The organism is Paraflavitalea devenefica (assembly GCF_011759375.1).
Lineage (GTDB): Bacteria > Bacteroidota > Bacteroidia > Chitinophagales > Chitinophagaceae > Paraflavitalea > Paraflavitalea devenefica.
This window is the reverse complement of the sequence record NZ_JAARML010000003.1, coordinates 749,728-865,070: the sequence shown is the minus strand read 5'-3', so window position 1 is coordinate 865,070 and position 115,343 is coordinate 749,728. Positions and strand designations below refer to the sequence as shown.

Here is a 115,343-nt window from a genome sequence, read left to right as displayed (position 1 = left end):
TCATCCGAAAGACCGGTGGTATAAGAGAACATTACTACTTCGTTTGGAAGCCCTTGTTCATCTTTGTGCAGCCTAGCCGATGCAACCAACCATTCCTGGGAATCTTTTCCATCCTTGCGATAAAAAAAACTATACAAAGCGTATGGATCTTTTTCTTTCAAAAAATGGGAAATCTCCCACACGAGTTGCTCCATCATTTCTTTTGAGGGAGGTTCGTCAAAATGTTTGTCGAGAAGCATAGGTGCAACCGGGGCAACGCTTTTTTGAAGCTCGCCGAGTGCAAAAACTTTTACATGGCCTGGAAACAGATTGAGTATTTCTTCTTCAGACATGATATGCTGCGCAGTTTTAACGAAATGGTTTTATATTAGATCAAACGCCTGCGTAAATTGGTTAATGTCGTAACTGGATTGGGCATTCAGTTGGGCCTTTATGTTGCGGTGGGTTTGGGCGGTATTCTCTGAAATATGTTGCCTTGGCGACTGGCAGGTCGTCCGCTATGGCATCAAGCGCCGCTATTTTTCTTTGAAGGTCGCATTCGATTGTCCCTCCGGCCGGAGCGAGGGAAGAAACAGGGTTTGGGTGCATATCAGTTAAAGGGTTGGTTGGGCAGGATAAGGCAGGGTTAAGCGCAAGAATAACGAAAAATGGCATTAATACCTAATATCAGGTATAGATATTGTGATTTTTTTGATTATTTAAATACAATCATTATAGTCCGGCTAAAATCGGGTTAAAAACGGCTGTATTCCTTTGCTAATAAGGATTACAGGATAAAAATGAGAACGTTGTCACCCTGAGCTTGTCGAAGGGCTTCGACAGAGTTTATCCCGCTCTGCGGGACTAAGCCTGACAATTTATTATGCCCGCTCTTTGGCGGGTGATTTACGCTTTCCTTTCAGGGCTTCATCAATGGCTTTGCTGAGGCCATCAAAAGTGGGCTTACCGGTATAGGGCACATCATTGATGAAGAAAGCAGGTACATCCCTTACGCCCAATGCCAGGCCCTCTAACAGGTCGGTACGTACTGTCCAGCCATAAAATGAATCTATCAGGCGGTTCAGGAAATGTTTATCACTTACGCCTGCATCTTTCGAATGTTCTTTCAGACTGACACTGCCCAGGTTCTTGCGGTTATGAAAGAGGATATCATGCATTTCCCAGAATTTACCCGCCTGCCCGGCCCCTACCGCAGCTTCGGCGGCCTTGTGTGCCCGCTGGTGCACCTGTGTAAGGGGGAAATGCCGGAAATTGAACCTGACCTGGTTACCATAGGCATGGAGCAGCTTTTTTACCACTTCATGCGCTTTGGCACAGGCCTCACTCTCATAATCGCCAAATTCTACCAGTTTCACCGGGGCATTGGCAGGACCCTGCCACATGTCTTTGGGTGAAATGATCTCAATGACTTTCGGTTTATTATTCATTGCCATATTTAAGTTTTTCTTAACAAAAAAGCCACTCCGCTCACGGCAGAATGGCTTTGGTAATATGCTATATAGACGGTTTTAGTGCGTCATAGGTGGCATGCGTTTAAGAAGCAATGTGGTTGTGGACCTCATTCCTGAATACCACTACCCCGTCAAATACATCCACTAAAACCGGACGTGATTTATCAATATCGCCGGCCAGGATCTTCTTCGATAACTGGTTGACGATCTCTTTCTGGATCAGCCGTTTGAGCGGACGGGCGCCGAATTGCGGATCATACCCATTTTCTGCCAGGTAGTCTACCGCATATTCACTGAACTGCAGGTCAATGCCATTCGTAGCCACCACCTTCCGCAGGTTATTGAGCTGGATATTGACAATACCCCTGATCTCTTTTTTGAGCAATGGCTGGAACATGATGATCTCATCCACCCGGTTCAGGAATTCGGGCCTGATGGTCTGCCGCAGGAGGTTCATCACTTCTGCTTTGGCTTTTTCCGTAGCCTCTTCAATATTCCGTTCATTGACCCCTTCAAAGGCTTCCTGTATGAGATGGCTGCCTATATTGCTGGTCATGATGATAATGGTGTTCTTAAAATTCACCACACGGCCTTTATTATCGGTCAGGCGGCCATCATCCAATACCTGCAGCAATACATTCCATACATCCGGGTTTGCTTTTTCAATTTCATCCAGCAGCACCACACTGTACGGTTTGCGCCTTACGGCTTCTGTGAGCTGACCACCTTCATCATATCCTACATATCCCGGAGGTGCGCCTACCAGCCTCGACACCGTATGTTTTTCCTGGTACTCACTCATGTCAATGCGCGTCATCATACTTTCATCATCGAAGAGGTATTCGGCCAGGGCTTTGGCCAGTTCCGTCTTACCTACACCGGTAGTACCGAGGAAGATGAAGGAACCGATAGGCTTCCTGGGATCCTGCAGGCCTGCACGACTACGGCGGATAGCATCCGCTACGGCGGTTATCCCTTCTTCCTGACCCACCACACGTTCATGGAGATGCTCTTCCAGGTGCAACAGTTTTTCCCTTTCGCTCTGCAACATACGCGTTACCGGTATCCCGGTTGCCTTTGCCACATTCTCTGCAATGTCTTCCGCATCTACTTCCTCTTTCAACAAACGCTTTTCATCTCTTCCATTCAACTGGCCGGAGAGATCTGCAATGATCTGTTCCTGTTCTTTTACTTTACCGTAGCGTATTTCAGCTACCTTACCGTATTCGCCATTGCGTTCTGCCTGTTCGGCCTCCAGCTTTAACTGTTCGATGGCCGCTTTGGCATTCTGTACTTTATCTACAATTTCTTTTTCTGCTTTCCATTTTGCCTTGAACGTGTCGCGCTCCACACTGAGGTTGGCAATTTCTGTATTGAGCTCACGCAGCTTTGCCTCATCATTCTCCCGCTTAATGGCCTCCCGTTCAATTTCCAACTGGCGTATCTGCCGCTCCAGCTTGTCCAGCTCTTCCGGCATACTGTTCATTTCCAGGCGCAGTTTGGCAGCGCTTTCATCAATCAGGTCAATGGCCTTATCGGGCAGGAAACGATCGGTAATGTACCGGTGCGAGAGTTCCACCGCTGCAATGATGGCTTCATCCTTGATCCGCACATGGTGGTGCGTTTCATAACGGTCTTTCAATCCCCGCAGGATGGAGATCGCATCTTCTACCGAAGGCTCTTCGATCATTACCTTCTGGAAGCGGCGTTCCAGCGCTTTATCTTTTTCAAAGAATTTCTGGTATTCATTCAGGGTGGTAGCACCAATGGCCCGCAGCTCACCCCTGGCCAGGGCCGGCTTCAGGATATTGGCAGCATCCATAGCACCCTCGCCACCACCTGCGCCAACAAGGGTATGTATCTCATCAATGAAGAGAATGATCTCTCCTTCACTGGTGCTTACTTCTTTTACTACGCCTTTCAGCCTTTCTTCAAATTCACCTTTGTATTTGGCGCCGGCAATCAACTGCCCCATGTCCAGTGCATAGATGATCTTTGTTTTCAGGTTCTCCGGTACATCGCCGTTTACAATACGCATCGCCAATCCTTCTGCAATGGCTGTTTTACCCACACCGGGTTCACCCACCAGGATAGGATTATTCTTACTGCGGCGGGAGAGGATGTGCAGGGTACGGCGTATCTCTTCATCCCTGCCGATCACAGGGTCCAGCTTACCCTGGCGGCCCAGTTCATTCAGGTTTTTGGCATATTTATTCAGGGCATTGAACTGGGTTTCCTGCGTTTGGCTTTTAATCGTATCGCCTTTGCGCAGGTCCTTAATGGCAGCTACCAGTCCTTTTTCAGTAAGACCGGCCTCTTTCAATAACCTGGCTGTATTGTCACTACCCTGTATGATGGCCACCACGAGGTGTTCCACACTCACGAATTCATCACCAAATTGTTTGAGGGTAGTACCTGCACGAAGTATAGCGTTATTGGCATCGCGGCCAATAGACTGGGCAGGCTGGGCGCCGCCACTTACCTTAGGCAGCTTGTTAATTGCTTCTTCCAGCTTGCTCTCCAGCAGGTTTAGGGTCACATTATTCTTTTTGAGCAGGTATTCCACGGGCGAATCCTGCTGCTCCAGCAGGCTCTTGAGCAGGTGCTCCGTTTCTATATTTACATTCCCGTAATTAAAAGCGATCTGTTGCGCCTGCGCGATCGCTTCCTGGGCCTTGATGGTAAAATTGTTCAGGTTCATAATCTCTTCCTTTTGGTATTTGGTAACGGTATCCGGGGTCTGTGGGGGCCTTATGGAGCTGGTAAAAGTATCGTTAATAACAACATTATGCCAACCCTTAAGGTTCAGATACCGTATTTTCAAATAACTTTAAACCCATTACACAAATCACAATCCAAGTCAAAATTTCCCGCATTTATGTCATTAAAACGCTCCCAAACCTGTCCAAAATTCAGTTTAGGCTTACTTTTCCTGCTATTGTTGCAGACTGTCCACGCCCAGGATTTCAGCCCTGTGGACCAACTGCTGGAGAAGAATAAGAAGCTGTTGGGCAACAATATCGTGGCCCTGGTTTGGAAAGATGGCAAACTGATTTACAAAAAAGAAATAGGCCAGGATTTTGTTGCCAAAACACAGGCGCCCATTGCCAGTTGCAGCAAGTGGTTAACGGCTGCTGTGATCATGACCCTGGTAGATGAGGGTAAGCTCTCACTCGATGACCGCGTGAGCAAGTATATCCCTGTGCTGGAAAAATATATGAAAAGTTACATCACCATCCGGGAATGCCTGTCGCACACTACCGGCATTGATGGAAAAGGCGGACTGGGCAGGCTGCTGGAACGGAGAAAGTTTGAATCACTCCAGGATGAGGCCAATGCCATTGCTGCGAAGGAAATATCCAATAACCCGGGCAAAGAGTTTGCCTACGGCCCCAGTGGGCTCAACCTGGCTGCCCGTGTAGCAGAGATTGTCAGCAAGAAGAGTTTTGACCGCCTGGTACAGGAAAAAATTACCCGGCCACTGAAGATGCGCGCCACTAATTTCACCAACGACAATGGAGGTGCTCCCAATCCTTCCGGCGGCGCCGTATCTTCCGCCCTTGATTATATGAACTTCCTCATAATGATGCTGAATAAAGGCGTGTTTGAAGGTAAGCGTATTTTGAGTGAGGCTTCTATTGCCGAAATGCAGAAAAACCATTTCCCCGGATTACCGGTGAAGTATACGCCCAAAGCAGCCGAAGGCTTTGAATATGGCCTGGGTGAATGGATACAGGAAAAAGATGCCAATGGCAATGCAACAGTACTGAGCAGTCCGGGCCTGTTTGGCACCTGGCCCTATATTGACAAATGCCGTAATTATGCCGCCATCATTTTCGTCAAAACAATCTTAGGCGAACAGAAGAAAGATTTTTATCTCCAATTCAAGGAAGCGGTGGATGAGCAGGTAGGAGTCTGTAAGTGAGAGATTGAGAGAGTTATCACTCTTCTAAGAGTTAGAAGGGTTAGTACCTCCCAGGGCTTTATACATCTGTATGAAGGCCTCAGCAAGATTACTTCGAACAGTTTGGTCTAAATTAGAACCTGCATCTCCCATATAACCCATTATATATTCCTTATCGAGTGATTGAGCGGCGTAGAAATGTTGGAAGATTGTAAAAGGTAAATTTTCTGGCAATTTGGTTAATGAAAAAACTTTTTGTATATCATTTGAAATCGTCATTTGTATAAACGAATTTGCAAATTGAATAAGTTTAATTTCATTTTTGTTTATACACCCTTCAAGCTGTTTAATTGTCTTAATACCCAAATATTCAAATTTTTGTAAACTATAGGTTAAATCCTTGCTCTCGTAAATAGTGATATTATTGTTCTCAGCAAGGGCTCTAATTAGTAACAAAACCCTATTAGATTTAAGAAATGCATGCAAAGATGCCTGGTTAATATCTACGTCTTGCGGCGCATCCTTTATAAGTTTTGCAACTACCTCTTCATAACCTATCAAATGCGTTTTTAGCCTATCAAACTCCTTATCCGCTGTTTCCAAAAGCGCTGCTAACCTGTTAAAATCCCTTTGATACACTTCTGGTACCGAATTCTTACTCTTATATCCTAAATCGTGCTCTATCTCTGCCCAAGCATGTTGAAGTATTGACCTAATCTGGATTTCACATTTAAGATCATTAAACGATTTATATTCTGTTACATCTTTTCTTGGACTATTGAGAGAGATCACGTAATGCAGCGACTTATAACCAAATTCATTTGTTTGGAGCTTTCTTTTATCAACTGAGTTTTCTTTATCTATTTCAAACTCTGCAATAATCAAATCTGCAACAATATCCACATCGCTTTCCAGATAGGTAATGATTCTTACACCGGCTAAGTCTGTAATATCAGTAAGGTTAGCATATTTGCCAGCCTTACTCATAATTTTATTTTTAAGACTTTCTCTATCTTTTGATCGTCCAGATATATAATGTACCTTTATTGACTTTTCCATTAATAACTCCCCAATCAGCCTTTCCATTTTCTTCGCAAATGAATCATAAATTCTGTATTGATTGTCATAATCAGAAAGAATGGGTTCAGTCATAAGCAATCGGTTTTAAAAATTATAATACAGCCGCCAGGCTTATAGATTTGATTGTAACATATGCTTCCATGCTCCATAAATATTTCTATACTGCTCCTGCAGGCCTTTCTCCGGTTCCAGTTTTTTGATCACGTTCATGCCGGTAAAGCAGGATACAAAGTCGGGATAGATACCTGCTCCTACACCAGCCGCCCGGGCGGCGCCGGCAGCGCCATCTGTATTGTACAGCTCCACCGTACATCCGGTAGTATTGGCAAACACTTTACCAAACACTTCACTGAGGAACATATTGGCATGGCCTGCCCGGATGGTTTTTAACTGCATGCCCATTTGCTGCATCACTTCCATACCGTATTGTAAGGAGAATACAATACCTTCCTGGGCAGCCCGGGCCACATGCCCGCGGTCGTGCCTGTTGAACTGCAATCCACGCAGCATAGCGCCCATATCCTTGTTCTCCAATACACGTTCGGCCCCATTGCCAAAAGGGAAGAATTGCAGGCCATCCGCACCAGGCGATACGGCGGCTGCCAATGCATTCATATCGGCATAGCTGGCCGCAGCAAAGAAGTTTTTCCGCAGCCAGCTATTGAGGATGCCGGTACCATTTACACATAGTAGTATGCCATAACGGGGTTGCGCATCGGTATGGTTCACATGTACAAAAGTATTCACCCTCGATTTAGGATCATATTCCACCTTATCCGTTACCCCATACACCACACCCGAAGTACCGGCTGTAGCGGCTACTTCACCGGGTTGCAGTACATTGAGCGAATAAGCATTATTGGGCTGATCGCCAGCCCGGTAACTCACCGGTATACCTGCTTTCAGGTGCAGGATGCCGGCAGCTTCGGCCGTTAACCTACCCTGCTCACCAAACGTGGGCACCATGGATGATAAGAGGTTTTCGTCTATACCATAATACTGCAGTAATTCTTTGGCGACGGACCTTGTTTTGAAGTTCCACAGGATGCCTTCCGACAATCCGGAAACCGTAGTGGTCGCTTCACCGGTCAGGCGCAGGGCGATGTAATCACCCGGCAGCATCACCTTGTGTATTTTTTTATAGAGCTCCGGCTCATTTTCTTTGACCCACTTTAGCTTGGAGGCCGTAAAGTTGCCCGGAGAGTTTAAGAAGTTGGATAGACTGAAATCTTCGCCCAATGCTTCAAAGGCTTTATTGCCGTATGCTACAGCCCTGCCATCGCACCAGATAATGGAGGGACGCAAAGGCTTTCCTGCTTTGTCCACGCAAACAAGGCCATGCATCTGGTAAGAGATACCAATAGCAGCTACTTCATCGCCCTGGAAAGCAACCTGCTGCCGTACTTTTTGCAGGGCATGCTGCAGTTCCTGCCACCACCTGTCGGGGTCCTGTTCGGCAAACCCGGTTTTAGGGGCTGCAATGGGCATTTCATCAGCAGGGGAAAAGGCCGTGGCCGCTATTTTACCATTGGCTATTTCTATTAAAGCGACCTTAACGGAGGAAGAGCCAATATCAAAACCAAGTAAATATTTCACAATCGTTTTATTTAGTGAAGTGTTTTTTTGTATGGGTAGCCAATTTAGGCATTTTATCTTTCATAAATTGCACCTGGAGAACTAAAGAACAGAATCCAGAAGGAAATACAAGATGCTTAAAACTGAGCAACATACCGCGCTTATTAAATCTTATGCTGCACAGCTTGGGTTTGATTATTGCGGCATAGCCCGGGCGCAGCGGCTGGAGGAGGATGCCCGGCGGCTGGAAAACTGGCTGCATCAAGGTATGCATGGCTCCATGCAATACATGGAAAATCATTTTGAGCTAAGGATAGACCCAACAAAGCTGGTACCCGGCGCCCAGTCGGTCATTACCCTGCTGTTGAATTATTATCCGGCGGAACAACAGGAACCGGAATCGCTCAAAGTTTCCAAATACGCCTACGGAAAAGACTACCATGAAGTGATCCGGGAGAAACTCAATAAGCTGCTGGCCTTAATAAAACTACACATCGGGGAAGTACATGGAAGAGGCTTTGTGGATTCGGCGCCTGTATTGGAGCGGGCATGGGCCCAGCGCAGCGGGCTGGGCTGGGTGGGCAGGAATGGTAACCTGCTTACCAAACAAGCCGGTTCCTTTTTCTTTATCGCCACCCTTATTACCGATCTTCCTTTGCAATATGATGATCCTTTTGCGAAAGATTATTGCGGCACCTGCCGTAAGTGTATTGACGCCTGCCCCACTGATGCCATACTGGACAATAAGGTAGTGGATGGCAGTAAATGTATTTCCTATTTTACGATTGAGCTGAAAGAAAAGCTGATCCCCGGGGATATGAAGAATAAGTTTGACAACTGGTTCTTTGGTTGTGATACCTGCCAGGATGTATGTCCGTGGAACCGGTTTTCCCGGCCTACCCATGAAATTGAATTCACGCCTATCCCTGAATTGCTCAACTTTACCACTGCCGAATGGCAGTCGCTCACGGAAGATTCCTTTAAAAAGATCTTCCGGCATTCTCCGCTCAAGCGTTCCAAATTCCAGGGTATACAACGTAACTTAACCTTTTTACAAAACACATCGCATGGAGAAGCCGCTGGTGAATAAAAAGTACAGGCTGCAAAGAATGCCCGGCAAAGGGGGCTGGACCTACATCGTTATAAAAGAAATAACACCTGATATGCGGGGGAAAAGGGGTATGGTGCAGGTAAAGGGACTTATTGATGATTATGAGCTGAAACCCTTTAACCTGATGCCCATGACCAATGGCAGCATGTTTATGCCCGTAAAGGTGGAGATCCGTAAGCAGATAAAAAAAAGTGAAGGCGACCAGGTGAAGCTGGTATTGTATGCCGACGATGATCCCCTGGATATCCCACCCGACCTGCTGGAATGCCTGCGGGATGAACCCGCTGCCCACAAAACATTTTATGGGTTTCCCGAAAGTGAGCAGAAACAATATATTGACTGGATCTACAGCGCCAAAAAAGAAGAAACCCGGGTAGAACGGATAGCTGAAGCTATTAACCGCCTTACCCGGGGACTGACATTCAGGGATAAATAAACAACCTTGTCACCCTGAGTCCCGCAAAGCGGGATAAACTCTGTCGAAGGGCTTCGACAGGCTCAGCCTGACATCATCAAAACTGCCAGCCTACTTTCAACGACAACCTGTTGAAAGTATATTTATATACTTCTTTACTGGTGGGCCAACATGCTCCCCAGAGTGGACATATCTCGTAAGGGGCATACTTCTGTTTTATCATCTTCAGGCTATAGCCCACACTCACCAGGAGCGCATGGCCTTTACCTAAGTTGTTTTTATATCCAAGCCCTGCGTCAAGGTAAAGATCGTTGTTGAACTTCCACCGGTCTTCCCCGCCTTTATCCTTATCCGTAGGCCATGAAAAGTTAATACCCCCATCCACGTAGATAAACGGCGTAGCTGTTTTATTGAGCAGGTCTTTCCGGACATCCAGGAATACCGGTACACCCCGTACTTTATAAAAATCCAATCCCACTCCTACTCCGGCAAACCAGGTTTTATATTTTATTCCGTTAATCGTTTGCGCCAGAAAGTAAGAACCTGTCTCCCCTGTTAAAAGACCAACCTGATTAATAGAACTAAATGTACAGGAGCATCCTTTTTTGACCGCCTTGCCCGTACTATCTGTTTGTGCGATGGCTGTTGCGGTAAAGCAACAAAGCATCACTATGATCCCTGCAATATTCCTGCGCATACTGTATTATTGTTTTCTATTCAGGTTAATTTTGCTGAGCAGTTTAATATTACCTGTGTTGGCATAGTTGTACTGATACAATCCGTCTTTGGCCACTACCAGCGCACGCTTGTCGAAAACGATGACATCAAAAGTCTCGATATCATCAATTTTCTTCAGCAGTTTGATAGCGCCCACGTTGGCGGCATCATATATCTTGAGGCCATCTTTACCATCACAGATGAATAACAGGTTACCGTCTTTGGCCAGCCCATGCGGATTGGTCATAGGATAGGTTTTGATTAGTGTGGGAGCGGTAAAGTTATTGCCCAGTTCAAGGACATCCAGTTGGTTGGTGAAACCCTGGCAGGCTGTTCCGGAACGCAGTGTTACGTAAGCATATTTATCATCAGCTATTACCGGATCACAGCTACTGACATGGGCAAAGGCAGCTGTTTTAACCGGTGCAGCAGGGCTGGATATATCATAGACGAACATGCCAGCCGTAGACCCTATGAACAATTTGCCTTTGAACGGGTAGATCGTTTCTATACCTCCGCCGATATTGGTTGTGCCCGACAATACAGGCTGCTGTGGTGTGGATACATCAAAAGTATTGAGCGAGTAGCTGGTCACCGTGTACAGATAATCGTTGACGAGGGTAAACCTGGCCATGGAACCACCTTGCCCACCACCCAGGTTCTTGGAAGCAAAGCTACCGGACTGATCAGCACTCGCCAGTGAATAGTAAGTTTCATACAGGTGTTGGTAAGATTCACATTCTATTGTAGTATCCCTTGATGTCCAGTCAACAATAACTTTTACTGAATCAGGATTGACCGGAGCATTGGGGTTATTGGGGTTATAATTATAATAGGCATAGTACATTCTACGATGCGGGAACACATTATCAAGAAAGCTCTTAGCTATTATGTCCTGTGGATTACTGATATCAAAGGCTACGAGGTCGCCCCAGGAATCGGCATACAAGGTATTGCCTTTTACTGCCAGGTCAACATTACCCGGGATATTAATGAAGGCAATATTCCTAGGCGCCGCAGGGTTGCTGTTATCAATGATATGGATACCCTTTTCCTGCTCGTTCAGAAAGATATAATTTCCGTAGATGTATAATTTACCAGGATATTCCAATGCCCGCGCCGGCTGGTTCTTCATACCCTGCCTTACCTCGGTAAGCGTTTTATATACAGGCGCGTAAAGCGTGTAGGTACGTGTGCAATGGTCTTTGAAACAACTGCTGAGTGACAGCAATAATAGCGCAGACGTTACCCATAACAGGTAGTTTTGATTCTTCCACGTCATAAAAAGGGTTTTTCTTGTTGACAGTGAAAGAAGAAAGAGCGTTGCCTGTTATTTATTTTTTAATCAGGACGCTTGCCCGCAGACCCGCTGACCATAAATACTGGCCGATCGCATAATCCTTTTTAAGCAAGTCGCTGACGTTATAACGTATCATAGGCCCTATCATTACCGGATGTTTGGACTGCGGGAACAATCCAAAATTAAAACCGGTAGAAACCGCCCATTGCAGTTTATTGAATAGTGCATTGTCTTCATAATACACTCCGCCCAGGCCATCATAATGCAGGGCTGTAGTGGTAAGTAATTTTGATACAGAGAAACCGGCATCCCATACAAGCGGTAACCGTTTGCCTTTATTCAACCGGGTATGTAAGGTGATGGGCAGTTCTATAAAATGATATTTATTCGTATACTCCTGGCTATAGTTGCCATTGTAATAAGACGACACCAACTGCGATGTGGAGGGAGCGCGGTTCACCGTTCTGTTGCTGTTCACTTTACTACCTACCACCATACGGGAGCTGAGGTAGCTATATTGTAAACCGGCAGAAAGGCTTAAACGCTTTGACAGAGTACGTTGTACAAATCCACCAACAGAGAAAGCGGGGCCCATGGTAATGGAAGACGGCTTGGTGACCGGCCTGGGGAATTGGGGCGCATAAGTGATCGTATTACCACCGAATTGAGGCGCGGCGGCCAGGTCTGCCACCGGCGCTTCTTTTTCCAAACTGAATAAGCCATCATCCGTTACACCTGAATAGCCTGCTTCTGCCTGAATGCCCCATTGCCATTTGGAGGACTTTTTCTTTTTCTCCGGCTGCACTTTTGCTATTGTTACAACGGGTGAATCGGACAGTGATGCAGTAACTACCTTTTTATTGATAGCGGCACTGTCTATCGTATTTGTTGCAGCCACGGTGCTATTACTTACCGCACTGTCAATGCCGGTAACGGCAGCGATACTGCTATCGGCTGTAACAGATGACACTACTACGGCCGAATCCACTTGTTTTGTATCGTTGTTTATGGCCAGGGCTGCACTATCAATCTGTTCAGTTGTTTGTTGTTGTGCGTCAGCCAGCTTATCCGTGATCACCGGCACATGAGTAACCGGCGGATTGTCTTTTTTCGTTTTCCGCACCGGGTGCTTTATCACTGTTGTATATACACGGGCCTGGTCATTGATAACCGGCTTACGCGTATTCTTTTTAACAGGCGTTTCTGATCGCTTTATTGTTACGGCTTTGTCTGTCTTCACGGGATCAGCGGTGTGGGCTGCTACTGACGGCTGGTTATGATCACCAGCGGGTGCAAGCACTGCTTTGGCAGTTTCGCCGGTCGTGGTGCCGGTAGCCTGGTTGCCGGAAGGCACGGAACTATTATCTTTTGAAGGATGGGCAGGAGTAGTATGGTCAGGTGTCTGTGTAGATGTTTTGGCCGATAGATTATCATTTTGTGTGGAAGAGGCAGCGGATGCAGGCGTTGATTGTTGTACCAGGTCCTGTTTGGCAGAACGGGATGTTCCCTGCAGGGCAATATATCCTCCGGCCCCCATGAACAGGAGTAATAACGGAATCCATATAATCATCCGGCGGCGGCGTTTATCCCTGCGGATATTCTTTTCCACCCCGGCCCACACAGCATTGGACGGGCGCAGCCTGAGCTGCTCCATCTTTAGCTGTACCTGTTTTTCAAAATCATGGTCGGACATAAGTTTCATTTTTGGTTTCCATATTCTGCTTTCTCAACCAGGTGATGAGCAAAGCACGGGCACGGGCATATTGTGAACGGGAAGTGCCTTCGTTAATACCGAGCATCTTCCCGATTTCTACATGAGAAAAACCTTCTACTGCATGCAGGTTAAAAATTGTCTGGTAACCGGTGGGCAACTGGCGTATCAGTTCTGCCAGGTCCTTGGCAAGTAGTTTCACTTCGGGGTTATCAGCCGACACGGGATGCAGGCTTGTGTCGAAATAGGCAAGGTCGGTTTGGTAACGGCTGTTCTTTTTCAGGTAATTGAGCGCTGTATTCACCATAATACGCCGTATCCATCCCCCTAATTCGCCTTCAAACTTATATTGGTCCAGGTGTTTGAATACTTTGATAAATCCTTCCTGTAATACGTCTTCCGCATCCGTCATAGACTTGGTATACCGATAGCAGATGCCCAACATACCCTCGGCGAAATGCTCGTAGAGTTGTCGCTGGGCCTCCGGTCGCCCTTTCAAACATTCTTTTACCAGCCTGTGATAATCCATCTCTATTACTACGGGTGACAGTTTACAAAGCACAACCGTTGCACTCCGGCTTTTTTTCAATGATCCTTCGACAAGCTCAGGATGACATTGCCAGGGGTGACATAAGTGTTATACCTTTGCCCTCCTATGCCAAATTCATTGAAAGCCAGGGACAAACAAGTGATCTGGCACCCATATACCCCGCAAAAATACATGCCGGATCCGATTCCCATAGTAAAAGGTGAAGGATGTTATTTAACGGATGCAGACGGTAACCGCTATATAGATGCTATCAGTAGCTGGTGGGTAACTATTCATGGTCATGCGCACCCTTATATTGCAGAAAAATTATATGAGCAGGCAAAGACGCTGGAACAGGTAATTTTTGCCGGTTTTACCCATGAACCGGCGGTAAGACTGGCAGAACGCCTGCTAAATGTGCTGCCCGGCCAATTTTCCCGTATTTTTTACTCCGATAATGGTTCCACCGCCACGGAAGTAGCCCTGAAAATGGCCCTCCAGTACTGGTGGAACAAGGACCATAAAAAACGCAATAAAGTACTGGCTTTCAATAATTCTTACCACGGCGACACTTTTGGCGCCATGAGCGTAAGCGACCGCAGCGTATTTACCCGGGCCTTCCATGAAAAGCTGTTTGAGGTGGTGTTTATAGATACACCGGCAGTCGGTCCCGCCAACGGGCGGGAGCAATCGGCAGTGGATAGTCAGCAATGGGCGTCTATCCCCTGGGATGAGGTGGCCTGTATTATTTATGAGCCCCTGGTGCAGGGAGCGGGCGGCATGCTAATGTATGAAGCGGCCGGACTGAATGCCTTGCTGAAACAATGCCGGGAACAAGGGGTGATCTGTATTGCCGATGAGGTGATGACGGGATTTGGCAGAACGGGTAAGTTGTTTGCCTCTTCCTACATGGAAGAACAGCCAGATATCATTTGTCTGTCGAAAGGGCTTACCGGCGGCACCATGGCATTGGGGGTAACAGCCTGCACCCACCGTATTTATGAAGCCTTCCTGCAGGACGATACCCTGAAAACATTTTTCCATGGCCACTCTTTTACCGCCAATCCGCTGGCCTGCGCGGCTGCCCTGGCCAGCCTGGACCTGCTGGAAAAAGAAACCTGCCTCCGCAGCATTGAGCGTATCGGGCAGCAGCACCAGCAGTTTGCCGCTTCCCTGGCAACGGCTTTTCCTTCGGCTACCAAAAACATCCGTTCTTTAGGTACGCTGTTCGCGTTTGAGATTGTACAGGGAAAGGATGAATACCTGAATACGATCGGTAAGGTGATCACGCAAAAAGCGCTGTCCAAAGGCGTTTACATACGTCCGCTGGGCAACACGGTATACCTGATGCCGCCCTATTGTATTACAGAAAATGAATTGAATAAAGTGTATGAGGTGATCAGGGAGCTATTGGGGGAGCTACAGACTATCTATCCAAAATAGTAATAAGGTCATCCGTCATGATATATTGATAGGCAGGAGAGTCAACAAATTCTTTCAATAAGGTCTCTTTTGAATAATATTCCGGGATATCTCCTTTTTTATCTACCTGGCACCCCCCACCTGGATAAAGGCTTATTGTTGTGTTTAGAAATCTGATAGAGCAATCTGCGGCGAAAAAGATCATACCTGACTGCTCGTCATAGTGAGTTTTATAGACCAATTGGTTCAATGCGTCCTGAAGATGTGCTTTTGCCTTTGTTTTACCATATAATTCGAAAACCGTATTGACAAAATACCGGGACATTGTTTCATACTCCACCGAATCGAGGTATACATCCCAGACTGGCCTGAATATATAAGGGGCCAGTGCACTGATGGCACTATCTTTTTCTCCAAGTCCGTAAAGGCACAGTGATTTTTTGTAAGCGAATGTCAGCTTTTGTTCATATCCTCCATGTGTACCCTGGCACAAGGGCCTCAGTGGTTTGAACTTTGTTTTTGTGTATTCCAGGTAGGTCAGGGCCTGTCTGAACTGTTGTCGTGCGTAGTAAATATCAAATAAAGCAAAACTAGCACGCGTCTGAGAGAGCCCCACTGAGTCCAGACTTTTATCAAATGACAAACAACGGAGGTAGTATTTTTCTGCTTTCGACGTGTCTCCCAATTTCAAATAACAAGTTGCTATCTGCCCGTTAGTATATACCGGCCGTTCATCCGGGAATAGCTGATCTATTTGCCGGTAATAGAACAAGGCTGAGTCAAACTTGTTTTTATGTAAATAAAAGTCAAATGCTTTGTCTGACAGCTCCTCATAGGTATGCTGTGCCCAGGTGGCATTCGCTGCTAAAAGGAGGAATATGGTAGTCAGTATTTTCATCCCTGGTAGGTTTGAAATGATAAGATTTATGATTTATTCACCGCTTCCACTACTTTCCTGATATCCCTTTGTATATGCCTGCGGGCTTCAAAGCTGCTGTTGATGAGTTGCTGCACTTCCGGACTGCTGCCATAGAACGCTCCCAGTTTTTCTTTGAAGGTAGACAGGCTGGCAAAATTGGTCAGGAATAAATGGGTGCCGTCCTGTCTTTCAAAAGTATAAAACTCCTGCGTCGTGGTATGGTTCATTCCTGATGACACCTCCTGATCATATTGGTAAAGACTTGCCTTGGGCCCCACAATGACAGGCTGCAAAAAAGCCAGGGAACCACCTTTTTCAGGTTTTGAAACCAGTTGGTATTGATCATTCTTATGGACAAACCCAATGCGTTTCACATCAACCGGTGTTATTGGTTTAGCACCGTTCAGGCTATCCATAGCCTCCACGCCTTTGCGCAACTTTTTAAAGTTAATTCCTCCCAGCAGAAAGGCCGGTACTTTCATTTGCACTGTCACCGAGTCATTCTCCTGTGTGATGTAATATCCTTCCACCGTACGTTGTGCAAAGGCACCACCGGCAATCGTCAGTAAGAGTAAAAACAGAAGAGCATACTTCATTTGTTCAGGGTTTATAATTTGTTGTATCTACTCTTTAGTTATCATGCAATACCGGCTCTTCCTTTTTAGGGATTATCAGGTGTTCGCTTAGGTTGGAAAATATTTTCCGCATGGTTTGTATATCCTTACCGGAAGTATCCAGGAAATACCATTTCTTTCCGTTATCTGTTGAAATAAAAATGAGGGTAGACGTGGAGACAAGCCTGCCATCCGGCATTTTAAGTTCAATGGTTTGGGGGATGGTGCCTTGCAGCTCTTTTCCGTTGGTGATTATTTTGGAAGGTTCGCCAAAAGTTACCTTGCTGATACTCATTTTTTCGGCTGCCATTTCTTTGGCGCTTTTTTCCAGGAATTCGATCATTTTACCCTCACCTCCCATCATGGCCAGCACTTTGGGATAAGTATATACAGCAAATCCTTTGTAATCTTTTTTTAATAAGGATTGCCCCATCTTGTCTGCCTGTTCTTTAATGTTCTTTCCGTGGCTGGTAGAGTCAATAGTTTTTGTCTGAGCGGTACAGACATTCATAAACAATGAAAGGAACAGGATAGCTACTGCTGTGGCAGAAGATGTTGTTGCTTTTTTAAGTTTCCCGAAGTCGAAAAGTCCCATGGTTAGTTGATGGATTAGGGTTATAGTTACCACAATTTACTTATCCTGGTCCATTTTTACCGGCTGCCTTGGAAATTTAGCATCTTATTACAGGCGCATAGTTACCTTTTTTGATCAGCCAACCCCTTTTCCTTACCAGAAGTCGATCCGGCCGCAAAGGGGGCCTTAGACTGCGTTTAAACGGCATTGTAACTACCGGGAAGGAACCCTGATTGTACACAACTCCTTCCCAAATTGGGAAGGAATTGTAACTATGGTATACCCTACCAGGAATGGAGTGCGCTAAACAGGGCCAGGGAATGCCCTGAAAAGCGCACTGGAGTGCTCTGAATAGGTATAGTTCTATAGGGAACCAGTGCAAGGTTCAGGCAATACTTAGACCATATGCTGAGCATCCCCCACTCATTCCATACCCATTTCCAGGCAACCTGGCTGCCATCCCGGCTGCTTGTGACTCAAGGCCAAACAAAAAGGCGACCCTCGGGTCGCCTTTTGATATTATTTTGTACCAGGTGTTATGCTTTAATGGGCACAGTTATCTGTGTTTGGTCCCACTCGATGATCAGGTCATTCTTGGGTGTAAAACGGATGGTATGCTGTTCTACCACTTTGTCCAGCTTCTTAACGGGCACTGTTACTTGCAGTACATCACTACCCTTGATCTCGTCGTATTTATAAGCACCCCACTGTTTCAACTGGCTGTTGAGGATCACTGTCCATTCCTTTTCATTGGGGATAGTAAATAAAGTATAAGTGCCTGCTTTTACCGGTTTACCGCCGAAGGTTACGTCTTTGGCAAAAGTGATCTCAGTAGCCTGGTTGGCGCCGGTACGCCAAACCTTTCCGTACTTTTCCAATCCGCCGAAAATTTCACGTCCTCTTTTAGAGGGACGGCCATAGGTAACCTTTATATCTTTCACAGTTACAGTGTCATGCGGACTTTTTGGAGCGCCCTGCGCGGAAGCATCGGTTGAGAAAAGTGTAGTAGTAGCAATGGCGATGGCAGCAAGGAACAATAGCTTTTTCATATAATCGTATTTAATTTTAGTGTAGGATGAAATTAAGGGATCAGGGCGTTTTTTCCAGCGTCTTTTTGAGGGCGGCAAGGGATTGCTCCATTGACGGTCCTAATTGCTTATCAAAAATAATGCTGGCGAATTTTTCCCAGGGGTACCATTTTAACCGGAAATCAAAATACCATTGCACAACAGCCGTATTACCGGCCTGATGCAATGTAAATCCACTTGCAATTTCCCTGCCACCTTGCTGCCGCCATAACGTAGTAATGGTATCTGTTTTTACCAACACGAGTTGCACCTGCAGGTTATCACTGGTAAAGGCATTGTTACTATACCGGGGATTGGTTATTTCAGGGCTCCCGGTGAATTCATTCCACTGCTGCCATTGCCGCAGATCGGACAGTTGGTGGATGATGCTGTCTTTCGGCGCGGTGATGTTGATAGCCCGGGAGATACGCACCTGCGAAGGGATGAGCAGCGACAGGAGGAATATCACTATAGATAATGCTACGATACTGATCAACCCTAATTTTACAAAACGCATATTGGATATTTTAGAAAGGAAAGCTTATTCCCATTTAAATGTTTTGATAGCAGCTACATAGGAAAATACCCCCCAGATAGCCAGTACCCCCAGTTGTTTGCCGCAATCCGTGAGGTGCGCCCCCTCAAAAGCCACATTGCGCATGGCATCGTTCATATGGGTAAGCGGCAGCGCCCGGCAAATGGGTTGCAGCCAGGAAGGGAAATTGTCAATCGGGAAAAAGGTTCCTGCCAGCAGGAACTGAGGCAGGGTAAAGAGGTTGGCCAACGGCGGTATGGCGCTTTCGTTTTTGGCAATACCACTCACTACAAAACCAAATCCCATAAATACAACCAGCGCTATAAAACTCAGGATGAGCAATTCAATAAAGGAGACCAGGCCATGTATGAGGGTAAACTTAAAGAAGAAATGCCCCGCCAGTAAGATCACCACGGCGGTGATCATCTGAAAGATCACCCGGCTCAATCCTTCTCCCAACAAGATGTAAGAACGCTTGATGGGGGTGGCAAAAAAGCGTTTCAATACAAGCGTTTGCCGCAGGTTGTAGAAAATGAAAGCCACCCCGAATACACCGGCGCTTAATAAGGAAAAGCCGAGCTGGCCGGGCAAGATAAAGTCAATGGTACGATACACCCGGCCGGGTATTTTCTCTACGTTATTACTGATCGTAGCCACGGTTTTCCGGTCGGCATATATGGCCTCATCCATGCGTTTGATGATGGACTCAAATATGGAACGCAGTACCTGCACATTCTGGGGATTGACCGCTCCTGAACTTTTGAAGCTGATATTCCAGGAGGATAAAGAGTCCCTGCTTTTTTGAATACGCACAATCGCTGTCATCCTGCCTTTTTCCAGGTCTTCTGTCAGTTCCTTATCATCCTTCTGTATGATCCGTATGCCGGGAACATTTTTAACGGCCTGGTACAAAGCACTGGTAGTATCCGTTTGCCTGTCGAATGCAATGCGCAGGTTGATACCGCCACCTCCCCCCAGGAACCCAAAGATCAATATGAAGATCATGGGAAAGGCAAAACTGAATACGACGGCACTGGGGCTTCTGAAAACAGCTTTGAGGCTGGCTTTGGTAATGGCCAGCATAGCTCTGAGCTGATTGTATGGTTGCGGCATATGCGGGGGTAGCTGTTAAATGAGCAGCAAAACTATGCTTTTAAGCACGAAGTCTGAAGTTCCTCAGTTTATTGTAAAATCAAAAGGCAGCCTGGCCTGTGATATGCCTATCATACCTCTTGCACGTTTGAGCGTATTGTAGGTTTTCATTCCTTCGGGGCCTAGTTCTTCTTTGATGGCAGATTGTTTGGCATTTTGCTGGTAATCGCCAAAGATCCTATCGAATATGTTGAGTGGTTCCGGGAACTCTTTCAGGCCATAGTCGGTGAGCTTTGCCATGCGGGCAGCGCTGGCAATAGCCGCATCGAGACCGCCCAAACGATCTACCAGTCCCAGTTCCAGGGCACGGGTACCGCTCCAGACACGCCCCTGCCCTATGCTGTCTACGAATTCAATAGACATTTTGCGGCCATCAGCCACCCGCTCCTTGAAGCTGTGGTAAATGGTGTCTACCTCGTTCTGTAAATATTGCCTTTGTGCGGGGGTCAGTGGTTTGGTCACGGTGAACAGGTCCGCATCGGGGGAGGTTTTCACACCGTCGAAGGTCATGCCCATCTTGTCTTTAAAGAAGTTCTGCAAATTGGGCAGCATCATAAATACGCCAATAGAACCGGTAATGGTATTGGGCTGTGCAAAAATGCTGTCGGCATTACAGGCAAGATAGTAACCACCGGAGGCTGCCACATCACCAAAACTCACGATGACGGGTTTATCTTTCCGGGCCACTGTCAGTTCGCGCCAGATGTTCTCGCTGGCCATGGCGCTACCTCCGCCTGAATTGATGCGGATAACGATGGCCTTTACTTCTTTGTCCAGGCGGGCTTTGCGGATGAGGTTGCGGTAGGTTTCCCCGCCGATCCTTTCCTGGTCGCCCTTTCCGTCAACGATATCGCCCTGGGCATAAATGACAGCGATCTTTTCTTTGCCTTTTTGTTTATACTCTACCGCCTGTGCATATTTACCCAGGCTGATGAAGTTGATCTTATCAAATTTGTCCACTTTCAACCTGTCCTTGATCTCGCCCTGTACTTCATCATCATATTTAAGCCCGTCTACCAGTTTATATTTCAGGGCATCTGCTGCATACTGGATAAGGTTTTCATTGGCATATTGGTGCAGGGTAGCCGTATCGATCTTACGGGTATCGGCTGTTTGTGAAAGGAAATGTCCATACAGGTCATTCAGGATCACGCCTGTTTGCAGCCGGTTGGCGTCTGTCATTTTATCTTCACGGAAAGGCTCGGTAGCGCTCTTGAATTTACCGGCATAAAAGATCTGTGGTTCTATTTCCAGTTTCTCCAAAGTACCTTTCAGGTATACCATCTGCATGGAAAATCCCCGCCAGTCTACCCCCCCTTTCGGGTTACAATATATTTTATTGGCTACATTGGCTACGTGGTAGGCGCCCTGTGTAATCACATCGGCATAAGCATAGATGAACTTACCGCCTGATTTGAAGTCCAGCAGGGCATTGCGGATCTCATCACTGGCGGCAAAGCCATTCACGTTTATCCCACTTTTGATGTAAATGCCTTTTACGGAGGAATCGCTTTTTGCCTCGCGGATGAGGCGCACTACGTCATATAAAGCAGGTATGCTGTGTCGTTCGCCACCCCCCAGGCCGGCGAGCGGATTCTCTATCTTGATCTCCTGGAAAGGCTGTGAGAGGTCGAGTACGAGTACGGCCCTGGCCCCTGTTTCTTCTTTTTCCGGAGTTGCCAGTCCCGACAAGAATCCCAGGGCCATGAAGAACACCATGATCGTGAACAGGAATAAGGCGGCCAGTGAAGCAAAGAATATTTTGAAAAAGCTATTCATCAACAACTTGGTTTTATACAAAATTCAAAGATATTTGACCCTTTGACAGACTGCAATATATGAATAATGTGTATTTACTGATAGGCGGCAATGTAGGCGACAGGCGGGAAAACCTGCGGCAGGCTGTAACCGCCATTGACCAAAGCTGCGGCGGCCATGTTGTGCGGCAATCCGCTATTTATGAAACGGCAGCCTGGGGCAAAACAGATCAGCAGGCCTTCCTGAACCAGGCGCTTTTGTTGAGCACTTCTTTTACTCCCACGCATTTACTGCAACAGATCCTGCAAACAGAGGTATTGCTTGGCCGGGTGCGGCAGGAAAGGTATGGGCCACGCATTATTGATATTGATATATTATTTTTTAATGATGCTATTATTAACGATCCGGCACTGACCGTTCCCCACCCGGAAGTACAGAACCGCCGTTTTGCATTGACACCCTTGCAGGAGATAGCCCCCGGGTTGGTACACCCGGTATTGAAGAAAAGTGTTGATCAGTTATTGCAGGAGTGCCCGGATATGCTGGAAGTGAAGCGGTGGTCTGAAGTCTGAAGCCCGAGGTCTGAAGATCCTGATCTTCGGAGTTCATGCTCTTTATTCCAGCTTCAGACTTCCGACTTCAGGCTTCTGACTTTATTTTTTCCACAAATTATGTTCACACCCAATATGTATGTAGTCATTTCCTTTATTTTGGAGGTCTGACTCCTGAGTTCCCATACATTATGAATTATCACTTTATAACAATAGAAGGCAATATAGGGGCGGGTAAAACCACCTTAGCGCACTTACTGGCCAAACGATACAATGCCCGCCTGATCCTGGAAGCCTTTGCGGATAACCCTTTCCTCTCGAAGTTTTATGAGAATCCCAGCCAGTATGCTTTTCCGCTGGAGTTGTTCTTTATGGCCGAGCGTTATAAGCAACTGAAAGAACTGATCCATACGAAAGACCTGTTCCAGAGTATAACGATCACTGATTACCTGTTTACGAAATGCCTGCTTTTTGCCAAGGTAAACCTGCCCGAAGAGGAGTTTCGCCTGTACCAGAAGTTGTTTGAGATCATTCACCAGCAGATACCCCAACCGGAGATCCTGATCTACCTGCATTCGCCCGTGAATAAGCTGCAACAGAATATCCGGAAACGCAACCGCTCTTATGAGCAGGCTATTCCCGATGAATACCTGTTTAAGATACAAGAGACCTACACCAATTATATCAAGCAACACAATCTTAAAACGTTGTTTGTAGATGCCAGCAATGCCGATTTCCTGGGCAATGAAAAGCACCTGCAGGTGATCATTGACGCACTGGAGAAAGACCATGATTATGGCCAGCGTTATCTTACGTTGCCATAGGCTTAGCCGGTAAGACGGGAAGGCGGGAAGATTAGTTGTTAACCGCCTTCGACAGGCTCAGACTGTCAATGCATGGAATCCTTTATTTTTGCGGCCATGGATACTGATCTTCAAAGCCACAACAGTCCGTTTGCATCCGTTCGTATCAAGGAGTTCCGCTACTACATTTCACAACGTTTCTTCTTTATTATGGGCATGCGTATGGTGACTACGCTGGTATTGTGGAAGATGTACCTGCTCACCGATGATCCCCTGCTGATTGCGATGGTAGGCTTGTCTGAAGCCATTCCTGCCATTTCACTGGCCCTGTACTCCGGGCATGTCGTAGATAAAAGCGATAAACGTTCCCTGTTGCTCCTTAGCATTGTATTGTACCTGCTGTGTGTGGTGGGCCTGCTTTTTATTACCCGTCCCGGCGTTGAACATGATCTGGGTAAAAGGTTTGTGCAATATGGTATTTACCTGATCATTTTCTGCACCGGTATTATACGCAGCTTCACGGGGCCTTCCGCCAGTTCTATTCTGGCACAACTGGTCCCTAAAGATGTTTTGCCCAATGCTGTTACCTGGAGCTCCACCACCTGGCTGACAGCCTCTGTACTGGGGCATGGCTCTGCCGGGCTGCTGGTAGCGTATGCTGGTTATACGGTTTCTTTCCTGATCATTATTGGTTACCTGATGATTGCCGCCTTCAGCATATGGCGTATCAAGCCCAAACCCAACCTGCATGTGAATACAGAGCAAAAGACCTGGGAGAGCGTGAAGGAGGGATTGCGGTATGTATTTGCCACGAAGGAATTACTGGGCGCTTTTACGCTTGATATGCTGGCCGTGTTGTTTGGCGGCGTAACAGCTATTATTCCTTTTTTCGCCGGGAAGATACTGCATGTAGGCTCGATTGGTTTTGGCTGGCTGAATGCGGCCGCAGATATAGGCTCGATGGCCGTGATCCTCGCGCTTACTTTTTACCCGCTGCGCCGTAAGCAGGGGCTTATCCTGTTGTATGTAGTGGCAGGATATGGCTTGTGCATTATCACTTTTGGCCTGTCGAAAATATACTGGCTTTCTTTTGTAGCGCTGCTGGTGAGCGGCGCCATGGACGGCATTAGTGTGGTGGTACGGGGAACGATCCTCCAGTTAAAGACGCCGGACCATATGCGCGGACGGGTATCTTCCGTGAATTCCATGTTCATCAATTCCTCGAATGAGATCGGCAGTGTTGAAAGCGGTGTTGCCGCCAAGCTAATGGGCATTGTACCCTCAGTGATCTTTGGCGGCTCTATGACCTTACTGGTTGTACTGGCCATGTGGTTCAAGGCGCCGAAGCTGCGGAAGTTTGAGTATTAAAAGGCGAGTGGCAAGTGGTAAGTAGCTAGTGGGCTTCTGGTGTACCTCGCCAACTAATCAGCACCACTTGCCACTCGTCATTTACCACTTGCTCCTCTTTGCCTTGATGCCTACTCCTTCACCAGCTTCTGTATAAGTCTGCGCTCACCGACCACCCATACCACATCATCCCACTCAAATACGGTGGCAGAATCGGGGTTCAGGATACGTTCTCCATTCCGCTCAATGCCTACTACCAGGCCATGCGCTATTTCCCGGATGCCAGACTCGCGGATGGATTTACCGCGAAGATCGGTATGATTATCTACGATCAATTTATTGAGGATAATATCATCTTTATGCGGTGTGGGGTCAACTTCCTCCGATTCCACCTCTATGACGATCCTGAAAGTTTCCAATTGCACATCCGTACCGATCACCGCTATCCTGTCATGCGGATGTATCATCACATCACGCGAAGGGGCATAGATAGTCCTTTTACCACGTTCTACAGAAGCCACATTTACGCCATACCGTTCGCGCCATTCCAGTTGCAGGAGTGTTTGTCCGATCACCGGCGATTCAGCAGGAATGGTAAAGTAAGCCAGGTGCGCATCCCAGGGAGAAAGATCGCGCGAACCCTGTGCTGCCGTATTTTCCCTTTCATGGAGGTTGGATAAGAAGCGTTTTTCAATGCGTGAATAAAAGGATTGCAACCGCCTGGAAAATATGAGCAATACCACCACTATGACGGGCAATACGGCCAATACAGCGATCATAGCGCTGAAGAGCCTGTCGACCAGGAAGCCTACCAGTACGATCAATAGCAGGTTGCGCACTACTTCCAGTAATACCAGCGGACCATGATTGTATTTTTTATCCAACCATAAATTGGCATAAGCAAAGGAATGGATCCTTCTGATGGCAAGGGCCCACAGGAAAGGAGCTATTGCGATGAGGGTAATAAAACAGGTAATGATGGCGGAAGCCGCTCCGTTATTCGCATAATTTTGTATTAAAGGGAGCAAAAGCCGTTCAGACAAGAGAATGATGGCCACAGAAATTACTCCATTGACGAGCATTACAGTGAGGTATGATCGCAACACCACCTTCCAGTCGCTCTCTGCCTGTATGGTTTGGGCGCCCGTACTGTACTGGTTAATGGCGGTGCGCCATTTTAAAGGCAATTTTTTTTCCAGGAAGTGGTACATGGGATCTGCCAGCTTTATCATGTAAGGCGTAGTGAAAGCAGTAATGACCGAAACCCCTACCGCCACTGGGTTGAGGTAATCACTGGTAACATTCAGTGCCAACCCCAGCTTGGCTATTATAAAGGAGAACTCACCAATCTGCGACAAACTCATGCCAACCTGCAGCGATTGCTTCAACGGCTGCCCGGATATTAAGGAACCAATGGTAACACTGACCGTTTTTCCCAGGATCACCACTACAGTAAGTATCCCCACCGGGATAGCATATTTCACCAGGTCGGCCGGAACGATCAGCAAACCTACCGATACAAAGAATATAGCGCCAAACAGGTCTTTTACCGGTTTTACGATGTGTTCAATTTTTTCCGCCTGGGTAGTTTCTGCCAGGATGGAGCCCATGATAAAGGCGCCCAACGGGGCTGAAAACCCTGTACGGGTAGCTACCACTACCATCAACAGGCACAGGCCCAGCGATATGACCAATAAGGTTTCATCATTGATCAATCGTTTTGCCCATTTAAAGAAAGTGGGCAACAGGAAAATACCGGAGAGGAACCATAAACAAAGAAAGAAAAGCAATTTCATAACAGATTGCAACATCTCCCCACCGGCAAAAGTCTGGCTCACGGCAATCGTTGACAACAATACCATCAGTAACACGGCTACCAGGTCTTCTACCACCAATATGCCCAATACAGCGCCTGCAAATTTCTGTGTTTTTACGCCCAGCTCATCAAAAGCACGGATGATAATAGTGGTAGAGGAGATCCCAATGATACCACCCAGGAAAATACAGTCCATCGTTGGCCAACCCATCAACCGGCCGGTGAGGTATCCCAGGCCTATCATACAACTCACTTCAAAAATGCCTGTAATGCCGGCAATACCGCCCACTTTTACCAGCTTTTTAAAACTGAACTCAAGGCCCAGGCTGAAAAGCAGGAACACAATACCTATCTCAGCCCAGTCTTTCACTCCCTCCAGGTCTGACACATTGGGAAGCAGGGAAAAGTTAGGACTTACCAGCAAGCCGGCCAGTATATACCCCAATACTACCGGTTGCTTCAACTTTTTAAATAGTAAAGTGGTTACACCGGCAATAGCCAATATCAACGCAAGGTCTTCTATGAGTTTGGAATGCGACATCAGTTAATTTATGGTCTTTAATCGGGTGTCGATTGCAATACAACCAATAAACATCTCTAATGTTCAATATTTATCGATTAATAGTCCGCTATTAAAACATACAACAGCCTTGCAATAGCTGAATAATACGAAAAAAAACTTTACCGCCCTGCATATATGGATTATTTTATAGACAAGAGCTTTTCCATTACGTAGTACACAGCAGGACAAAAGCTGGAGTTTTTCAAAGTAAGGTTGGGCCTTTTCAGTAATACATCTTCATCTGTATAGGGGAAACGCGCGCAATCAGAGGGACGTTCTTCGTAGATGCTGCAATAGTTATCGGCCCCGAGGAAAGGGCAGGGCGCAGATTTCGTCACATAATCGCCTTCATCATCGAGGCGAAGGTAGGTATCAATGAACACACTTTCTTTCATGCGCAGGTGTTTACTGATACGTTTTATATCGGGCGTTTTAAAACGGGGAGAATAGTTTTTACAGCAGGCTGCGCATTGTAAACAATCTACTTTGCTGAAAGCTTCTTCATGCAAAGCGGGCAATTGTTTCAACACTTTGTTTTTATCGGCCTGCTTCAGCCATTGTTTGTACTGCTTTTGGTTAGCAGCCGCTTTTTTTTGCCAGTTATCGTGTACCGGTTTATCCATCAGCTAAATCATTCCACGAGAGCCCTTTATAAGCCCCCCGGATATTAAAACAACATTAGAATTGATCAAAATCATTTATCTCCCTGCAAGTTACTGAACCTACAGCCGATTGTATGGTACTTTTTTTGCGATATTGCCGAATTATGGGAACACTTTATGAGCAATTACTGGTGTTGATCACTACACCTCTCTACGTGTTGATCATAGGTGCAGAGATCATTTTAAGCAATATCCATCATACCCGCAGTTATCACCTGCGTGAAACGGTCCATAATTTTTGTCTCAGTATATTTTCCGGCGGGATGGATGTTGTGATGCGGGGCATCAGCCTGGCCATGCTCACTTTCTTTTTCAGTTACGGTTTCTTCCCCCTTACCCATTCTTTTTTTTACTGGCTGGCCCTGTTACTGCTGGTAGACCTGATGCATTATTGGCTACACCGCCTGGGCCATAGCTGCCGGCTTTTCTGGGCGGTACATGTGAACCACCATTCTTCTGTTTATTTTAATTTCACCGTAGGTTTCCGGGCGGGCGTACTGGAACCACTGTACCGCTTTGCATTTTTTATACCTATCGCCTTACTGGGTTTTCAGCCGGCCGATATTTTACTGGTGTATTCCATCGGGGAAATCTGGGCCATTTTAACCCATACAGAAAAGGTCCGTAAACTGGGCTGGCTGGAATCTATTTTTGTAACCCCCTCGCACCACCGCGTTCACCATGCTTCCAATGTGAAGTACCTGGACCGGAATATGGGCACTGTGTTCATCCTCTGGGATAAATTGTTTGGCACCTTCCAGGAAGAGTTGCCGGCCACCCAATATGAAGCGATCCGTTATGGGCTCACTACCCCACCGGCAAAGGAAACGATCCCTGCTATTATTTTTCATGAATGGGGCGCCATCTGGAAAGATGTGCGTCGCCCCGGTATTACGTGGAAGCAGAAATTACAGTATGTATTCGGTCCTCCCGGCTGGAGCCATGATGGCAGCCGTAAGACGAGTAATGAATTAAGGCGCAATCAGGAAAGGGCTGACGCCCTGTTGCCGGAGGCAACGTAATAGGGCTGCGGGGCTACAAGCCCTCGCAGAGCGCTACAAGCCCTCGTAGCGCCCGTTAGCAAGTTTTTGACAATTGATTTACTGCCAGATGCTTATTTTTGCTCCTTGCATATGGACTCGCTACGGGAGCAAATACTCATTCTTATCAGCACACCGGTGTACCTGATCATTATCGGGCTGGAAGTGCTATTGAGTAATTACCGTCACCGTAAGTTGTATTCCTGGAAAGACACTGCCATCAACTGCTACCTGATGCTGATGAACAGCGCGATTGACCTGCTGTTCAGGGCCATATACCTGTTGATACTGGATTATTTTTACCGCCACCATTTGTTCTCATTCAGTCATGTAGTGGTTTACTGGTTTATGCTGGTATTGCTGGAAGATTTTGTGTACTACTGGCTGCACCGTTTTGACCATGAGATACGGTTGTTCTGGGCTGTTCATGTTACCCACCATTCTTCAGAGCACATGAACTTTACCGTTGGCTTCCGCTCCTCCGTGTTTCAACCCTTGTACCGCTTTATTTATTTTATACCACTGGCCCTGATGGGCTTTTCGCCGGTAGATATTGTTTTCGTCTACTCAGCCACCCAGATCTGGGGCATTTTTGTACATACTGAACTGATCCGTAAGATGGGTTGGCTGGAACATGTACTGGTTACCCCCTCCCACCACCGCGTGCACCATGCTTCGAATGCGAAGTACCTGGATAAGAATATGGGCATGTTCCTGATCATCTGGGATAAGTTGTTCGGCACTTTCCAGGCCGAGTTACCGGCGGAGCACTATCAACCCATTAAATACGGGCTTACCAGCAAACCGGTGGAGAAAGAAACACCCGTAACGGTGGTGTTTCATGAATGGCAAAATATCTTCAAGGATGTTTCCCGCTCCGATATTGGCTGGAAAGAGAAGTGGGGTTATGTTTTCGGTCCTCCGGGCTGGAGCCATGATGGCAGCCGCCTTACGAGTGAGCAGATGCGGAAGGAGGAAGAAGGTGTAGTTGGTGAGCTGGAGGAAGATCCTATTGCGGTAAAAGCTGCAAGCCGCGAGCTTTGAGCTGCGAGCTAAAACCGGGTAGCCAGGTGGCTTCAGGCTTTGAACTCGAAGTCCTTTTGCAAAACATCCGCTTAAGACTGTCCACACCAGCCTGCCTTTCCAGCTCGTAGCTCGCCGCTCATGGCTCGCAGCTTGTATTTCTCTGTCTTCCAACGGTTTTTCCCCATTTAATGCACGTCTCTCACAAACACCTGTTCGTGTGGATTAATCGTAGTAACTTTGCACCCTTTTAGAAGGGTTACCGAAAGGTTTGTGGTCGATTCCGAGGTAGTCTTTTTCCTGCACCTCTTTTCTTCCCGGGCGGTAACCCCAATACCAGAAATTAGAAATTAATACAATATATGAGTCTGTTTGAAAAGCAAAACTCCGAATTTATCCATCGCCATATTGGCCCCCATGAATCCGAAACCCGGCAAATGTTGAAAACAATCGGGGAACCCAGCCTTGAAGCGCTGGTAAATAAGACAGTCCCCCCGGCTATTCGCATGAATAAGGCGCTGAATATTCCGGCAAGTATCAGCGAACATGAATACCTCCAATTACTGAAAGATATTTCCCTGAAGAATAAGACTTACAAAACCTATATTGGCCAGGGATATTATGACAATATTGTTCCCAGCGTTATCCTCCGCAATGTATTTGAGAATCCAGGCTGGTATACCCAATATACCCCTTACCAGGCTGAGATCTCCCAGGGCCGCCTGGAAAGTCTGCTGAATTTCCAAACAATGGTAGCCGACCTGACCGGCCTCCCCCTTACGAATGCCTCCCTGCTGGATGAAGCCACGGCCGCCGCTGAAGCGATGACGATGTTTTTCAACACGCTGAACAGAGACCATGATCATATTACCCGGCCGAAGTTCTTTGTAGACGTAGAGACGTTCCCGCAAACCAAGGATGTACTGGTTACCCGGGCAGTGCCGGTAGGCATTGAAGTGGTATTTGGCGATTATAAAACAGCGACCCTTGACAAGAGCTATTTTGGCGCCCTGGTACAATACCCCAATGACAAGGGAGCTATTGAAGATTACCGCAATTTTATTAATAAGGTACATGAAGCAGAAGCGTATGTGGTGATGACGACCGATCTGCTGGCGCTTACCCTGCTGACCCCTCCCGGTGAACTGGGCGCTGATGTAGCCTGTGGTTCGGCCCAGCGTTTTGGCGTGCCTTTGGGCTTTGGTGGCCCGCACGCTGCTTTCTTTGCCGCCAAAGATGAGTTTAAGCGCAATATTCCCGGCCGTATTATCGGTGTAAGTATTGATGCCCAGGGCGACCGTGCCCTGCGTATGGCCTTACAAACAAGGGAACAACATATTAAACGGGAGAAAGCCACTTCCAATATTTGTACGGCCCAGGCCCTGCTGGCCAATATGGCTGCCATGTATGCCGTATTCCATGGCCCGGCCGGCCTGAAAGATATCGCCAAACGCGTGACCGTACTGACCAATGCCCTGGCAGAAGAGCTGCAGTCAGAAGGTTATGAAATATTACACGATAATTTCTTTGATACGATCGTCCTGAAAGTGGAAGACAGTGCAGCCATCAAAGTAAAAGCTGAAGCTGCCGGCATTAATTTCCGTTATTATAGCAATAACCTGGTAGGTATCTCCCTGGATGAAAGCACTACCCTGAGCGATGTGCTGGATATCCTGTTGCTGCTGGACCAGCCCAATGAGCACAATGTGGCCGGCTTCAGTGTAAGCGAAGATGCAGGCCTGTATCACCTGCCAACCGGTTTAACACGTACTTCTCCTTTCTTAACACATCCCGTGTTCAACACCCACCACAGCGAAACGGAGATGATGCGCTATATTAAGCAACTGGAAAATAAAGACCTCTCCCTGAATACTTCGATGATCTCCCTGGGTTCCTGCACGATGAAGCTGAATGCAGCCAGTGAGATGATCCCCTTAAGCTGGGCACACTGGAGCAAGATCCACCCCTTTGCCCCTGCCGACCAGACACAAGGCTACCAGCAGATCATCACTGAACTGGGCGAATATCTTTGCCAGATCACCGCATTCGATGCCTGCAGCCTGCAACCCAACAGCGGCGCGCAGGGTGAATATGCCGGCCTGCTGGTGATCAGGGATTACCATGAAAGCCGTGGTGAAGGACACCGTAAGGTGATGCTGATACCCATCAGCGCACACGGTACCAACCCCGCCAGCGCTGTAATGGCCGGCATGAAGGTGGTAGTGGTGAAAGCCCTGGAGAATGGTTATATAGATGTGGAAGACCTGAAAGCAAAAGCGGCCCAATACAGTAAAGAGCTTTCCGGTATAATGATCACCTACCCCAGCACGTATGGCGTATACGAGGAAACAGTAAAAGAGATCACGGATATTATCCACCAGCATGGGGGACAGGTATATATGGATGGCGCGAATATGAATGCCCAGGTAGGCCTGACAGCTCCTGGTCTTATCGGTGCCGATGTTTGTCACCTCAACCTGCACAAAACATTCGCTATCCCGCATGGCGGTGGCGGCCCCGGCATGGGGCCCATCTGTGTGAAACAACACCTGGCGCCTTACCTGCCCGGACACGTTTCACTGGGTAGTAAAAGCGCTGTTTCAGCGGCTCCGTATGGCTCTGCTTCTATCCTGCTCATCAGCTATGGATATATCCGTATGCTGGGCCAGGAAGGCACAAAGCTGGCTACTGAATATGCGATCCTCAATGCCAATTATATGCGCGCCAGGCTGCAGGAAGAATACGAGATCCTGTATACCAATCATAACGGCCAGTGCGCCCACGAATTTATTGTAGACCTGCGTCCTTTCAAGAAGAGCGCTGAAATAGAAGCGGAAGATGTGGCCAAGCGTTTGATGGATTATGGTTTCCATGCGCCTACGATGAGCTTTCCCGTACCGGGCACGATCATGATCGAGCCTACGGAGAGTGAAGACAAGGCTGAACTGGACCGTTTCTGTGATGCCCTGTTGAGTATCCGGGAAGAGATCCGCGCAATTGAAGAAGGCAAGGCCGACAAGAAAGATAATCCGCTCAAGCATGCTCCTCATACACAGTTTGTGATCACTGCCGATGAGTGGAAGCACGCTTATACACGTCAGCAAGCCGCCTTCCCGCTGGCGTATATCCGCGCCAATAAATTCTGGCCTTCTGTAGCCCGTGTGAATAACACCCATGGCGACCGGAACCTGATCTGCACCTGTGAGCCGGTTAGCTCGTATGCAGAGGCGGAAGCGTAACTGTGAGTGGTGAGTAATGAGTGGGTTGATGAACTTTGTAGTTGTTGATTACCTATAACTGTTGATAGTAAAGCCCCCGTTTGAAGCGGGGGCTTTTTTTATTGGAAACATTGACTTATGGATTTATTATTATCTTAGAGATACATAAGCTTAGTTTATGGAAAAGAATAGCCAAACAACTTCTGCCAAAACAGCTTCATTTGCCAAGCTTGAAAACAAATATTTTGGCGAAAAAGGGACTTCCCGGAGAAAACGCTATGAAGCAGAACTGAATACGGAAATAAAAGAAGAGTTAGTACGTCAAAAACTGAAAAAAGATAAATAGTTGCCCGTTTTGCCCCATTATTGCCCCTTTCTTAAACCTAGACTTTTCGTATAAGCGCTTTGCTATACCAGTAAACTCGGCCCTTCTATTAAAGATCACTCAGTTCACCAAACATTATTATCAATTCAGGCAGGCAATACTTTTACCGCCCGGTAACGTGCGGTTATTTTGGGTATTCATTAATCATTAAGCATAAAAGTATTAGCCATGCGTAAGTTATTTTTCATCGTTTGCACAGCAGGTACGCTGCTGTTCAACAGTAGTTGTGATAAGGATAAAGATGAACAGGGCGGCGGTCCGTGCAACCTGCCCAGCAGCCCTGCCCCTGCCGGGGCCGCCGGAGGATGGGTACGGGGTTCAGCCTCTTCTACCGTAGTGGTAGATTCTTATAACGGTAAGTATGTGGGCACCGGTTTCAAAACCGGTCAGTACCTGAAGTTCGATGCCAATGGCAAGAATGCGGAACTGACGATATTGGTGGATGGTGGTTATTACAGCGGAACTCAGGCTGTAACGAGAATGTACGGAAACGTCGTTTTTGATGAAGCGGAACAAACAATGGAGCTCCAGGTATGTAACGCCTGGTATAGAGGATGGCAAAACGGGAAAATGACGATTAACCGTGCTGCCACAGCCGAAGAAGTGCAGGGCATGACAGACCACAATAAGTTTTATTACAGTTATGATCCGTCGGCCAATTATCCCCTTATCCTTTGGTTCCAATCGCTACCGGTAGATGACAACCATGCCAATAGTTTTAGAAGGGATTAGCAGAAAAGGCCGTCTCAGCGTTGAGACGGCCTTTTCGCATGTAGCAGTTGGTTTTGACCTCTTATAAAAGCGAGGTATCATTTTGCTTGAAGTACACGCAAAATGGATATTCACGGGCAATAGCGTTCAGGCGGCTAATCGTTTCCTCATCGGGAGGAACAGGAGTGGTCTTCTTTGCGGGTGTTTTTTGTTGCGCTTTTCCTTTTGTTGCCCTGCCAGTGCTGGCACCGTCAGCAGGGAGGTAATTGTATTGCAGCTTTTTCATGCCATCAGATTTTATATGTGATCAAACTGAACAGACGCATTGTATGTGACAGCAATGGTACTGGCACCGTTTTCCTTCAGGGACAGGGGGGCGATCCAGGGCACGGAGTTAATCAATACGTTGGCAATAAATCGGGAAAAATTTCAATTGGCAGGCGCTCAATGTTGACGGAGAATCTTAAACTATATCGCTGCTACTAATTCGGTCTATTCAAAGATATACAAAAAAAGAAATCACCCGCGCATCCCTTTTAAAAAAATACTTGTTTTTTAAAGCAATATTAATCTGACGTTGAACCCCTTTGACAAGTTTATTGGCTAATGTGGAGTAAGTGGTCTGACATTGATTGCGCCCGTGTACTCCTTACACAGTTTGCTATTGCCTTTTAGCATGCTGGCATGAGATTTTAGCGTGCTTTCCTAAAAGCTGCACCATGAAAAAGAAGACTTCAGGCTCCAAAACAAGCCGATCAACGCCCAGGCAGCCTCAACCAACCAATAAGCCGCCCCGTAATACCGACGACCTGACAGATTCGCCAGCCGACGAAGCCAATATGCAGGAGGAACCCACCACACTGGACCTCCCCGACGTACAAGATATTCCCGGCCAGGAACATATTCGCGCTCCCCGGATGCGCGAGTATGCCGATACGACGATCTCCTCGGACGATGAAGAAGGCGCTACCGTGCTGGATAATCCGCGGGATGAAGATATTATTGCCGATGCGGGATCGAATGTGTCGGCAGAAGAGGCCGCTTTGTTGCAGGAGGCGGCCGAGCATATGCCCGGCCTGGAAGAAGAACGCCTGAGAAATACCGCGCTGGACAGTACGGATGAAGATGGCGACCCATTGAATGAAAAGGGATTCAGCAATGCCTACAATGGAAGCGATCTTGATGTGCCGGGCAGTGAAGAAGATGATGCCAATGAAGCCATTGGCGAAGAAGATGAAGAGAATAACCCGTACAGTGTGGATGATGAGAATGAAGATGATGAAAGATAATTTTGTCAACTGATGACACTGATGCGCCAGTTCATACATCCCTGCCCCGGCAACTCCCCTACCGGTTTTTAATATTGTTATTGCAATTAATATTATAAAACCGGTTATTATGGAAAGAAACAATTATTACGGGCTTCCCGGAAGCGGTCGTGGAAAGAAGATCCTGTTTGCCTGTGTGCCTGCTGACGGACATTTTAATCCCCTCACAGGCCTTGCCATGCATTTAAAAAGTATTGGTTACGATGTAAGGTGGTATGCTGCTGATAATTATGCAGAAAAGCTCCGCAGGATGGATATTCCCTGGTATCCTTTTACCAAGGCATTGAATGTTAATGGCGACAATATAGACGACCTGTTGCCCGAACGCGCCAACTGCAAGCGCCAGGTAAGCCGTTTGAATTTTGACCTGATCAATTTCTTTATTGCCCGCGCCACGGAATATTATGAGGATATCCAGGAGATCTATAAGACATTCCCCTTTGATCTGATGATCGCAGATGTTACTTTTTCCGCTATTCCTTTTGTAAAAGAGAAGATGGGCATTCCCGTTATCGGCATCGGCATTGTGCCCCTGACCGAATCATCCCGCGACCTGGGTCCTGCCGGACTGGGCCTTACGCCTGCTACCGGCTTTTTCGGCAGGCGCAAGCAGGATATGATGCGGTTTATTGCCGACCATTTTATTTTCAGGAAGTCGAACCAGGCCATGCGTAAGATCTTCCGGGAGTATGATATAGATCCCGGCAGCTCCAATGTGTTTGATACACTTACCCGCAAAGCAACGCTGCTGTTACAGAGCGGCACGCCCGGTTTTGAATTTAAGCGCAGTGATCTTGGCAGCAATATCCGTTTTATCGGCCCACTGCTGCCCTATGTGGCCCCCGGCAAACGGGAGCCCTGGCACCATGAAAAGCTGGAGCAATATGATAAAGTGATCCTGGTAACACAAGGCACGGTAGAGAAAGACCCGGAAAAGATTATTGTACCTACGCTGGAGGCCTTTAAAGATTCACAACACCTCGTAATCGTTACTACCGGCGGCTCCAGGACCGCTGAATTACGGGAGAGGTTCCCGGCAGCGAATATTATTATTGAAGATTTTATTCCCTTTGATGATGTGATGCCTTATGCCGATGTGTATGTGACTAACGGAGGCTATGGTGGTGTATTGCTGGGCATTCAACACCAGTTACCGCTGGTGGTAGGCGGCATTCATGAGGGTAAGCTGGAGATCAATGCCAGGGTGGGTTATTTTAACCTGGGTATTGATATGAAAACAGAAAAGCCAACACCAGCGCTGGTGAAAGAGCGTGTAGAAACTGTTTTATCCAATGCTGTTTATAAGCAACAGGTAAAGAAGCTGGCCGCAGAATTTAACCGTTATGATCCCCAGGCGCTTTGTGCCGGGTATGTGGCGGAAGTATTGCAAAGTAAGAACACTTCAGTAGTCACACCTCTTGGCAAGCTGATGGTGACAGCATAATAAATTGGTCAAACTTAAACGGGTGAGCCGCCTTTGGAAGGCGACCCACCCGTTTAAGATAAATTTTTAATCACTTCTTAATTGGCTGCTCTCAATGCACCCAATCCTATTTTATTGGCCTCTGAAGTACCACCTATATTACCTTTTAAGTAAATGGTGTAGGCATTTCCTGCCTGCAGGCTTATATCGTTCAGGGATGTGATCAGGCTGTCGTTGCTGCTCAGCTTTACCTGGAAGTTATGGGTACCCACCGTAGTAGCTGAAAACTGGTTGTAGTAATCGCTGAATTCATTATCGGCCAGCGTGCGCTGCTGGAATATTTTGGTATTGTCCATGTAGAGATCTACAGGTCCTAAGCCGGCAATGCTGGGGCTGACCTGAAAGAACCGGAAATAAGGTTTATCCAATGTAAGGTCGGAGAAATCATCTTCTATCCGCATCGCCTGCACGTTACCACCAGGCTCGTTGTATAATACGAGGGTATAAAATCCAAGGGAATCATACAGGGATGCCGGCACGGAGGCTACCAGGCTATCGGAACCGGCTTTCTTAAAGTTAACGGAATAAGCGCCTTTATCTACCGCGGAATATACCTGTGATACAGCCCCCGCCGTAAAAGCATTGGACCTCTTTTCAGTATTGAAGTAGATCTCCACAGAAGGAGCAGACCCAGCGGTGGCGAGGTGCAGAATGGACATGTATGCCTGAGCCGGCTGAGGCGTCGGATCACTTGATTTCAGACAGCTGCTCATAGCAATCACCACAAAAGCCATTACACTCCCTAATAAAATATTCACCTTCGTTTTTTGCACAGTTTTAACGTTTTATCTTATAAAAATAGGGTTGAACAAACACACAACCAATGCCCGCAGGTAATATTAACAATAATAACCGGAAAAACATTACCCATTTTTAGCATGCGAGGGGGTTCCCCGCAGGCTATTAAGACAACCGGCCATGCATTTTCGTTGCATGGCCGACCCTGCCGTTGTTACCGGCAAATGTAAAAAAACGACGGAATTGCCCAAGCAAACTGCCGGCATTTTAATATTGTCTGCAAAACCTGCTCCGGCGATCTGCGCTACCTCCGAAGGAGTCCTTTGGACCCGGATAAAACAGTTATTTCGACACTTTAATGATTTTATGTATTACTACGGTTTCAAGGTACATGATCTTCAAAATGTAGGTCCCTGCGGGCAGGGAAGCCCGTAATAGGATGTCCCAATTGCGGGCGGTTTCCTGCATCAGGCTTTTATGATATATTATATTACCTGCCATATCTGCCACGAGGACAGCCTGTGGCCGGTTGCCCTCCTGCCAGCTTAGCTTCACGGAGCTGAGGAAAGGATTGGGAAATATTTTAATAGCTGCTGCCGGGTCATTTTGTTCCGGCTGCAGACGGGGAGGCGTATAAACAGACAGCAAGTCCACATCAGCGCAGCTATTGCAGGCCTGGAAGATATGCACGGGGACCGTTCCCCAGGCATTGGGCCGGTAGGCGCCTCCCGAACCAGATGTATGGGGTGCACCCAGGCAGACCAGGAGGTTGTTATCATTGGTCAGCGTATCCGTAAAATAGGAGTTCTGGTATACAGATACGCAGCCAAAAGCATCGGGCGCCGTGTAAGCATCTTTCTTATCATTGATGAGCACCGTTTGTCTTAGCTTACTCCTTTTTCCCAAACAAACACAACCCGCTGCTGCAGTGTTTTGTGTGATGAGACCATGAAAGTCGGCCTCTCCATTGTTCACAAAAAAAGAAAAAGCGTTTTTGAAGATCAACCAGTTGAATGACCGTATATAAGCGGCTCCTGTTACGTTCATGAGGATGTTGGGCCTTGCGGCGGTGGCATAGGGTCCTTCCAAAGAAAGGTTGGTGGTGATCTCGAACCTGCCATAGTTGTATACCGCGCAACCGCCTTGCCACATCATACCACTACCGCCACCTCCGGCCGTGAGTTTGGCGCCGGGCCTTATTATAATGGTGCCTGAATCCATAACGAGCACATTAATGGTCAACTCTGTACAAACGATCAGCGTACCGCCCCGCATGGTGAGCTGGCTAAAGGTAGCAGGAGCGCCATAATGCCATTTTTTTGCGCCCAGTAACAGGATCTCATTATTGATCACTGCCGGCTCAGTGCCCAGGCAATTTTCGAGGGGAGGCGCTGTGGTGCATTGACTAAAAGACGGAGGACTACTTAATAACAGCAAGCATAGCAAGCTTGCCAGGGTGGTTAGAACACGCATGGGTCAGGGTTTTGGATTTTAGTTTTTCTACGGGTATTGGATCTACTGGCAAAGTAGTTTTTGCGGGTGGGCCCTGAAAGTAAAAGCGTGCGAACTGAATGATAAGCAGCGCGAGTTGTACAATCTACGTCATGAAGGAAAGGGAGGGACGAACAACTTTACCGGAGATGGGGCTACTGACCAAGCCACATTTTGAAGTCATTTACTTTTTCACGGCTTACCAGTATGTCTTTTTCCATGACCGGATCCAGGAATAGTTTTAAGCGGTTGCCAAAGTAAGGATGTATCTGCTCCACGCTTTTAAAGGCAATGAGCAGGGAGCGGTTAATGCGGAAGAATTGTTGCGGATCGAGCATGGACTCTAATTCCTCCAGGGTGTACTCAACCAGGTATTTCTGGCTGTCGAAGGTTTTAAAGAAGATGAAGCGTCCTTCAGAAAAAAAGTAAGAGATGGCGGCCGTTTCAATAGATGCAAATTTTTGTCCCTGCTTTACAAGGAAGCGGGTACGCCAGGTTGCCTGTACTGCCTGTGTGGTGACTGTTTTCACCTGAGCAGGGGCTGTTAAGCTGGCAGCATATCCTGCCTCCTGCGGTTTGCTAATGAAAGCAGCGGGCAACAGCCGCTCTACGTGGCCGGGACGAAAAGCATAAAAGGTGAACTGATCTGATTGCACGGTGAAGATGACGGTAGCATTGATCCTGTCGTTTGACAGATCAATGATCTGGTGTTCTTTCGCGACTTGTTCACTCATCAGGATGATGTCGGGAATGCCATGTTGTTCGAGCCAATGGGCGGATGCGAAAATAGCGGGAATTGTTCCAATGATACGGATGGAGTGGTCAATCCTTTTGAGTGCCCGCTCCAGTATCCTGATCACGCGTTGCTCTCCCTCTACTACTAATACCTTCATGATTTCTACACTTTATCTGTTAGCGAAATATGTAACCTACAACCGCGACAAATGTAGAGAACCGCTTAGCGGTAAAAAGAGGGAACGTTATAGAAAGACAATCAGAAAGAATAGACCGAATTAAACGGGGTATGAACTGTATTACTTTTTTATTGCGTTCTTAAAAGCTTTTCTTTATCCAGGATTGCAGTGTTGCAGGCTTCCAGGCTCCCGGCACAATGATGCGCCTGATGGTATATAAGGGATCATTGATATCCCGTTTGCCTGATAGCTGAAAAGCAGCTTTCATACCACGTTGTTTCAGTTGTGGTATGGCCTGTGGGTTCCAAAGCCCGAACGGATAAGCAAAGTAGTTAATGGGCTTACCGGTGATTTGTTCCAGTTGTTTGGAAGGTTTCTCAATTTGTACTACCCAATCCTGTCCCTGGTATTGTTTTACGTTGTGGTGATCCCAGGTATGTGAGCCAATGGTATGGCCTGCATCGGCCAACTCCTTCACCTGTGCTTTACTCATGTAGTGGGGCCTTCCGAGGGAAACAGTCATGATAAAGAATACGCCTTTGAAACCATATTTATTCATTTCGGGCGTGGCCACGGTATATTGTTCCAGGTCGGTATCATCAAAGGTGAGCATGATGGGTTTGGATGGCAAGGGTGCGCCGGTGGTAAGGTATGCATATAACTGATCGGGCAGGATGGTATGATAACCACTATCGGCCAGCATTTTTAGCTGATCGCGGAAGGTTTGTACCGGCACGATGTAGTTTTGCGCTGTTTTGGAATCGGTATCTCGCCATTCACGCACCTGGTGATAACAGAGTATGGGTACTTCCGGCCTGGCCATGATGGTAGCTGCATCAACAGGAACCGCAGGCGTTACTGTAGTGGCTGCAGCGGGTGCAACCTTATCCGTAGCAGTTTTTTTTGCTGCCGGTGGCGGCGCTGCAAGGGCTATATTGGCATTGGGCGTGGTTTGGCAACTGAAGAGAAAAAGAAGGCCAGCTATTAAAAAAAGGCTGCCGGCAGCCTGCTGAGGAGTGGTGGTTTTCATAGCGTTTAGGGGAATAGGTATATTCCGTTTATTAAAACGGCAAACTTAGGGTTTTGTTGTTTAATTCAGTAAGCAAATAGGCCCTATTTTCGCAGGGCTTCGACGGGCTCAGTCTGATATTATATATGCAGTTAAAAGATTATTATAAGATACTGGAAGTGGCACCGGTGGCTACGCAGGAGGAGATCAAGCGATCGTTCCGGAAACTGGCACTGAAGTACCACCCGGATAAGAACGGAGACTCCCCTGTATCTGAAGCTGTTTTTAAAGAGATCCAGGAGGCCTGGGAAGTATTGTCGGACCCGAAACAGCGTGAAGCCTATAATTATAAACGCTGGTTTAACCGCAGCATTGGTGAACGATTCACCCAACGCCCCCTCACCCCTGCTGCTATCCTGGATGAATGCCAGCGGCTGAAGAATTATGTGGTGACGATGAATATTTTCCAGGTGGATTATGATGCGCTGAGCTTTCATATCCGGCAGTTGCTGAGCGACGCCAATATTGGCATCCTTCAGCAGTTTAATGATGTTCAAACCAACCGCGCCGTGAGCAGGACTTTGCTGAAAGCGGCAACACCCTTACCCCTCTCCTACCTGCAACCCATTGCCCTTCTGCTGGCTAAGTTAGCCGGGCCTGATGAACTTAGCCTCCGGGCCATTGATGAAGCTGTACAACAAAGAAAGCGTCGTGATCTCTGGGATAAGTACAAATGGGTGGTAGTGGTGGTGATCACCGCGTTTATCTGCTGGATGATGTATAAAGTGGGCAATTCATACTAACAAAACTGCAATTGATACGACTGCCTGCCCTCACTGCAGGATTTTTTTTATTTTTACAGCTCCTTCTCCCACACACAATTCTTAACCAATCCTTTCATCCTGCTATTTAGAACCGGAAGCCTGAGCGTCCGGAAGCGTTGGCCTATGCTGCTGGTGTTCTATCACCTGCAGGTAGGATTTTATTGAACTTTAAAAATGATTTGACATGAAAAAGAAAGGAATGCTGTATGGTATTATTGGCCTGCTGGCCGGCACTGCAGTATTTTTCACGGTTGGCTGTGGTACACAGGCTGAGAAAAAAGCAGCTACTGTTCCATCAAGCAAGGAACTCACCACCGGAGAACTGGTGACGCGTGGGAAATATCTTGTTACGATTGGCGGCTGTCATGACTGCCATTCGCCCAAGAAGTTCGGGCCGAAAGGCATGGAGCTGGATGAAGAGCACCTGTTATCGGGCCATCCTGCCGGCAGTCCGCTGCCACCGGTAGATCCCAGGGCATTGAAGCCCGGGCACTGGCTGCTGTTTGCCGGTGATATTACGGCTGCTGTAGGACCGTGGGGCATTAGTTATGCTGCCAATCTTACGCCTGACTCCACCACCGGTATCGGGGCCTGGAGTGAAACAACTTTTGTAAAGACCTTACGCACCGGCAAGCACCTGGGACAGGAAGGTGGCCGCCCTATTTTACCTCCCATGCCCTGGAAGATGATCGGTCAGATGACGGATGAAGACCTGAAAGCGGTGTATACTTATTTGCAGTCATTGCCGCCTGTGAAGAACCCCGTACCTGCTCCTGTGCCACCTACAGAGGCCGCTAAGATAGCGCGGTAGGTTTATAGCTTTTCCAGTTCGGTGAGGTGGGCTTCCAGTTCGAGGAGGTTTCTTTTGAGTAATTCATTTTTACGGTCCTTGAAGAGGCCCATCCTTTTTGCCAGCAGGACCAATAGACCGGCAATGACCACGGGGATGGCAGTATACAGAATCGCTTCTGCCATGGCACGGTGCGACAACGCCTTTGGCAGGAAGGTAAGCGGAAAGACAGTACCTGCTATGAAGTAACACCACCAGATCCTGTGGCTGAGCACCAGGTGCTGTTCATTGACACGGATGACTTTGCGCAAACCCGAAGCGAGGTCTTCCCGGCTTAGTTGTACGCTGCCGATGTTCCTGTAAACCCTGAGCAGCAATAATGCAAATATGAAACAGGTAATACCCTGCACGACCAGGGGGATGTAGTATACCGGGTGTGGGTAATCGAATGCGTCGCCGACGATACAGGAGACAAAGAAAACTGTGTAAAAGAGGAATAAGCCCACCATACCTATATTGTGCCGCCGCATGGCGGCTAATGTGGAGCGGGACTTTTCCCTGGCCATCGTCACGATGAGTTTTTCACTCAATGCTTTTTGCGCGGTTAATTTCCGGTTGCAATCTGCCCAGGCAGTTTGCAGTTGTTCAAAGTTCAATGTCATATACTAATAATATTTTTTCCAGTTTGGTTTTGATCCTGTTGAGCTTCACCCCTACGTTGTTGTTGCTGATGCCTGCAATGGCTGCTATTTCATGATAGGTGCAGCCATCGAGGTGCAGGAGGATCATGGCCTTTTCTACCGGGGTGAGCTGTTCTATGGCCTTGTAGAGCAGCTTTATTTTTTCATCCCCAAAGCTGAGTTCCCCGGGATCAGGAATGTCAATACCGGCCTCGGTAAGGGATGACTGCGGTCTCCTGACTGCCCGGCGATAGTTAGAAATGGCTGTGTTTAGTGCCACGCGGTAGAGCCAGGTGGAAAACTGCGCCTGCTGCCGGAAGGTGGAATGGCCCTTCCATAGCTGCAGGATGATTTCCTGGAACAGGTCTTTGCGGTCTTCCGGGTCGCGGCAATAGATGTTGCAGACCTTATAGATCAAGCCGATGTGCTGGTTTATGAGGGTTACAAATTGTTTTTCCAATGCTGCCGTTTGATAGTTAATCGCCGTAACGGGTGAAAACTTACAGGATTATAGCATTTTTTTATGGTTTTTCTTTTTCCGTAGGGAGACGCGTTATCTTTAAAGCACTAAAAAGTAACCTTTTCATGAAAAAACACCCCTTGTTGTTATCTGTCCTGACTAGTCTTTCTCTTTCGACGTTTGCTCAAGCGCCCCCTGCGGCCGGTAAGATTGATAAGCCCACCATTCCTATTGTGATCAACAAAGTAAATGTGGTCAATGTGGTGACGGGGAAGGTGGAGGCTGACCAGACTGTGGTGATTGAGCAGGACCGTATCATTGCTGCGGGGCCTTCCAAAAAGGTGAAGGCGCCGGCCAATGCCACGGTGATTGATGGCAGCGGGAAGTACCTGATGCCGGGCATGACGGATGCCCATATCCACTTTTTCCAGAGTGGTGGACTGTATACCCGTCCGGATGGTATAAACCTGAATAAGGTGTACCCTTATGAAAAAGACCAGCAATGGGTCAAGGATAATTTGTATGGCCTGATGGGTCGTTACCTGGCCTGTGGCATTACTACGGTGATTGATGTGGGCGGCCCTATGAGTAATTACAGTATCCGCGATTCAGTGAACGCTTATGTTGCTGCGCCCAATGCCTGGGTAACCGGACCGCTTGTTTCTACTTACCTGCCACCCAACCTGGACAAGAAAGACCCGCCCATTATTAAGGTGAATACGCCGGAGGAAGCGCGTGAGCTGGTGAGGAAGCAACTTCCCTATAAACCTGATTTTATTAAGATATGGTATATCGTATTGCCGGGGCAAAAAGCGGAAAAGACTTTACCTATTGTAGAAGCAACGATCGCGGAAAGTCATGCCCATGGTGTGAAGGTAGCGGTACACGCCACAGAATATGAAACGGCCAGGCTGGCGGTAACCGCCGGTGCAGATATACTGGTACACAGTATTGATGATAAGGTATTGGATAATGAGATGTTGCAATTGCTGAAGACCAAACAAACGGTATATATCCCTACGCTTATTGTAGCTCAGAATTATAACCGCACTTTCACCCAGCAATTTGATTTTACGGCCCATGATCTCAGGTATGCCGATCCGTTTATGCTTGGCACCCTGATGGATGTGCAGCATATTGAGAAAAGCAAGCTGATATTTGATTATAAGAAGATGCGTAATATCCTGCAGGTACCTGATAAGGGAGACAGCACGATGCTGACGAATGTGAAGCTGGCGCAGGATGCCGGCGTGCTGGTGGTAGCCGGTACCGATGCCGGTAATATCGGCACACACCATGCTTCTTCTTTTTATGATGAGCTGCTGGTGATGAAGCAGGCAGGCCTGAGCAATGCCGCCATTATCCGCGCTGCCACGATCAATGCGGCCAAGGGTTTCGGTAAGGACAAGGATTATGGCAGTATTTCGATAGGCAAGGTAGCCGACCTGCTCCTACTTGATAAGGACCCACTGCAGGATATTACTACGCTCAGCCATATTCATACGGTGATCCACCGGGGCGTGCCTATGCAGCCGCAACAGTTGGTAGCCGTGACTCCAGAGATACTGGCGCAGCAGCAATTGAATGCATATAATGCAAGGAATATTGACGCCTTCCTGGAACCTTACAGCGACAGTGTGCGGATCTATGGTTTCCCGGACAAACTGATGATGAAAGGAAAGGAGGAGATGCGCAAAAGCTACAGCTCTATGTTTGCCAATGTAAAGGAGTTACACTGCCAGTTGGTGAACCGCATTGTACAAGGCAATACGGTGATAGACCAGGAGAATGTAACCGGCTTTGGTGACAAGCCGGTGAAGGCAATCGCTGTTTATAAGATCAGGGACGGAAAGATCGCGGAGGTGTATTTTATACAATAACCATGTTATTTCTTCCCATTCACTTTTTCTTTTAGTTGTGTAATAGCGGTCCACAAAACGCCGGCCTCTCCTTTAAAGCCCGCTGAGCCCTGTGGCCGGTTGTCGGGGGTGTACCATTCGTAAAAACCTTTGTTCCTGAGTACGCGCGCCAGCATGGGTTCAATGGCTTCGCTGGCTTCCTCCAACAGGTTGTACCGGATAAGCTGCGACACCATTCTTCCGCCAAACCAGGTCCAGTCGCCGCCATTCTGATAGGAGTACGGCCCCATGCCCCCGTTCTTAAAATAGCCGGCCGGATAAACAGGATATAGGGTGAGCCCTATGGTGGCAGCATTGGCTTGTTTTACATTCTCCTTCATTTTTTCATAAGCCTGTTTCACTTCGCTTTTACTGAGCAGGCCTGCTTCTATGGCCACTGCAGTGCCGCCATGGTAGTAAATGGCTGATTCATCGAAGGCCGCCGGAAAGGGCGATCCGTTGAGGTAGATGTGTGGGCGGTATTTTTGTTTGGCTTCGTCCCAGAGGTGCTTTCGTATGTTGCTTTTAAGATTGTCCCTGGTATTGATCCAATGTTTACGCTCTTTAGCAGAGAGCCTGGCAAAGCTGAGGTAATCATTGATGGCGATGAGAAACATGGCATTGTCATAGATGTCTATCGCCTGGTGGGTATCGGCATTGAGTTCAACACCCCAATCGTGCTCGGGTTGTATATCGCCCCAATCGGAAGTTGTAGCGCCCCAGATCAATCCATATTTTGTATTGAACCGTTTAGTGAGCAGGAACTGCAGCGCACGCCCGAGGTGTTGCTGAATGGACTTCCCCGCCACGGTGTCGGTTAAGATAGACCTGTCGCCGGTGATGCGGATGTATTTCGCTACTGCCTGCAGGAGCGAAGATTCCTGGTCGGTCTCCACCGTGTTCTTATGGCCGGCATAACCGGGCGCCAGCGCGGAGTGGTAGTAGTTATAGGGTACGCCTGAACCCTTGGGATTGGGCACGTAACCGTCTAAAATGGCCCCATCAGGCTGCTGCAAGAGGAGGAAGGTAACCAGGCTTTTCCTGACCATTTCTTTATCGTGGACCTTACAAGCTACTTCCATAAAGGTGTTCAGGTCCCTGATCCACACTTCGCCGTACCCTTCGCCGGCATTGAATCCTTTTTGGATCAATTGCTCAGCCATTGTTTTGACTGAATCGCCCATTGTGATGACCTCCTGATTATTGTAAGCGGTAGCATGATGAGCTGGTGCAGGACCCATCCATAGTTCCAGCTTCCCTCCTTTGGTGATATCCTGAAAGCTGATGTGATGATCTTTGATGGTTTGTCCGTTGAGTTTGATGGATTGGATATAGCTATTCTTTGCTGAATTGTTGTATGCTTTGATCACAAATTGTTTTCCACTGTAGAAAGCCGGGTCCAGTTGGAGGATGATCTCACTGAAGAGCGGGCTGGTGATGTCTACCCGCAGGTCGGGCGAGGTGCCGCCGTTCATTTCGAAAATGCCCAACGCACTGAGGACAAACCAAGCGCCCATCTGGCCCTCGTCTTCATCGCCGTTCCATCCTACGTAAGGTGAATCGTCGTAGAAGGTATCCAATATTTTGCGGGTATAGTATTGCGTCAGGTCGGGACGGCCGGCATAGTTGAAAAGGTAAGCCGCCTGCATGTTGACTTCATTGCCGTGGTTGATGTAGTATTCGGCCGACTGGCCTTCGGTACGGTCCAGGGCATGGGCTGCGAACTTATGAAATTCAGATTTCTGAAATCCTTCCGTCAACCTGTTGAGGAAACGGTCTTTCCCCATGGCTTTTACCACACCCGGAATGTCGTGCGGCACATAGAAGGAGTATTGCCAACTGTTGCCCTCCACGAAATGCTTTACCGAAAAACGATCAAAGTCTGCTATGTAAGTTCCATCTTCCTTACGGGGTGTAACATACCCAGTGGCGGCGTCAAATACCTTTTGCCAGTTGCCGGAGCGTTTTAAGAAAAAGGCTGCCTCCTCTTCCTTATGTAAAAAACGCGCCATCTGGGCTACACACCAGTCATCATAGGCATAGTCGAGCGTTTTAGAGGTAACCCCTTTTTCAATGGGTACGTATCCCTTATTAGCATAGGTAGTGATCTGCGGATTGCCGGGATAGCCGCCGCAGGTATTGGCAGGTTCTACCTCCACATTCTTTTTCATGGCCTGCCAGGCTATATCAGCGTCTTTCTTTATAATGCCTTTCAGGTAAGCGCTCGTCATCAAGGCCATTTCATGGGAGCCTTCCATAATACCTGAATATTCCACGCCTGCCGGTCCTTTGGAGGTCCATCCTGTTTTTTCGTACATCTCCAGTTGCGTTTCCACCATCTGCTGCATGATACCAGGCGAGACCAGTGACCAAAGCCCATTGAGGTTCCAGTAGGTATTCCAGAAAGCGTCGCCACCAATGATTGCCTTGCGGCCCTGCGGGAGTTGCTGACTGTTTTCGCAGGCATCCATGTATTTGCCGTTGGCATCGCTCATGATCATTTTGGCTGTAAAGCAACGGTAGAGGTTGGTGTAGAATTTGACTTTGTCTTTTTCCGTGCCGCCATTTACCTGGATAACGCTAAGCAGTTTGTTCCATATTGCCTTGTTGCGCTTCACCAGTGCATCAAAGTTTTCCTCAAACCCTTTGAGTTCGGTTGTGAGGTTCAGCCGGGCCTGATCTGTGCTAACAAAGGATATGCCTGTGCGCACGATGACCTGTTCTGTTTTGACGGTGGGAAAAGTGAGGTATACGCCTAATTCCTTATCAGCTTTCACTTCCTGATCGCCCGGTATTTCCTTCCAGTTGCGGTAACCGCGGAATTTGGTGAAGGGTTTACTGAACTGCATAACGAAGTACAGGGTGTATTCATTGAAACCGCCGGCGGCTGTTTTCGCATAGCCCTGTATTTCCCGGTCGTTTACTTTGGTGATTACTGCCTCCTTTAGATCATAACCATATTCTGCCGGGGGATTCAATTGTACCATGACCCTGTTGGACTGGTCGGCCGGGAAGGTATAGCGTTGTACACCTGTTCTTTCTGTGGCTGTCAGCTCTGCTTTAACGCGGGGATCGAGCAGGTATACGGAATAATAACCGGGGCTGGCCTTTTCTTCCTTGTGGCTGAAGCGGGAATGGTAGCCAGCCCCTGCTCCTTTGAAAGGGGCATCGGGCGTGCCTGGGTTTAATGCGAGGTCGCCGTTTGCCGGCATGGTGAGCAATCCGGCCATTGTCCAGCCATGTATAAACGAAAAACCCTGTATGCTGCCAATGGAATAATCATAGCCGCCCTGCCATACCCAGCCCTGGTTGTCGGGACTTAGTTTCACCATCCCATTGGGCATGGTGGGGCCCGGGAATAACATCCACCTGGAATTGGAAGTACCGATGAAAGGGTTTACATAGTCTACCGGTTGTTTCACCTGGGTGTAGCCTTGCATCGCACCTGCAATAAAGAAAGAGAAGAGTACGGATCTCGTGATCATCATTATTAATAATTTCTATTTACAACTATAAGGGTTATTGATCGTGTGTATAAAAGGTAAATTCTTCGATGGTCATAAAGCTCCTGTTGCCCCAGTTGGTGAGCAGTTTGAAGCGATAGTACCTGTATGGCGGTGTACCTCCCGGCGCTGTAAATTCTTCGCCTGCCTTTGCATAGTCAATGTCTGTCTGGCTGTTCTGTCCTACCGGCAGGCCGGACGGTTTGATGGAAGTATAGTCTCCTAATTTTGTCCAACTGGTCCAGCTTCCATCAGGATCAGGGTTGTTGCTGCCATATAGTTCAAAGGTCTTTACGCTTTCCAGTTGGAATAAGCGGTCATTGGCTTGCCATACTTTGAACCTGCTGAGCGCTGCTGACTGACCTACATCCACCGTAAACCAGCAAGGTACCTGGTTGCGTGTGGCAAAACCGGGCGGGTTGTATTTTTCATCCCACATGTATTGTTGCAGCCAGCCATATCCTCCTTCCTGTACATCGGTGGGCAATACCACGAGTTGGAACCCTGCTTTATCCAGTTCCCTTTCAAAGGCCGGCAAGGTGATCTCTGCCATGGGCGGGGAAAAGTTCTCAAAGGCGGTGGAGTCGGGTTTATAGAGAGAACGATAGGTCAGTTTGCTTAGCTCTTTGTAATCGGGCAAGGTGGTCACTGTTTCTGTTGACGGCACAATGATCTGACGGGCTGTACCGTCGTTGCCCAGGTAGCTGATTTCTGTCCCTAATTCTCCACCGGCCGCTTCACCCCAGGTAAGCATGATCTGTAAACCGTTCTTAGACTGTACGATCGATTTGATGGTACGATTGGCGAGCGAGCTTGCGTAGCTATCGCCATAGACGGTGCCAGATGCATTAAAGACAACTGATTTGTTGTTGGCACTGTCAAAAGTAAATATCGTAAAGTTATAGTTCCCTTCTACCAGGTTGGGAATGATTACCGGTACGGTATCTTTTGTATGATCAACTCCTACGTTCACAGAATCGGCCTGGTTGTTCCAGTATATCCGTACTTTGTTCACCAGGGGATCATTGCCCAGTATAACAGACAGTTGAATACGTTTGTAACCTCCCTGCACAATGACGGAATCCACCCGTGCCGGGTAAACGATCTCTCCGCCTTTCAGGTAATCTTTGTAAGCATCGCCCCTTGTTTTGGTACATGCCGGCCCTATTGCGGCCAGGATGGAGAGTATGAGCAGCGCAATGTTTATGTTTGTTTTCATCATCAGTTGTATTTTTTAATGGGTATCTCCCCACAACATGAGTTCATAGAAGTTAACATAGGTACCATTTGACCAGTTTTTGAGGGTCTTGAAGCGTATATAGCGAACTTTGGGTATATCTAAAGGGAAGACCAGGGTTTCTCCTGCCAGCGCCGCGTCTGTATCTGCCTGCGATAGTTGTCCTTCCGGTAAACCGGAGGGCTTGATCTGCGTATAAGCTGTGAGCAATGTCCAGCTTGCATCGAAGCTTCCGTCGGGGCTGGGATTGTTGGAACCCCATATTTCTATGACGCGGGGATTGTGCAGCGAATAGAAGTACCCGGGGCGCATGAACCAGGTGAGGCGGCTTAGTTTGGCGGTGACACCCATGTCGAAGGTGAACCATTGCGGCATCCGGGCTGCGTCACTGGAATGGTAATGCCCCCCGGTTGTATTGCCGTCAAAGATACCGGCGATGCTCCCGCCATGTCCCAATGGCGCATCTGTTGGCAATACCACACCTTTCATTTTTGTGCGGTCGAGCAATTCCTCAAATAAGGGCGTCAGCGTTACGATGAGCGTATCGGACAGGTTGCCCCATCTATCCCGTACGTATACACCGAACTGCGTAGGTACGGATGGCCTGTTCCTGACAGAGAAATCGCCTTTGCGCAGGTTGGTATAATGCGTGTATATGGGGGAGAACTGGCCCAGTGAATCATTGGCCAGCACTATTATTGCGAGGCTTTCCTCTGTATGGTTGGTGAATTTGACGTTGACACCGCCAAAATCGGGACTTAGCTCCAGGCTATCGCGCACCAGTTTAACAGCAGGCGTTAAAGGGTGTACGGTTACCTGTACCGGCGCTGAAGCGTTCTCACTTTTATCTACTGCGTAGAGGCTTACCTGGTAAGCGGCAGTATCGCCAAAGCCTTCTACGGTGAGACTGCTGTTGAACCGGCTTACTTTGGTTTCCTTTACACCTTGCTTAGTTGTATAGAGCGCTTTTACGTATAAGAGGTCGCGGTCGGCCGGCAATTCGTAACTTATTTTGGCTGCACCGTTGAGGTTTACTACGGCCAGGTTGGTTACCTGTCCGGGCGCCACGTTGTCTTTTTCAGCAGGGCCGAGCACATCCTGCTTGCAGGCGCTGAGGATGAGCAGCGTTATGAAGAAAAGTATGTGTATTCGTTTCATGTGATCGTTTTATTTGTGAATGACCTTGAAGAAGGCTCCTTACCAACCTGTATTTTGCACGAGGTTGGGATTGATCTGCAGGTTATACTCCCTGATGGGCCAGAAGTAATCCCTTGGCGCTACAAACCGGGGGGTATAGAGTAACACTTTCCTGTTATAGTCTGCATAGGTAGTTTGCAAGATATCCCAACCATAGATGGGCGCGCTGAAGACCTGCGGCGCTGTTTTCCAGCGGCGGAGATCCCAGAAGCGGCTTCCTTCAAAGGCCATTTCTATTAAGCGTTCCTGGCGTATGATGTCGCGGAGGCCTTCTACCGTCGTGTATTTGCCAGGTTTAGTGGACCAGGCAGACCATGCGTTTTCCACGGAAGATAAACCTGCCCTGGCCCTGATCTGATTGAGGTAAGATAAGGCAGTGGACGGATCGCCCGATTCATTCAATGCTTCTGCATATAGCAGGTAGAGATCGGCCAGGCGCATAACGGGCCATGGATAGGACTCCACCGTGGTACTGTTGGCCGTAAAAACGAGGTTCCAGTTGACCAGCTTTTTGGTATAGTACCCGGTTACTGAATATAAACGGCTTTGTTTTTTACCGGTGTGCTGTTCGGATTTGGATTGTATGTTGTAGTTACCGTTTTTCATAAACCACTTCGATCCATCAAAGGCCATGTCGGCATAGAACCGCCGCTCCCTGTCGAAATGCAGGCCTACCGTTTGGTATCCCACCTGCATACCGGTATCCAGGCTGGTTACAGTGCGCAGTTTAAAACGGTCGGCATAGTTCCATGTTTTATCTTCTTCGATCGGTACGCCGTTTTTGGTGTAAAAGAGTTCCGCCATTTTTAAGGGCGGGGCCAGTTTCCCCTTGAGGTTAAGGTTCAGGTTATTGGGATCGAGCTGAGGAATGGCAAATAACTGTATCCAATAGGTGGGATTACCACTGGCGGTAGAGCCCCATATTAGTTCGCTGTTCCATTTCTCGCATACTGCATTGCGGATGTTCATTTCCACTTTGGTGGCCGGGTCTACCGCGTACAAAGCATCGTTGAAATAATAGAGTTTAATACCTACAGCGCTGGCCATGTCAATGGCCTTTTTACAAGCTTCGGCCGCCCTGCCCCATTTGTAGGGATCGTATTGGGTATTGAATAAGGCGACACCGTTGTTGGCCTTTAAACCGGTAAAGTCGGTATTGCCATTGAACAAGGGGCTTGCCGCCGTGACCAGCACCCGCGCACGGATAGACAAGGCCGCTACTTTGGTTACCCGCCCCAGTTCGGTAGATGTACTGGTAATGGTCATGGGTAAACCGGTGTTGTCGTCACCGGCTGCTGATTCCTCCAGCAGGTTGGCGATGTAGTTGATCACCGAATCGACCGGCTGGCGGTATACTTTTATGTCTTCCGGCGCTGCCGTTACCGGCAGGTTTTTATCTACAACGGGGATGGGGCCGTACATACGAAAGAGGTACCAGTGATAGTATGCTTTCAGGAATTTGGCTTCTGCTATCCAGCGCTCTTTGATGTAGGGCTGGAGGTCGGCTACTTTATCTATGTTTTCGAGGAATATGTTGCAGGTACGTATGCCCTGCCATAATGTTTTGTTGTCAAAACCATGCCAGTAGTCCATGTAGGGATTGGAACGGTTCTGGTTTCCCCGGGCTATGTTGTAGGGATCGAGGAAGAAGTAATCTTCTGTCATGGGCCAGTAGGTCCAGGCTTCATCACCGCCGCTGAAGGCCGGGTTTTTATCCGGATGTCCTTCCTGCGGCAGGTAGGTGTAACAGGTATATAGGTATTTTTCTGCTTCGATGCTGTTGGCAAAAGCATTGTCAATGGTGGCCACGTTATCCGGCACTATGTCGAGGTATCCTTTTTTGCATGCCTGTATGGCAAGGATACCTGTTATTATAAGTAGGGGGAAAGTAATCGTCTTCATTTTTTTGTTCATTACCGGTTTAATTCATGTCGTTTAATTAAAGCCCTTCGACAAGCTCAGGGTGACATTGCTCAGGGTGACAAGCATTACAATTGAACGTTGATCCCGATGTTAAATACGCGCTGCACGGGATAGCCCAGTCCGTTACCACCCTGTTCGGGGTCCCAGAGCTTGAAAGCGCTGATCAAAAAGAGGTTGGTGCCGTTGGCATATAACCTCAAGCCTGCTATGCGGTATTTTTTCAGGGCTTTTTCTTTGACGTTGTACCCGATCTCCGCGGTCTTCATGCGCAGGAAAGCACCGTTGCGCATCCACCAGTTGGAGGGTTTGTTGTTGTTCTCGTTTTGTGAAAGGCCCAGCCGTGGCCAGAAGGCGTAGAGGTTGCGGTTGTCTTCGGACCAGTGGTCGTTGGCGATGACGCTGAGCAAACCGTGCTGACTGGCCCCATTGGCCACGAAGGGCGATATGGCCGACGGATCAACGAAGATAGACGACCTGGCAGAGCCCTGGAAGAAGGTGCTGATGTCGAAGTTTTTGTACCCGAAAGAAAAACCAAAGCCATAGATGATCTCCGGCACGGTGGGATAGCCCAGTCCGTTGACCATATCGAGGTCTGTGATCTGGCCGTCGCCATTCAGGTCTTTGTATTTGATATCACCTCCCCTGACCTCTCCGAAGTTTTGCCTGGGGGAGTTCTGCACATCTTCGTCATCTATAAAGAGCCGTTCTGCTATGAGGCCATAGGCTTCAGCCAATGAGTGGCCTACCCGCGAGAGGTATTGCATGTTGGCCGGGTAGCTGGGCTCTTCATTAACGAGGAGTTCACTGGCCGCATAGGTGAAGGTGCCTCTTGCCTGCAGCCAGGCAGCGCCAAATGTTTTGTTGTAATCCACCGCCACATCTATCCCCCTGCCAGATGCCACGCCCACATTGGCGCTGACCGGCGCTGTGAGCCCCATGGTGGAAGCTATGTATGCCCGTTGCATGAGGATGTTGCTGCGGCGCTCATAGTAGGCATCGAGGGTTATGTTGAGGGCATTCCATAAGCCAAGGTCTAATCCAATGTTCACCTTTTTCGATTTTTCCCAGGTGATGTCGGTGTTGGCATATCTTGAAATGGTGATCCCCGGTTTGTAGTAGTTGAAGTTCTCGCCAAAGTAGGCCCCGTAGTTCCCATCCGACAGGTTTACGTTGGACAGGTAGAAGAACCTGTCGCTTGCATTACCGATCTGGTCATTGCCCACCAGGCCGTAGGTAGCGCGCAGTTTGAGCCTGGTGATGGAGCCTGATAAGGACTCAAAGAAACGCTCGTTGTTCACGTTCCACGCGAGGCCTATGGAAGGGAAGAAACCGAAGCGGTTGTTTTTGGCAAAGCGTTCTGAGCCGTTGTAGCCAAAGTTTGCTTCGAGCAGGTAGCGGTTGTCATAACCATAGGTGAACCGGCCCGACAAGCCCTGGTTCCTGAAAGGAAGTGACGCCTGGAGATCACCGGCATTACCGGTGAGGTAGTTCCTTTGTATGCCAATGAGCAGACCGCCGATGCTGTGCACTTTGTTGAAAACACGGTTGTAGTTCACTGCCAGTTCACCGTAGGTAGCGGTATTGGTGACTTTTCCGCCTTCCCTGTAGTTGAGGTATTCAGTAGCGTTGGCCGCATTTAAGAGCGTGAGCACGTAGCCTTTGCCATCGGTGAGCGAAGGGCTGGCCGCATAGTAGTACGGATTGTACTGGCGGCTGAGGTCGAAGTATGAATAGCGTTTGGTAAATACCATGGCCCGTGCCGAGAGACCTTCGGTAATGAACCGGAGATCCTGCTTCAATTCCAACTGGAGGTTGAGGGTAGAGGTGCTGTACTGCTGGAAGCCGGATACCATGGAAGCCAGCGGATTGGTATATACGTCCCCGTTTGACCCGCGCGGCGCATTGCCAAATAAGGGATGTTTTGCAGAAGGCAGCGCAGCAGCCGGATAAGCCGCGGGGAACAGTACGGGATTGGCATTTAATACGCTGTTGAATACAGTGCCGCCTCCACCTATGGGACCATTGTAATCATCAAAATCGCCCGATATCCTGAAAATACCTTCGGTGGTGTTGGTTAACCTGACGTTGATGTTGGCGCGTACCTGGTAACTCCTGAGCTTGATGTTGTTGTTAACATTGTTGCCTGGTTGTGATTTGAGTATGCCATTGTCCTGGTTGGCTGTGGCAGCAATATAGTATTGCGCCCTGTTGACCCCTCCGCTGATGTTGAGGTTGATGCGCTGGTTGCTGGTGTAGTCCCTGATGAGGCTACCCATCCAATCATTGTTGGGATAGAGAAAAGGATTATCGCCGGCGATGGTATGGTCAATTTTATTCTGGCTATACGGTAATGGCGCGAGCGGATTACGGGTTAAAGCGGCCTCATTGGCCAATTGCATGTAGGTGATGTTATCGGCGAGGCGGAAGTTCTGTGTATTGGAGGATATGGAGTTTTCAAAGCGGGCACTGAGTTTTGTCTCCCCTACTTTACCTGATTTAGTGGTGACGAGTATAACGCCATTGGCTCCCCGCGCCCCATAGAGGGAGGAAGCCGCCGCATCTTTTAAGACGGAGAAGCCGGTAATGTCATCGGGCTGCAGGCGGGCCAGTGTGGTGGCGCTGGATTCCATACCATCAATGAGGATGAGCGGGTCCAATTTGCCTGAACCAAAGGTGGTGATGCCGCGGATAAAGAAGGAGGCATTGTCGGCCCCGGGCTCTCCACTGCGCTGGTAGGAGATCAGGCCGGAGATACGGCCGGCCAGCATGGTGGTGAGGTTGCTGGTGGGGCCTTTGATCTCTTTGGGCGATATGGTGGTGATGGCGCTGACCATGCTTTCCTTTTTCTGTGTACCATAGGCTACCACTACGACTTCACCGAGGGAATCGTTCTTACTCTCCAAGGTAATGTTGATGATCTTACGGCCTCCAATTTTTATTTCCTTTGTTGTAAAGCCTACAAAGGAAAACAGGAGTGTGGCCGTGTCGGGGGCGGTGATGGCATAGGTCCCATTTTCCCCGGTAGTAGTACCAGCAGTAGCGTTGTGTTTGATGGTCACCGCTACGCCGGGCAAGGCAGCGCCCTTGGCATCTACGACAGTGCCGGTCACTTTTGCAGGCGCCTGGGCAAGGGCATTGCCGGCCGAATACAGGAAAAGGAAGATCAAGCTGAGGTATCGTACCCGCAGACAGGTGGAGAATTGGCGCATATCGTTCATTGTTTAGTTAGTTCTGGTTTAATTAGTCAGGGATGAGCTTTCCTATATGTATGTACATAGTTACAATTAAGTGTATTCACTACCAAATTTTTATTGGAAAGAAAATTAAAATAATTATATATCACTAATTATCAATAATATATACTTGTATACATATAGAGGCATAAATACCAATATGTACTTACATATGAAGATAAGGAAGAGGAAACTTGCTGTTCTTATATCTATTTTTCTGCAGGCGGATTTTCGCAAGGCACAAGTATACCTGGTACAGAAGCCAGGCTGCCTACTTACGCCAATTTGAGGGAGCTTTGGTATACGGGCGCCAGTTGCCCTGCTGTTTTTGGCTAAAACCGCTGATTTTCGAGAAATGGGTCAACTATAGCTTAGGTATAGCGTAGGTATAGCTTAGGTATAGAGTTCCCATAGTCCAGGTATAGAGTATCTATAGAGTATCTTTAGCTGACCTATAGTTATACATACCCTTGCTCCCTCATTCCGATACTATGTTTCAATTTTACTGACTTCTTTTTTTGTCCGCTGCCGTTTGTCTGTTCACCTCTTCCTGTAAAGAGCCTTGTTGCAGGGGCGCCAGCTACCGTGCCACTTTTTCATAAGTCGCTGACAATTTCGTTTTACGCTATTAGCATGCTATTGGTATGCTTCGGGTATGCTTCAGCTATGCTTCCCCCATACTACCACCATGCTTCCACTATACTGTTCTTTTCACACAAACGTAGCTATAGTACGGGAGAGACTCAATACGGGTGATCGCTTTTGCAAAAAATGATAAAAATAAAACGCCGGTATGCAGTTATTAGACACTGCGGGATCCTGATTAATGAGGTATCTTTATTAGCTAAAACTTTGCCTATGACCAGTCATCAAAAGAGCCCCGGCAGGCTGACTACGATTGCTCCTTTTTTGGTCGTTAAGAATGGCGCCAGGGCGGTTGAATTTTATACCACCGGGCTCGGCGCTGCTACAGTAGAACGGTACGAAGGGCCTGATGGTAAGTTGTCGGCGAAGCTTGCCATTGAAGACGCCGTGTTTTTTGTTGGTGACGAAGAGCCGGCATTTAATAATCTAAGTCCCGAAAGTATTGGCGGAAGCCCGGTTCGCATTGTCCTTGTGGTTAGTGATCCGGACGCTGTTTTCAACCGGGCCCTGGAAGCCGGCGCTACGCAGGTATGCCCCGTCACGACAGAAGAAGACTGGCGAATCGGAAAGCTGGTGGACCCGTTCGGGCATATTTGGGAGATAGGTCATCCTCTGGATGAAGCGTAGGTTATGTTGGTTCGTGGGGACACGAGCCAAGGCGGAAGGTGTAGGTTTCTGTGATGGGCATCCTGAAAAGCAGCATGCCGTATGTCGAAATGCTGGTTTTTACAAAGTGTATTGTTTAAGCCTGCTGGCTACCGGCCATCTTCCGGTTTTTGCCAATGACCCTTTTACGATGCTGCAAGCCCCAGGCTATCATGGCATTCATCACTCCATCGAGCGAAGTACCTGATTTGGTCAGTTCATATTCTATTGTAAGCGGCAAGGTATTGTAAACAGTACGGGTTATGATACCGTTTACCTCCAACTCTTTCAATTCTTTGGAAAGCATACGGGGATTGATCTTTGGGATCATCCTTTCCATTTCTTTGAACCGTTTCTTACCCAGTAGCAACGAGACGATGATCGGCAGCTTCCATTTGCCATTTAATACATTCAAGGTGTCGTTTACGGCTAATACAAATTCTGCCGGACAATTTTTTACCTGCTCCGCTTTTGATATTCTGCTCATTTTCATTTGCATTTTTAACTGCTATACTAAAGTATAGCACTATACACTTGTATAGTGGTTATTAAAGTATAGCAAAGGTAGGATACCTTTACCTTATAAAAAATAGTATTGAACAAATACGAAGGAAACAATAAGACAATGGAAAACAATATGAAGGTTGAAATATGGAGTGACGTAATGTGCCCTTTCTGTTATATCGGCAAACGGAAATTTGAGGCTGCCTTAGCTCAATTCTCCCATAAGGACAAGGTAGAACTGGTATGGAAAAGTTTTCAACTTGCACCGGAATTGAAAACACAAACCGATAAAAATGTACATCAATTTCTATCAGAACATAAAGGCATGAGCGTGGAGCAGGCGAAAGGCATGAATGACTACGTAACCCAACTGGCCAGTCAGGTGGGCCTGGTTTATAATTTTGATACATCCATTGTAGCTAATTCGCTGAACGCGCATCGCTTCACTCATTTTGCAAAAGGATATAATAAACAAAACGAAGCGGAAGAAGCCCTGTTCCGATCTTATTTTACCGATGGAAAGAATATAGATGATTATGAAACACTTGTTGCACTGGGAAAGGAAATCGGTTTAGATACGGTGGCTTTACAAGCAGCATTGGAAAACGGAAGTTATACTGACGATGTGCAGGCAGATATTGATGAAGCCGGGCAAATAGGTGTACGTGGCGTACCCTTTTTTGTATTCAACAGGCGATATGCTGTATCAGGCGCCCAGGAGGTCAAGGCGTTTCTGGAAACACTTGAAAAATCGTTCGATGAATGGCGGGCAACTCATCCTGAAATACACCTGGAAGTAGCGGAAGGGCAAAGCTGCCAGGCCGATGGAAGATGCGATTAAAAGTATGGACATATAATAAGTAAACGTTAAAAGCAAGTATTATGATTTTAGTAACCGGCGCTACGGGACATTTGGGAACAGCCACGATAGAACATTTGCTTAAAAATACAAAAGCAGACAAGGTTATTGCCCTTGCCAGGAACGAAGAAAAAGCAACAGCTTTACGGGATAAAGGCGTTGAAGTCAGGATAGGTGACTTTGATGATACGGCCTCTCTTGACAAGGCCATGCAGGGCATAGAAAAAGTATTATTGATCTCCACCATAGATCATAACCACTTTCAACAGCACAAGAATGTGGTGGATGCGGCCCGGAAAGCAGGCGTACGCCATATTGCTTACACAAGCATATCTATGAAGGATGTGAACACATCGTCTATTAAAGACTTTATGGAGAGTCACTTTCGAACAGAAGATTATATCCGGGAAAGCGGACTGGCATTTACACTTTTACGTAATACGCTGTACACGGACGTTATACCCTGGTATGTGGGAGAGCATGTTTTTGAGCGAGGCATTTATTTCCCGGCCGGTACCGGCACTGTTCCCTTTGCCTTACGCAGCGAAATGGGCGAAGCTGCTGCCAATGTATTGCTCCAGGACGGACATGAAAACAAAACGTATTCGATTACCGGTAATAATCTGTATTCGTTTGGAGACATTGCCAGTGAGCTATCAACACTTTCCGGAAAAACAGTTGCCTATACCGAGGCCAATGCTACCGATTATGTAAATCAATTGAAGCAATTTGGGGTACCTGAGTCTTTTGTTTTCCTGTTGGGCGGTTTTGGCGCAGATATTAAAGACAAACAGTTTGAAATAGTGAGCAACGACCTGGAAAACCTGCTTGGCAGGAAGCCAGCTTCTCTTAAAGAGGGGCTGAAGGCTATTTATCGTTTGTAACTTTTTTTCTCAGTCTGGTTCGTGGGGACATGAACCAGGGCGCGGAACCAGCGCGCACAGATTGGTTTAATAAAAGAACTGCTCTAAGACAATCCGGCCGTCTTTTACTTCGTAGAGCATTATTTCGTTGATCTGTATTCTGCCAAGTCCTTGCACCGTGATATCCACTTCCCTTCCTACTGCGAAGTGATTGCCGCTTATAATGGGTTCGGTAGTATAAAGCCTGTGGGCCGCTTCAACTCTTTTCACCCAGTCTTCCCCTTTTTTGCGAACGGGTGCTTTGCCTTCTGCATACCCAAAATAAGGAGAATGGGGAGGGTCTACGCTCCGCACATTATCTGCAAAGAGCTCGTCCTGTATTTCAAACCATTTCTCCTGTTGCGCCAGCTCGTTGAAGCGTGCTGCCACTTCCTGCGTGGTCATTGTTGTTTTATTCATTGTTTATTGTTTGTTATGTTGCTGAATTAGCTGCTCATTGAAGCCGCCTTCTTTCGGGTTCGGCTGGCCTTTACTTGTAGTGATGAGGCTGCGCAGACTGTTGTTGATGTAGTTGGTCCATGCATCGCGGCAGATGTCATAGCATTCATACGCAGGCACCAAACCCACTTGCGTGAACTGCAATTGTGTTTGATTACCCTTTTGCGTGATGTCAAAGATGATTTTGTTGTCTTTCCATTCATTCTTGTCTTTGGTAAAGTCGAAATAGTTTTCCAGAACCAGCCAGGCGACTTTTTTACCAGGAATGAGTTCTGTTATTTTCATTTTGCTGACGTGCACGTCTTTGTAATGGTAGTTGAATTCCGCATTGAGCTTATCGGTACTGCCTTCGACTTCTTCGGACCACCAACCACGCACATTGTTGATAGCATTGAATACTTGTTCGGGTGTTTGGTCGACTACGAACGTAGTGGTAAAATCTTTTGTTGCCATGGTTATACTTTTTTGTTTCAGATACCAAAGCTATTGCCTTCATCAGCAAGATGCGGGGTGGGAAATAGACTTTGTGGCGGGGCGTTTTGGACAGGGGGAGTTATACGGGCACAAGCACCCAAACGCACAAGGCTGGGCTGCATACTTTTCCCGCAAAACGGGACAGGGCATCGCGGAGCGGATAAGTTATGTCAGTTATGCCCTAAGAGACGATCTGCAGTGGAAGTTCGTAACGATTTTTAAAGACTTTACTTTCGAGGACGAATTGCCGGGCTTCTTTATCCAGCCGGAAATCCCATCGCTGTTCGAATGTATTGGGCTTGGTTTTAAAGTAAAGCGACCGGCTCAATTCGATTTTGTTTTTCGTATCCCATTTTATCAAGTAACACTGCACCTCTTCCCATTCCCAAGTGAAGAAAACCTGATAGGCGATAGTTTTATTTATGGGATCTTTTATTGCCTTTTCCAAGTATTTCCTGAAAACAATATCATCCATTTTACAAGCTTCATAAGCAGGTTGTAATGGAGCAGCATCCCATTGTTTTAGCAGGAAAAGTTCCTCCATACCGGCATATAGGAAATCCAATAGTTTATATTTTTTGTCTTCCCGGTTCAACGCCTGGAATTCTTCATAATCAAAGAGCTTAAAGTAAGTGACTACGTTGATTGATGCAATATTCTCATAGTCTTCTATTTGTAATTCCAGTTTGTCAACTGCTTTAATGGTGATTTTCTGGCATTTGCCTGCTTTTATGTGGCCCAGGTGGCGGAGGAATAATGCCCCGATGAACAGACTATCCCAGAAAAGCTTATCCGTGCTTTTAGGATTACCACTGCTGGAAAAACTTAAACAAATATCCCGTAGCATACCTGTGATGTTATAGGTTTATTGAAAGGTAATGAATAAAACAGGTAATATTCCGGTACAGATAAGAAAATATCCCTGCAATTATTTACCCTGCCGGATGAGGTTGAATACAAATTCTTTTTGGGTGTCTATACCGCGGAGGATGTTTTCGAGGTTATCGGGTACGTCATAGTCGGGCATCACTCCCCTGCCCTTTTCAAAGGGAGGTTTTGTGGTATTATCATAATAGACCAGCGGAAGTGTTATTTTTATTTTACTATGCGGTAATACCAGGGGAATAAAGGAACCTCCATTGCCTCCGGCATAGTTGCCACCGGCCTCTTCGCCGATGAAGACGCCCAACTGATTGGCATGGGCCGCAGCCAGAAATTCCGCTGCAGCAGACGCACTACCACCATTCATGAGAAAGTAAATTTTGCCGGTGTAGTGACCGGCTTTTGGCCGTTGCATAGACAGGCCTGCATCAGCATTAGCTTTCAAGGTGAAAGTGCCATCAGTTTCGGAAATAAGCTCATTGTGCACGTTTGCCAGGTCTTCGGGTGAAAGATCGCTCAGGCTCAGGTAGGGTGAGGAAGCTGTAATGGTATGCGCCCGCAAGTAATACCGGGCTGGTTTACTGATGAGGTAAGTAAATAGTAATACGCCGGCACTGTCCCAGCCACCTCCATTGTTGCGCAGGTCTATGATGAGATGACCAATGTTGTTTTTTGCCAATTTCTTCATGGCTTTCGGCAGGAAGGCCCCTATGTTTTTGGCTGCTTTTCCCCCAAAGCTGCGCACCGTGAGCACGGCGGTATTGATCTCTTTTTTGATCTCCAGGTTTAGGTCTTCCCGTTTTCTATCCACATAGAGCCGTATCATTTCTTTGTTGACCGGGTTTTGCCGGAATTGACTACTGGCAGTCTGGATGGTTAGTGCCGGATAGACCACATTCACTATTTTCCCGGATGAATCTTTCGCGGTTATGGCAAAGCTATCGGGCCGGGCTATGAGCAGGTAATAAAAAACGGCCAGGAAGCCAGTGTTCAGACGTTGCTGTTTGTTGGTGGTATTGTATCCATCACTCCAGGAATGATCGAAAATGAACCGGCGTATTTCAGGCACCGGCTGACCATTGATGTGTAGTATTTCGTAGCCAGGCTTAATGACCGTATCTGTAGTCAGGTTGACCGTTACATAGAGCCGGTCATTTATAAAATGCGTGGAAAAAGGTAATAAGGGAGCATTTTGTCTAAAATGGGATTGCCAGTCGCCCCCTGGCATGACGGAAGTATGCGCACAACGTATTCCGGCCACGAACGCTGTCATCAACCGGTAGTAATCATAGTAAGGTTTGTCGCCGGTGAGGAGGTTATAAAAGCTATCGAGCCGTTGGTCCATCACCGGTTTAGGCGTGTAGCGATACAGACCCGGATGTATTTCCTCCATTACTTTACACAGATATCGCATGTCTTCCTGCATATCATACTTTGATAATATACGTTCCGTTAAACTGTCATGTACAGCCTTTTTTTCCTGTGCAAAGAGGAGGACTGGTACGAATAACCATAGGGTGAGTAAGCAATGCTTCATGCGTAACTTTTTTACAAACCTCTTTGTTTGCAGCCTAACTACCTGACAAACAGTTGCTCAAATCCGGATTTGAGGAAGTTTTAGGAGGCCTCTCCGTCTTTTGCATCCTGCATAAAACGGGAGGGAGTGGCACCAGTGAGTTGTTTGAAGATACGCTGAAAGGTAGCCACTGAAGAGAAACCACATTCCATGGCTATGCCTGGTATGGTGAGACTGGCGGCGCCGGGTTGTTGTATTCTTTTTTTGAAGGCCTCCACCCGGTATTCATTGACAAAGGTGGAGAAGGTTTTATCGAGGTGTTGATTGAGTACTGCTGAAACCGTTTTGGGCGCCATGCCCACCTGCCGTGCCAATCCGTTCACGCTGAGGTCAGGATCGAGGTATAGTTTTTCTTCTTCCATGATGTTACGCAGGCGTTCGATGAATTGTTGTGCGGTTGTTTCCGGGAGGCGTGTGGCGACAGGCACCGTTGCTTTGTGCGTGTTTTCTACTGCCGGCCTATGTGCCACCAGATACCCTTTGAGGCCCAGCCAGTAGATGAGGATGGCAAGGGGTACAAAGATGGGATACCAGTCGACCGCGTTGAGCAAAGCCTGGCGGGTAGCCGGAATGATGTATGGTATGAGGTACAGTAACCAGATTCCCTGGAATACGAGAAAGAGCAGGAGGAACTGGCGCAGCCAGCGAATACCAAGTTCCGGTAGTTCCTGTTGCTGCCTTTTTTGCCGCCGTATGTATTGATAAGAAAGCCACAGGTAGCTGGTAAGGGATAGCCAGCGTGGAATATCGGAATAGACATTATACTGATCTATAAAATTACTTACCCATCCACGTTGTCCTTTGGACATAGTGCCGGTCAGCAACCCGATATCGGCCACCAGCAGCAGGCAATAGGGAAAGAGATCCAGTACCGCCGGCCAAAAATGAATATAGTGTTTGCGGCCCATGCGGAAAGCAGGATCCATTGTTGCCTGCACATAGAACCATATTAATGGCCCAAGCGGCATGATCACCACGAGTGGCAGCGCATCGGCCAATAGGTGCAACAAGATATGACTGTTGAGCCAGGCAGCATCCAGCAGGTAGATATTAAGACAGGCCAATGTGATGAGCCCTATTAACGCTGCCAGTAACCTGTTGGCGGGTTGTTGCTTCCCTGAAAAGAAAAGCAGGCCGGTGAGGATAAAGCCCTGCACGATGCCCAGTAAGATGATGGTATCCCAAAAGCCGGAAGCAGTCATAAGCATTCATTTTCACAGATCGAAAGTAAAGCCTCCGGATGAAAAGGAAATGATAAAATGGGTTATTTATACGCAAAATATCTTATATTGAAATTGTATTATAGCTTGAACCGCCGTACCTGCTTACACCTACCATTAAACTAACGCTTATGAAGAAGTACGTCGTGTGCCTGTCGTTATCGTTTAGCTGTTTTCTACCCTCCCTGGTGGCGCAACAAGTCAATGGTATTTCCCTCTTTCCAAATGATTCTGCTTCTAAACCCGGTTTCTGGCAAAGCAAGGCGGTACGCATCAGCGCAGTTCCTGTGGGGCTGTTCGCGGCCAGTGCTCTTACCTGGGGTGAAAGGAAGGAGATCAGGAAGTTCCGTAACCGTTATATCCCAAGTTTCCGGCATCATTATGATGATTATATGCAGTATGTGCCGGCCGTGGCCGTGTTTGGGCTGAATGCCGCCGGCATTAAAGGCAAGCATACGGTGAAACGGGCATTGGTATCGTATGCTTTTTCCGCCATTATTATGGGCACTACGGTGAATACGATCAAGTATTCGGCCAAGGTAGAGCGCCCCAGTGGCGATGAGCGTAATTCTTTTCCTTCGGGGCATACGGCCAACTCCTTTATGAATGCTACTTTCCTGCATAAGGAGTATGGCCAGTACCGGCATCCGCTGTATGGCGTAGCAGGTTATACGATGGCCACAGCCACCGCTATCGGCCGGCAACTGAATAACCGGCACTGGATATCGGATGTGCTGGCCGGCGCAGGCATCGGCATCCTGAGCACCGAACTGGGCTATCTTATCGCCGACAAGGTATTTAAGGATAAAGGCAACCATCCTCCCCTGCGCGATAATCCTTATCCCATTAATAAGAAGCCCAGCTTCCTGGAGATGCGGATCGGATTTGCCACAGCCACCAGCGGAGACCTTACCAAGAAGTCGAGCGATATACATGCCATCAGAGGGTTTAATATGGGGCTGGAGGGCGCCTGGTTCTTTCATAAGAATATCGGTATAGGCGGCGAGTTTGCCTTTACCAGCTTCCCTGTTAATGATGACCACCTGGCATTCTCCGATCCGGATATACCTACGCTTACTGACGGGCACTATACGCAGCCTATGGGTATCCGTTATTTACACTTAGGCCCCTTCTTCAGTCTGCCCCTGCCTAATAACTGGTTTATTACCGGCAAGATCAATGCCGGCTCCTCACTGGGGGCAGACGGGAATGTAATATTGCAGATCAAGGAAGATTATGAGGAGTTTTTTCGCACCAATGAACTGCCTTACCTGCGTTATAAGCCGGAGGCGACTTTTAGCTGGTCAGCCGGCGCAGGCCTGCAGAAAAGGATCGCCCGTAACCTGGGCCTGAAGGTGTATGCTTCTTATTTTGATTCGGACCATGATTTTTCCATTGATCAGTTGACTGAAATAGACCTGGATGGGAAGTATACCTATCAACATGTGGGTACGGAGCGGGTAAAGTTTGACCATTTTGCATTTGGAGTGGGGTTGACGGCGTTTATATGGTAATGTCTGAACTGTGATTTGTGGGATTTTTGGGATTGGTGGGATGACAAAACGGGTATCGAAGTTAATCATCTGCCATTTTTTAATTGTATTTTTCAGTAAAGCGGTAAAATGACAACCCTGAAAAGTATACCCCTCCTTTTGATCTTTCCTATTGTTTTCTTTATTAACGACAGTGTTCTTGCACAAGAACAGCCTTTACAATTGACCAGCGCACAGGCCATTGAAGATTTTAACTGGTTAAGGTTTTCGCTGGAGTATGTTCATCCCAGGTTGTATAAATATGACAGCAAGATAGCTGTGGATGCCAGGTTTGACAGTGTGCGGGCACAAGTTAATAACGGCATTTCCGGATTGGATTTTCTCGCGCTGGTACGCCAGGTAAATGCAAGCGTTAGGTGTGGTCATTTATATACTATTCCACAGGGACAACTGGAAAAAGAAGTTTTATCAAAAAAGGTATTACCGTTTCAGATCAAGGTCCTGGAGGACAGCATTTATGTTTTACATGATTGCAGCAACGCTTCGATCCGCAACGGATCCAGCATTTTATCCATCAATGGCGTACAAAGCAAAAAGATACTTACCTCCATCTTGCCGGGGATTGCTTCAGATGGGTATATCCAAACCAGAAAACTCCGATTAATGGAAAGGTATATTTATTATCCCTTTCAAGGTTTTGATCTATACTATCATCTTCATGTTGACAGAAGCGATGTTTTTAAGATCGAATACCTGGAATATGGGACGGGCAAAAAGAAATCAGTCACCATTCCGGGCATTTCAATAGAAGAACGTAGTAAGTTATTATTAAAGAAATACAGGATTGACAGCCAGGCATGGTTTAAAACGCCTTCTCCCTCACTGGCAATAAATGAACAAAAGAATTATGCCTTGTTAACCGTTTCCCGCTCTTTTTACAATAAGGCTATTGATCCTGATTTTAGCTCTTTTTTAGACTCCACCTTTTATGCTTTGAAAAGTAAGAAGATTGACAACCTGATTATCGATCTCAGAAATAATGAAGGCGGCAGCGAACAACAGCAAATGGAGCTAATGTCTTATTTATATGATCAACCCTTCAGGCTTTATCAGCACATTTATTTAAGCCATTTGGATTTCAGGCCACTCAGGCAAGTCATTATAGAGCGGGACACTTCGAACCTGTTATTCAACAATGATGATTCCTATATGAGAAAAATAAATGACCATTTATGGATCAATAATTACGAATATAGCGATAACCTTATGCTAAAGCCCCCAAAGGCCAATGTTTTCAAGGGTAAACTGTATGTATTGATGAATGGTACTTGTTTCTCAAGCGCTGCAGACCTGGTGGCTGATCTTAAAAAAACTACTACTGCTGTATTTATAGGAGAGGAAACCGGCGGCACCTACGAAGGACCAACGGGAGGGGACGCCATCGTAATACAATTGCCTAACAGCAAGATAATGGTCCGGATCAGCCCGAACATACAGCTTGGCTATATGTATCAAATACATCCTGTTGGCCGGGGCGTTCTTCCAACCCACCCGATTAAATATACGATTAAGGATGTTGTGGAAAATGTTGACCTGGAAATGGAACTGGCTAAGGCGTTGATCCAAAAAAGCAAGTGAAATAACTATTTCCTTCCTTTTATGTGTTCCGCTATTTCGATAAAAGGCGCTACCCAAACCTGCGATTGATTTTGCCTGAGGAATTGCAGTAGTTCACTGTGTGCCTGTAAGGATACGTTGAGGGTATGTTCCCCTCCTACGCCATGAAATACAAAGATGAGCAGGGCGTTGCTTTCCATAGCCTGTTTCACCGCAGCAATGAGCTGCTCCCCTGAATGCCCATTTGGACCCATCCATTGAATGGTCACTGCGCCAAATCCATTTACGTCATTGGCATCGGGTGTACCGTCCCGCATGGCCACGAAGTTATTTTTTACTTTATACAGGTAAGAAGAATCGCCCACTTTGGTATCGCCACAGGGACAGGCGAGGGTCCTTTTTGTTTTGCCATCCGTTGCTTCGAGCAAGGCGCTGTTCATTTTTATTTCATCTGTCATTCGCCGCATGGTATATATGTTGAGGTCGTAATCGGCCGGCACCCATTCCCGGCCGGGCCGTTTTCCATAGCAGGGATGGAACATGGTATGATTACCCAACTCATGGCCTTTGGCGGCGGCCTTCCGCCATTCGGGAATACGTTTTGTAAACGCATCGGAAGAACCGATGAGGTAGAAGGTACCTTTAAATCCAACAGAATCCAATGCCGGAATGACTTTATCGAGGTGGATGTTCAGGGCGTCGTCGTAGGTGAGCGCTACTGCACATTTTTTGTTTTTCCAGGCAGTTGTGTTCTGGGCATACTGCATACAACTTGTACACAGCAGACAGGCAATCAGGAAGAAGGTTTTCATTGCAGCGTTGTTAGTTACTGTAATTTAAAGAAGATTTAGGAAACGGGGACGTTTTTAAAGCCGCAGCGTCCCCTCCGGGAGACACTGCGGAGAAACAAGATTTGGAAAACGGCAGTCGGCAATCGGTCCGAAGGACTCCTTCGGAGCAGTGCGTTTGCTTCGATGGGGCCAAAGGCCCCGGAATAGGGCTGCGAGGCTGCAAGCCTCGCAGAGCGGGTTATTAAAACTCAAACCACAGGACGCCGGTATAGGGTGCATTGAGCTGGACGTTTTTCTGGCTTTGCGGACCCATAACGGAGGCGGACTGGAATTTGGTGCCGATGGGCTGTATGGCATTGAGGAAACCAATGTTGCCCGCCGGGTAATTGACGGTTGTATTGTTGTTGTAAGCGCCGTGGGGGCTTTCGGGTTTGAGCATCTGGAAAAAGAGGTTGTCACTTTCCGCATATACGGTAAAAGGAAATTCACCGGTTTGTACCGTGACCCATTTTACTTCAGCATGGTTGCCCTTGAATTCCGGGTACTGCCAGCCACGCTCACCTGTAATGGTATTGTTGTACGCCTTTTCCCATACACCCCACTGCAAGCCTTTGAGCCTGTTTTTCCATACGCGATAAGGTCCCCTGCCCAGCCAGCGCATGCCTTTTATCTTTTCTTCGGGATAGTTGAAGGTGATGCCCATAAATTCGGCTTCACCTCTTTGTGAAAAGCTGTATTCCAGTTTTACCAGTTTACCGGGACTGAAGGTCCAGGTGGCATTCATCCAGTTGTCTTTCCCTTTGTAAGCAGCTTGCACTATATAATCATCCCCCACTTTTTTATGGGTAAAGTCAGCTAGCTGCTGCTCCAACCCGGCCAATACCGGACCTCCGGATAAAGAAAGCACCTCATCGCCTTTCACTATTTGAGTAAGATAGCCGGTGGATTTATCAAAGTAAACAGCGTAGTTGCCCTGCTGTACGATGAGTGTATTGCCTTCTTCTTTGGCCTGCACAGCGGTTGTATTGCTTGTCTGCCCTGAAGATGTAGGAGTTGTGCCGTGGTGAACCGGCCAGCTATAGGTAAATATTTCTTTGCCGTGGGGATCTGTTGCTGTGAGGTATAACGCATCGGCTGTGGCCCAGGTAGCCGGCAGTTGCAGGTCCATCATGCCGCGCTCTCCGGGTTTCAAGGAAAGTGTGGCAGGTTTACCGGTGGCTATGGTTGTCATAGCCGTTTTACCCGCCTGCATGAGTTTCCATTGGAAAGAACATTGATCAAGGTTGGTAAACAGGAACCTGTTCTCTACCGGCACGAGTCCATTGAATGATGGCTCTATTGTTTGCAGCCCCATGTATACCGGCGACCATATTTCTTTGATGGTGTAGTAGCTGCCTTCTTTCTGGTGATACGGCCCTACGATGCCATCAGGTGCATTGTTGGTATAAGTATCAATGCTGTCATTTTTATCCCGGCGCACCACCCCTTCATCGGCCAATACCCACAAGAAGCCACCTGCCGCCCGGGGCATCTGCGTGATGAGGTTCCAGAAGTCATCGAGCCCGGCGCCATGCCCGCCGTCATAGAGGCCGTGCATGAACTCCGTGGGGAAGAATACTTCTTTTTCATAGAGTGAAGCATTGACCATGTAGTTGTAATCGGGATAGTGTTTGGTATCGGTGTGGTTGAATTTTTCCCAGGGGTGAATGACATGCCGCTTTTGCGGATCGTACCAATGGTAATCGCCATCCACGGTACGGTTGAAGCCTCCTTCATTGCCATTGGCCCATAACATAATGCTGGCATGGTTCACATCACGAATCACCAGTTCTTTGACCAGCCGGCGGGCCGTGGTATCATCGTACATTTTTTGCCAGCCTGTGAGCTCATCAATGACCATGAGCCCCATGGAATCGCACACATCGAGGAAATGCTGATCGGGCGGATAGTGCGACATGCGGACGGCATTCATGTTCATGTCTTTCATGAGCGTCACATCTTCTATGCTGATGGCCTTACTGAGCGTGCGGCCGCTTTCGGGCCAGAAGCTGTGCCGGTTCACACCTTTGAACAAGACTTTTTTGTTGTTGAGGTAGAAGCCATCATGGGGGCGCAGTTCTGCTGTCCTGAACCCGAATTTCTGTTCAATGGTATGTATTGCGTTGCCCTGTTTATTTTTTAACGCCACCACTACTTTGTACAGGTTGGGGAATTCCGGGCTCCATAGATCAATATTCTCTAATTGCCCGGTTAAAAGAGCCATTGAGTCAACATCTCCCCACATGGCCCTATCAATCGTTTTGAGCACCTGCGGGCTGTTCACTTTGCTTATGGCTGCTTCCACCCGGTAATCATTTCCTTCGTGTTGTGTGAAGACCTGCATGGTGAATTTTCCATCGGCCTGCGCATCAATGGCTACCCTTTCAATATGCGTAACAGGTTTTATTTCGAGGTATACCGGGCGGAAGATGCCGCCAAATATCCAGAAGTCGGCATCGCGTTCGGCCAGGTTGACGGAATGATTGGCCGATTTTTTACTTACCTGCACTTCCAGCAGGTTGGAAGCGCCATATTTTAACAACCCACTGATGTCGTAGGTAAAGCGGTAAAAAGCGCCCTGGTGCATTTTACCGGTCAGCTTACCATTGATCTTTACTTCTGTATCGGTCATGGAACCTTCGAAGACGATGTTCACTTGTTGTCCCTTCCATTCTTTAGCGGCCTTAAAGCGGTAACGGTATTTACCCACTTCATCTGACTGCTCGGCCAGTTTTACCCGGCCATAATCGTAATGACCAAAGCCCTGCAGTTCCCAGCAGGAAGGTACGGGAATGGTGGTCCACTTACCACTGTTGCGCCCTTTGGTACAAAAGAAATCCCAGGCCACGGTATGGTCTTTATCGGTACCAGATAGATAGTGAACGATGGTTTGCTGTGCGGTGGTGTGCAAATTGATCATACACAACAAGATGATAAGGCTTATAAAGCGGTGTAGTTGTGGACGGACGAGCAAAAAGGATGACTGCATGTGGCTTAATTGTAGGATTGACAATCGTCTTGAATTACAATGATAATGAAAAAGGTGGGAAGATAACAATTTGTGCTTAACGCGCTATTAACGTGGTCTACGGCTGACGAGGTATGATTTTCGCATAGCGGATTCTATATTTGCAACGGTAAGCTATTACACCCACTAACAGACCGATAAAAAGCTTCATGAAGAGCCGGGGGACAGGTATACCCAACCTGCAAAGGCTATTCCAACATTGTTTGCCCTCCCCCGGACGCATGGGTAGCCTAAGCTGAAGACCCATTTATTTTTTATTAAACTATGACATGTATGACCAGAAGGTATATTCTGTTCAGGCATCGCATGGTAGTGATTGCTGTATTACTGACCGGCCTTGCAACCCAGGCTCAGGATACGTTGCGTATTACCCTGCAAGAAGCTGAGCAACAATTTTTACAAAACAACCTGTCGCTACTGGCAGCGAAGTATGATATGAGTATTGCCCAGGCACAGATCATCCAGGCAAAACTGTATAATAACCCGACGTTATCTGTAAATGGCAATATTTATAATCCCGACCAGCATAAGGTTTTTGATATTTCCAACAAAACCGGACAATATGATATCCAGCTCCAGCAATTGATCATACTGGCCGGCAAGCGCAATAAGCAGATCAAGCTGACCACCACGAATGCCAGCATAGCCGAGTATAATTTTTATGACCTGCTGCGCACCCTGCGTTTTTCTTTGCGGAGCAATTATTATGGCATGCTGCACCTGCAGCAGTCGCGCTCTGCTTACGCACTACAGATCAATACCCTGCAACAATTGAGCAATGCGTATGGCGAGTTGCAGGCGAAAGGCGTGGTTACGCTCAAGGATGCTGTACGCATTAAGTCATTGCTGTATACCCTGCAGGCCGAACAGGCGAACCTGCAAAACCAGTTGAACGACCTGGAAGCAGCGCTGCAGTTGTTGCTGCGCGACAATAAGCATTATTACCAGCCCACAGACACAGCAGGCACCACAGAAAATCTACAAGCATATCCCCTACAGGCATTGGTAGACAGCGCTTATCATAACCGCTATGACCTGAAAGTGGCCGACGCCCAAACGGTGTACAGCCAGCAGAATTACCAGTTGCAGAAAGCCCTGCGCACGCCCGACGTTACTTTGGGCGCTGAGTTTGACAAGCGGGGAAGTTTTGTAACGAATGCTACTTTCCTGAGCGCCGCTATTGACCTTCCTTTCTTCAACCGTAACCAGGGCAATATTAAAGCCGCCAAAACGCAGGTGGACCAAAGCAAGGTTCAATATACGCAACAGCAATTAACGGTAGAGAATGATGTACAGAAAGCTTATATGAAGGCCCTGAATACCGACAGGATGCTTCGCTCGTTTGATCCTACTTTCAGAGAAGAATTCAATAAGCTGCTGCAAGGCATTACTGAGAATTTCCAGAAGAAGAATATCAGCCTGCTGGAGTTTACGGATTTCTATGAATCCTGGAAGGACAATATCCTGCAACTGAACCAGCTCAGGAATGACAGAGACCAGGCGTTAGAGGCCCTGAATTTCGCCGTAGGCAAAACCCTTTTCAATTAACACGACCAAAAAAAGTATTGTATGAAATCGATGTTTATATACCTGCTGGGCGCTATCCTGCTGTTGCAAGGAGCCTCTTGCCGGGAAAGTGAAGCAACACCTGCTGCTAATAATACGTTCTGCCTGACTGATACTTTAGCCAAGAAGATACAGCTTGCGACAGTCATTTCTGACACGGTAAAGAATGAGATCGCCCTCTCGGGCAAGATCAGCGCCAATGAAGATAAGTGGATCAAGGTATTCCCTGTGGTAGGCGGTATTGTGGAATCGCTGAAGGTGCAATTGGGTGATTATGTAACGAAGGGACAGGTGCTGGCAGTGATACGCAGCAGCGAGATCGCGGATTACCAGGGGCAGTTGTCGTACGCGGAATCGAATGTGAAGATGGCGGAGAAGACACTGGCCTCCAATAAGGATATGTTTACTGCCGGGCTGGCCACGGAAAAGGATGTAGTAGCGGCTGAAACAGAGCTGGAGAAAGCAAAGGCCGACCTGAAACGCGTGCGCGAAACGAATGCAATTTATGGCGCCAGGGGCAATGCCTTGCAAACGATCACCGCCCCTGTATCAGGCTTTGTGGTGGAGAAGAATGTAACGGATCAGATGCAATACCGGGTGGATGGGGCACAGCCTTTTTTTACGATCTCGAACCTGGATGAAGTATGGGTAATGGCCAATGTGTTTGAAAGCGATATTCCCAAGATACAGACAGGCTATGATGCCAATGTATCGGTGATCGCTTATAAGGACAAGGTGTTTACCGGTAAGGTAGACAGGATCTTTTCGATGCTGGACCCGCAGAGCCGGGTGATGAAGGTGCGAATACGGATACCGAATAAGGATTATTTGCTGAAGCCGGAGATGTTTGCCCAGATCAATATTGAGTATAATGAAGGGAAGGAACAATTGCCCTCCATACCGGCACAGGCGGTGATCTTCGATAAGAATAAGAATTATGTGATGGTGTACAAAGACAAATGCAATATAGAAACCCGGGAAGTGGAATTGTACAAGACGATCGGCAATACCACGTATATCAAAAGCGGGTTGCAGGCCGGGGAAAAGGTGATTGCGCAATACCAGTTGCTGGTGTATGATGCGCTGAATGATTAGGTGTTAGCTGTTAGCCTTTAGCTGTTAGCCGTTTGCTTCGACAAGCTGAGGACGATAGGCTTTATTAATGAATTGCAAAAAGTCTTTGGACTATGAATAAATTTATTTCGAATGTTGTGACCTTTTCGCTGAAGAACAGGTTCTTTATTTTTTTCATGACGCTGCTGATCATTACCGGCGGCATCTGGAGTTATGTAAAAACACCCCTGGAAGCTTTTCCGGATGTTACGAATACACAGATCATTATTGTTACGCAATGGCCGGGGCGGAGTGCGGAAGAGGTGGAGCGGTTTGTAACGGTGCCGGTTGAGGTGGCCATGAACTCCGTACAGAAGAAATCTACTTTGCGCTCGATCTCTATGTTTGGCCTGTCGGTGACCAAGATCATTTTTGACGATGATGTGGAAGATTTTTTTGCGCGGCAACAGGTGAATAACCTGCTGCGCAATGTGAACCTGCCCGAGGGGGTGGAACCGGATGTACAACCTCCCTATGGCCCTACGGGCGAGATCTTCCGCTATACGGTACAGGGAAAAGGCAAAAGTTCTACCGACCTGTTGACGATACAGAACTGGGTGATTGACCGGCAGCTTCGCAGTGTGCCCGGCGTGGCCGACCTGGTAGCTTTTGGCGGGGCAGAGAAGACGTATGAGATCAAAGCAGACCCTACGATGCTGGCCCGGTATGATATTACCCCGCTGGAGGTGTATAATGCCGTGAGCAAAAGCAATATTAATGTAGGCGGGGATGTGATCGAGAAGAACGGGCAGGCGTATGTGGTGCGTGGCATTGGCCTGCTGGACAAGATCAAGGATATCGAGAATATTATTGTGGATAATATTAATGGCACGCCCATCCTGGTAAAGAACCTGGCCACAGTGGTGGAAAGCCATGTACCCCGTGTAGGCCAGGCGGGACTGGATGATAATGACGATGCCGTGGAAGGGATTGTGGTGATGCGCAAGGGCGAGAACCCGCGCGAGGTATTGAAGCGGGTGAAGGAAAAGATCGAAGACCTGAATGAGCATATACTTCCGTCGGACGTTAAGATGGTAACTTTTTATGACCGGGATAAGCTGATGGATTTTTGTACGGATACGATTATCCATAACCTGGTGGAGGGTATTTTGCTGGTGACGCTGATCGTGTTCATTTTTATGTTTGACTGGCGTACCACGATCATTGTTTCGATCATTATTCCTTTGTCATTGTTGTTCGCGTTTATTTGCTTACACATTAAAGGCATGAGCGCCAACCTGCTTTCGATGGGCGCTATTGACTTCGGTATTATTATAGACGGAGCGGTGGTGATGGTGGAAGGCCTGTTTGTGCTGCTGGCGCATAAGGCGCATCAGGTGGGCATGGAGAAGTTTAATAAGATGGCGAAGCTGAGCATGATCCGCAAAACGGGTTCTTCGCTGGCCAAGGCCATTTTCTTTGCCAAGGTGATTATTATTACCAGCCTGATCCCCATTTTTGCCTTTGAGAAGGTGGAAGGTAAGATGTTCTCACCGCTGGCGTGGACACTGAGCTTTGCCCTGCTGGGCGCTTTATTGTTTACCCTTACCTTGGTGCCGGTACTGGCCAGCATCCTGCTGAATAAAAATGTGCGGGAAAGGAATAACCCCGTGGTGAATTTCTTCAACCGCATTGTGAATAAGGGTTTCAATTTCACGATGGCCCATAAGAAGCTGAGCCTGATGATCGCTTTCGCTATTATGGGCGGGGTGCTTTTCTCCTTTAAGTTCCTGGGCAGTGAGTTCCTGCCTACGCTGAATGAGGGCGCTTTGTGGGTGGAAGCCAAGTTACCGATGAGCAGCTCCCTCAGCAATACCACGCATTTTGTACATGAATTCCGCGAGATACTGAACAGTTTCGATGAAGTGAATGGCGTTTTGTCGCAAACGGGGCGCAGCAATGATGGCACCGACCCATCGGGCTTTTATTACGTGCAGTGCCAGGTGAACCTGAAACCCAAGAAGGAATGGAAGCGCAAGATATCCACGGACCAACTGGTGGATGAGATGGACGCCAAGCTGCGCCAATATCCCGGTGTGGTGTATAATTATTCCCAACCCATTATTGATAATGTGGCCGAAGCAGTAGCCGGTATTAATGCCTCCCTGGCGGTAAAGATATTCGGCAATGACCTGGATAAGCTGGATAACCTGGCCGACAGCGTGTATACAATCCTTGGCACGGTGCAAGGTGTGAAGGACCTTGGCATTATGCGCAATATTGGTCAGCCGGAGCTGAGCATTGTACTGGACGAACAGAAGATGGGTATTTATGGCGTTACCACGGCCGATGCCAATGCCGTGATCGAGATGGCCATTGGCGGTAAGTCGGTGTCTACTTTCTACCAGCAGGAAAGGAAGTTTGATATCCGCATCCGCTACCCGGAAGAGTTCAGGGACAATGAGTATAAGATCGGTAAGCTGATGGTGCCTACGATACACGGCTCCCGGATACCGTTGCGGGAGATCGCTGATATTAAGACGGTGACAGGGCCGGCTTTTATTTACCGGGATAAGAATACCCGTTTTATTGCTATTAAGTTCTCGATCCGCGACCGGGATATGGGCAGTACGATCGCAGAAGCGCAGGCCAAGGTGAATAAGCAGATCAGGCTGGGCAAAGGTTTTCATGTGGAGTGGAGCGGCGAGTTTGAGAACCAGGTACGGGCGCAGAAGAAGTTATCACAGGTAGTGCCGGTGGTGCTGGTGGCTATTTTCATATTGCTGTTTATTACGTTTGGCAATGCAGTGGATGCCGGCCTGGTATTGATCAATGTGCCCTTTGCGATGATCGGCGGTATCCTGGCCCTGCATATCACGGGTACTATTTTCAGTATTTCGGCCGGTATTGGTTTTATTGCCCTGTTTGGTATTTGTATACAGAACGGCGTGATCCTGATCTCGGTGTTTAAGCAGAACCTGCACCAGAAGATCCCGCTGGTGCAATCTATCCGGGAGGGTGTTAATTCGAGGATCAGGCCGGTGGTGATGACGGCTTTGATGGCCGCTATTGGTTTGCTGCCGGCGGCTGTATCCACCGGTATCGGATCGGAGACGCAGAAGCCGCTGGCGATTGTGGTGATCGGCGGATTGATCAGCTCTACTATTTTAACGCTGCTGATCTTCCCGCTGATCGTGGAGATTATTTACCGGCGGTCGCATGAGAGAAAGCAGAAAAGGAAGGTGTCGTTGACTTGATGGTTTCAGGTTTCGGGTTTGGAGTTCCGGGTTGCTTAGGTGTAGCTCGCTGACGTAAGCCGCAGCGTCCTTACGCTGGTTCATGGGGACACGAAACCAGGGCGATGCAACTGACTTCCTAAACCCGGGAAGTCAGTTGCATTTTTTTGTTAATTTAGATGAAGAAACTGACGAATTATGAAAAGACGCCGCTTTATAGAGTCAACGCTGCTTACCGGAAGTGCTACTGCCCTGCTGCCCACTGCCCTGCTGGCCGATGCGGGCAAGAAGAAACAGGAGTTTTATGAGCTGCGTGTGTATTCCCTGAAGAGTGCCACCCAGCAGCAATTGACGGAACAATACCTGGCGCAGGCAGCCATCCCGGCCCTGAACCGGCTGGGCGCCAAACATGTGGGCGTTTTTACGGAGCTACAACCGGAACAGCAAACCAGGCTTTTTGTGGTGACCCCTTTCCCGGCGCTGGAAGATTTTACCGGTATGGATGTAAAGCTGGCCAAGGATATTGAATACCAGCAGGCCGCTACCGATTATCTTACCGCCCCTGCCGATGCACCGGCCTATGAACGGATACAGAGCTCCCTGCTGAAGGCCTTCGGCTTTATGCCCAATATTGCAGTTCCTCCCAATAAAGAAAGGATCTTTGAATTGCGCCGCTATGAAAGCCCTACTGAATATGCCTGCAAGAAGAAGATTGAGATGTTCAATGAAGGCGGAGAGATAGAAGTGTTCAAAAGGACGGGACTGACGCCGGTATTTTTTGGGGAAACGCTGATCGGGGAAGCGCGGCCTAACCTGACTTATATGATCACCTTCGACAATATGGAAGCCCATGACCGTAACTGGCAGACGTTTGGCAGCGATGCCGAATGGAAAAGGATCAGCAGCATGGAAGAATATGCTGATAAAAAGCTGATCTCTAAAATTACCCGCACTTTTTTAAAGCCAACTTCTTATTCACAGATCTGATCGCCCGTTCCATCTATAAATTTTGCCCTTCTACCGGGACTCATCCTACATTCTGCCAAAGAGGTGACACTTTTACCCTTGCAACGCAAACGAAAGGTGTCACTTTTTTTGCTGTTGGTTATGCGCCCGTAACATGTGCTTAACAGAAAAAAAAGTAGTTGTTTTGGATGCTGCGTATCGAAATGCAATATCTTGTGGAGGATTTGCCACTATTCAACATAGTGCATCGTGCTTAACCTTTATCCCTTAATAAAAATGCCGCAGGCATGATTTTTTTCTCCTGTTGATCGCTTACCTCCTGATTTCCTCTTGCCATATGAGCTAATCTATGCGTATGCGACAGTTCCTGTTGCCATACAGCAGATTTGTATCACCCTGGAAAAATAGCGATATGAAGCATTTGTACAATTTTAGTACAGCATGCCTGTTATTGGTATGCGTACTCTGGAATCAGCAAGGGAAGGCACAAGCGCCGACACATACTCCCAAAACAGTTAATATTAATAGTAATTGCGGGGGGTACTATGAGTACCTGCCACAGGGTTACAACGCTGCCGCCGCACAACGCTACCCCTTAATCGTATTTATTCATGGCGATGGGGACCGCGGCAGCGGCAGCCAGACCGACCTGGCAAAGGTGATCCGGAATGCCCTTCCCAAGTATATACAGGATGGCCAGTTCCCTGTTTCCTTCACCTCAGGTGGACAAACGTTCCGGTTCCTGGTGATGTCGCCCCAATTCAAAGACAGGCCCTATCCTGCTGATATCGCTTCTGCGATCACGTATATGAAGGACCATTACCCCGTGGATACGAACCGCATTTACCTGACGGGCAGCAGCATGGGCGGCGGTGTAACCTGGGAATTTGCCGGGAGCGATATTGCCATTGCCCAAAAGCTGGCAGGCATTGTACCGGTATGTGGGCAATCAACGCCTCAAACCACTATTGCCCGGGTAATTGCCAGCGGCAATGTACCGGTATGGGCTACCCATAATACAGGAGATACCTGGGTGCCGGTATCGAATACCGATGGTTATGTGAATTATATTAATAATCCCAACCCGCCGAGCCCGATAGCCCGTAAAACAATTTTCCCGGTCAACCAGACCAATGACCACGATGCCTGGACGCAGACGTATAATCCTGCATGGAAGGAGAACAATATGAATATTTATGAGTGGATGCTGCAATATAGCCGCTCTGAAGCCACGTTGCCGGTTACGCTTGCGAATTATAAGATCGTAGCGGCCGACAAACAGGCAGTTACCATTGGCTGGTCTACCACCTACGAACAGCATAACCAGTATTTTGGTATTGAACGTTCTGCTGACGGCGTACATTTTAAAGCCATCGGACAGGTGGCGGCCACGAATGAAGCCAATGGCAGCCAATATAGTTTCCGGGATGTACGGCCCGTTACCGGCAATAATTTTTACCGCCTGACGCAAACTGATGTTAACGGCAAGACCACTTATTATTCTATCCTGAAGGCAGTTGTTGATGTAGCGCCAGGCAGCCTGGTACTTTTCCCCAATCCTGCCACGGCTTTGATCACGGTTGGGTTTGATCATCCTGATAAAGACAGGCTGCTGGTAACGATTGTTAACCCGCAAGGTATGGTGGTGCAGGTGAACCAATATGATAAAGGAACCGGTTACTGGCAACAGGCAATTAATGTAGGCACCCTCGCGGCAGGCCAGTATTTCGTACAAGTGAAAGGAACTTCGTTTGAGCGTGTGCAGCCGTTGCTGATTACGAGATAGAGGTTGGAAGTCGGAAGTCGGAGCGTTTGCTTCGACTTTTGTCGTTTTGACTGCTTTTGTTTTGTTGGGTAGGCAAGCCAGCCGCTGACGACTATCAGGCTTCAGACTTCAGATCTCAGACTTCAGGTTTCAAAAGCGGTCAGTTACTGTATCACAAACGGACAGGCCGGGCCGTACTGCCATATTTACTTTACTGTTTTTGAAGCAATTATATTTTGACCTGTTTTTTGTGCAACAACACAAGAGGCAGGGTGTCATTTCTGTGCACCTGTATTATCTTTACTTCAACCGCTAATATTTGTTATGACCAGCCCCTTCTTAAAAACAGCTGTCCGCTCACTGCGCAAGAACAAATCTTTTACCCTTATTAATGTTGCGGGGCTTGGTGTAGGCATTGCCGCCAGCCTACTAATTTTCCTGGTGATCCACCATGAACTGAGCTATGACGGGTACCAGACTTATAAAGACAGGATATACCGGGTGGTGGTGGATAAGAAGAACCGCAGTAACGGCGCCGTGGAAGAAACACACCGGGGCGTACCTACCCCTTTGCCATTTGCCCTGCGCCGGGATTTTCCTGGTTTTGAAAAGGTAGCTGCCATGGTCAGCCTGGGAGGCGCCCAGATTTATGTACCGGGGAAAGGGTTGGAGGATGAAAAAAGGTTTAAGGAAAATGACGGACTGTTTTTTACAGAGCCTGGTATTTTTGACCTCTTTGATTTTGACTGGCTGGCCGGCAACGCCACCGGCCTTACCGCTCCCAATACCGGTGTGATCACCGAAAGCATGGCCAGGAATTATTTTGGCAGTGCGGAAGCAGCGATTGGCAAAACGATCGAGTTCTGGTCGTTCCGTAATAAGGTATTGATCAAGGGTGTTTTTAAAGACCTGCCGGTCAATACGGACGTGCCCATACGTATGGGCGTTTCTTTTGCCTCGTTAAATAATATGGTGCCCCCTGATTTTTTTACGTCTCCCGAAAACTGGAAATGGGTGGATGAGAATCTTCAATGTTTTGTGCTGTTACAGGAGGGCGGCTCCATTACTTCCGCTACAGCTCAATTGCCCGGATTTGTGAAGAAGTATTATCCTATAGACCAGAACACGCGGCTCTCGATGGAGCTAAAGTTCCAGCCCTTGAAGAATATACACCTGAACAATGATTATGGCACTTTTGCTGGTGATGCTTTATCGGTAAAAGAGTTATGGTCATTGGGGCTTATCGGCGCTTTTCTTTTGCTGGTGGCCTGTATCAATTTTATTAACCTGGCCACGGCCCAATCTGTTAACCGCGCCCGGGAGATCGGGGTGCGCAAGGTATTGGGCAGTAACCGCTCTCAACTGATCCGGCAATTTTTACAGGAAACAGGGCTTATTACGTTGCTGGCCCTGGTGCTGGGTATACTGCTGGCTATTGTAACGTTGCCGCTGCTGGTGAATCTTCTTAATAAGCAGCTTTCTGTGCATATGCTGTACCATCCCACGGTGCTCCTGTTTATGGCTGCCGTGATCCTGGTAGTCACTTTCCTGGCCGGCTTTTACCCGGCCCTTATTGTTTCGGGCTTTAAGCCGGTGACGATCTTTAAGAATAAACTTACTGCTAAAAGCATTGGTGGTATTTCACTGCGCAGGGGGCTGGTGGTGTTTCAATTTGTCATTGCACAATTGCTGGTGATCGGCACTATTGTGGTGGTGAAGCAGATGCAGTTTTTCCGTAACCGTTCTATGGGATTTGCCAAAGAAGGTATTGCCCTGATAGACCTGCCCAGCGACAGTTCGCTGAAGGTGAAGTACCCGCTGCTGAAGCAACGGATGCAGGCCATTGCCGGCGTCCAGGACGCCAGCCTTTGCTGGAATGCACCGGCCACCCTGTGGTCGGCAGAGAATGATCTTTATTTCAATCATGACCCGGCGAAGTTGCCTTATAAGATCACGATGCAGTTTGGCGATACCAGTTATTTCAGCACGTTTGATCTCAAACTGGCTGCCGGGCGAATACCTTTTCACAATGATACAGCACGGGAGTTTTTGGTGAATGAGACGGCGGTCAGACAACTGGGCTTTGCATCGGCCGATGCAGTTATTGGTAAAACGATCTCTTTTGACGGCGCCAACTGGTTTCCCATTGTGGGTGTATTGCGCGATTTCAACACCCGTTCTTTACATGTTAAGGTGCCCCCTATGGCCATCAGCAATGCATACGATCTTTATACAACGCTGGCTGTACGCATGGGTCGTGAGCAGATGAGCCATACCCTGACGCAAATGCAAAAGGTGTTCCGGGAAGTGTATCCCACGTATATGTATGACCTTAGTTTCTTTGATGAAAATATTGAACGGTTTTACAGAACAGAAGCTGCCACCGCCCAATTGTTTAAACTGTTTGCCATCCTGGCCATTTTTATTTCCTGCCTGGGATTGTATGGGCTGGTAGCATTTATGGCTGTTCAGAAAACGAAGGAGGTAGGCATTCGCAAGGTCTTGGGCGCATCGGTGCAAAGTATTGTGTATTTGTTTTCGAAGGAGTTTACGGTGCTGATCGTTGTTGCCTTCCTGATCGCTGCGCCTACCGGTTATTATTTTATGCATGCCTGGTTGCAGGATTTTTATTACCATGTTTCGATCGGCTGGGGCGTATTTATACTGGCCATCGTATTCTCCATCGTGATTGCCTGGATAACGGTAGGCTATAAGGCCATTAAGGCCGCTTTGGCGAACCCGGTAAAGTCTTTGAAGACGGAGTAGCAGCCACGCCGACCACCCCATACAACAAAAGGAAGGAACCCACGTTCTTTCCTTTTGTATTTTGTACCTTTCCTTTGATTATTAACCAACAAACCCTGTATGCGCCGCTCTATCCTCCTGCTGTACGTTCCTTTACTGTTGCTCCTTTTTGCTACTGCCTGTTCGGAACCGGAAAAGCCGGCTACCAAAGAAGAAGCTGCCGCTCTTGCCAAAACGATTGAAAGCAGCATGAATAAAGGCAGTGCTGCCAAATTCAACGAAGCGCTGGATCTCGCCTTGCTGAAGAAAAGGATACTGGAAGCAGGTAACCATAAGATTGACGCCAGCATTGTGGAGGGCACTATGAAAGGGCTGCAAAAGGGAGAACTGGGTAGCCAGATCGCTGAAGCACTGGGAAAATCGGGTACTTATGAGTTGGTAAAGCAGTATGAGAAGGATAAGAACCAGCACCTTGTATTTCGATTGTATGTTGACAGCAAACTGAATTACCACGATATGGAGGTAGTCAAGAAAAGAGACGCCGTAAAGATCAGTGATGTGTTTATCTATATTACAGGTGAGAACCTGAGCTTAACGCTGGCAGAATCGGCCCTTTTGATGACTGAGAACCTGGATAAACTGTCATCAAAAGACCAGGACCGGCTGGATAATGTAAAGAAGGTCAAGCAGCTTATGAACCGGGGAGAATACCAAAAAGCCATGGCGCTTTATAAAGATCTGCCAGCCGTTTTGAAGCAAACGAAGCCTTTCAGGATGATCTATGTACAAATCGCTTCCGGCCTGGGGAATGATGAATACCTGGAAGCCATGATCGATTATCAGAAAGCTTATCCGGATGCTACGAATGTATATCTTTTGATGATAGATGCCTATATTCTCAAAAAGGAGTATGACAAAGCGCTTACAGCGGTTAATCAACTGGACTCCCTGATCAATAAAGACCCTTTCCTGGATTATTACCGGGGGTTGATCTATAAGCTGGCAGACAATAAGGAAAAACAACGGGAACATTTTGAGTTACTGGACAAGCATATGCCTGCTTTTTCAGACGGGACACTGGAACTGCTGGTCACTTACCTGGAGGCCGGGGAAACCGACAAGGCTGTGACGCTTGCTCAAAACAGGAGCAGGAATTATAAAAAGATCGACCAGGAACAGCAGGAAACACTCTACACACTTTACCCGGACTTCAAAAAGAAATTAGATACGGCTACCGATTAGTGCTGTGCACTAGTTATTTTTCGGACGCTGTCTTTAGCTTCCCTTGCTTCGCGTTTTGCTTTTCGCCGGAAGTAACCGCGAAAAAGGAAGCTGTGCTGCAGGGCTTCCAGGTTCTCATCGAGCCGCTGGCTGCTGCTGTTGAGGTACTGCAATGTACTGCGCAGATCCCTCGCCGTTTTTTCATCATTGAGGAGCAGGCCTGCCGCGTTATCGCTTTCTTCCAGTTTTTCCCCTGCATTATCAAGTGTGTGCATGAAAGCGGCTGTAGAAGCCGTGGCCAGGTTGATCTGTTCCATGGCGGTGCGCAGGTTGGTCATGATAACGGTATCGGTCACCAGGTCGCCGGCGAGGGTGCCGGGTGTTTTGAGCCTGGCAGTATAATCCGCCATGCTACCGGTAAATTGCTCACTGTGACGGGCAGCGGTCTGCAGGTTGGCCACGGTGGCGCGCAGACTGGTGATGGTGATCTGCAGGTTCCTATACAGGGTATCATCCCGGAGCAAGGCGCCCAGGGAGCCCTGCCCTTCCACCAGTCTTTTACTAACCACCTTAAAGTCGGCCGTTATATCCGCCAGGTTCTTGTTATTGGTTTGCAAGGTGGCGAGTAACTCATCAGGATTGAGCGCTTCGTCCACCTGCAGGTTTTCCCCTCCTTCAATGGCGCCGGCCTGTTGCGTTCCTCCATAGATCACCACGATCTTATTACCAATGAGCCCTTCGGCCGAGATCTTTGCCCGGGCGTCCTTACGTATAAATTCGTGCGCTTTCCTGTCTATGTACAGGGTCACTTTCACCTGCGAAGTGCCATAGAAATCGAGGGATTTGACCGTACCGATCTTTACGCCGGAAAACCATACGTTGTTCCCTTTCTGCAAGCCATTGACGTTGTTGAAAACAGCCGTTATGGAAAGGGAGGGAGAAAAGGTTTTCTTTTGCCCGCCCAGGGTGAAGATGCCCACGATCAATATGACGAGGCCGATGGTGATGAAGAAGCCAACGGTGATGGCCTGTTTATTTTTAGTGGTGCTCATTATTCAATGAAGTTATAGTCATAAAAACTTTTTACCTGTTCGTTGGTCGTGTGCTGCACTACGGTTTCAAAGGTGCCTGGCGGGATGAATTTCCCATCGAGCAATACGGCTATGCGGTCGCCGGTGGCTTTGGCGCAGGTAAGGTCGTGCGTTATGATCACGGACGAGGTATGGTAGGCTTCCTGCACCTCGTTGATGAGGTTGTTGATGTCCATGCTGGTGATGGGGTCCAGGCCGGCTGTTGGTTCATCATAGAGCATGATGGCCGGCTGCATGATGAGTGTGCGGGCGATGCCTATGCGCTTGCGCTGCCCGCCAGACAATTCTGCCGGCAATTGGTGGAGGGTTTGGGACAGCCCTACTGACTCCAGTACCTGTTTTACGCTTTTTTCCACTTCTGCTGCCGATAGCTTTTTTGAATTGCGCTGCAGGGGGAAGGCCAGGTTTTCCCCTACGGTCATGCTATCGTACAGCGCACTGTGCTGAAAAGAAAAGCCGATCTTTAACCGCAATTCGTCGAGCTCTTTTACCGGCAGTTTATCCACTTCCCGGCCCAATACCCGTACTGTTCCGCTATCGGGCTTTAAGAGGCCGGCCATAATTTTAATGAGTACGGATTTACCCGTACCCGACCGGCCCAGCACCACCAGATTTTCTCCCTGGTATACGTCGAGATCAATGCCGCGCAACACATGGTTATTGCCAAAGGACTTGTGCAGGCCCTTGACGGAGGCTACTACTTTATCCTTGCTGATATGGCTGCTACTTTTTTTCATATTGCCTGTTTATGTCCTGAACCAGTTAACGACCTGTACGATGATGATCTCCTCCACGAATATGAGGAACATGGAGATGACGACGGCTCCATTGGCCGCCCTTCCCACCCCTTGCGTGCCCTGGGTAGTATGGAACCCTTTGTAACAACTCACGATGCCAATGGTAAAACCAAAGGCCAGTGATTTGAATACAGAAGAAAAGATGTCGAGGAAGGATATTTGTTCAAAGGCGTTTTCGAAGAAGGCGATGAGGCTCGTTTGCTCATTCTGGTGCACATTGAGGTAAGCACCCAGCAAGGCAATGAGCGACATGTACAACATGAGCAATGGCAGCATGAAGGTAGTAGCCATTACCCGCGTGACAACGAGGAAGCGAAAGGGATTGACGGCGGACACTTCCATGGCATCTATCTGCTCTGTTACCCGCATAGAACCCAGTTCTGCACCAATGTTGGACCCCACTTTACCGGCTGCTATGAGGGCCGTTACCAACGGAGCCAGGGCCCTTATGATGGCAATAGCCACCAGGGAAGGCAGCCAGGAGGTAGCGCCAAATTCGGCCAGTGAAGGCCGCGATTGCTTGGTGAATACGATGCCGGTGACAAAGCTGGTAACCGATACGAGCGCCAGCGATTTATACCCCACCATGTAAAACTGCCGGATGATCTCTTTCCATTCATAGGGCGGCAGGAATACTTCCCGGAAGAAGCGGCCGGTAAACTGACCGATGGCATAGATATCCATGAAGAAAGCGTCCAGTTGCCTGGAGAATACCTGGTTACCATTTTTTTTGGACCATATACGCATAAGTAACGCCATTTTAAGGAAACGGGTACCATTTTCCCCGCCATTAATTAATTATCAGGGGTTCTAATCTTGTGCCAGTGGAATAAGTTCCTGCTTATATTTGGGCAAATAATTACTATAGTATTATGAAGATCATGAGAAAATTACTGCTGGCCGGCCTGCTTTTTTATCTTCCCTGCCAAACGATGGCCTGGGGCATGCTGGGGCATCGTATTGTAGCCCAGATTGCTGATGGCTACCTGACCAAGAAAGCGCGGAAGCAGATCGCGGCCATCCTGGGTACCGAATCGCTGGCCATGAGCAGCAACTGGCCCGACTTTATTAAATCGGACCCCAGTTATAATTATTTAAATCCCTGGCATTATATCAATTTTAAAGACAGCCTGAGCGAGCAACAGGTATATGATTACCTGAATAAGGATACCGCCACTGATATTTACACGAAACTGAATTTTGTGATCAGCGAGCTGAAGAATAAGTCGCTGGAGCCATCTAAAAAAGTGCTGTACCTGCGGGTCCTGGTGCACCTGGTAGGCGATGCCCACCAGCCCATGCATACAGGCAGGCCGGAAGACCTGGGTGGTAACCGGGTGAATGTGTTGTGGTTTAACCAGCCTGCCAACCTGCACAGTGTGTGGGATGAGAAGCTGATCGAATACCAGGAGTTAAGTTATACAGAGTATGTAACGGCCATTAATTTTACCAATAAAACGCAACGGACTGCCTGGCAGCAGCAACCCATCAGCCAGTGGCTGTATGAATCGTACGTAATAAGCCGTGCTTTGTATGCCGAGATCAAAGAACCCAACCAGAAGTTAAGTTATCGTTATAATTTTGATCATGTACAAACCCTGAATGAGCGGCTGCTGAAAGGAGGCGTAAGACTGGCAGGGGTGTTGAATGAGATTTTTAAGTAAATGCAGGTATTATCGTTAGGGTGAGCCGCTCTTTAAGGGCGACCCACCCTAACGATAATATGTACAACAAGCGCCTGTTTATAGCCATTGGCGTATGGTTGTATGAACTTTAGCTTTGTCCTATGGTTATTTATTGGTTATAATGATTTATTAGACCGGCAATTTATTTTATGAGTACAACGATTAAAACGCTTTTCCTGGATATGGGCGGCGTGATCTTAACGAACGGATGGGGACAAGCTTCAAGAAGACAGGCGGCAGAAAAGTTCTCCCTTGATTTTAATGAAATGAATGAACGTCATAAGCTGGCTTTTGATGCTTATGAAGCAGGCAAGATGACGTTACACGAATACCTGCAAATGACCGTTTTTTATACACCCCGGCCCTTTACACCGGAAGTGTTTACTGAGTTTATGTACCAGCAATCGCAGCCACTGCCCGATATGCTGCAGTTTGTACAGCAACTGAAAGCAAAATACGGTCTGAAGGTTATTGCCCTGAACAATGAAGGCCGGGAGCTGAATGATTACCGCATCCGGACTTTTGGGTTGGACAGGTTTATTGATGCCTTTGTCAGTTCTGCTTTTGTACAATTGCGTAAGCCCGATATAGCGATTTATAAACTGGCGCTGGATATTGCTTATACCAAACCTGCCGAGGCGCTTTATTTTGATGACCGGCTGCTGTTTATAGAGGCAGCGCGCAGCCTGGGCATTAACGGCGTGCACCATACCAGCGTAGAGAATACCCGGCAGGAACTGCTGCAATACGGGATGAACGTGCAGTAATACAATACGTGCTATCTTTACGCGAACTATTTTAAACCACCCCCTTATGATCTCAGGGAAGAAGACAACGCCTACCATTATTATTATTTTTGGCGGCAGTGGAGACCTCGCCAAGCGAAAGTTGTTGCCCGCTTTTTATAATCTTTTCCTGGATGGATGGATGCCGGACCAGTTTGCGATTATTGGCCTTGGCCTGCATTCATTTACCGACGCCCAATACACTGACTTTATTGAAGAAGGACTGACGCAGTTTTCCCGCAAGGGCAAACCATCAGGCCCCTCGTGGGATGATTTCAAAAGCCGCCTTTCGTATATTCCTTCCAATATGAATGAGGAAGTAACGTATACGACTTTATCGCTTAAGGTGAATGCCCTGGACCTGCAATGGGGCTTCCGTGCCGACCGGTTGTTTTACCTTTCTATTGCTCCCCGTTTTGTGGAGGTGGTAGCGGTTAACCTGCACAAACTGGGCCTTGCCGCCCATGCTGCTACTGACCGCCTTGTTATTGAAAAGCCTTTCGGTCATAATAAGGAGAGCGCCATTGCCCTGAATAACCTGCTCACCGGTCTTTTCCAGGAGACCCAGTTGTACCGCATTGACCATTACCTGGGCAAGGAGACGGTACAAAATATTCTTGCTTTCCGGTTTGCCAATGCGTTGTTTGAGCCCTTGTGGAACCGTAATTATATTGATTTTGTACAGATCACGGTAGCGGAGCAGGTAGGTGTGGAAGAACGCGGCGGTTATTATGAAAGCGCCGGCGCCCTGCGCGATATGATCCAGAACCACCTGCTGCAATTGCTTTGCATGGTGACGATGGAGCCTCCTGTATCGTTTGATGCAGAAGAGATCCGTAACCGCAAGGCGGATGTGATGCGGGCCATACGGCCCATCAAGCCCGATGAAGTGAGCAAGTATGCCGTGCGCGGTCAATATGGCGCCGGCTGGATTGCCGGTAAAGAGGTGCCTGGTTATCAGGAAGAGTCCGGTGTAAATCCTGCTTCCAATACAGAAACGTATGTGGCCATAAAGTTTTACCTGGACAACTGGCGCTGGCAGGGTGTACCCTTTTATGTACGTACCGGTAAGAGAATGCCTGAAAAGACCTCTTCCATTACTATACAGTTCCAGCCTATTCCCCACTCTTCTTTCCCGGAGACCCTGTATGACAGTGTAACGCCGAACCGGCTTATTATTAATATACAACCGCAGATGGATATCCGGTTGCGTTTTACCGCCAAACGCCAGGGACTGGAAATGAACCTGAACCCGGTGGAGATGGTATTTGATTATGATAGCTGCTCCACCCAAACACCGGAAGCGTACGAAACGCTCCTGCTGGATGCCTTGCAGGGGGATGCTACTTTGTTTATGCGTTCTGACCAGGTATTGATTGCCTGGGATGTGGTGACGCCGATACTGGAATCCTGGGAGTCGCACAATTCACTGGACTTCCCCAATTATTCGGCCGGCATGTGGGGACCGGAAAATGCCGAAGCACTGATCGCCAGGCAGGGACATACCTGGGCTTCGCATTTACATGGGAAATAAAAATAAATAAGGGTGAGCCGCCCTGCTGCGCTACTTAGCTATGCGGCAGGGCGACCCACCCTTAATGCGCAGAAAAAAGGTGTCGCCTGTCATCTTTTATTTACTATTCTCTATCTACAGACATCATCCTTCTTCCGTTACCATTCGTGAAGGTGAAGCGGGCGCCGGGTGTCTTCAGGTACCTGGCTTTGAATTTCTGGTGTAACTCCGCGGGTTGTTTTTTATCATTTACGATCAATGATTCATCGGAGAGCTGCACTACAAACAGCTCATTTTTGCTGGCTACTACTTTTTCCTTTATGAGGTCGTCAATGAAGGCAGCGAGTAGCTTGCGGTCTTCCTCCGCCTGCTTGCGGTCAATTTCCGCCTGTGCCCTGTCTCTGTCTGCCTGCTGACGGTCACGCTCTGCCTGTTGTCTGTCGCGATCCGCTTGCTTGCGATCATTTTCGGCCTGCTCTTTATCTTTACCGGCCTGTATACGATCTTGATCAGCCTGCTGACGGTCTTTTTCTGCCTGCCCCCTGTCACGCTCAGCTTGCTGGCGATCACGTTCTGCCTGATCACGGTCTTTATCAGCCTGCTGCCGGTCACGATCAGCCTGTTGCCGGTCTTTTTCCGCCTGTATACGATCGCGGTCGGCCTGTTGGCGATCCCGCTCTGCCTGTTGACGATCGCGTTCCGCCTGCTCCCGGTCCCTTTTGATCTGATCCAATATTTCCTTCACCATGGATGTGTATTTCGGGAAGTCTTCTTCAGGAATTTTCTTATCGTCAATGTACATTTCTGTAATTTTTTCATTGACGAGTTTGATCTTGTACACATCCCCGTTCCTATAGAGGGTGATGCGCTTGTTGGGATCATCTGCTGAATCAGATTCCACATTCATCCAGGTGTTGGATGACCTGGTAGTGCTGGTACGGGTAGTGGGTTTTGTTTGTGCCTGTGCCGCAGTAACTGCGAGGGCCATGGCCAGGGCTACCAATTTTACGGTTACCATTTTGTTTTTCATGTTCTCTTTTTTTGATGTTAAGAATGGGCAATACTTTCCCTTTTCACGCCTGGTGAATTTTTTAGAATGCCTGTATGGGATTGTGAAATAGTCTTAGCTGGTACGTTTGTTCATGGCTGCCCTGTCTTTTTCTGCATTTATCCTGTCACGCTCAGCCTGCTGGCGGTCCTGGGCGGCCTGCCGGCGATCGAGTTCAGCCTGTGCCTTGTCTTTATCTGCCTGGATACGGTCACGCTCAGCTTGCTGACGGTCGTTCTCTGCCTGCTGCCGGTCGCGATCAGCTTGTTGGCGATCACGATCGGCCTGTTGACGATCGCGTTCTGCCTGCAGGCGGTCCATTTCGGCTTGTTGCCTGTCTTTTTCCGCTTGTTGGCGATCACGGTCGGCCTGTTGCTTGTCCCTTTCGTGCTGCTCACGGTCACGATCAGCCTGCCGCCTGTCTTTCTCTGCCTGTGTGAGCTGCTCCTCCTGTTGCGGAGGGGCCATTACCACCTGTTGTTCGTATGGAATGGGGTGCGTGTGTATGTCGTACAGCGCTTCTGTTTCCTGTACACTTTTTATTACCAGTTGTCTATTTTCTGCAAGGGTGGCATTGTCTTTTTGTTTCCTGCTGCTGGTTGTTGTTTTTTTCTCTACAGGCTCTTCAGATTGTTTGATCGTTGTAAAGCTTTCTGCCGGGCTATGGCGTTCTTGTGTTGTTGCTACTACCTGCTTTGCCGATGGCCCTATGTGCGGTCTTGTCGCCAGCAGGACAAAGCATATAAAAAGACTGCCCACTAAAAATATTTTTTCTCCGCCACTCAGGGAGTTGTTCCTGTTTTGAATGAGCCGTGTGACACGCTGCAGCAGGTGATTTTTTCTGCCAGGGAATGCCATGGCGTAATTCTTTCCATATAATACGTGCTCTTTAAAGCTGATCAGGGCCTGTATGAATTGTTTTTTATTGCCGGTATGGCCCAGTGCAATGTCATCACAGCAATGCTCCCTTTCCTGCTTTATTAGGGAGGATACCCAGAGGAGGCCGGGATTGAAGAAGAAGACGGTTTCGGCCAGGTTCTGGAAGAGGTTGATGAGGTAATCATTGCGGCGGATATGCGCCAGTTCATGCAGGAGCACGGCTTCTACCTGGTCGGGCGGTAACTGCGCCAGCAGGCCCAGGGGCATGTAGATAACGGGTTTCAGGTGACCAATGACCACCGGTATTTTGGTGATGCCGGATTCGAGCAGGATGACTGTTCTCTTTATTTGCAATTGCTGTGTGAGTGCTGCGATTTTATTCTCCCAATAAGCGCCAGGCTGTTGATGATTTGCTGTTCTGATGCGGCGTACGTACCCAAATGCCCGGCCCATTTGCCAGCACTTTATACTGAACACGATGAACCAGCTAATGACAATGAGCATGGCATTGCCGGAACAGAACCGGGCAAATGCAGCAGGCCAGTGATGGATGCCGTAGTCCTGTAAGACGGTGAGGGATGCCCATGCGCCAGCGATGGAAGAAGCAGTTCCTGCTGCCTGCTGGTGGTTCCACTCATACAGGAAGGTAAAACCACAACCTGCCAAAAAGGTCACCAACAGGCCGGTAACGATGGTATACCGTACAATGGCCCTGGCTTTTTTGGTAAATAGCATAACCATGCCTGCGAGGATGGCCAGCAGGAGCCCCTGCCAAAGGGAGTGGATGAGCATCCAGCTAAATGCCTGTATGCCCTGCCTGATAATGGACCCATCAACAAAAAGCCAGTTCATGGTATTGCTTTTAGTGTTTATGCTTTATCGTCCAGTTTCTTCAACATTTCTTTGAGCACCTGCAATTCCTTCTTAGAGGTTTTATCATTGCCCAGCAAGGCCACCATGAGGTTGCTGACGGAACCATCGTACATGGAATCCACAAACCGGCTGAGGATGGTGCCCTTGGTGGTCCTTTCTTCCAGTGCTGCACTATAGATATGTTTCATGCTGGATTCGTCCCTCGTAAGCATACCCTTCTCTGCCATTACCTGCATGAGTTTTAAGGTAGACGTGTACTGTACCCCTTCCTCCTTCTGCTCATTGAGCAGATCATGTACAAAACGAACAGTAGAAGGACCATGCTGCCAGAGTATCTGCAGTACGTCCATTTCCGACCTGGTAGGCACTGTTTCTTTGCTGCTATTGTCTTTCCTGACTTTCATAACACCAAGGTACGATAAAAAACGTACGTTTATAACAAATACCTTTTATTTTTTTAGCAGGAGGCTTTTTTAGCTGATTATTAACATTGTAAATATTGCATCCCCCTATGGGGTGAGTCATCTACCATTTGAGGTGATTGATTTTGTTGCTGTACTGTTAGAATTTTGCACCTCACTTAATTAATAGTATAGTACATGAAACAAAAAATGAACCCTTTAGCTCTTGCCGTCTTTTTGCTATCCCTGTTGGCGGCCTCCTGTTCAAAAGACAAAGATCCTTCACCCAAAGCCGATGATCTTCCGAATGACGTAATCCTTGTGTGGAATGAAGTAGCGTTTGAAGCAACGGGTGGTAAGGCCAATACCCACAGCCTGCTGACATCGCGCGTGTATGCCATGGTCCATGCCGCCATGCATGATGCCGTGAATGCAACACGTGCCCGCTATCAAATTTTTGCTTTCCATGAAAAAGATCGTGACGCCCATCCCGTGGCTGCTGCTGCGTCGGCAGCACACCGGGTATTGAAGGCTACTTTTACCAGCCGGGCAAGCTTCCTGGATTCTGCCCTGAACAGTTCTTTAGCAGGCATTCCGCCATCGGCCAGTAAAACAGCCGGTATTGCACTGGGTGAAAAAGCTGCTGATGCGCTGCTTGCCTTGAATTATAACCATAATGGGGCAGAGGATCCTGTAGGGCAGCCGGCGCCTGCCGTTAAGCCCGGAGATTATAAAGTGGTGCCGCCCTTTACGTTTATTTTCGCTCCTTTCTGGCAGGACAGTAAGTTATGGTCGTTACAAACAAAATCGCAGTTCCGTTGTCCGCCCCCGCCTGCGCTCACCAGCGATGCTTATGCCACTGCTTTTAATGAAGTAAAGCAGGTAGGATCTATCAACAGCGCTACCCGTACTGCGGAGCAAAGCTCTTATGCAAAGTACTGGTATGAAACTTCTGAAATTGGCTGGAACCGGATTGCACGCAATGTAGCCAAGGACAAGAAGACAGGTCTTTTTGCCACCGCACGGCTATTCGCGTTGCTGAATTTTGCCATAGCCGACGCCTATACAGCCGGCTGGGATTCCAAACTGCACTATAATTTGTGGCGTCCCTTTACAGCCATACGGGAAGCTGATACCGATGGTAATGCAGTCACTACACCAGACCTTCTTTGGGAGCCGGCTGAACCTACACCACCGATCCAGGATTATCCTTCTACGCATAGTGCATTGGGTAATGCCGCCGCTACCGTACTGGCCTATGTTTATGGCGATTATACTTCTTTTACCATGCGCTCACCTACGGCTTCCCCTGATGGCGCTACGAGAGGTTTTAAAAGTTTCAGTCAGGCAGCCAATGAAAATGCTGACTCCCGGGTGATGGCAGGCATCCATTTCCGCTTTGCCTGCGTTGCCGGACAGGAACTGGGCAATAAGATTGGCCAATGGACGACAGCTCATTACCTGAAACCGATCAATAAAAAGTAAGGCATATTTTCTACCAGCGCCCGTTGCATTATAATAAATTGCAGCGGGCGCTTTTTATTTCTTTGCTTTCCCTGAAGTATCTTGCTGGTCCATATAATTTTTATCAAGCATGGTTATTGACACTTTACAAAATGCGATCCTGTATTATAATCTGGGCCCCAGGTTCGTAAAAGCATTCCAGTACCTTACTGAAACAGATTTTACACAGGTACCGAAGGGTAAGTATGAGATTGATGGTACGGCTATTTTTGCCATTGTGAATGAGTATGATACTGTTCCTGCTTCCGGGGAAAAGATGGAAGCGCATAAAAAGTATATTGATGTACAGTATATCGTAAGCGGCCAGGAATTGATTGGTCATGACTGGCTGCGCCAGCAGGCGCCTGCCAAAGCATATGATGAATCATCCGACTACTGGCTGTTTGGAGAGCCTCCTGCTTTTTTTTCGAAGCTGGAGCAAGGGATGTTTGCGATTTTCTATCCTACAGACCTGCACATGCCTAATATTATGGTGAAGCAGCCTTCGCCGGTGAAGAAGGTGGTGATTAAAGTGAGTGTGGTTTAAAGTTTCAGCGGCAATTCGCGGAGGCGGGTGCCGGTGGCATGGAAGATAGCATTGGCAATGGCGGCGGCGACGGGGCCTTGTGCTGCTTCGCCTGCGCCCAACGGTGGTAATTCAGGTCTATTGATGACGAATACTTCTGTATCGGGGACTGCATTGAACCGCAGAATGGGATAGGTATCCCAGTTCCTGCTTTGAATGCCCGTCGCATTATAACGCACTGATTCCAGCATGGTCCAACTGGCAGACTGGATCATACCGCCAGCGGTTTGATTTTTTATACCATCTATGTTGATGGCCTGTCCTGCTTCTATTGCGCCGGTGAGCTTTACCAGCCGGTATTGCCGGGCTGTTTTGTCTACCTGCACTTCTGCCACAATAGCAAAGTAAGCGGCCTCATTTTTATATTGTGCAAAGGCAATCCCCAGGCCTGCTCCTTTTTTACTAATACGCTCCTTCCAATTTGTTTTGTCTATCAGTAGCTGGATAACTGCTTTGGCACGGTCGTCGTTCAGGTATTGCATTCTGAAGGCAGCCGGGTCTTTACCAGCCTTATGTGCCAGTTCATCTATGAAAGATTCGAGGGCAAAGATGTTGGCATAAGCCCCGAGGCTTCTTAAGGCAGAGGTGCGGAGCGGGCCTTTGTAATTGTATAGGATCACCTGCCGCGGTGTATTGTACAACGGCACAGCATTACGGTAACTACCTCCGGAGAACCGGCCGGGTGAAAAAGTAAAAGGCTTTTCCAGGTCACGACCTGCGATGAAATGCCCTGCGCGGCCACCGGGCCTTGCGATGTGCGTATCAGACCATAGCTCTGTTTTCAGCGCCAGCAGGTTGCCCTGTGCATCGAGCCCGCCTTTCAAACGCAGCAGCATGGCCGAACCATACGGCTCCCAGGTATGCTCGTCTTCCCGCATCCACTGCACCCGCACCGGTTTTCCCGGCACGGCCATGGCCAGCAGGGCCGCATCGGCCCCTACATCATCGGCGCCATTGTGCCCGTAACAACCAGCGCCAGGCACGGCCATTACCCTGATCTTTGACTCTGGTATGCTGAGCAGATCGGCCAGGGTGCTTCTTAACGGATAGACGCCCTGGGTGTGCGACCATACCATTAACTGGTCATCTTTCCACTGCGCCATGGCGCAGGATGGGCCCATGGAGCCATGCATCTGGTAGGGACGTTTATATACTGCTTCATGTTGTACGGCAGCGGCCGCAATAGCCGGATCTACCGAATCATTTTTTTCTACTATCTCGCCATTATCTGTTTGCGCTGCCATTTTATTAAATAGTTCGGGCAGCATCGGCTGCAATGGTGGTTTATTCCAGGTGGCCGATTGCTGCAATACCCGCAACGCTTTGACGGCCTGGTATTCTTCCTGCGCCACGATGCCCACAAAACTTCCGTTCCTCACCAGCTTTATGATGCCAGCCAGCCCGGTCAATTTATTTTCGGGTAAGGCTGTGAGTGTGGCGCCATACACAGGTGGACGGAGTATACGGGCATGTAACATACCAGGCATGCGAAGGTCCTGCACATATACCGGTTGCCCGGTGGCCATGGCCACGATGTCTTCCCGGGGATAGGCAGTGCCTACCAGCGTATAGGTGGAAGGGTCTTTGAGGGGCGCTTTGCCCGTTACTTCCCCTTCTATGGATTTACCATTTAATAAAGCGCCATAGCTGATGGACTGTCCGGTAGCCGTGGCAGTTATGATGCCGTCTTTTACGGTCAGTCCGCTTACCGGTGCGTTTAATTTTCCGGCGGCCATGTCCAGTAACCGTTTCCTGGCTTCTGCGGCAGCCATCCGGATGGCCCTACCACTGCCTTCGATGGAGGCGCTGCCGGCTGTATACCGTTCGTCGGACGTCTGGCCGGTATCGGCTATGATGATCCTTATGCGCTTCATGTTCACATCCAGCTCTTCGGCGGCCATTTGCATAAGGGCCGTTTTGATACCTTGCCCCAATTCTGTTTTCCCCGTGAGCACGGTTACGTTTCCTTCGGCGTCTATCCTGATCCAGGCGTTGATGCTATCTTCCTCCACGCGTGGTGTTGCGAAGGGCATCCCCTCTGCGTGTACTGCAAAAGGCGCCTGTGTAAGGCTAAAGCCAATGAGCAACTGGCCGGTATTTTTGAGAAAGTTCCTTCTTCCCTGGTTGGCTGGTTGATTGGAATGGTGAGCTGGCATGGTATGGGATGTGAGTGGTGAGTGGTCAATGATTAACCGGCATTGGCAGCCGCCGCCTTTTTGATGGCGCTGATGAAACGGGTATGCGTACCGCAACGGCAAAGCACCCGCTGTAAGGCTTCGCGTATTTCTGCATCCGAAGGATGTTTATTTTCCTCCAGCAAGGCTTTGGCACAGATAATAACGCCATTGAGGCAGTATCCGCACTGCGCCGCCTGTTCTTCAATGATGGCTTTTTGCACCGGATGCAGTGATGATCCGCTGCCGATCCCTTCGAGGGTGGTGATTGTGTGGGCAGCGGCGGCAGCGCAGGGCATCATGCAGGAAGGCTGTGCTTTGCCATCCATCAGCACCATGCAATTTCCGCACTGGTGCAAACCACAACCATATTTGGGACCATTGAGCTGCAGGTTGTTCCTGAGTGCATAGAGCAGGGGCATTTCCGGGTCAATGTTTAACGACCATGCCTTCCCATTGACGTTGAGGACAACTGTTTTTTCCATCTTACTATATTTGATACGGGTGGCGGGCCAAAGGCCCGGAAATAGGGCTGCGAGGCTGCAAGCCCTCGCAGAGCGTTAGTCGTTTTAAAGTTACTAAAATTACAGGCCAGGGGAAAAAGCTTCGACCGGTGGGGCGTTTACTTCGACGGGCCAGAGGCCCGGAAATAGCCTCACTCGCCAGAGGCGAGCGAGTGTGGGGAGGTTGCGAGGCTCGCAGAGCGTTAGTGGGCTATGATGGTTTTCATGCTGATGCTGAAACCGCTGAAGCAACCAGTAACATCTTCTCCCTCAATGGTATTTTTCAACGTCACCGGCGTAGAAAAGGGGCCATCGTTCCTCCTGGCTTTATTGAAGCTATCCCAGAAGTTGTACACTTTCCTTTCCACGCTGGTGAGCATGTAGTGAACGGTATCCCCTTTATAAAACCCATTGGGCTGGGTAAAATGAATGTATTGCCCGTTCACCAGTTCATCGGTCACTGTTGTGTAACGATTGGTATTTAAGCCGCCCCATCCGAAATTATTCCGGACATTCCAGCTTCTCCAGTAATGCAGTTGGGTATTGCCAATGGTATCGGGATCTTTGTAATGAACGGTGACCCGGGCTTTCTCCACAATGGTATCGTTCTCTTCATCATCATCCATATAATAAAATCCGCTGCTGAGGCTATCTATCTCAACGGGCATTAATAAGGCCGTTGTGGCGGTGTACCGCTTGCCGGCCGTTTCAATTTGTAACAGGTAATGCTTACCGGGCTTACCCAACAGTGCCTTGGTCGAGTCGGTTGCCAGTTTCGGATCAAAATAAAAACCAGGCAGGGCGCTATTCCTCAATTGAGGAAGGCGGGCTTCTTTCAGTTCGCGGGTAGTTGTTTCATCCCACTGGTATTGATTATTGGACAAGAGTACCCCTTCTGTAATGGTTACTATGGCTCCTGAAACAGGGATGTTCTCAAAGCCAGGATCATAAAAGCCCTTGCTTTGACTTAATACCACATAATTATACGAAGGCATGAGGTTATTGATGTATCCTTCCACAATGAGCTGGGGCTTATTATTCTTCAATTCAATATTAAAATCCCGCTCACAGGAAACAAGCGCTGCCATTGCGATGAACACTATTACTACCCTGATTTCCGCTTTACGTACTGTTGCCCTCATACCTCAAAATTTAAAGTTCCAGGTAATACCCGGTATGATGGGAAAAAGAAATACTTTTTTCCCTTTAACGGTTTGTTCATCTTCATCCACATCAAGGTAGATGAAGTAAGGATTATACCGGTTATATATATTGTACAGACTAAAGTTCCAGCTACTTCTAAACCGTTTGGTACTGTTCGGCTTAGGAGTATAAGTAAAAGCAATGTCCATGCGATGATAGGCAGGCATGCGGTAGTCATTGACCTTATCGTATTGGTTAATGCTGGTAAAGATGGGTTCCCGCTCTTCGCCATCGATACCGAGGCTGTACGCAAACCGCCCGGTGGGCATGGTGAGCGCATTACCTGTACCATACACAAACACAGCCGCCGCTTCCCATTTTTTGCTTAGTGTATAATTGGCTACAATGCTTACATCATGCGTACGGTCGTACCGGTAAGGAAATGCTTTTCCATTATTCATGTCGGGAAAAGTGCGTTCGGTACGACTGAGTGTATAACCGATCCACCCGGTGAGCCTGCCTGTTTTTTTCTGCAGGAAAAGTTCAAGTCCATAAGCTTTTCCTGTGCCAAAGATCATCTCTCCCTCCATATTCTGGTTCAGCAATAGTTGTGCGCCGGGCCTGAACTCCAACTGGTTCGACATGGTCTTGTAGTAAGCTTCTACGCTCATTTCATAGGCCCCGTTGCCAAAGTCTTTGAAATACCCGGCTGCTACCTGCTCTGCTTTGGCGGGGTGAATGAGTTTGCCCGATGGCACCCACAGATCGCTGGGGAAAGTAGCCGCGCTGGTGGTGGCCAGGTGCAGGTATTGAATGGTGCGGGTATAGGAAAGTTTCAGGGAGGCTTTTTCGGGCAACCTGTACAATACGCTGAAGCGTGGCTCGGGATAATGATACCGGGCAATGCTCTGCCCTTTTGCATAACGTTCTGTTTCTCCGGTGGGCACGCCTTCCGGATCATAGAGTATCCGCTCTGTAGGGCCTATCTGGTTAAAGTAACTATAACGCAATCCGGCAATGACATTTAACCGGGGCGTAATGTTCAGATCGGTACTGAGGTAAGCGGCCGCTTCCCTGGCATACTGATCATGGATGGTGGATTTAAATTCCTGTACACCTGCACTGGAACTTCCGGCGCCGGGCCTGAAGGCATGCCAGGTGTATTGCCAGCCCCATTTCCATTTGATCCAGTTCTGCGGAGAATAGGTCCAGTCATTCTTTAGCTGATAATCGGTAAGCCCTGAAGCGAAGAGAAAACCGCTGGTGCCAAAGGCCACCCGGCTATCGAGGTTGAAGTCATTGCGTACGGCCGATAACTCCTGCTTCAGCTTTTTATTCAACTGTTGCTTCCAGGTAAGTCCCAGGATGGTATTGCCCCATATTGCGTTAAACTCTCTTTCGGGCCCGTCATCATCATTATCCATAAAAGTAAAATCATCCTTGCCCAGGTAGAAGGTAAGGTACAGCGCATTGTTTTTATTGATGAGGTAATCGGCCTTGAAGTTAACATCATAAAAGAAATAACCATTGTTGCCAATACTGTCGCGGGCAACCAGCTTCGCTACCTGGTCTATATAGGTACGACGGCCACTGAGTATGAAAGAAGATTTGCCTTTGACAAGTGGTCCTTCCAACGACACCCGGGAAGAGATGAGCCCGATACCGCCACTGCCTTTGAGGGAATCCCTGCTGCCACTCCTGGTTTCCACTGCGATGACACTGCTTAAACGACCACCATATTCAGCGGGTATCCCACCCTTGATGACTTCCATGTTCTTAACAGCATCTCCATTGAATATACTGAAGAAACCAAGCAGGTGATTGGGATTGTATACCGGTATGCCATCAAGCATTACCAGGTTCTGATCGGGCCCGCCACCCCGCACATAGATCCCCGCGCTGGCCTCTCCCCCATTTTTAATACCCGGTAACAGGGTAATGGTTTTCAGCGGATCTACTTCTCCCAGAATAACCGGCAGTTTTTTTATTTGTTCTATGTTGAGCGACTGGGTGCTCATCTGGTTGCGATGCAGATTACGGCTGGCCGTTACTACCACATTCCTCAGCAGGCTTTCGCGTGATCTTAATAATATTTTAACGGAAGTATCGCTATAGAGCGGAATAACCAATGAAGCTGAATAATGCCCAACGGCTGTGATCATAATACGATGTAAACCGGAAGCCAGGTGGAGAGCAATGTTCCCGGATGAGTCAACCACTTTTTCCTGCTTATTGATCTTTATAGTAGCATTGCCCACCGGAATCTGTGCGCTGTCCGCCACCTGTATTGTCAAAGTATGGTTTTGTGCACGTCCTGCCTGCCATCCCCACACCAGGAAAACCAACACGAGGTAACGGATAAAGTAGTAGTTTTTGGTCACTGATCTCATGCCTTACTCTAAGTTAAAAAATTAGTTGCTTAGCTGGAATGTCTGAACCCGGATTTATTGGATTCGGAGGATTGAGTGGAAAAGGCAACAAGGCATAAAGGCATCGGGGCAACGAGGTGTGGCGGCAACAAGGATGCCAGAGATTGCGGTGATGCAATGGGTAGGGTATACGGCATAATATTGATTGTAGTTAAGTAATTAATAAGGTAACGGGGGTGAACAGGATGATTGACAATTCAATAGAGGAAAAGGTGGCTTGAAGGAATGATTAAAAAGCAAAAGGGGCTGTCTCTTTTTGGGAAACAGCCCCTGAGGGATCTGCAATACTTATCGTTTTCTTAATCCTTCCTTATTCATTAAGCCTTCCGCAGCGTCCCCAGCCGCCTTCACTGAAGTTTCCCGCTGATGCGGGACAAGTCCGGCGGACAATGCGGCGAAAGACGCTGCGGAGAAAGATCATAGTATGCGGAGAAAAATACTCAATGTTCCTTTATTTCCAGCCACCGCCCAGGGAACGGTACAATTCCACTACAGCGCCCAACTGGCTGCGCTGGATGGCTGCCAGGTTGAGTTCGGCCTGCAAGGCATTGGTCTGCGCAGTGATCACCTCCAGGTAGTTGGCCATGTCACTCTTGAATAATAACTGTGCATTGCCAACAGCCTGCTTCAACGTATCCACCTGGCCACCGGCCAATGTGCGTTGTTCTTTTAATTTCTCTACCTGTACCAGTGCATTACTTACCTCACTGGTAGCCTGCAATACCGACTGCCTGAACTGTAATACCGCCTGCTCTCTTTCTATTTTGGCTATTTCGAACCGTGTTTTCAATTCTTTTTTCCTGAATACCGGTTGCAGGATGGCACCAGAGGCAAGGCCGAAAAGAGAACCGGGTATGCTGAACCAGTTGGTAGCTTTGAATGATTCAAGGCCACCGCCTGCAGTTATGTTGAAAGCAGGATACATATTGGCCTGGGCCACCCCCACCTGTGCATTGGCCATTACCAACGCCATCTCATTGGTCCTTACATCGGGCCTTCTGCTTACCATGGCTACCGGTAAACCGGTTGATAAGGCAGCCGGCAATGCAAGGTCATTTAAGGCCGCTGCGCGTGCGAGCGTACCGGGCAATTGACCGGTGAGCAGTTGCAGAGCATTCTCTTGCAGGGCAATGTTCTGCTCCAGTTCGGGAATCAATAAAGCAGTCGTTTGTTTTTGTGCTTCGGCCTGGTTCACTGCGAGGGAGGTCACTACACCTCCATCCCGCAGTATACGGGTAACGTTTACAAAAGTATCGTTCAGCGCCAGGCTATTGCGTGCAATGGCCAGTTGCCTGTCCAGCATCAGCAGGTTATAATATCCCTGTGCTATGCTGGCCACCAGTTGTGTCTGCACTGCTTTGGCCGCTTCCTGTGTTTGCAGGTATTGCGCAAGGGTGGTTTCTTTCTGACGGCGTATTTTGCCCCAAATGTCGGCCTCCCAGGAAATATTAGCCAGTACCTGGTAGTTCTCTATATACGCTTTGCCCAGGAAAGCGCTGGCGCTAAGTCCGTTCAGACTGTTATCAGAAGGGCGGTTGATGGCCCCCGTTACCTGCAGGTCTACCTGCGGCAGTTGCAACAGTCTTGCCTGCTTAGCCTGCGCCTGTGCAATATCAATCCTTTTGATGGCCACCTGCAGGTCGTTGTTGTAGGTAATGCCTTTATTGATCAATTCCCGGAGTGTAGGATCGGTGAAGAAATCTTTCCAGGCTATATCGGCGATGCTGCTGGTATCGGCAAAACTCTGGCTGCTGAACTGCTGCGGCAATTCCACCTGCGGGCGCTGGTAATCTTTGCCCACTTTACAACCGGCCAATACAACAGCTATGAAAACCGTGAGATAAAGATGAATATGCTTGTGTTGCATGCTGTGTCCGTTTATATCTATAATTGTTTTTTTAAACCAGGCAGCTTTCAGCAAGCTGCCTGGTTTATCTATTGTTATTCGCTCAGGCTGATTTCCCTTGGACCCGTTCTGCCGGTAATTTTTTCCTGCAGGTACTGGAATATGACATATAGTACAGGGATGATGAATACACCCAATATCACCCCGGTAAGCATACCCCCTACAGCACTGGTGCCGATAGACTGGTTACCTTTTGCAGAAGCGCCATGCGTCCAAATAAGAGGTAATAAGCCCACGATAAAGGCAAAGGAGGTCATTAAGATCGGGCGCAACCGCAGCCTTGATCCTTCCAGCGCCGATTCAAGGAGTCCCATACCAGCCCTGCGGCGCTGCACTGCATACTCCACGATCAGGATGGCATTTTTGGCCAATAACCCTACCAGCATGATCAAACCGATCTGCACATAGATATTGTTTTCCACCCCTGCGAAGCCAATGAAGGCGAATACACCCAGCACACCCGTAGGTATGGTAAGGATGATGGCAAGGGGCAGGATATAGCTTTCATACTGGGCAGCCAGCAGGAAGTATACGAACAGGATACTGAGCGCAAAGATGAAACCTGTTTGCCCGCCTGTTTTGATCTCTTCCCTGGTTACACCTGTCCATTCATACGCGTATCCTCTCGGCAACACCTGCCGGGCAGTTTCCTCCACCGCTTTGATGGCATCACCTGTACTGTAACCCGGTTTGGGTACTCCATTGATGGTAACGGCATTGAAGAGGTTGTTGCGGGTAACTGTTTCAGGACCGTATACTCTTTTGAGACGAACCAGTGTTTTAGCCGGTACCATTTCCCCAGTATTGTTTTTCACATAGATCCCATCGAGCGATCCTACATCAGCACGGTAGCGGGCATCGGCCTGGGCCATTACCCGGTAGTATTTACCAAAGCGGTTGAAGTCCGATACGAAGCTACTACCGTAATAGATCTGCATGGTTTGCATGAGCTCTGTGATGGATACACCCAACTGCTTGGCCTTTATATTGTCCACTTCGATCATGAACTGTGGGTTGCCGGTAGCAAAGGTGGTGAAGGCATAAGCGATCTCGGGCCTTTGCATGAGCGCCCCAATGAAACCCCAGGCTGTATTACCCAGTTTGTCCAGCGGACCGTTGGCCCTGTCCTGCAGCATGAATTCAAAGCCGCTCACGTTACCAAAACCCTGTACCGTGGGGAAGTTGAAGAAGAAAGCATTGGCGCCTTTTACGGAGGCCACTTTCTGTGATATACCACCGGCAATCATATCTGGGTCCTTTATAGCACCGCGGTCTTTATAGTCTTTCAACCTGATGAAACCGGCTGCATAGGGAGAGGCATTGGCATTACTAATGAAGTTAAGACCATCAATCACGTAATGGTGATTGGCAGCGCCTTCTCCTTTAATGATGTTCTCAATCTGTCTGGTAGCCTGGTTCGTCCTGTCGAGAGAACTACCGGGAGGCGTGTTCAAAGCATACAGTACGAAACCCTGGTCTTCTGTGGGTATGAAACCCGTAGGGGTGGTCTTCACGAGCCAGAAACTACCGGCAGCAATGATGATAAGCCCGGCTATTGGTATCCATTTATATTTAATGAGGAACCCAAGACTTTTAATGTATTTATCGGTCATGGATTTGAACCCTGCATTGAAAGCACCAAAGAAGCGTTTTCCAAACCCTTTCTTACGGCCATGTCCTTCTTCCTCATGCGTGCTTTTTAAGAATAAGGCGCAGAGTGCAGGACTGAGCGTAAGGGCGTTTACCGCAGATATTAAGATGGCGATGGCCAGGGTGAAGGCGAACTGCCTGTAGAATACACCGGCAGGGCCTTGCATGAAACCAACGGGAATGAATACCGCGGCCATTACAAGCGTGATGGAAATGATAGCGCCGGATATCTCGTTCATGGATTGCAGCGTGGCTACGCGGGCCGGCAGGTTCGTCCTTTCCATTTTTGAGTGTACGGCTTCTACTACCACAATCGCATCATCCACTACGATACCGATAGCCAGTACCAACGCGAAGAGGGTGAGCAGGTTGAGGGTGAAACCAAACAACTGCATGAAAAAGAAGGTACCGATGATCGCTACCGGCACTGCAATGGCCGGAATGAGGGTAGAGCGGAAGTCCTGCAGGAAGATAAATACCACCGCAAATACCAGCACAAAGGCAATCACCAGTGTTTCTGTTACCTGGGCAATAGAAGCGTCCAGGAACTCCTTGGAGTTGTACATCACGGTTGTCTTCACGCCCTTGGGCAGGGTACGTTCAAAATCTTTCAGCTTACGTTCTACTTCGGTCAGGATGTCATTGGCATTGGAACCGGCTGTCTGCAGTACTGCAAAGCCCGATACCGGATTGCCATCCATACGGCTGTTGGATGAGTAGGTATAGGAACCAAACTCTACACGGGCCACATCTTTAAGGCGCAGCATGGACCCATCGCTGTTGGCCTTGATGACGAAATTCTCATAATCCTCGCCCTGGTTCAGTTTACCCTTATATTTCAATACATATTCAAATGTTTCAGCACTGTTCTGACCCAGACGGCCGGGAGCCGCTTCCAGGTTCTGGTCCCTGATGGCATTGAGCACATCCTGCGGAGCAAGGTTATTGGCAATAAGGCGGTCGGGCTTTAACCAGATCCGCATGGAGTAGTCCTTGGTACCAAATACCAGCGCCTGTGCTACCCCGGGCACCCGTTGGATTTCCGGGATCAGGTTGATCTTGATATAGTTTTCCAGGAAGAGCTCATTGTATTGTGCACTGTCCTCACTGGAGACAGCCACAAACATGATGAAGCTGTTCTGTACTTTCTGGGTAGAGATACCTGCCTGCACTACTTCGGTGGGTACCTGGTTCACGGCCTTCGACACACGGTTTTGTACGTTTACCGAGGCGATATCGGGATCAGTACCCTGTTTGAAAAATACAGTGAGCGACATGGAGCCGTCGTTGCTGGAGTTGGAAGTCATGTAGGTCATGTTTTCCACACCATTGATGGCTTCTTCCAGCGGCGTGGCAACAGAACGGGCCACTACTTCGGCGTTGGCGCCCGGATACAGGGCTGTCACCTGTACACTCGGGGGTGCGATATCGGGGAACAAGGTTATCGGCAGCGTGTACAACGATAATCCACCCAACAGCAGCAATATGATGGATATGACCGTTGATAATACGGGCCTTTCAATAAATCTTTTAAGCATGGGAAATGTATTAGAATTCAGAATACAGCATTCAGAATCCAGAATAAAGAAATAAGAATACTATGTTTACCATTCCGGATACGGCCCTGCATGCTGTACCCGGAATAGCGGTTCTGTTTACAATGGTTTCACTTTGAGTAAACTGTCGGCAGAGACAAGTTGTGGCACAATCACCATTCCATCCTGCAGGGTACCGGTACCCTGGAATACGATCTTATCCCCCGGCTTGAGGCCGCTTTCCACAAAGTACCAGGCATTTGTTTTGCCCGATATGGTGATAGGCCTGCTGGCTACTTTATTGCTATCCCCTACAGCGAATACAAAAACTTTATCCTGTATTTCGAAGGTAGCTTCCTGTGGCACCACTACCGCCTGCGTAAAGAGCTGGGGTATACGCACTTTACCGGTGTTACCCGTGCGGAGCATGCCGCCCGCGTTGGGGAAGGTAGCGCGGAAGCTGATGGTACCCGTGGTTTTATCAAACTGACCTTCAATGGAACTGATCTTTCCTTTTTGGTCATAGACACTGTTATCGGCCAGGAGCAGTTCAACCGACGGCACTTTCTTTATTTTCTCTTCAATGGTGTTGCCCTCGAATTGTTGCTTGAAGGCAATGAAGTCGGACTCACTCAGGGAGAAATAAGCATACACTTCCTTAATATCGGACAGCAATGTCAGTGGCTGTGTTTCATTTTTTCCCACCAGGCTACCTGTTTTATAAGGTATGCGGCCAATGTACCCGCTTACCGGCGCTGTAATGTAGGTGTAGCCAACGTTGATCTTTGCATTCCCTACCTGGGCCCTTGCCTGTTCGGCAGCAGCGGCGGCAGCATCATAAGCAGCGCGGGCTGTTTTTAGTTGCACCTCCGAGATCACCTTATTCTCTACCAGTGGCAGGAGGCGGTCTATCTCTACCTGTGCTTTCTGCACATTGGCCTGTGCCGCCACCAGGTTCGACTGAGCGCCGTTGAGCTCTTCACTGTAAACGCGGTCATTGATCTTGAATAATGGCTGACCGGCCTTTACGTAAGCGCCTTCATCCACATAGATCTTTTCGAGGTAGCCTTCTACCTGCGGACGTATTTCAACGTTGACCTTTCCTTCCAGTGTAGCCGAATATTCCTTATAGGTAGTACCCGGTGCGGTGACTACTGACACTACAGGCAGTTGCGGAGGAGGCATAGCACCCATGCCGTGGCCGGGTGCAGCCGAAGAGCCACAGCTATAGAGTACAACAGTAGCAATGGCGCCGAGCACCATTTGACCCAGCGGTGTGGCCATACGCGACCACGCCGGGTTAGCAGAAACAGTAATGGATTTGTTTGTTCTTTTATTCATCTTCAATAAGTATTGCATAACAGGTTGTTTACAGGAGCAAACAGTACTCCCGGTTTATTAAAACAGGTTCAATGTTATAACATTGCACTATGACAAGCGGCAATCGGGCTGATTCTATCAGTCGGGCAGGATACTATTTAGTAATAAGTTTTCGGTACTAGTGACGAACGCACGGGAAGAAAACAGACAAATCCGGCGATTATTTTCCGGTTCCCAGACTGTAACAAAGGAGCTGGTGAATTTGTTGCTTCATGGCTACTTTCCCCTTTCTTTATCTACAATACCGGTCAAAATGAATGTTGCGCCATTATTCCCGGCAGGTATATGAACCCGGCAAAGCTAATTAAATTAGTCATTTTTCACTAAATAAGTTAGTTTATTTTTTGTTCACAGGATAAGTTTGCTCTATGGGACTTTACGAGAGGTTTTTAATAAACCCCTCAATGGCGTCATCCATGACCATTTTATTCAGATCGTCCGACACATCACAGTTCCTCATCATTTTTATAGAAATAAGTCCATGGAGCACCGACCAGAATGTGCAACTTTTTAAACAGGCACTAATGTCCTGCCGGTTATTCCTTTTCAGGATCTTTGTTATCTGATCGCCTATAAGGCTCCTGAAAGTCATTACTTCGGGCATACGCTCTTCCTGTTCACTGCAGGCCATCCCCAGCCCGAACATTACCTGGTAATACTCTTTGTTCTTAAAGGCAAAGTTCCAGTAGGCATCTGCCATGGCCTTCAGTTGCTGCGCCGGATCGGTATACTTATTTCTGGCCTGTTGCATTTTTTTGCCCAGGAGGGCAAAGCCTTCCCTGGCAAATTCAACAAGAATACATTCCTTATTCTCAAAATGATCGTACACTACGGGTACGCTGTACTCTATGGCATCAGCAATTTTACGGATGGAGAGCGACTGCCATCCATCTTCCTTTACAATTTGCCAGGCCGTAGCGAGTATATTGGAGCGTACTTCTTCCTTTTGCCGTAACCGTCTTTCAGATATTCCCATTGTTACTTTTTCTAACAGTGTTAGCAAAAATAGCAATGTTTACCATTTCTGACGGCTTTTCCCGGACATTTTTTTGCTGCGCCGCTAAAAGCCTGGCAGCGCGTGGCTTCCGGGAGATACCGCCTGAGTAACAAAAATAGATTGTTTAATAATGTACTCCGGGGGGCAATTGCGGCAATCTAAGGGCTGAATACGACCGTAAAGCTTAGGGATGACACTGGCTGAGGCAGGATCGTTGCACGATGGTGAGTGCCGTTTAAACGTAACAACCTGTCATTCAGACATTGCTATGGGCTAATAGCTAGCGGCTAACAGCTATTTAAGCTCTATCTTCTTACCAGTCTTGCAGGCAGCATAGATGGCATCTATGATCTTCAGGTCTTTTACGCCTTCTTCCCCATCAACAGGCACAGGTGCTTGTTTTCCCTCAAGGATGATGCCAGCCATTTCATCCATTTGCACTGTCTGGTGCGTTATATGCGGGTGAGTGAGTTCTCCTTTATGCGTACGGCCTTTGATAGGTCCATAGCCTGTGGAAGGCTGCATTTCGGCAAAGCCGCTGGTACCATTGAGGAAAAAGCGGTCCAGGTTGTTCATGTTATAGGTAGACAAGCAGGAAGCCACGGCGCCGCTGGGAAAGCCCAACTGGAACTGGATCGTTTCATCTACCCCTTCTTTAAATTTCACCGTGTCGGTCTTTGTTTCTTCGGCCGTTACCCAAATGGGCTCCTCTCCTGTCATATAACGGGCGCCATTGATGGCATAGATACCAATGTCCATGAGTGAGCCGCCACCGGCCAGTTGCTTGTTCAAACGCCATTGAGTAGGGTCACCGATCCTGAAACCACAAAGCCCCTGGAAGAAAAGTACTTTACCGAAATCACCATTTTTTCGCATATTGATCACCTCCAGCGTTTTGGGCTCAAAGTGCATACGGTATCCCACCAGTAGTTTTACATTGGCTTTCTTACAGGCTTCTACCATTTCCCGGCCTTCTTTTTCATTAAGGGCCATGGGCTTTTCACAGATCACATGTTTCCCGGCTTTGGCTACCCGTATCGCCTGGTCGTGGTGAAGGGCATTGGGTGTAATAACATACACCGCATCTATATCGGGATTGTTTTTGATATTGTCGAAGTTCTCATAGTTGTAGCAGTTCTTTTCCGGGATGCTGTATTTAGTCTGCCACGCTTTGATCTTGGCCGGTGTACCACTGATTACGCCCACCAATTTTGCCTTTTTACAGGACTGCATGGCCTCCGCTACCCGGTTGCCATAACTGCCCAGGCCCATAATGGCAACCCTTAATACCGGACCGTCATACGGCTGACCGTCACTATTACCGGCAGGAGCCGTTGTCCATTCATCCAGCGATAATAAAGGGAAGGCGATGGTAGCGGCTGTGAGTCGATGCAGGAAGGAACGACGTGAGTTCATAGCAAGGCTTTTGTGTGTTGAGTGATGACACAAGTTAAGGGATTTCACCTAAACACTCACCCCGCAGCGGGGAGCTATTTGCGCTACTAATTAATTAATGAGTATGATGCACAAATACGCGTATTTTATTTACTTTTTGTTGGCATATTGTTCATCAGTTACTTTTTCCATCCAATCCACCACCTTTCCATTAAGATTTTCCTGGATGGCAATATGCGTCATACCGTTGGTTGCAGTTGCTCCATGCCAATGTTTCTCGTTCGGTTCAAACCAAACGACATCGCCGGGGTGTACTTCTTCGATGGGACCGCCTTGTTTTTGCACCCAGCCAACGCCTGCAGTAACAATTAAAGTTTGCCCCAGCGGATGTGTATGCCAGGAGGTTCTTGCACCTGGTTCGAACGTAACAATAGCCGCCACCGCTCGCCTTGCTTCATTCGCATCAAATAAAGGATCTATTCTCACTGCGCCGGTGAACCAATCTTCTGGTCCTTTACCTGAGGGTTTTGAACCTATTCTTGTAATTTCCATTGCTAATTATTTAACATTTTAAATAAGAGAACAGCAATCTTAAAACGCTGGTTTTGTTGGCCGCTATAAGATTTCGTTGATATCGCCTTTTCATTTAGTGTTTTCCTTCACATCGTTACTTTAGCTTCGCTTCAAGGGCAATTGGAATTACATCGGTAAGTTCAAGTGATTTTACCATGTTCTTCACTGTCGATTTGTATTTTAAGAAATGAGGTGTCTGAATATGGGATTGGTATGCAGCCAAACTTGCATATATTTCAAAGACTGTAACATGCGTGGGATGTTCCTTGTCATACACTGCATACAAAGTTCGTACTCCCGGTTCTTTACTAACAGCAGCCTCTGCATGTTCTTTAAGTGCTGCATTATAGCTTTCTAATTGAGCACTATCAATTAATATTTTGGCTATCCGTACGTAGGGCTTGTTATCCTGGGCCACCGCATTGTTTGAAAAAGAAGTAAACAAAAGTATCAATACAAGAAGTAAGTTATAACGATGAGCGTTTGTTCTTTTTTTCATTGTTAAGATTTGAAAAGTATTAATTATTATACCAACGGGAGTTAAACAAGGTAAGGCTTTAATTTCAACAGGAAATCAGAACTCCAGCGGCAACACAATGGTTTTTACCAGTGCATCAAGGTTGATCAATGACTGTTGCAGTTCCTGCTCCATTTTCTTTTTCTGTGTAAGCTGAAAGAGCGTTTGCCTGAGCAGGTTTTTCGTGAGGTAAAAATCGAGCGTTAGCCTCGATTTATCACCTGCTTTTTCTATGGTATAATACAGGGAACTTTTCTTCTTCTCATCGGTTTCACTAAACATGATCTTCTTCTCGGGATCGTACACAAAGCTGCTGGTATACATGATGACACTTTGCCCATTCTCCAATACATGCCGGTGACTGCTGCCAATACCTGGCAGGAAATGCTCTACTTCATCCACCCCCTTCAGGCCCACCTGCCACTGATGCCGGAACTCAAAATGCACCACCGTATAACACAGGGTTTTAATATCTATGTCATAATCTTTCGAAACAGTGAGCATCTTTACTTTGTTGGCAAGCTCCAGTTGCGGAGGCGGATCAGGCGGGATCTCTTTTTTCAAGGGGTCCAACTGGGTATAATGAAAAGGTATGGCGCCGGTCTCTGTTTGCTTTACACTACTGTTCCATTGCATCCAGCGCGCCAGGCCGGCCGGCGGTTCATCGGTTAACAGGCTGTCAGTTACCAGCCAGTATTCATGTTGTGCGATGTCGTTTTTCAGGAGCTGGTGCGCCACGATCACATCTTTACCAATGAGCTTGCTGAAGTTCTTTACATTATAGGTCGTGAACTCGCCATAATGGGAGATGACTTTCAGGCTGAGGTTGACGGCCGATATACAGGCTTTGCATTGGCAGATACGCCGGTAGTTATAAGCGTTGATGTGCTGGTGAAAAGCGCAGAACATACGCTCTACCTGTTTGTACAGGGCCTCCAGCTCCAGGGGTTCGCCAAATTTGTAGAAGAGAATGGCATCCCCTTCAATCTCGGAAACTTCCAGTCCGGTCTGGTTGGCATTAATGAGTATTTCCAGCAGTTGCTGGATGATATAACGGCTGTGCTCTATTTCAATTTCATTGACAAACCGGGTAAACCCACTGATGTCAGGGATGAACAGCAAGCCTCTATTCGCCATTTTTCTTTTAAAGTTAGTATAAAAAGCATTTCCGCAGCGTCCCCTTCGGGAGACGCTGCGGGGAATATGAAAAAGATGAGTGGTGAGTAGATGTTGCGCGGCTGACGTTACTAATACGCAGCAGCAATCGGGTCGGGCACACCGTCGGGATCATTCAGGGCGGTGCCTTTGGTTTTAATATTAGCGCCATTGAGCACAAGGATACCAGCCAAGTGCGGAGCCGCCATAGAAGTGCCGCTCAGCCGTGCATACCTGCCCTGGCTGAAGGTAGAAATAATTTGTACGCCGGGCGCTGCAAAGTCCACCACATCATTACCATAATTGGAGAAGCTGGCAAAACGACCCAGGCTGTCAATGGCCGAAACGGTGAATACATTGGTTGCATTCACACGGCCCGGCGAACTCAGGCTGGCCTTTGTTTTTTCATTGCCTGCTGCGATGGCGAATAAAATACCCTTGTCGGCCAGGGTGCGCACAGCATTGTCCAATGCCAGTGAAACTGTATCAGTACCCAGGCTCATATTAACCACTTCACCTGCCTGTGCATTTTGCCCTATATAGTTGAGCGCACGGATCAATCCACTAGAGTTACCTGATCCCTCTCCATTGAGGGCTTTTAAAGCAATAATACTTACGCCCGATGCCACGCCCAGTGTGCCCCGCGTATTGTTCAGGGCGCCAATAATACCGGCTACATGCGTACCATGGCCATTATTGTCTTCGATGGAAGGTTCGTCGGTGATGAAAGATCTGCTTAATGTTTGGTCTACATTGAGGTCAGGGTGATCGGGATCAACCCCCGTATCTATGATCCATACTCTTTTACCGGTGCCATCTCCTGCCCCTACCAGCCGTACACCCCATTGTGCAGTGGATGGGGCCACTACGGTAAAACATCCTTTGTCGAGAGCTATTACCCGGTCGTGCTCTACCAGTTGCACCTCACTATCTTCCTGTAGCTCTTGTGCCTGCTGCGGGGTAAGCCGGGCAATGAACCCGGTATGAATGCTGTTGAGCACCTCGCTAAGCTGCGTATTGGCAATCCGGTGTTTCAGAAATAACTGGTTGGTGGCCACCCTTGCCTGGTCAACCGACTGCATCACACGACTGGTAGCGCTGCTGCCATTGAGCATTACGATATACGTATCATTTACAGCGGTACTGGTGAATTGTACAGGTTCACAGGCAGGCTCTTGCTGATTAAGCGTGGAAGAAGAAGAGCTGTCCTTTTTACAACTGATGACGGCTGCCATGCCCACTGTGACTGTTAACAGCGATATGGATTTACGGAGGTTCATATTACTGATTTGAGCAATTTACGGGCAAATGATGCCGATGGTATGGTAAAGGTTTGTTAATTACCTATCTGGCATAATTTTGTTAACTTTAGAGACAGCCATTCTATTAGTAACCATTCAAATACCTGCCATATGGCCTTACTAAGAAACATCTTCACCGGATTGTTATTGATACTGTGCGCCTCCTTCGTCATACGCCATCACGGATGGGCCAATTATGACCAGAAAAAAGTACTGGACTATACCGGCACTATCCAGTCATCTGTTTATGAAAATCCACATACCTCCATACAGGTAACCCAGGATAAAAAGGTGTGGACAGTGATCCTGGCGCCCGTGAGCCGCATGGAAGCCCGTGGCGTTACTGCCGACATGATCAAAAAAGGCACATCCCTGCGGGTGGTAGGCTATCCCCACAAGACAGTTAAAAATGAAATGCGCGCAGAAAGGATCTTTATTGACGGTACCAAATATGAACTGCGCTGATGGCCATCGTCCACTGGCTGCAGTTCCTCGAACACAGTTCCTGGGCCGTATCCATTCGTCAGTCTGTCTGGCTCTACCCCTTCCTTGAAATCATACACATTACCGGCATTGTCTTACTGGTAGGTCCCGCCTTCCTGTTTGATCTCCGCCTGCTCGGTTTTGCAAAGCACCTGCCTGTTATCGGGCTGGGTCGTCATTTATTGTCGTGGAGCAGAAGAAGCTTATTGCTGGTAATTCCCTCAGGCATGCTATTATTCATCACCAATGCTACTGCACTGGGATATGATCCGGTATTCTGGACAAAGATGAGCTTGCTGGTAATTGCAGGCTGTAATGCCCTGTTCTTTCATCAGGTAATTGCCCGGAAGATACGGAGCACCACCGCTGTATTGCCCAGGGCTGCAAAAGTGATAGCGATTATTTCCATCCTGTCATGGATCGCTATTATTGCCTGTGGGAGATTACTGGCGTATTAGGAACGGCCTGATACTCTCCCACACAGCGGGCCAGTTGCAAAAGAATACCACATGACCGCAGCCGGGGATGACGGATAGCTGGCTGCCGGGAATGGCTTTGGACACGCTGATCATTGATGCTGCTGAATGGTAATGATCCTCGTCGCCGGTCATGAGCAATACCGGGCATTTTATCTTTGTAAAGGTTTCCTTGCTGAGGTAGTCATCATTGTAAAGTTTATTGAGCCAGGTAAGCGC

The 115,343-nt window shown here is 48.1% G+C and carries 94 protein-coding genes (2 of these 94 only partly in view); 36 read left to right on the top strand and 58 right to left on the bottom strand.

All coding sequences use genetic code 11. The annotated features are described in order from the left end of the window. The 3 genes from HB364_RS21810 to clpB all read right to left on the bottom strand — a co-directional run. Positions 1-332, bottom strand: the 5' portion of a protein-coding gene (locus HB364_RS21810; RefSeq protein WP_167290430.1) for a response regulator transcription factor. 280 nt of this gene lie to the left of the window's left edge; the window shows 332 of its 612 coding nt (coding positions 1-332); the start codon lies at positions 330-332; the stop codon falls past the left edge of the window. Between the two features lie 528 nt (positions 333-860). Next, positions 861-1,433 carry a DsbA family protein gene (locus tag HB364_RS21805; RefSeq protein ID WP_246228568.1) on the bottom strand — a complete coding sequence of 191 codons (573 nt, stop codon included), beginning with the start codon at positions 1,431-1,433 and terminating at the stop codon, positions 861-863. Positions 1,434-1,533: 100 nt separating this feature from the next. Beyond that, positions 1,534-4,152, bottom strand: a complete 2,619-nt coding sequence (clpB, locus tag HB364_RS21800) for an ATP-dependent chaperone ClpB (RefSeq protein ID WP_167290429.1) — start codon at positions 4,150-4,152, stop codon at positions 1,534-1,536. Between the two features lie 177 nt (positions 4,153-4,329). On the opposite strand from clpB, the gene HB364_RS21795 reads away from it, so the two are divergent. Further along, positions 4,330-5,376: a serine hydrolase domain-containing protein gene (locus HB364_RS21795; RefSeq protein ID WP_167290428.1), complete on the top strand. Its 1,047-nt coding sequence runs from the start codon at positions 4,330-4,332 to the stop codon at positions 5,374-5,376. A 24-nt stretch (positions 5,377-5,400) separates the two neighbouring features. On the opposite strand, the gene HB364_RS21790 is transcribed toward HB364_RS21795, so the two are convergent. Beyond that, positions 5,401-6,507, bottom strand: coding sequence for a GTP pyrophosphokinase (locus tag HB364_RS21790; RefSeq protein WP_167290427.1), 1,107 nt, complete (start codon positions 6,505-6,507; stop codon positions 5,401-5,403). Between the two features lie 39 nt (positions 6,508-6,546). Continuing rightward, positions 6,547-8,031, bottom strand: coding sequence for a xylulokinase (locus HB364_RS33570; RefSeq protein ID WP_167290426.1), 1,485 nt, complete (start codon positions 8,029-8,031; stop codon positions 6,547-6,549). Positions 8,032-8,143: 112 nt separating this feature from the next. On the opposite strand from HB364_RS33570, the gene queG reads away from it, so the two are divergent. Together queG and HB364_RS21775 are read left to right on the top strand one after the other, a co-directional pair. Then, positions 8,144-9,100, top strand: coding sequence for a tRNA epoxyqueuosine(34) reductase QueG (gene queG, locus HB364_RS21780; RefSeq protein WP_167290425.1), 957 nt, complete (start codon positions 8,144-8,146; stop codon positions 9,098-9,100). Beyond that, positions 9,078-9,557, top strand: a complete 480-nt coding sequence (locus HB364_RS21775) for a YdeI/OmpD-associated family protein (RefSeq protein ID WP_167290424.1) — start codon at positions 9,078-9,080, stop codon at positions 9,555-9,557. The genes queG and HB364_RS21775 overlap by 23 nt, the downstream gene beginning before the upstream one ends. A gap of 76 nt (positions 9,558-9,633) precedes the next feature. Here HB364_RS21775 and HB364_RS21770 read toward each other — a convergent pair whose 3' ends face one another. From HB364_RS21770 to HB364_RS21755, 4 genes are read right to left on the bottom strand one after another with little or no spacing between them, the layout of a single operon-like run. Then, complete coding sequence (locus HB364_RS21770) at positions 9,634-10,233, bottom strand: hypothetical protein (protein WP_167290423.1); 600 nt, start codon at positions 10,231-10,233, stop codon at positions 9,634-9,636. A gap of 6 nt (positions 10,234-10,239) precedes the next feature. Beyond that, the gene (locus HB364_RS21765) at positions 10,240-11,535 is read right to left on the bottom strand and encodes an LVIVD repeat-containing protein (RefSeq protein WP_167290422.1); all 1,296 of its coding nucleotides are present in this window, start codon (positions 11,533-11,535) and stop codon (positions 10,240-10,242) included. A 52-nt stretch (positions 11,536-11,587) separates the two neighbouring features. Beyond that, on the bottom strand, positions 11,588-13,246 hold the full coding sequence (locus HB364_RS21760; protein WP_167290421.1) for an outer membrane beta-barrel protein: 1,659 nt from the start codon (positions 13,244-13,246) through the stop codon (positions 11,588-11,590). Next, positions 13,233-13,793: an RNA polymerase sigma factor gene (locus HB364_RS21755; RefSeq protein WP_167290475.1), complete on the bottom strand. Its 561-nt coding sequence runs from the start codon at positions 13,791-13,793 to the stop codon at positions 13,233-13,235. The genes HB364_RS21760 and HB364_RS21755 overlap by 14 nt, the downstream gene beginning before the upstream one ends. Positions 13,794-13,919: 126 nt before the next feature. Between HB364_RS21755 and bioA the strand changes: the two genes are divergently transcribed. Then, a complete protein-coding gene (gene bioA / locus HB364_RS21750; protein ID WP_167290420.1) occupies positions 13,920-15,236 on the top strand; it encodes an adenosylmethionine--8-amino-7-oxononanoate transaminase in 1,317 nt (438 codons plus the stop codon). On the opposite strand, the gene HB364_RS21745 is transcribed toward bioA, so the two are convergent. The 7 genes from HB364_RS21745 to sppA all read right to left on the bottom strand — a co-directional run bounded on the left by HB364_RS21745 (position 15,220) and on the right by sppA (position 21,855). Then, a complete protein-coding gene (locus HB364_RS21745) occupies positions 15,220-16,113 on the bottom strand; it encodes a tetratricopeptide repeat protein (protein ID WP_167290419.1) in 894 nt (297 codons plus the stop codon). The genes bioA and HB364_RS21745 overlap by 17 nt on opposite strands. Before the next feature lie 26 nt (positions 16,114-16,139). Beyond that, positions 16,140-16,730, bottom strand: coding sequence for a hypothetical protein (locus HB364_RS21740; protein WP_167290418.1), 591 nt, complete (start codon positions 16,728-16,730; stop codon positions 16,140-16,142). Positions 16,731-16,764: 34 nt separating this feature from the next. Continuing rightward, positions 16,765-17,343 carry a hypothetical protein gene (locus HB364_RS21735; RefSeq protein ID WP_167290417.1) on the bottom strand — a complete coding sequence of 193 codons (579 nt, stop codon included), beginning with the start codon at positions 17,341-17,343 and terminating at the stop codon, positions 16,765-16,767. 515 nt (positions 17,344-17,858) lie between these two features. After that, positions 17,859-18,371: a DUF2911 domain-containing protein gene (locus tag HB364_RS21730; protein ID WP_167290416.1), complete on the bottom strand. Its 513-nt coding sequence runs from the start codon at positions 18,369-18,371 to the stop codon at positions 17,859-17,861. 40 nt (positions 18,372-18,411) lie between these two features. Next, positions 18,412-18,906 (bottom strand): SRPBCC family protein, encoded by a 495-nt coding sequence (locus HB364_RS21725; protein ID WP_167290415.1) that lies wholly within the window; start codon positions 18,904-18,906, stop codon positions 18,412-18,414. 24 nt (positions 18,907-18,930) lie between these two features. Then, entirely contained in the window at positions 18,931-20,037 is a 1,107-nt protein-coding gene (locus tag HB364_RS21720) for an ABC transporter permease (protein ID WP_167290414.1), read from the bottom strand. A 63-nt stretch (positions 20,038-20,100) separates the two neighbouring features. Beyond that, positions 20,101-21,855, bottom strand: a complete 1,755-nt coding sequence (gene sppA, locus HB364_RS21715; protein ID WP_167290413.1) for a signal peptide peptidase SppA — start codon at positions 21,853-21,855, stop codon at positions 20,101-20,103. A gap of 59 nt (positions 21,856-21,914) precedes the next feature. Here sppA and folK point away from each other — a divergent pair, with 59 nt between their 5' ends. The 3 genes from folK (at position 21,915) to HB364_RS21700 (ending at position 24,556) form a co-directional block, all read left to right on the top strand. Beyond that, positions 21,915-22,406 (top strand): 2-amino-4-hydroxy-6-hydroxymethyldihydropteridine diphosphokinase, encoded by a 492-nt coding sequence (gene folK / locus HB364_RS21710; protein ID WP_167290412.1) that lies wholly within the window; start codon positions 21,915-21,917, stop codon positions 22,404-22,406. A 170-nt stretch (positions 22,407-22,576) separates the two neighbouring features. After that, complete coding sequence (locus HB364_RS21705) at positions 22,577-23,209, top strand: deoxynucleoside kinase (RefSeq protein ID WP_167290411.1); 633 nt, start codon at positions 22,577-22,579, stop codon at positions 23,207-23,209. Between the two features lie 72 nt (positions 23,210-23,281). Continuing rightward, positions 23,282-24,556, top strand: coding sequence for an MFS transporter (locus HB364_RS21700; RefSeq protein ID WP_246228567.1), 1,275 nt, complete (start codon positions 23,282-23,284; stop codon positions 24,554-24,556). A gap of 110 nt (positions 24,557-24,666) precedes the next feature. Here the strand turns inward: HB364_RS21700 and HB364_RS21695 are convergent, their stop codons facing one another. Next, positions 24,667-26,892, bottom strand: a complete 2,226-nt coding sequence (locus HB364_RS21695; protein WP_167290410.1) for a cation:proton antiporter domain-containing protein — start codon at positions 26,890-26,892, stop codon at positions 24,667-24,669. A 161-nt stretch (positions 26,893-27,053) separates the two neighbouring features. Next, positions 27,054-27,536, bottom strand: a complete 483-nt coding sequence (locus HB364_RS21690) for a YkgJ family cysteine cluster protein (RefSeq protein ID WP_167290409.1) — start codon at positions 27,534-27,536, stop codon at positions 27,054-27,056. 143 nt (positions 27,537-27,679) lie between these two features. On the opposite strand from HB364_RS21690, the gene HB364_RS21685 reads away from it, so the two are divergent. The 5 genes from HB364_RS21685 (at position 27,680) to HB364_RS21665 (ending at position 33,973) form a co-directional block, all read left to right on the top strand. Then, on the top strand, positions 27,680-28,597 hold the full coding sequence (locus HB364_RS21685; RefSeq protein ID WP_167290408.1) for a sterol desaturase family protein: 918 nt from the start codon (positions 27,680-27,682) through the stop codon (positions 28,595-28,597). A gap of 111 nt (positions 28,598-28,708) precedes the next feature. Beyond that, positions 28,709-29,659: a sterol desaturase family protein gene (locus HB364_RS21680; RefSeq protein ID WP_167290407.1), complete on the top strand. Its 951-nt coding sequence runs from the start codon at positions 28,709-28,711 to the stop codon at positions 29,657-29,659. 341 nt (positions 29,660-30,000) lie between these two features. Further along, positions 30,001-32,877: an aminomethyl-transferring glycine dehydrogenase gene (gene gcvP, locus HB364_RS21675; protein ID WP_167290406.1), complete on the top strand. Its 2,877-nt coding sequence runs from the start codon at positions 30,001-30,003 to the stop codon at positions 32,875-32,877. Positions 32,878-33,034: 157 nt separating this feature from the next. Further along, entirely contained in the window at positions 33,035-33,202 is a 168-nt protein-coding gene (locus HB364_RS21670) for a hypothetical protein (protein ID WP_167290405.1), read from the top strand. Between the two features lie 207 nt (positions 33,203-33,409). Beyond that, a complete protein-coding gene (locus HB364_RS21665; protein ID WP_167290404.1) occupies positions 33,410-33,973 on the top strand; it encodes a hypothetical protein in 564 nt (187 codons plus the stop codon). Between the two features lie 61 nt (positions 33,974-34,034). On the opposite strand, the gene HB364_RS21660 is transcribed toward HB364_RS21665, so the two are convergent. Continuing rightward, entirely contained in the window at positions 34,035-34,238 is a 204-nt protein-coding gene (locus HB364_RS21660) for a hypothetical protein (protein ID WP_167290403.1), read from the bottom strand. Between the two features lie 433 nt (positions 34,239-34,671). Here HB364_RS21660 and HB364_RS21655 point away from each other — a divergent pair, with 433 nt between their 5' ends. Both HB364_RS21655 and HB364_RS21650 read left to right on the top strand, forming a co-directional pair. Further along, positions 34,672-35,241, top strand: a complete 570-nt coding sequence (locus HB364_RS21655; RefSeq protein ID WP_167289773.1) for a hypothetical protein — start codon at positions 34,672-34,674, stop codon at positions 35,239-35,241. A gap of 109 nt (positions 35,242-35,350) precedes the next feature. Beyond that, a complete protein-coding gene (locus tag HB364_RS21650) occupies positions 35,351-36,724 on the top strand; it encodes a glycosyltransferase (RefSeq protein ID WP_167290402.1) in 1,374 nt (457 codons plus the stop codon). Positions 36,725-36,801: 77 nt separating this feature from the next. Here the strand turns inward: HB364_RS21650 and HB364_RS21645 are convergent, their stop codons facing one another. From HB364_RS21645 to HB364_RS21630, 4 genes are all read right to left on the bottom strand, one after another. Then, positions 36,802-37,536, bottom strand: a complete 735-nt coding sequence (locus HB364_RS21645) for a DUF4397 domain-containing protein (RefSeq protein ID WP_167290401.1) — start codon at positions 37,534-37,536, stop codon at positions 36,802-36,804. A 307-nt stretch (positions 37,537-37,843) separates the two neighbouring features. Beyond that, the gene (locus HB364_RS21640; RefSeq protein ID WP_167290400.1) at positions 37,844-38,974 is read right to left on the bottom strand and encodes a T9SS type A sorting domain-containing protein; all 1,131 of its coding nucleotides are present in this window, start codon (positions 38,972-38,974) and stop codon (positions 37,844-37,846) included. 173 nt (positions 38,975-39,147) lie between these two features. Then, the gene (locus tag HB364_RS21635) at positions 39,148-39,885 is read right to left on the bottom strand and encodes a LytR/AlgR family response regulator transcription factor (protein WP_167290399.1); all 738 of its coding nucleotides are present in this window, start codon (positions 39,883-39,885) and stop codon (positions 39,148-39,150) included. Between the two features lie 160 nt (positions 39,886-40,045). Continuing rightward, on the bottom strand, positions 40,046-40,936 hold the full coding sequence (locus HB364_RS21630; RefSeq protein WP_167290398.1) for a polysaccharide deacetylase family protein: 891 nt from the start codon (positions 40,934-40,936) through the stop codon (positions 40,046-40,048). Positions 40,937-41,061: 125 nt separating this feature from the next. On the opposite strand from HB364_RS21630, the gene HB364_RS33565 reads away from it, so the two are divergent. Further along, positions 41,062-41,718, top strand: a complete 657-nt coding sequence (locus HB364_RS33565; protein ID WP_167290397.1) for a J domain-containing protein — start codon at positions 41,062-41,064, stop codon at positions 41,716-41,718. Between the two features lie 205 nt (positions 41,719-41,923). Further along, on the top strand, positions 41,924-42,550 hold the full coding sequence (locus tag HB364_RS21620; RefSeq protein WP_167290396.1) for a c-type cytochrome: 627 nt from the start codon (positions 41,924-41,926) through the stop codon (positions 42,548-42,550). Between the two features lie 2 nt (positions 42,551-42,552). Here HB364_RS21620 and HB364_RS21615 read toward each other — a convergent pair whose 3' ends face one another. Both HB364_RS21615 and HB364_RS21610 read right to left on the bottom strand, forming a co-directional pair. Then, positions 42,553-43,191 (bottom strand): hypothetical protein, encoded by a 639-nt coding sequence (locus HB364_RS21615; protein ID WP_167290395.1) that lies wholly within the window; start codon positions 43,189-43,191, stop codon positions 42,553-42,555. Next, the gene (locus HB364_RS21610) at positions 43,175-43,669 is read right to left on the bottom strand and encodes an RNA polymerase sigma factor (RefSeq protein ID WP_167290394.1); all 495 of its coding nucleotides are present in this window, start codon (positions 43,667-43,669) and stop codon (positions 43,175-43,177) included. Before HB364_RS21610 ends, HB364_RS21615 begins: the two co-directional genes overlap by 17 nt. Before the next feature lie 125 nt (positions 43,670-43,794). Between HB364_RS21610 and HB364_RS21605 the strand changes: the two genes are divergently transcribed. Further along, positions 43,795-45,549, top strand: a complete 1,755-nt coding sequence (locus HB364_RS21605; protein WP_167290393.1) for an amidohydrolase family protein — start codon at positions 43,795-43,797, stop codon at positions 45,547-45,549. Positions 45,550-45,554: 5 nt separating this feature from the next. On the opposite strand, the gene HB364_RS33205 is transcribed toward HB364_RS21605, so the two are convergent. From HB364_RS33205 to HB364_RS21575, 5 genes are all read right to left on the bottom strand, one after another. Further along, positions 45,555-49,052 (bottom strand): GH92 family glycosyl hydrolase, encoded by a 3,498-nt coding sequence (locus HB364_RS33205; protein ID WP_246228566.1) that lies wholly within the window; start codon positions 49,050-49,052, stop codon positions 45,555-45,557. Between the two features lie 34 nt (positions 49,053-49,086). Continuing rightward, a complete protein-coding gene (locus HB364_RS21590; RefSeq protein WP_167290392.1) occupies positions 49,087-50,289 on the bottom strand; it encodes a DUF4998 domain-containing protein in 1,203 nt (400 codons plus the stop codon). A 15-nt stretch (positions 50,290-50,304) separates the two neighbouring features. After that, positions 50,305-51,465, bottom strand: coding sequence for a DUF5000 domain-containing lipoprotein (locus tag HB364_RS21585; protein WP_167290391.1), 1,161 nt, complete (start codon positions 51,463-51,465; stop codon positions 50,305-50,307). Positions 51,466-51,504: 39 nt separating this feature from the next. Continuing rightward, on the bottom strand, positions 51,505-53,406 hold the full coding sequence (locus tag HB364_RS21580) for a RagB/SusD family nutrient uptake outer membrane protein (protein ID WP_167290390.1): 1,902 nt from the start codon (positions 53,404-53,406) through the stop codon (positions 51,505-51,507). A gap of 86 nt (positions 53,407-53,492) precedes the next feature. Next, entirely contained in the window at positions 53,493-56,636 is a 3,144-nt protein-coding gene (locus HB364_RS21575; RefSeq protein WP_167290389.1) for a SusC/RagA family TonB-linked outer membrane protein, read from the bottom strand. An 882-nt stretch (positions 56,637-57,518) separates the two neighbouring features. Between HB364_RS21575 and HB364_RS21570 the strand changes: the two genes are divergently transcribed. Continuing rightward, the gene (locus HB364_RS21570; protein WP_167290388.1) at positions 57,519-57,932 is read left to right on the top strand and encodes a VOC family protein; all 414 of its coding nucleotides are present in this window, start codon (positions 57,519-57,521) and stop codon (positions 57,930-57,932) included. Between the two features lie 115 nt (positions 57,933-58,047). Here HB364_RS21570 and HB364_RS21565 read toward each other — a convergent pair whose 3' ends face one another. Beyond that, a complete protein-coding gene (locus HB364_RS21565) occupies positions 58,048-58,437 on the bottom strand; it encodes a winged helix-turn-helix transcriptional regulator (RefSeq protein WP_167290387.1) in 390 nt (129 codons plus the stop codon). A gap of 138 nt (positions 58,438-58,575) precedes the next feature. Here HB364_RS21565 and HB364_RS21560 point away from each other — a divergent pair, with 138 nt between their 5' ends. Then, positions 58,576-59,295, top strand: coding sequence for a DsbA family oxidoreductase (locus HB364_RS21560; protein ID WP_246228565.1), 720 nt, complete (start codon positions 58,576-58,578; stop codon positions 59,293-59,295). A gap of 41 nt (positions 59,296-59,336) precedes the next feature. Beyond that, the gene (locus tag HB364_RS21555; protein WP_167290386.1) at positions 59,337-60,197 is read left to right on the top strand and encodes an SDR family oxidoreductase; all 861 of its coding nucleotides are present in this window, start codon (positions 59,337-59,339) and stop codon (positions 60,195-60,197) included. A gap of 66 nt (positions 60,198-60,263) precedes the next feature. On the opposite strand, the gene HB364_RS21550 is transcribed toward HB364_RS21555, so the two are convergent. From HB364_RS21550 to HB364_RS21530, 5 genes are all read right to left on the bottom strand, one after another. Continuing rightward, positions 60,264-60,635 carry a SnoaL-like domain-containing protein gene (locus HB364_RS21550; protein ID WP_167290385.1) on the bottom strand — a complete coding sequence of 124 codons (372 nt, stop codon included), beginning with the start codon at positions 60,633-60,635 and terminating at the stop codon, positions 60,264-60,266. A 3-nt stretch (positions 60,636-60,638) separates the two neighbouring features. Next, on the bottom strand, positions 60,639-61,127 hold the full coding sequence (locus HB364_RS21545; protein WP_167290384.1) for an SRPBCC family protein: 489 nt from the start codon (positions 61,125-61,127) through the stop codon (positions 60,639-60,641). 202 nt (positions 61,128-61,329) lie between these two features. After that, entirely contained in the window at positions 61,330-61,995 is a 666-nt protein-coding gene (locus tag HB364_RS21540; protein WP_167290383.1) for a hypothetical protein, read from the bottom strand. Positions 61,996-62,076: 81 nt separating this feature from the next. Beyond that, the gene (locus tag HB364_RS21535) at positions 62,077-63,567 is read right to left on the bottom strand and encodes a S41 family peptidase (RefSeq protein ID WP_167290382.1); all 1,491 of its coding nucleotides are present in this window, start codon (positions 63,565-63,567) and stop codon (positions 62,077-62,079) included. Between the two features lie 80 nt (positions 63,568-63,647). After that, entirely contained in the window at positions 63,648-64,808 is a 1,161-nt protein-coding gene (locus HB364_RS21530) for a helix-turn-helix domain-containing protein (protein ID WP_167290381.1), read from the bottom strand. Positions 64,809-64,957: 149 nt separating this feature from the next. Here HB364_RS21530 and HB364_RS21525 point away from each other — a divergent pair, with 149 nt between their 5' ends. Further along, positions 64,958-66,340 carry a phosphatase PAP2 family protein gene (locus tag HB364_RS21525; RefSeq protein WP_167290380.1) on the top strand — a complete coding sequence of 461 codons (1,383 nt, stop codon included), beginning with the start codon at positions 64,958-64,960 and terminating at the stop codon, positions 66,338-66,340. Between the two features lie 108 nt (positions 66,341-66,448). Further along, positions 66,449-67,957 carry a S41 family peptidase gene (locus HB364_RS21520; protein WP_167290379.1) on the top strand — a complete coding sequence of 503 codons (1,509 nt, stop codon included), beginning with the start codon at positions 66,449-66,451 and terminating at the stop codon, positions 67,955-67,957. Between the two features lie 5 nt (positions 67,958-67,962). Here HB364_RS21520 and HB364_RS21515 read toward each other — a convergent pair whose 3' ends face one another. Continuing rightward, positions 67,963-68,748, bottom strand: coding sequence for a polysaccharide deacetylase family protein (locus tag HB364_RS21515; RefSeq protein WP_167290378.1), 786 nt, complete (start codon positions 68,746-68,748; stop codon positions 67,963-67,965). A gap of 220 nt (positions 68,749-68,968) precedes the next feature. Then, positions 68,969-71,686 (bottom strand): glycoside hydrolase family 2 TIM barrel-domain containing protein, encoded by a 2,718-nt coding sequence (locus HB364_RS21510; RefSeq protein WP_167290377.1) that lies wholly within the window; start codon positions 71,684-71,686, stop codon positions 68,969-68,971. Between the two features lie 381 nt (positions 71,687-72,067). Between HB364_RS21510 and HB364_RS21505 the strand changes: the two genes are divergently transcribed. The 7 genes from HB364_RS21505 (at position 72,068) to HB364_RS21475 (ending at position 84,367) form a co-directional block, all read left to right on the top strand. Next, on the top strand, positions 72,068-73,342 hold the full coding sequence (locus tag HB364_RS21505; protein WP_246228564.1) for a TolC family protein: 1,275 nt from the start codon (positions 72,068-72,070) through the stop codon (positions 73,340-73,342). Positions 73,343-73,363: 21 nt separating this feature from the next. Continuing rightward, the gene (locus HB364_RS21500; protein ID WP_246228563.1) at positions 73,364-74,455 is read left to right on the top strand and encodes an efflux RND transporter periplasmic adaptor subunit; all 1,092 of its coding nucleotides are present in this window, start codon (positions 73,364-73,366) and stop codon (positions 74,453-74,455) included. A gap of 92 nt (positions 74,456-74,547) precedes the next feature. Then, complete coding sequence (locus HB364_RS21495) at positions 74,548-77,670, top strand: efflux RND transporter permease subunit (RefSeq protein ID WP_167290376.1); 3,123 nt, start codon at positions 74,548-74,550, stop codon at positions 77,668-77,670. Positions 77,671-77,847: 177 nt separating this feature from the next. Beyond that, a complete protein-coding gene (locus HB364_RS21490; protein ID WP_167290375.1) occupies positions 77,848-78,636 on the top strand; it encodes an NIPSNAP family protein in 789 nt (262 codons plus the stop codon). A 391-nt stretch (positions 78,637-79,027) separates the two neighbouring features. Further along, positions 79,028-80,401: a T9SS type A sorting domain-containing protein gene (locus HB364_RS21485; protein ID WP_167290374.1), complete on the top strand. Its 1,374-nt coding sequence runs from the start codon at positions 79,028-79,030 to the stop codon at positions 80,399-80,401. Positions 80,402-80,704: 303 nt separating this feature from the next. Then, positions 80,705-83,146, top strand: coding sequence for an FtsX-like permease family protein (locus tag HB364_RS21480; protein WP_167290373.1), 2,442 nt, complete (start codon positions 80,705-80,707; stop codon positions 83,144-83,146). 99 nt (positions 83,147-83,245) lie between these two features. After that, positions 83,246-84,367: a tetratricopeptide repeat protein gene (locus HB364_RS21475; RefSeq protein ID WP_167290372.1), complete on the top strand. Its 1,122-nt coding sequence runs from the start codon at positions 83,246-83,248 to the stop codon at positions 84,365-84,367. Here HB364_RS21475 and HB364_RS21470 read toward each other — a convergent pair. Genes HB364_RS21470 through HB364_RS21460 form a run of 3 tightly spaced genes read right to left on the bottom strand, consistent with a single transcriptional unit; the run spans position 84,364 to position 86,981 of the window. After that, the gene (locus HB364_RS21470; protein WP_167290371.1) at positions 84,364-85,398 is read right to left on the bottom strand and encodes an MlaD family protein; all 1,035 of its coding nucleotides are present in this window, start codon (positions 85,396-85,398) and stop codon (positions 84,364-84,366) included. The genes HB364_RS21475 and HB364_RS21470 overlap by 4 nt on opposite strands. After that, positions 85,398-86,174, bottom strand: coding sequence for an ABC transporter ATP-binding protein (locus HB364_RS21465; RefSeq protein WP_167290370.1), 777 nt, complete (start codon positions 86,172-86,174; stop codon positions 85,398-85,400). Before HB364_RS21465 ends, HB364_RS21470 begins: the two co-directional genes overlap by 1 nt. 9 nt (positions 86,175-86,183) lie before the next feature. Next, positions 86,184-86,981 carry an MlaE family ABC transporter permease gene (locus tag HB364_RS21460; RefSeq protein ID WP_167290369.1) on the bottom strand — a complete coding sequence of 266 codons (798 nt, stop codon included), beginning with the start codon at positions 86,979-86,981 and terminating at the stop codon, positions 86,184-86,186. A 134-nt stretch (positions 86,982-87,115) separates the two neighbouring features. On the opposite strand from HB364_RS21460, the gene HB364_RS21455 reads away from it, so the two are divergent. The 3 genes from HB364_RS21455 to zwf all read left to right on the top strand — a co-directional run bounded on the left by HB364_RS21455 (position 87,116) and on the right by zwf (position 90,238). Next, positions 87,116-87,898: a S1/P1 nuclease gene (locus HB364_RS21455; RefSeq protein ID WP_208420035.1), complete on the top strand. Its 783-nt coding sequence runs from the start codon at positions 87,116-87,118 to the stop codon at positions 87,896-87,898. 170 nt (positions 87,899-88,068) lie between these two features. Continuing rightward, a complete protein-coding gene (locus tag HB364_RS21450; RefSeq protein ID WP_167290367.1) occupies positions 88,069-88,686 on the top strand; it encodes an HAD family hydrolase in 618 nt (205 codons plus the stop codon). Between the two features lie 46 nt (positions 88,687-88,732). Further along, entirely contained in the window at positions 88,733-90,238 is a 1,506-nt protein-coding gene (zwf, locus tag HB364_RS21445) for a glucose-6-phosphate dehydrogenase (protein WP_167290366.1), read from the top strand. 103 nt (positions 90,239-90,341) lie between these two features. On the opposite strand, the gene HB364_RS21440 is transcribed toward zwf, so the two are convergent. From HB364_RS21440 to HB364_RS21430, 3 genes are all read right to left on the bottom strand, one after another. After that, positions 90,342-91,247 carry a hypothetical protein gene (locus tag HB364_RS21440; protein ID WP_167290365.1) on the bottom strand — a complete coding sequence of 302 codons (906 nt, stop codon included), beginning with the start codon at positions 91,245-91,247 and terminating at the stop codon, positions 90,342-90,344. Between the two features lie 93 nt (positions 91,248-91,340). Next, positions 91,341-92,996 carry a M56 family metallopeptidase gene (locus HB364_RS21435; RefSeq protein WP_167290364.1) on the bottom strand — a complete coding sequence of 552 codons (1,656 nt, stop codon included), beginning with the start codon at positions 92,994-92,996 and terminating at the stop codon, positions 91,341-91,343. 17 nt (positions 92,997-93,013) lie between these two features. Beyond that, positions 93,014-93,421 (bottom strand): BlaI/MecI/CopY family transcriptional regulator, encoded by a 408-nt coding sequence (locus HB364_RS21430; protein ID WP_167290363.1) that lies wholly within the window; start codon positions 93,419-93,421, stop codon positions 93,014-93,016. 195 nt (positions 93,422-93,616) lie between these two features. Between HB364_RS21430 and HB364_RS21425 the strand changes: the two genes are divergently transcribed. Together HB364_RS21425 and HB364_RS21420 are read left to right on the top strand one after the other, a co-directional pair. After that, positions 93,617-94,903, top strand: coding sequence for a vanadium-dependent haloperoxidase (locus HB364_RS21425; protein ID WP_167290362.1), 1,287 nt, complete (start codon positions 93,617-93,619; stop codon positions 94,901-94,903). 109 nt (positions 94,904-95,012) lie between these two features. Beyond that, positions 95,013-95,468: a YhcH/YjgK/YiaL family protein gene (locus HB364_RS21420; protein WP_167290361.1), complete on the top strand. Its 456-nt coding sequence runs from the start codon at positions 95,013-95,015 to the stop codon at positions 95,466-95,468. Here HB364_RS21420 and HB364_RS21415 read toward each other — a convergent pair. The 13 genes from HB364_RS21415 to HB364_RS21355 all read right to left on the bottom strand — a co-directional run bounded on the left by HB364_RS21415 (position 95,465) and on the right by HB364_RS21355 (position 114,144). Further along, positions 95,465-97,663: a xanthine dehydrogenase family protein molybdopterin-binding subunit gene (locus HB364_RS21415; RefSeq protein ID WP_167290360.1), complete on the bottom strand. Its 2,199-nt coding sequence runs from the start codon at positions 97,661-97,663 to the stop codon at positions 95,465-95,467. The two genes, HB364_RS21420 and HB364_RS21415, sit on opposite strands and share 4 nt — an antisense overlap. Before the next feature lie 32 nt (positions 97,664-97,695). Continuing rightward, complete coding sequence (locus tag HB364_RS21410) at positions 97,696-98,166, bottom strand: (2Fe-2S)-binding protein (protein WP_167290359.1); 471 nt, start codon at positions 98,164-98,166, stop codon at positions 97,696-97,698. A 221-nt stretch (positions 98,167-98,387) separates the two neighbouring features. Continuing rightward, on the bottom strand, positions 98,388-99,326 hold the full coding sequence (locus HB364_RS21405) for a DUF4249 family protein (protein ID WP_167290358.1): 939 nt from the start codon (positions 99,324-99,326) through the stop codon (positions 98,388-98,390). 3 nt (positions 99,327-99,329) lie between these two features. Next, positions 99,330-101,717, bottom strand: a complete 2,388-nt coding sequence (locus HB364_RS21400; protein ID WP_167290357.1) for a TonB-dependent receptor plug domain-containing protein — start codon at positions 101,715-101,717, stop codon at positions 99,330-99,332. 490 nt (positions 101,718-102,207) lie between these two features. Beyond that, positions 102,208-103,623 (bottom strand): efflux transporter outer membrane subunit, encoded by a 1,416-nt coding sequence (locus HB364_RS21395; RefSeq protein ID WP_167290356.1) that lies wholly within the window; start codon positions 103,621-103,623, stop codon positions 102,208-102,210. A 74-nt stretch (positions 103,624-103,697) separates the two neighbouring features. Beyond that, a complete protein-coding gene (locus HB364_RS21390; RefSeq protein WP_167290355.1) occupies positions 103,698-106,850 on the bottom strand; it encodes an efflux RND transporter permease subunit in 3,153 nt (1,050 codons plus the stop codon). Between the two features lie 117 nt (positions 106,851-106,967). Continuing rightward, positions 106,968-108,206: an efflux RND transporter periplasmic adaptor subunit gene (locus HB364_RS21385; RefSeq protein WP_246228562.1), complete on the bottom strand. Its 1,239-nt coding sequence runs from the start codon at positions 108,204-108,206 to the stop codon at positions 106,968-106,970. A 397-nt stretch (positions 108,207-108,603) separates the two neighbouring features. Beyond that, positions 108,604-109,230 carry a TetR/AcrR family transcriptional regulator gene (locus HB364_RS21380; protein WP_246228561.1) on the bottom strand — a complete coding sequence of 209 codons (627 nt, stop codon included), beginning with the start codon at positions 109,228-109,230 and terminating at the stop codon, positions 108,604-108,606. A gap of 288 nt (positions 109,231-109,518) precedes the next feature. Beyond that, a complete protein-coding gene (locus HB364_RS21375) occupies positions 109,519-110,640 on the bottom strand; it encodes a Gfo/Idh/MocA family protein (RefSeq protein ID WP_167290354.1) in 1,122 nt (373 codons plus the stop codon). A gap of 129 nt (positions 110,641-110,769) precedes the next feature. Beyond that, positions 110,770-111,171: a (R)-mandelonitrile lyase gene (locus HB364_RS21370; protein ID WP_167290353.1), complete on the bottom strand. Its 402-nt coding sequence runs from the start codon at positions 111,169-111,171 to the stop codon at positions 110,770-110,772. Positions 111,172-111,286: 115 nt separating this feature from the next. Next, the gene (locus HB364_RS21365) at positions 111,287-111,691 is read right to left on the bottom strand and encodes a putative quinol monooxygenase (protein WP_167290352.1); all 405 of its coding nucleotides are present in this window, start codon (positions 111,689-111,691) and stop codon (positions 111,287-111,289) included. Positions 111,692-111,766: 75 nt separating this feature from the next. Continuing rightward, complete coding sequence (locus tag HB364_RS21360) at positions 111,767-112,846, bottom strand: DUF2652 domain-containing protein (RefSeq protein ID WP_167290351.1); 1,080 nt, start codon at positions 112,844-112,846, stop codon at positions 111,767-111,769. A 110-nt stretch (positions 112,847-112,956) separates the two neighbouring features. Next, complete coding sequence (locus HB364_RS21355; RefSeq protein WP_167290350.1) at positions 112,957-114,144, bottom strand: S8 family serine peptidase; 1,188 nt, start codon at positions 114,142-114,144, stop codon at positions 112,957-112,959. A 132-nt stretch (positions 114,145-114,276) separates the two neighbouring features. Between HB364_RS21355 and HB364_RS21350 the strand changes: the two genes are divergently transcribed. Further along, positions 114,277-114,630: a DUF6152 family protein gene (locus tag HB364_RS21350; RefSeq protein ID WP_167290349.1), complete on the top strand. Its 354-nt coding sequence runs from the start codon at positions 114,277-114,279 to the stop codon at positions 114,628-114,630. Further along, on the top strand, positions 114,630-115,106 hold the full coding sequence (locus HB364_RS21345; protein ID WP_167290348.1) for a DUF6644 family protein: 477 nt from the start codon (positions 114,630-114,632) through the stop codon (positions 115,104-115,106). The genes HB364_RS21350 and HB364_RS21345 overlap by 1 nt, the downstream gene beginning before the upstream one ends. Here the strand turns inward: HB364_RS21345 and HB364_RS21340 are convergent. After that, positions 115,092-115,343 carry the end of an alpha/beta fold hydrolase gene (locus tag HB364_RS21340; protein WP_167290347.1) on the bottom strand. It continues 1,161 nt past the right edge of the window, so only the last 252 of its 1,413 coding nucleotides appear in the window; the start codon falls outside the window, past its right edge; the stop codon is at positions 115,092-115,094. The two genes, HB364_RS21345 and HB364_RS21340, sit on opposite strands and share 15 nt — an antisense overlap.

Coding starts and splice junctions, on each gene's coding strand:
- HB364_RS21450 (WP_167290367.1), top strand. CDS start 88,069: ATGAGTACAACGATTAAAACGCTTTTCCTGGATATGGGCGGCGTGATC.
- queG (WP_167290425.1), top strand. CDS start 8,144: ATGCTTAAAACTGAGCAACATACCGCGCTTATTAAATCTTATGCTGCA.
- HB364_RS21635 (WP_167290399.1), bottom strand. CDS start 39,885: ATGAAGGTATTAGTAGTAGAGGGAGAGCAACGCGTGATCAGGATACTG.
- HB364_RS21415 (WP_167290360.1), bottom strand. CDS start 97,663: ATGCCAGCTCACCATTCCAATCAACCAGCCAACCAGGGAAGAAGGAAC.
- HB364_RS21485 (WP_167290374.1), top strand. CDS start 79,028: ATGAAGCATTTGTACAATTTTAGTACAGCATGCCTGTTATTGGTATGC.
- HB364_RS21745 (WP_167290419.1), bottom strand. CDS start 16,113: ATGAAAATACTGACTACCATATTCCTCCTTTTAGCAGCGAATGCCACC.
- HB364_RS21620 (WP_167290396.1), top strand. CDS start 41,924: ATGAAAAAGAAAGGAATGCTGTATGGTATTATTGGCCTGCTGGCCGGC.
- HB364_RS21720 (WP_167290414.1), bottom strand. CDS start 20,037: ATGCCGCAACCATACAATCAGCTCAGAGCTATGCTGGCCATTACCAAA.
- HB364_RS21370 (WP_167290353.1), bottom strand. CDS start 111,171: ATGGAAATTACAAGAATAGGTTCAAAACCCTCAGGTAAAGGACCAGAA.
- gcvP (WP_167290406.1), top strand. CDS start 30,001: ATGAGTCTGTTTGAAAAGCAAAACTCCGAATTTATCCATCGCCATATT.
- HB364_RS21510 (WP_167290377.1), bottom strand. CDS start 71,686: ATGATCAATTTGCACACCACCGCACAGCAAACCATCGTTCACTATCTA.
- HB364_RS21670 (WP_167290405.1), top strand. CDS start 33,035: ATGGAAAAGAATAGCCAAACAACTTCTGCCAAAACAGCTTCATTTGCC.
- HB364_RS21550 (WP_167290385.1), bottom strand. CDS start 60,635: ATGAATAAAACAACAATGACCACGCAGGAAGTGGCAGCACGCTTCAAC.
- HB364_RS21665 (WP_167290404.1), top strand. CDS start 33,410: ATGCGTAAGTTATTTTTCATCGTTTGCACAGCAGGTACGCTGCTGTTC.
- HB364_RS21655 (WP_167289773.1), top strand. CDS start 34,672: ATGAAAAAGAAGACTTCAGGCTCCAAAACAAGCCGATCAACGCCCAGG.
- HB364_RS33565 (WP_167290397.1), top strand. CDS start 41,062: ATGCAGTTAAAAGATTATTATAAGATACTGGAAGTGGCACCGGTGGCT.
- HB364_RS21525 (WP_167290380.1), top strand. CDS start 64,958: ATGAAGAAGTACGTCGTGTGCCTGTCGTTATCGTTTAGCTGTTTTCTA.
- HB364_RS21570 (WP_167290388.1), top strand. CDS start 57,519: ATGACCAGTCATCAAAAGAGCCCCGGCAGGCTGACTACGATTGCTCCT.
- HB364_RS21480 (WP_167290373.1), top strand. CDS start 80,705: ATGACCAGCCCCTTCTTAAAAACAGCTGTCCGCTCACTGCGCAAGAAC.
- HB364_RS21725 (WP_167290415.1), bottom strand. CDS start 18,906: ATGCGTTTTGTAAAATTAGGGTTGATCAGTATCGTAGCATTATCTATA.
- HB364_RS21375 (WP_167290354.1), bottom strand. CDS start 110,640: ATGAACTCACGTCGTTCCTTCCTGCATCGACTCACAGCCGCTACCATC.
- folK (WP_167290412.1), top strand. CDS start 21,915: ATGAATAATGTGTATTTACTGATAGGCGGCAATGTAGGCGACAGGCGG.
- HB364_RS21695 (WP_167290410.1), bottom strand. CDS start 26,892: ATGTCGCATTCCAAACTCATAGAAGACCTTGCGTTGATATTGGCTATT.
- HB364_RS21755 (WP_167290475.1), bottom strand. CDS start 13,793: ATGGATTATCACAGGCTGGTAAAAGAATGTTTGAAAGGGCGACCGGAG.
- HB364_RS21565 (WP_167290387.1), bottom strand. CDS start 58,437: ATGAGCAGAATATCAAAAGCGGAGCAGGTAAAAAATTGTCCGGCAGAA.
- sppA (WP_167290413.1), bottom strand. CDS start 21,855: ATGAATAGCTTTTTCAAAATATTCTTTGCTTCACTGGCCGCCTTATTC.
- HB364_RS21630 (WP_167290398.1), bottom strand. CDS start 40,936: ATGAAAACCACCACTCCTCAGCAGGCTGCCGGCAGCCTTTTTTTAATA.
- HB364_RS21680 (WP_167290407.1), top strand. CDS start 28,709: ATGGACTCGCTACGGGAGCAAATACTCATTCTTATCAGCACACCGGTG.
- HB364_RS21555 (WP_167290386.1), top strand. CDS start 59,337: ATGATTTTAGTAACCGGCGCTACGGGACATTTGGGAACAGCCACGATA.
- HB364_RS21390 (WP_167290355.1), bottom strand. CDS start 106,850: ATGCTTAAAAGATTTATTGAAAGGCCCGTATTATCAACGGTCATATCC.
- HB364_RS21470 (WP_167290371.1), bottom strand. CDS start 85,398: ATGAGCACCACTAAAAATAAACAGGCCATCACCGTTGGCTTCTTCATC.
- HB364_RS21360 (WP_167290351.1), bottom strand. CDS start 112,846: ATGGCGAATAGAGGCTTGCTGTTCATCCCTGACATCAGTGGGTTTACC.
- HB364_RS21535 (WP_167290382.1), bottom strand. CDS start 63,567: ATGAAGCATTGCTTACTCACCCTATGGTTATTCGTACCAGTCCTCCTC.
- HB364_RS21430 (WP_167290363.1), bottom strand. CDS start 93,421: ATGAAAGTCAGGAAAGACAATAGCAGCAAAGAAACAGTGCCTACCAGG.
- HB364_RS21640 (WP_167290400.1), bottom strand. CDS start 38,974: ATGCGTGTTCTAACCACCCTGGCAAGCTTGCTATGCTTGCTGTTATTA.
- HB364_RS21345 (WP_167290348.1), top strand. CDS start 114,630: ATGGCCATCGTCCACTGGCTGCAGTTCCTCGAACACAGTTCCTGGGCC.
- HB364_RS21490 (WP_167290375.1), top strand. CDS start 77,848: ATGAAAAGACGCCGCTTTATAGAGTCAACGCTGCTTACCGGAAGTGCT.
- HB364_RS21540 (WP_167290383.1), bottom strand. CDS start 61,995: ATGCTACGGGATATTTGTTTAAGTTTTTCCAGCAGTGGTAATCCTAAA.
- HB364_RS21615 (WP_167290395.1), bottom strand. CDS start 43,191: ATGACATTGAACTTTGAACAACTGCAAACTGCCTGGGCAGATTGCAAC.
- HB364_RS21460 (WP_167290369.1), bottom strand. CDS start 86,981: ATGCGTATATGGTCCAAAAAAAATGGTAACCAGGTATTCTCCAGGCAA.
- HB364_RS21575 (WP_167290389.1), bottom strand. CDS start 56,636: ATGCGCCAATTCTCCACCTGTCTGCGGGTACGATACCTCAGCTTGATC.
- HB364_RS21760 (WP_167290421.1), bottom strand. CDS start 13,246: ATGTCCGACCATGATTTTGAAAAACAGGTACAGCTAAAGATGGAGCAG.
- HB364_RS21735 (WP_167290417.1), bottom strand. CDS start 17,343: ATGGGACTTTTCGACTTCGGGAAACTTAAAAAAGCAACAACATCTTCT.
- HB364_RS21685 (WP_167290408.1), top strand. CDS start 27,680: ATGGGAACACTTTATGAGCAATTACTGGTGTTGATCACTACACCTCTC.
- HB364_RS21805 (WP_246228568.1), bottom strand. CDS start 1,433: ATGGCAATGAATAATAAACCGAAAGTCATTGAGATCATTTCACCCAAA.
- HB364_RS21730 (WP_167290416.1), bottom strand. CDS start 18,371: ATGAAAAAGCTATTGTTCCTTGCTGCCATCGCCATTGCTACTACTACA.
- HB364_RS21495 (WP_167290376.1), top strand. CDS start 74,548: ATGAATAAATTTATTTCGAATGTTGTGACCTTTTCGCTGAAGAACAGG.
- HB364_RS21435 (WP_167290364.1), bottom strand. CDS start 92,996: ATGAACTGGCTTTTTGTTGATGGGTCCATTATCAGGCAGGGCATACAG.
- HB364_RS21395 (WP_167290356.1), bottom strand. CDS start 103,623: ATGCAACACAAGCATATTCATCTTTATCTCACGGTTTTCATAGCTGTT.
- HB364_RS21590 (WP_167290392.1), bottom strand. CDS start 50,289: ATGAAAACAAACATAAACATTGCGCTGCTCATACTCTCCATCCTGGCC.
- HB364_RS21605 (WP_167290393.1), top strand. CDS start 43,795: ATGAAAAAACACCCCTTGTTGTTATCTGTCCTGACTAGTCTTTCTCTT.
- HB364_RS21355 (WP_167290350.1), bottom strand. CDS start 114,144: ATGAACCTCCGTAAATCCATATCGCTGTTAACAGTCACAGTGGGCATG.
- HB364_RS21770 (WP_167290423.1), bottom strand. CDS start 10,233: ATGCGCAGGAATATTGCAGGGATCATAGTGATGCTTTGTTGCTTTACC.
- HB364_RS21560 (WP_246228565.1), top strand. CDS start 58,576: ATGGAAAACAATATGAAGGTTGAAATATGGAGTGACGTAATGTGCCCT.
- HB364_RS21505 (WP_246228564.1), top strand. CDS start 72,068: ATGACCAGAAGGTATATTCTGTTCAGGCATCGCATGGTAGTGATTGCT.
- HB364_RS21385 (WP_246228562.1), bottom strand. CDS start 108,206: ATGCAATACTTATTGAAGATGAATAAAAGAACAAACAAATCCATTACT.
- HB364_RS21660 (WP_167290403.1), bottom strand. CDS start 34,238: ATGAAAAAGCTGCAATACAATTACCTCCCTGCTGACGGTGCCAGCACT.
- HB364_RS21405 (WP_167290358.1), bottom strand. CDS start 99,326: ATGAGGGCAACAGTACGTAAAGCGGAAATCAGGGTAGTAATAGTGTTC.
- HB364_RS21475 (WP_167290372.1), top strand. CDS start 83,246: ATGCGCCGCTCTATCCTCCTGCTGTACGTTCCTTTACTGTTGCTCCTT.
- HB364_RS21740 (WP_167290418.1), bottom strand. CDS start 16,730: ATGAAGTATGCTCTTCTGTTTTTACTCTTACTGACGATTGCCGGTGGT.
- HB364_RS21545 (WP_167290384.1), bottom strand. CDS start 61,127: ATGGCAACAAAAGATTTTACCACTACGTTCGTAGTCGACCAAACACCC.
- HB364_RS21400 (WP_167290357.1), bottom strand. CDS start 101,717: ATGAGATCAGTGACCAAAAACTACTACTTTATCCGTTACCTCGTGTTG.
- HB364_RS21440 (WP_167290365.1), bottom strand. CDS start 91,247: ATGAAAAACAAAATGGTAACCGTAAAATTGGTAGCCCTGGCCATGGCC.
- HB364_RS21705 (WP_167290411.1), top strand. CDS start 22,577: ATGAATTATCACTTTATAACAATAGAAGGCAATATAGGGGCGGGTAAA.
- HB364_RS21585 (WP_167290391.1), bottom strand. CDS start 51,465: ATGAAACGAATACACATACTTTTCTTCATAACGCTGCTCATCCTCAGC.
- HB364_RS21530 (WP_167290381.1), bottom strand. CDS start 64,808: ATGACTGCTTCCGGCTTTTGGGATACCATCATCTTACTGGGCATCGTG.
- HB364_RS21650 (WP_167290402.1), top strand. CDS start 35,351: ATGGAAAGAAACAATTATTACGGGCTTCCCGGAAGCGGTCGTGGAAAG.
- HB364_RS21420 (WP_167290361.1), top strand. CDS start 95,013: ATGGTTATTGACACTTTACAAAATGCGATCCTGTATTATAATCTGGGC.
- HB364_RS21350 (WP_167290349.1), top strand. CDS start 114,277: ATGGCCTTACTAAGAAACATCTTCACCGGATTGTTATTGATACTGTGC.
- HB364_RS21455 (WP_208420035.1), top strand. CDS start 87,116: ATGAGAAAATTACTGCTGGCCGGCCTGCTTTTTTATCTTCCCTGCCAA.
- HB364_RS21410 (WP_167290359.1), bottom strand. CDS start 98,166: ATGGAAAAAACAGTTGTCCTCAACGTCAATGGGAAGGCATGGTCGTTA.
- HB364_RS21790 (WP_167290427.1), bottom strand. CDS start 6,507: ATGACTGAACCCATTCTTTCTGATTATGACAATCAATACAGAATTTAT.
- HB364_RS21775 (WP_167290424.1), top strand. CDS start 9,078: ATGGAGAAGCCGCTGGTGAATAAAAAGTACAGGCTGCAAAGAATGCCC.
- HB364_RS21520 (WP_167290379.1), top strand. CDS start 66,449: ATGACAACCCTGAAAAGTATACCCCTCCTTTTGATCTTTCCTATTGTT.
- bioA (WP_167290420.1), top strand. CDS start 13,920: ATGCCAAATTCATTGAAAGCCAGGGACAAACAAGTGATCTGGCACCCA.
- HB364_RS21365 (WP_167290352.1), bottom strand. CDS start 111,691: ATGAAAAAAAGAACAAACGCTCATCGTTATAACTTACTTCTTGTATTG.
- clpB (WP_167290429.1), bottom strand. CDS start 4,152: ATGAACCTGAACAATTTTACCATCAAGGCCCAGGAAGCGATCGCGCAG.
- HB364_RS21515 (WP_167290378.1), bottom strand. CDS start 68,748: ATGAAAACCTTCTTCCTGATTGCCTGTCTGCTGTGTACAAGTTGTATG.
- HB364_RS21690 (WP_167290409.1), bottom strand. CDS start 27,536: ATGGATAAACCGGTACACGATAACTGGCAAAAAAAAGCGGCTGCTAAC.
- HB364_RS21580 (WP_167290390.1), bottom strand. CDS start 53,406: ATGAAGACGATTACTTTCCCCCTACTTATAATAACAGGTATCCTTGCC.
- HB364_RS21500 (WP_246228563.1), top strand. CDS start 73,364: ATGAAATCGATGTTTATATACCTGCTGGGCGCTATCCTGCTGTTGCAA.
- HB364_RS21700 (WP_246228567.1), top strand. CDS start 23,282: ATGGAATCCTTTATTTTTGCGGCCATGGATACTGATCTTCAAAGCCAC.
- HB364_RS21465 (WP_167290370.1), bottom strand. CDS start 86,174: ATGAAAAAAAGTAGCAGCCATATCAGCAAGGATAAAGTAGTAGCCTCC.
- zwf (WP_167290366.1), top strand. CDS start 88,733: ATGATCTCAGGGAAGAAGACAACGCCTACCATTATTATTATTTTTGGC.
- HB364_RS21795 (WP_167290428.1), top strand. CDS start 4,330: ATGTCATTAAAACGCTCCCAAACCTGTCCAAAATTCAGTTTAGGCTTA.
- HB364_RS21765 (WP_167290422.1), bottom strand. CDS start 11,535: ATGACGTGGAAGAATCAAAACTACCTGTTATGGGTAACGTCTGCGCTA.
- HB364_RS33205 (WP_246228566.1), bottom strand. CDS start 49,052: ATGATCACGAGATCCGTACTCTTCTCTTTCTTTATTGCAGGTGCGATG.
- HB364_RS21425 (WP_167290362.1), top strand. CDS start 93,617: ATGAAACAAAAAATGAACCCTTTAGCTCTTGCCGTCTTTTTGCTATCC.